Source organism: Aeromonas sp. TS_SC_11 (assembly GCF_057318915.1).
In genome coordinates, this window is sequence record NZ_CM170470.1 from 1,532,844 (window position 1) to 1,643,724 (window position 110,881).

The following is a 110,881-nucleotide window of genomic DNA, read 5'->3' on the forward strand; positions in this document are numbered from 1 at the left end:
TTGACGAAGTCCGTTCCACGGACTGATGGCGGAGAGAAGAGATGATGAATATGCGTTCCTTGTTGATGGTGGGGGCCCTGCTCTTGGGCGGTTGCAGTATCAATCCCTATGGCGGTACTCCGGCGCCTGTCACCGAGCCGGACCAGCCTGTGATCCAGCCAGAGAAACCTGTGACCAAGCCGGATGCCGGGGCGCCGCTACCCAAGCCGGTGGCCCCGACCGGGCTGGCGCTCGCCATGGCGGATGCCTTCGTGCAGGCCCCCGAGGTGCGGGAGCTGGCGCAGAGTGGCAATGCCGTCCTGCTGCTTACCCCGCCCCGAGACGGCACCAATGACGAGCTCGATACCAGCACAATGGCGGCGGCCATGAGCAAGCGGATCCAGTCCAAGAGTGGTTTTGGCTTCGTCGATCCCGGTCAGGTGGCCGCCATCACGGGGCAGCTCGAGTATCAGCAGGGGAGAATGAATCCGGCATCCTTGGTGCGACTCGGCCGCCAGACCGGGGCCGGTTACATGCTCTATGGGGATCTGGTGTCCGAGGGGAGTCGCTATCGGCTCACCATGAGCCTGATGGAGCTGCGCAGTGGCGAGCTGCTCTGGAACGGCAGCCGCTCGGCCAGTCATTGATATATCGGCAGAAGAGGGTTGCAGGAGCAACAGAATGTTATTGTTCCTGCATTCCCTTTCCTATGGGCACTTTGTAGCCCTTATATTTGAATGCTAGGGTATATCAGTTGACGAGAATGGCACGAGGCTTGTTAAGCGGAACAATATTCACATCATCAATGACGGTAAAGTGTTCCAATGAGTTGGTATCCGTTGTGAACTTTATGGTTGTACTGGGTTGGCCTGCCACGAAAGAAAATGAGAAATAAGTCCAGTCAATAGCATCGCTACGCTCTGTCTTAAGATTATATATATAGTGTTCATCGCCAATAATGACATTTAATTTGGCAGTGCCGTCCCGGTTAAAGTTCTTTTGTGTGCCAGCGTGGAATGTGACTAAGTACTTTGCTCCAACCTTGGTTGGGAATGATTGTTCGATACCCCCACCATTTTTTGAATAATAATTGTTGAGGTCAATCATATAGTCACCATCCGGTGTGTAGAGCTTGCTGCTACCTGAGGCGGATACGTGAGAAGACCACTCAACGCCCTCACCCAAGGTTTTCCAGCCAGGGAGGCTGGTCTCGTCATTCCCGGGCAAGGTTTCCCAAATGGAGGGTCTGGCAGGCGAGTTTTCGAAACTACCGTTGACTATCAACTGGTCACACTCATTGGCATAAACAAGATTGCTAAAAATAATGCAAAATATTAATGGGAAATTTTTCATAGATAAATCCTCTTTGTTTTAGAAGGTTATTTTATAACAAACAGCACATATGTCATGTGCCCATATGGGGCTTGATAAGGGGGGTGTTAGGTGGTTGTATACAATAAACGTTATTGTAGGGGGGGTAATTTCAGTTTTAATCACTGCTGCCATTAATAAATTGGCATATGATAACGCCGCAATTCTCATGCGGCGTCATTAAGTATTTTAAGATATATTATTCTCAGCTCTATGCTGAAGTGCTCTGGCTTACTCCATCTTCTTCAGAAAATAGGTGATATGCCCAGGTGGCATATCCGGCAGTTCGCCAAAGACGGTATAGCCCTGCTTCTGGTAGAAGGGCAGGGCCTGGAAGTTGGTGGTTTCCAAATGAACCTTTGTGATGCCCTTGTCGCTGGCATATTGCTCCATGGTGGCGAGCAGGCGGGCGCCCCAGCCGTCCTTGCGGATGCCTTCGTCGATCCAGAGCCAGTCCACGTGCAGCCAGCCCCACTTGATATCGGCGACTATGCCACCGAGCACCTTGCCTTGTTCATCCTTGATAAAGCTGGCGATCCGCTCGCGCAGGTGTGTGCCAGCCTGGGCTGTGTTGTAGCCAGACAGGCCGATCCGCAGGGCATCGAGTTCCTCATCCTGCGGCGGTAGGGGCGGGGTCAGTCGCATATTGGCTCCAGGTCCATGAAAAGAGCCTCAATAAATAAGGGTTTGGACTCAATATGGTCAAGCCTTCTGGCCACAGAACCGGAAATTATCTATTCCCGGTGACCTGTTTCGACGCCCCGATAAAAGCTTTACGACCGGGGGACTCGTCAAATCTCCGGAAAATAGCAGGCGGCGATATCGACGGGCTGATCCGGGCAGCCGGGCAGATAGAAGTGCCAGCCGGCGTCGGAGAAAGCGCGCAGCTCACTTTCGACAAATTTCAGGGCCAGGCTCAGGGCCTGCAAGGCGTCTATGCCATGGATAAAGGTCTTGTCGCCAAGCCCGGCCAGCTTCACTTTGCAGCGATAGTCGCCACTGGTGGATTTGGGGTCGGGTTGCGGGGCGCCGATGGCAATTTTCAGGGTCACTTGTTCGCCCTCCAGGCTCACGACATCGAATTTGGCGGTGACTATGGTTCTCTTCATCTGGATATTCCTTCTCCGGTTGACGGCCGTCCTCGCTTGCTGGCGCTGAGCTGGCGTCCCTGGGCGGCTGATGGGGTGACAATAGACTCAAGATGGTCAGCCTAAAGGAACTGCCCCAGCGAAACAATCACTTGCCTGTGCGCAGTGTGAGCGGGATCGGCTTCTCCGGGGACAGTGCTCGGCACCGCATCACAATCCGCAGGCCCTGCTTGCCGGGGTGAAGGATATTCAGAACGCAGTCTTGTTATTGCTCAAGTCAATTAATTCAGAAGGCGGCATAATAATTTTAACAAATCCATTATCTATATTTTTGATATTACCAGATTGATTGTTGGTCATGTTTATATGATCGACATGATTAATGTATCGTTTGCCGTGATGTTATGATTCTGGAATCAAGTGGTTGTATTCTGGTCGAAATGACACATTCTGTTTTCATTTCAAACAAAGTTATTCAAACAGTCATGAATTATTAACCTTGACCTTGATTGCGTTTTCAACGATGGTAGCGTGGCATATCCGTTTCATATTGGCTGTCCTGTTGACCGCTGACGGGTTTGTGTTTTCTAAAAAATGAGTACGATGTGCGCAGACATATCACCTGCCTATTACACGGGCCAATAAAATAATGTGACAGACAAATAAGGTGTATATCGCAATGAGTATAGCTATTGCTGAAAAGAATAATTCAGTCTCAAAGTTGAAATGGGAGAGAAGTGATTCGGTATGGACCATGGGCTTATATGCCACTGCCGTCGGTGCCGGAACCCTTTTTCTCCCTATTACCGTTGGCAGTAATGCTCCGATCATACTGCTGTTCATTTTATTGGCAGCACTTCCGCTCTCTTATTATTCCCACCGTGCCTTGAGTCGCTTCGTGTTATCCAGTTCCCATCGGGAAGGGGATATTACTCATGTGGTGGAGGAACATTTTGGCCCCAGGGCAGGCAAGCTGCTGATGCTGGTCTATCTGATGGCCTTCTACCCCATCATTCTGGTCTACAGCATCTCCATCACCAATGCCATCGAGAGCTTTATGGTGCATCAGATGGGCGGCGCAATGGTCAGCCGTGGCTGGTTGGTGCTGGCGGTGATGCTGGGGCTGCACCTGATCTTGCTGACCGGCAAACAGGTGGTGGTCTCTGCCATCAGCGTGCTGGCGCTGCCGATGATCGCCTTCCTGCTGGGTATCTCTTTCTACCTGTTGCCCCAGTGGAGCCTCTCCTATTTCACCGAGAGTCAGGCCGTGGATTGGCGTGATCCTGCCGTCTGGAAATCCCTCTGGCTGATAGTGCCCGTGATGGTGTTTTCATTCAGCCATGCGCCCATTATCTCCTCGTTTACCGCCGCCCAGAAAAAACGCTGCCATGTGAGCGCCCATATGCGCAGCCAGCGCATCATCAAGTGGAGCAGCCTGCTGATCTGCGGCAGCGTGCTGTTTTTTGTCATCAGCTGTGTGATGAGCCTGAGTCAGGCGGAAATGGCGCTGGCTCGTACCGACAATATTTCCGTGCTGTCGGCGCTGGCGAACAAATTTTCCAATCCGCTTATCGCCTATGTGGGTCCGCTCATTGCCATTCTGGCCATGTCCAAATCCTTCCTCGGCACTTCAATGGGGGTGAACGAGGGGACTGTTAGCATGGTGAGCGGCGCTTGCCGGGGGCTTGGGCTCTCCCTCGGGGAGGTCACCATAGCCAGGGTCTCATCCGTCATCCTGTTCGTGGTGACCGGCGTCATCACCTATCTGAACCCCAATGTGCTGAATATCATAGAGAAGGTGAGCGGCCCCCTGATAGCGGTGATCCTGTTCCTGCTGCCCGCCTACGCCATCTATCGTCTGCCGGCGCTCAAGGGCTATCGCGGTGCGAGCACACTGTTCGTGATGGTGGTGGGTCTGCTCGCCATCTCCGCGCTGATCTATGACCTGATCTGACGGCCTGCATGCCGCATGAAACAAAAGGGGCGACCACCTGGTCGCCCCTTTTTCGTCTGCGTGTCAGGGTCAACCCAGCAGGGTCGAGACGCTCTGCCCCGCCATCAACAACCCTATGGCCAGGGCGCTGAACCAGACCAGAGTCGCGCTGACCAGCAGGTAGCCGCTGGCGACGAACAGGCCGTCTCGCTGCAGCATGCCGATGGCCAGCAGCAGAATGGCCCAGGCGGGCATGGCGTTGGTGAAGGGGATAGCCCCCAGCGGCAGCATCAGCAACAGGGCGGCCAGCATGAGCAAGAGGCCGTTGCAGCGATTGATGGCACTGCTGCCGGTCAGCAGCAAGAAGCGTGGGCGAATGAAACGATCGATGCGGGCCAGCAAGTCAGCGCCCTTGTGCAGGGTCGGCTTTAGCTGATCCGCGGCGAAGCGGCGTTCCATCAGGATGGCGGGCAGCCAGGGCACACGGTTGAGGGTGATGCCGATACCGATAAACAGGATCAGCAGGCCAAACGGGGTGCTGACGCCAGGGATGGAAACCGGCAGCAGGAAGGGCACAGTGAGCAGTACGCAAAACAGCAGCATGCCCTGTTCACCCACCAGGGCCAGCATCTGACGCAGGCTGATATGGCTCTCCTCTATGGCGTGGGCGGTTGCCCGCAGTGTGTCGGAGAGCTTGTGTTGTGGGTCCTTGAGTTGCGCGGCAACCATTCCCGAGTTTCCTTCTGATGAGTGGAGTCGGGTCACCATGACCCGGTTGCGCGCCAGCATACGTGGCAGAGGTTAATCCCCGATGAATAACGGCGGCGGCGATGAGTGGCGTGGTGGCGGGATATGGTTGCGGCAGCTGAGTGTGATCCTCCCTGCGAAAATGGGTTGATACAGGCCTGGTTTAGGATGGGGGTCAGGGGGCTCTGATATGCTTGGTGGGCACTGGTGCACAAGCAGAGGAACTGTGATGAAACGAGCGGGGATCATGATGATGGGGCTCTTGCTGCCGCTGGGGCAGGCATGGAGCGCCGACGGCGAGGCAGGGCTTGGCTGGCAGGTGACGCCATTTTTCGGCTATAGCTCGTCCATCGACTTCGAGGCGAGCGATGACCCCCAACCCGTGCCTGTCTCCACCAAGCTGGAGTCATTGCAGGGGGATAGTTCCGGCAGCTGGGGCCTGTTCATCAGCAAGGAGGTGGATGACCCCGGCATGATAGAGCTGCTCTACAGCCACCAATCCACCCGCCTCTCCCCGGATCAGTCGGAACGGCTGACGATGGATACCCTGCACTTCGCCGGGGCCCTCACCCTGTCAGACAATCTGATGGCCCCCTACATAGGCGCCGGCATAGGGGCGACGCGCTTCGCCGCCTACGACAGCGAGCTGGCTCCCTCCATGTCGCTGGCGCTCGGGGTGCAGCCACGCCTGACCGAGCATCTGGCGCTGCGGGCCGAGGTGCGCGGCTACGGCACCCTGGTCAACGACAACAGCCAGTTTCTCTGCAACCCGGACGACTGCGTGTTCAAGGTGCGCGGCGAGCTGGTGACCCAGTGGCAGGCCAATATCGGCCTGACTCTGAGGTTTTGATGCCTGTCAGCGCTGTGGAGTGCGGTGTCAGACAATGCCGCGGGTGATCCGGCTAAGGGGCTCGTTGACGTCAAACAGCTTGTACTGTACCGCGCTGGCGCCCATGGCGAGCACCCGCTGCTCGTGCATTTTCGCGTAGGCGAGAGCGCTTGCCTCATCCTCGAACAGATAGATGCCACCCGCCTCGCCGGTGCGCGTGTTCTCGGTCCAGATCTTGGAGATAAAGCCAGGCTCAAGGGTGATGGACTTGGCCAGCGGCATGGCGGCGTCGGTCAGTGCCGCCCCCATCTGCCCGGCGGGAAAGTTGAAATGGATCTGTAGCAGGCTGGGCATGGTGAACCTCTCGTGGGCGTTGAATGACTAAGCCCGCATCATAGGAAGCCGGCATCTTGGCTGCAAGAAGGCACTTTTTCGTGGCATAGTTACCGCAAAGTAACCACTCACGAGCCATCACGTGTCCTCACTTCCTTGCCCTGCCTATCGGGTGCTGCGGCTGCTCGCCGGTAAATGGAAACCGGCCATCCTGTTTCATCTGCGCGAGCAGACCCTGCGCTTTGGTGACTTGCGACGCTGTTTGCCAGAGGTGAGCCAGAAAGTGCTCACCGCCCAGCTCAAGGAGCTGGAGGCCGATGGCGTCATTGCTCGCACTCTCCATCCCCAGGTACCCCCCAGAGTGGAATATGCCCTGAGCCCGCTTGGTATTGCTCTGCTCCCGCTGTTGCAGCAGATGCACGACTTGGCGTTGAGCCACGCCGAGCTGCTGGCGCAGAGTGGGGATGGCCCGGGCTCACCGGCTATCGAACCGGGCTAGCCTGCTGCCGACCAGGCCATTACCCATTCGGTGCAGTGGGTGTGGGGATCCTGCTGTTCGGCCTCTATCTGGAAGCCCTGAGCGAGATAGAAGTCGCAGCTGGCACGATTTTGCTGGTACACCTGCAGGCGCAATGCTGGCCGTTGCCGTTTGGCGTGGGCCAGCAGAGCCTTGCCATAGCCGCGCCTCTGCTGCGTCGGTGCTACGAAGATGGCGGCCAGGGTCTCTTCATACAGAGAATAAAACCCCAGCGCAGTGCCATCTTGCCAGAGCACATAAGAGTCGGCGGCGGGCAGGTAGTGCTCCCGCATCGGCGCCAGGTTGGCGTGCCAGTAGACCGGGTCGATGAAGTGGTGCGCCTGCAGGGAGGCCTCCAGCCAGATGGTGAGGACGGTATCCATGTCGGACGGAGTGAAGGGGCGGATCTGCATGGGTGTCTCGTCTGGGTTCGTTACAAAAGGAGCATGGTAACAGCGCCAGTCTCGCCGTCACCTTGTGGGTGGCCAAAGTGCCGCCCTCATAACAAAAAGGCGACCCGCAGGTCGCCTTTTGCCGCTTAACCGGCGTAGGGGAGGGAAGAGTGGTGCAACACTATGCGGACTTTGCCGTCATCCCCCTTCTTGAAGCCCCAGGTCTTGTCGACCGTGGTCTCCTTGTTGTCCCTGTCTGTCAGGTGAACCTTGCCCATGGTCAGTGCCATGTCGCCGTTGATATAGATGGCAGCGTTGTCGTAGTTGTAACTTTTCCAGTTCTTGAGGGCGAAGCCGGTGTCGGCGGGATAGGCCTTGTTGTTGCCGACGAAGTAGGCCAGCGCCCCTTCCTGATTGATGCGGAAGGTCTGTTCGCCTCCGGCCAGGGTGGGCTTGAACAGAACAGGGCCATTGTTGTAGCCGTAGGCGTTGTCGAGCACTGTCGTGGCCGTCGTTTTGGCCTTCTCTATGCCGCCGGTGCGGTAGTCGTCGCTGATCTGGATCAGGGCCTTGCCCCAGGCATCCTGCGCGGCTTTGATCTCGGCTTCAGTGATGTTGTTGTTGGCGATCTCGGCGGCACTGAGGGAGCCGCTGGCGGCGAGCAGAACGAGGACAAGGCCGTATTGCTTGGTAAATGACTTCTTGGTGAGCAACTTCATGCGGTCATGACTCCAGGTTGGGTTTCGCGTTAAGGAGACCGGAGTTTATCTGTCGGCGATGAATAAAAATTGAACCACCCGTTCAGTCGCGAGTAGGGAGGGATCGGCATAGCTCCCGCCTCCTCTCCTCTCAGTCTCACATCTCCCTCCTCAACGGGCGCGCAGCAAGCTGCGGCTGGCCGGGGTTGCCGCCAGCAGCCGGTAGGCGAGCAGGGAGAGGGTGATCAAGGCCGGTACCTTCAGCAGTTCCCACCAGAGCAACTTCCCCTGCGGGCCAAAGATCATCAGCCACACCACCAGCATCATGTGCAGGCAGTAGAGACCCAGCACCCTGGGTGCCTGGCGTTCTAGCCAGCTGCCCCTGCCCCAGCCAGGGTTGGCCAGCAGCAGGCCGAACAGGCCCAGGCCCCAGGGGAGCGAGCCGAGCAGGAAGTCGTGACGACTGAGGGGCACATCGGCGAAGTACAGCAAGCCCCAGGCTTCCAGTGCATAGATCCCCATTCCCACACCCAACAGCAGGGCGCTGCGCCGGGCATCTGGCTGCCAGGCGCGAAAGCGCAGCTCGGCGCCCAGCGCCACGAAAATCGAGGAGAAAAAGGGACCGTTGCGGGTCAACAGTGCCCACTCGCCCCCCAGCAGCGGCTGGCCATAGGAGCCGCCGAGCAGGGCCAGCAGGTAGAGCAGGACACCGAGCACTAGCGCCAGCCGGGGCAGCCCAATCCTGTGACACAGTGCCTGCAGCAAGACGGCCAGCATCAGGGCGGGCAGGAACCAGAGGTGGATCATGCCACCCACCCACCAGGCATTGAGGGGATCCCCCAGCTGCATCTGCCACTGACTCGCCATGGCCGGCAGGTAGCCATCGTTCACCACCGCCTGCGGGTTGAAGGGCATCAGCAGATAAATGAGGCTCCACACCAGCCAGAGTCCCAGCAGAGGGCGGCAGTAACGCAGTGCCGCCGCCATGGGGTTGCCTGCGACGAGAGCTGGTTGCAGAAAGTAGCCGGCGCAGAGGAAGAAGAGCGGGACCGCGAAGCGGCACAGCTGGTTGATGATGCCCCCCAGCCAGAGGTAGAGGGAGTCATTCCATAGTGTGGGGTCGAACGGATTGCTGAAGGGGGAGAGGTGAATGGTCATCACGGCCATGATGGCCACTACTCGCCCGCACTCTATGCTGGAGGTGCGCATTATGCCTGCTGCCGTCTGGAGTCGAGGCCGCACCCTAACAGTCGCAAGCGGCCCCCATCCAGTCACTGCGCCGACAAGTGTGACCCCCATCGGCAGCCGGTTACCCTTTGTTACTTCGGCGGCGAGCGGGGTTACCGCCCGTGAGAGCCGGATCCCGCTTTAGTGTCGGTAAATGGGCTAGAGCAGAGCAACCAGCACAGTGGCGACGGCGCCTGTCAGCAGCAGGGCTATGCCTCTGCCGGCCGGGCCGTGCAGCTTGTTCCACATCAGCAAACTGGTGAGCGCCAGCAGCAACATGGCCAGCGCCGCCAGATCGCCGAACAGCTGCCAGGAGAGGCCGGTACCCATGCCGCGATGCAGCCGGTTCAGGCTGGCGGCGAAGTTGGCCTGCTGCAATTCGGTGCGAACCAGCAGGGTCCCCTCCACATAGCTGGCCGCCACGCTCTGGCTGAGAGTGACGCCGCGCATCTCCCAGCGGGCCGGCAGTGTGAGGGGACCCGCCGGGGTGGGCAGGGTCTGCGCCGGGGTGATCATGGCGCGGCCTTCCTCGAAACTGTGCGGATAGCGTTGTTGCAACAGGGTTTTCAGCTCGTCCGGGCTGGCCAGCGGCGCGGTCAGGGCTATCTCCTCACTCGACTTGTCGGTGTGGGGGCCGGGAATGGGCAACACGGCCCTGTGTTGCAGCCACAGGCCTGTGATGCCGTAGAGCAGCATCAGGGTGAGGGTGGCAAAGCCGGCCCAGGCGTGGATGCGGCGCACCCACTTGTTGTTGTGAAGGGGGAGTCTTCTGCGTTTCATTGGTTGCGCTTCATAAAAATCTGGCCAGCGATGGCTGGCCAGAGAGATCAGGGAAGAGGGTGGGATCAGAAGCGGTAGGCGGCGCTCAGATTCAGCTGACGGGGCGTGCCCGGCATGATCTGGGAGGCGCTGGTGGCGCTGACGAAGTAGTCGTGGTCGGTCAGGTTCTCGGCGCTCAGCTGGGCTTCCCATTGCTGCCAGCGGTAGCCGGCGCGGGCATCGAAGCGGGCATAGCCGGGCAAGGTGGTGGTGTTGGCGTTGTCGGCGAAGCGATCCCCCACCGCAGTCACGCCGGTTTCGCCGAACCAACCCTGCTGGCCGCTCTCATAGCCGGCAAACAGCTGGCCGTTCTGGCGGGAGACGTTCATCGGTCGCTTGCCCTGCAGATCCGCATCCGCCTTGACCTGCTCGGCATCCTGAATGGCGATGCCACCGCGCAGGTAAAGCTCGTCGGTCAGCTGGGCGCGGGCACTCAGCTCTATGCCATCTGTGCGTTGCAGGCCGGTGAGGGTCACCTTGGTGGGATCCAGCGGGTCCTTGCTGCGCTTGTTGTACATCTCCAACCGGTAGAGAGAGAGGGTGGTCGCCAGGCGGCCATCCAGCCAGTCGCTCTTCACGCCACCCTCATACAGTCGGGTGTTCTGGGGATCCAGAGCGTTGTTCTTGTCCCCCGGTGTGATGCCGATAAGCTCCCCGCCAACCGGTGTGAAGGTCTTGCTGTAGGAGGTGTAGAAGGCGTGATCCTCGAGGGGATTCCACACCAGCCCCAGCCGCGGGCTCAGGCTGGTGACCGAGAGGGTCTCTTCCTTGTTGAGGTCGTTGCGGCGGCTGGTGACGGTGAAGTCGTCGCGGCGCAAGCCGCCTACCAGATGCCAGTCACCCAGGCTGAGTTGATCCTGCAGATAGAGGCCGTAACCACGCACCTTGTGGTTGGCGTCGCTGGATAACTTCATGGCGCCATCATAGGTGGGCAGTGAGCCGGGATCGTAAAGATTGCCGGCCGGGATGGGGCTGGCGTTCTGGTAGAGCTTGGGGGTGCGCTCCTGCCAGTTCTGCTCCAACCCGAACAGCAGACGATGCTCGACGGGGCCTGTCTGCAGCTGGCCTTCGGCCTCTGTGTTGCTGATCAGGCTGTTGGCCTTGAGATCCTGCTGCCAGCGGGCACGGGTGACCTGATCCCCTTTGACGCTGGTGACATAGGTGTTGTCGAACTGGCTGTCGAGGGTGCTGTAGCCCAGCTGCTGGCGCAGTTGCCACTGATCATTGATGTCCCAGGAGAGGCGGGAGCGAGTGGATTGCGCCACGTCGTCGATAAAGTCGCGGCGAGTATCGCTGTAGACAAATTCTCTGGGAACATCGGCCGGACGGCCATTGACGCCGGGAATGCCGCGATCCGGGGTGCGGTCGTGGGCATTGCGCTCGTACTGTACCAGCCAGTTCAGCTTGTCGCTGATCTCCCAGTTGGCGGAGGGGGCCAGCAGGGTGCGCTTGCTGGTCACATCGTTGCGAAAACTATCCTTGTCTTCCTGTGCCAGGTTGAGGCGCAGCTGCACCCGTTCACCCGCCTCGGCATTGAGGTCGGCGGCCACGCGCCTGGTATCGAAACTGCCCACCAGGGCGGTGACGCTGGACTCCTGGCCCTTCTGCGGTTTCTTGCTGACCCGGTTGATGATGCCACCCGTGCTGCCACGGCCGTACAGCACCGCCGCCGGGCCCTTGAGCGCCTCGACCCTCTCTATGTTGCCGAGATCCCGGGTGTACTGCATGTCATCGCGAAAGCCGTCCAGATAGAAGTCATTGCTGGCACTGAAGCCACGGATATTGACGCTATCGAAGCGGGTGTCACCGCTGGCGTTGACCCCGGGAATACCGGTCAGGGCCTCGCTCAGGGTGGGTTGGCCGAAGGCGGTCAGTTCGCTGGCCTTGACGCTGTCGATCGCCTGGGGAACAAGCTTGGCCGGGGTGTTGGTGCGGGTCGCGGTGGCGACCTCTTCATGCTGGCTGCGTTTGCCGACGACCGTCATGGTCTCGTCTTCGGCGCGAGCGCTGGCACTCAGGGCCAGCAGAGCCACGCCCAGCAGGGCGCGTGGGTGATTCGGTGTGTACATGTTGCGTGTTGACTCTTGAGGAAGCGACCTGATGGTCTGAACTTATTGATTTATTTATAATTATTGGTTTCTCTCATTTGAGGGGATGCTAATGATATTGATTTTCATTAGCTCTGCAACATAAAGATGTGATGCAAATATGCAGGGGGATCGGATGGAACGCACATGACGTCAGGCCCGTGTGGCTGGACGAGTGACAGGGGGTTGGGGGTATGGGCAGAAAAGTCCGGTGCTATGGCGCCAGTTGCTTGCCCAGCACCAGTCGCGGAGCCGGATCCGTCTGCAGTGGTATCTCTTGCAGCGGCGTGCCCTGCAAGTGGCGGTGGATGATGCTGGCCGTCATCCGTCCCAGGGTTTCATAGCTGCTGATGGTGCTGACGGTACAGTCGTGTTGGACAAACTGCTCGGCGCTGCAGATGGTGGGGATGCCCGCCTCGTTGAGAGCGGCCAGCAGCTCGGGGGCGATGGAGAGCAGATAGCTGTCGGCGGCAAGGAAGACGATGCTCTGTTTCGCATCTTGCTGCAGGCGCTTGAGCTCGTTTGTGAGCCGCCGTTTGTCCGGTGCTATGCGCCAGGTCGTGAGGTCCCACTGGTAGCGCTTGGCCTCACGCAGCAGCAGTTCAGCGGTCAGCAAGGTGTTCTGCTCGCGTGGGTTGAAGGGCAGCAGCAGCCCCTTGCTGTTGGGCAGATGCTTGCGGGCGTTGGCGAGCTGGAGTGCCATGGGCACCAGGTTGCTGGAGCCGGCCACCATGGGGTTGTCGCTTCGCTCTTCTGACAGGATCCCGGCCCCGACAGGGTCAGACACTATATTGAAAATCAGTGGCTTGCGCTCACCGATCAGACTCTTGACCATGGTGGTGGCCGTGGTCCCGAAGCTGTAGATATAGTCGTATTGGGCGAGGGAGGGCAGCAGTTGCTGGCGCAGCAGTGTCGCCAGGGCAGAGCGATCCTGATTGGCGTTGAAGGTGATGAAGGTGGGGTTGTATCCCAGCCGGATCAGTTCGGCACGAAAGCCCCGCTCGGCATCGGTTTCACCGCGCCACAGCACCATGGCGATGGTCAGCGCCTGAACGGGAAGGGTGAACAACAGGCAGCAGCAGACAAGCAGGCGTAACAGCATGGTGATCTCCTCTTCATGGTTCTGTTGAGCCTAGGTCATGGCTGGATGCCGGGTTGACAGGGGGCCACAAAAAAACGCGCCGGCATAAGCCAGCGCGTTGTTTTTCTTGCTGAAAACCCGACTTAGAAGTCGTAACGGGCCGCCAGCTGGAAGTCATCCTTGTTGGCGGTTGCTTTACCGGCAACGCTGTCCAGGTTGTTGATGCGGTACTCGCCGATGACGCGCAGGTTCTTGTTGAACTTGTACTGGGCGCCCAGGGTGTAGTAATCCAGATTGTCTTTCTTGGTACCCGCCTTGTCCTGTTCCTGCTTGTTCCACAGTGCCATCAGGCCGAAACCGTTCTCGAAGTTGTAACCGAGCGCGGCTTCCCAACCTGTGTGGTCGGTGCCGGTGGCCAGGAAGTCGGTGCCATCGGCATAGCTCAGGGCGGCATAGACTGCCTTGTTGTCGTATTTGGCGGAGATGAGCCACAGCTTGGCATCTTCTTCACCGCTCTTGTCACGGATCCCCACGTTGTAGGCGGTACCCAGTGCCAGGTCGAACGGGAAGGTGTAAGCCACGGCGGCACCGTAGGCGGCATCGCTGTCCTTGCTGGTGGTCTCTTCGGTATCACCGCCATCGAACTTGTAGCTGGTGTCTATCTGGAAGCCATTGAACAGGCCGGAGTATTTCAGCACTGAACCGGCACGGTTGGTGGCGAAGGTGTCGGTCTTGGCGCCGAGGGCTTCGTTGCCATAGCCATCGGAGAGGGAGACGTCAGTCCAGTCGGCCAGGAAGCCGGGGGCTCCCTTCTGGCGACCGAAGGTGATGTTGCCCCAGTCAGCGCCCACACCGGCGAACGCCAGGCGGGTACGCAGGTTGTCCGAGTTGTCGCTGATGGTTTTTTCGCTGTCATTGATGTACATCTGCACTTCGTACTGGGCCAGCGCCTTCAGTTGGCTGTTTATCTGGCTATCTACCTTGGCGCCGAAGCGGACAAACTGGTTTGCACCCTGCTTGGCACTGTAGTCATGAGTGCCATTCGGGTTTGCAGTGTCGACCCCTTCCTTCTTGTCACCGAAGAAATGGCCAGCGTAGATACGTCCATACAAATCCACCATCGTGGTGTCGTTTTTGTACACTTCAACGGCCTGAGCCTGGAAGGCCGCGGTGAGAGCCAGTGCCACTACAGTCAGCTTTTTCATCTTGATCCCTTGTTGCAAGCTTTTGTTTTAAAAGACGGGGCCATGCTAGGCAGGGGGAATGACGGCGGGGTGACAATCCCGTTAAGTGTCGATGGCGGTTTGATGTCAGTTTGGTGACGGTCCGGGATTTGTGTGACCATCCGCCACTTTTGCGCGCAAAGGTTTGCCCTTGTGATAGAATGCCGCCCGTTTTCGAGCTCCAAAGGTTGGATATGCGATGAGACGTGAACTGGCAATCGAGTTTTCCCGAGTGACGGAAGCGGCTGCACTGGCTGGCTACAAGTGGCTCGGACGTGGTGACAAGAATATCGCCGATGGGGCGGCCGTAGCGGCCATGCGCCATATCCTCAATCAGATCCAGATCGATGGTGAGATTGTGATCGGTGAAGGTGAAATCGACGAAGCCCCCATGCTCTACATAGGCGAGAAGGTGGGGACCGGGCTGGGTGATGCCGTGGATATCGCGGTCGATCCTATCGAGGGTACCCGCATGACCGCCATGGGCCAGGCCAACGCCTTGGCCGTGCTGGCGGTCGGCGACAAGGGTTCCTTCCTCAAGGCACCCGACATGTACATGGAAAAACTGATCGTGGGTCCCAAGGCCAAGGGGGCCATCGACCTGGATCAGGCCCTCGAGCTGAACCTCAAGGCCGTGGCCAAGGCGCTGGGCAAGCCACTCTCCCGCCTGACCGTGATCACCCTGGCCAAGCCGCGTCACGACAAGGCGATCAAGGAGATGCAGGGGTTGGGCGTGCGGGTGTTTGCCATCCCTGATGGCGACGTGGCTGCGTCCATCCTGACCTGTCTGCCGGACAGCGAAGTCGACATGCTTTATGGCATCGGCGGCGCGCCGGAAGGGGTGATCTCGGCGGCGGTGATCCGTGCGCTGGATGGTGACATGCAGGCTCGCCTGATGCCTCGTCATCAGGTCAAGGGCGACAGCCCGGAAGTGCGTGCGCTGGGCGAGCAGGAAATTGCTCGCTGCGTGGAGCTTGGCATCGATGTGACCAAGGTGCTCAAGCTGGAAGATCTGGCCAAGAATGACAACGTCATCTTCTCGGCGACCGGCATCACCAAGGGTGATCTGCTGGACGGCATCACCAGCGATGGCGTCATGGCGACCACAGAGACTCTGTTGATCCGTGGCAAGTCGCGGACGATTCGCCGCATCAAGTCGATCCACTTCCTGGAGCGCAAAGACAGCGTGGTGCGCGACATCATTCTGTGATGCGCTGACGCTGCTGTTGAAAAAGCCCGACGGCTGTTGCCGTCGGGCTTTTTGTTGTCTGGGAGGTCGCTATTTCAGGGAGCGCCGGGATACGGCTAAGGGGAATCACGGCTCTTTGCTAGACTGGTTCGCCACGCACAGGAAAGCGTTACATGGAATGTCGTCAAGGTTGTGGTGCCTGCTGCATCGCCCCCAGTATCAGCAGTGCCATCCCGGGTATGCCCGCCGGCAAGCCGGCCGGTGTGCCCTGCGTACAGCTAGACATGCAGCTGGGTTGCAAGATCTTCGACCAGCCTGATCGGCCGGCGGTTTGCGGTGGTTTTCGACCCATGCAGGATGTGTGCGGCTTTCATCGGGAAGAGGCCATCTGGCTCATCGGTGAGCTGGAGCGACAAACGGCATAAACCGGCTGCGGCGTAAAATCAGAGCAGATCAGAAGAAAGAGAGGCCGCAATCGCGGCCTCTCTTTTTGGGTGGTATCCGTCAGCGGCACCCAGGTCAGACGTCGGCCAGCGCCAGGGCCTGACGATAATACTCGTTGGCCTTGTTGGTGAGCCGGCGCTTGTCCATTACCTGGCCAAGGGCGTGGTAGATGGCGGCGCTCGGTGTCTTAGCCACTTCCTGTTCCAGCAGGCACTGGGCTTGGTCCAGCTGACCCGCCAGCAGATAGATCTGGGCCAGGGCCGCCTCGACACCCGGTTGATCCTGTATCTTCTGCAACAGGGTCAGCACCGGCTGGTAGCTCTCCAGCTTGAGTTTGGGCAGACGAGCCAGCAACTGGGGGGAGACCTGCTTGCGCAGCGCGTCCAGCCAGAGTTCGGCGGCTTCGCTGTCGGCGCCGAGCTCACGCAGGCGATCGCCGTAGGCGGCCAGCAGATCCGGATCCTGGCGCAGCTTGCGGGGCAGATCCTGCCAGACAGGGCGCAGGGTTTCGAGTGCGTCACTGGCAGCCTTGAGCCGACCGGTCCAGGCCCGATGCAGCAAATCTTCTTCCTGTTTGGGGGTCAGCTTGCCCACCTTGTGCAGCACGGGGATCAGGTCGATGAGTGCCGCCCAGTCCTCGCGCGCCAGATGTACCTGACGCAGCTGATCCAGCACCATGGGGTGGCGCGGGTTGAGGGCGTAGACGGATTCCAGCATGGCCAGCGCAGTGTCGTACTGGCCCTGCTCAATTTGAAGCTGGGTCTGGGTCAGGGTCAGTGCCAGCTCGGCCTTGGGGTTCTCCTCCTGCGCTTTTTGCAGGTATTGATCCCGGCGTACGTCGTCGCCACGGGCCTGGGCGGCCTTGGCGGCACTCAGGTAGTTGAGCAGCGGGGTATCGCTGTTGCTGGCGCCCTTGAGCATCAGCTTCTCGGCCTGGCTGTAGTGACCTTCGGCCATGGCCAGTGTCGCTGCCACCGTCTGCTGGTTGGCCTTGCGGCGCCGGCGCGAACCGTACCAGCCCAGTGTCTTGCGGCGCAGACCGAATACCCGGCCCAGCAGCCATTCGATGACAAGCAGGGCGCCGTAGAACAGCACAGCCAGGATCACGGCACTGGTGACTGAGGACTCCACCGTGTAGTTACCCAGGGCGATCAGCACATACCCCTTGTTGCCGGATGCTTCAGGGCCAAACATCAGCCCGGCTATCATCACGGCCACCAGAACAATCAGACGAATCATGGTGCCCTCCTCAGTTGCTGGCCAGAATGCGTTGCAGGCGCTCGGTCAGCACCTCTTCCAGCATGGCTTGGGTCTTGAAGCGATCCGGATAGGTGAACTGGATCTGCTCGCTCTTGAGCTTGTCCAGCTCGGACTGCATGTAGTGAGTGGCGCTGTTGTCGGTATCGAAATACTGGGTCAGCCAGCGCTGTGCCTTCTCCAGGCTGTCGTCATACAGTGCCTGCTGCTCTCGGTAGACGGCGAGCTGGGCTTGCAGCAGCTTGGTCTTGAGGTTTTCGCGCAGGAAGATCTCCTGCTGCGGGGAGAGCAGGGCTTCCACGGCGCCATCGCGGCGACGTATGGTGATGAAGTTCTCGGTGAACTTGACCCAGTTCTTCTTCAGGTTGCTTTCCCACTCGTCCGGATTGGTGCTGACGGCTTGATCCGGCTCGGTCTTGGCTTCCGGCATGCTGACGGTGGAGAGGGGCAGCAGCTCTATCTGGTCAGAGAGGGCGGCCAGTTTCAGAGTCAATCCTTCACGGTCGATGCGCGGCATCCCCTTGAGCTGGGCTATGTCTTCCGCCAGCGCCTTGCGAATGGGCATCAGGCTGGGATCGTTGAGCGCCTTGATCCGCTCGTCGGCATTGCCAAGCAAGGTAATGGCGGAGATGAGGTCATGTTCCAGCCACAACTTGCGGCCCGCCATGCGTACCAGGTATTCGGATTCGGCCAGCATCCAGTCGTTGGGACGCTTGTCGTTGAGATCCAGCACCCGATTCTGCAGACCCTTGAGCTCTTCTTGCAGTTGCTGCTGGGTTTTGCCCAGCGCACTCAGTTGCTCGCTATCCTTGCTGTTGCTCTGATCCAGCTTGTTCATGGCCTCGGCCAGTTGCTGCTTGAGCTGATCCAGTTCCCCCTGCTGAGCCACGGCGCTCTGGTGGCCATGCAGGTAGAGACCGCCAGTCAGGCCGATGGCCAGCAGTATGGCAACACCACCCAGCAGAACGCCGGAGCGGCTCTTGCCGCCATTGACCACGGCGGTCGGCTGGGGCTTGACCTGGGATTCTTGTTGTTCAGTCATTCCATCTTCCTCAGTTCCAGAGCGGCCGTCAGGGCCTGGTTGGATGCACCCTGGGCAATCGTGATATGGGTAAAGCCCGCCATCTTGGCCATGTCGGCCACGCGGGGGCTGGGCACCACCAAGAGGCGGTCATAAAGCCAGGGCTGCTGCTGGTCTGGCACCAGCTCCAGCAGCCGTTGCAACAGTTCACCACTGGTAATGAGCAGGCTGTCGAGCCCGGCTGCCTGCCAATGGCGAGTCAATGCGTCCCCGTCGAGTTCGGGGTAGTGGCGCTCATAGGCCGCACAATAGTGCACCAGAGCACCGCGTGAGGCCAGCGTCCGGGCGATAAGATCCCGGCCCCCGTTGCCTCTGAGTATCAATACCCGCTTGCCGCTCACCTGTTGCAGGGCGGGCAGTGCCAGCAGCCCTTCGCTACGGGGATCGTCAGGGCAGCTCGCCTCTATACCGACTTCGGAGAAGGCATCCGCGCTGGCCTGGCCGACCGCAAAGTAGTCAATACTTGGCCAGGTCTGACCAGTTTGCAACAGAAAATGATGAGTGAAATGAACTGCATGCACGCTGACTGCGATGACGATGTCAGCCTGGGGCAGCAGTTCGGGCAGGCGGGGGAGTTCGCTGCCCGCTGCCGTTTCAAGCAGTGGACAGCAGAGCGGTGCGTGGCCGTGTTGGCGCAGCAGTTGCATCAGCTCGGCGGCCTGAGCGGCCGGGCGCACCACCAGGGGTATCATGCCCGGTAGACCTCGGCCAGGATAACGTCGGCACCAGCCGCCAGCAGACGCTGGGCCAGGGTGTGGCCGAGGGCCTCACCGTCTGCCAGCGGACCGCGGATCTCGTCGTGGATCACCTGACTGCCATCCGGGCTGCCCACCAGACCACGCAACCAGACCTCATCCCCCTGCACCAGAGCGTAGGCGCCGATAGGAACCTGACAGCCCCCTTGCAGGGCGCGGTTCATGGCTCGCTCGGTCAGCACCCGTATCCGGGTCTCGGCGTGCTCCAGCGGTGCCAGCAGGGTGTGCAGCTCGTGATCGTCGAGGCGGCATTCGATGCCGACCGCCCCCTGACCGTTGGCTGGCAGGCTCTGCTCCGGCTCGATGAAGGCAGTGATGCGATGTGCCATCTCCAGACGCTTCAGGCCGGCGGCGGCAAGAATGATGGCGTCATATTCACCGGCATCCAGCTTGGCGAGACGGGTATTGACGTTGCCACGCAGGTCGCGGATCACCAGATCCGGGCGGGCGGCCCGCAGCTGACACTGACGGCGCAGGCTGGAGGTGCCGACCACGGCGCCCTGCGGCAGTGCTTCTATCTGGCTGAAACGGTTGGAAACGAAGGCATCGCGCGGATCTTCGCGCTCACAGATGGTGTGCAGGCCCAGCCCTTCCGGGAACTCCACCGGCACATCCTTCATGGAGTGGACGGCGATGTCGGCGCGGCCCTCCAGCATGGCGGTTTCCAGCTCCTTGACGAACAACCCCTTGCCACCCACTTTGGCGAGAGGGGTATCCAGGATCTTGTCACCCTGAGTGCTCATGGGCACCAGCTCGACCTGCAACTCGGGGTACAGGGCTTCCAGCCGGTCTTTGACGAAGTTGGCCTGCCACAGGGCCAATGGGCTCTTGCGAGTGGCAATTTTCAGGGTTCGGGCTGCCATATCAATCAGTTGTTTCATCTTTAGAAGGAAAACGATCTTACCACCCTTTGCAGGGGCTTTCATGGCGCAGCCCGCAAAAGCGGGGCCAAGCTCAAAAAGGGCTGCTGAAAATGATTTTCATTAAGGTAAATTAATTTATTAACTACATGAAATTATTAATTTTTATTGCTTTCCGTTGATACTGTTTAGTGGCTTGTCAGAAATAATCCGGTGATTCAGTGCGGGCTTGTTTACCACCGCTGTTTGCATTGTTAACATGATCACACTTTTTTGACGTCTCCCCGTTTTGGTGCGTCATTTCTTACCTTGGTATAGGCAGGGCATTGCTGGTAAAACTCGATACGCTGGTGGCGCGCTACGACGAACTCAATCGTCTCAAGACGCAACGGGCGTTAGGTCTCATGAGTCGCTATGGGCAGCAGGTCTTCCAACTGCTGCCTGTCATGCTGCACTTCAATCATCCCCTGTTGCCCGGTTATGTGGCAGGTGATGTGCCCCACGGCATCTGGAGTTTTACCGCCAACGAGGCCCAGCAGGCCTTCATCCAGGATCTGTGCCAGAACGCCAACTGCCAGAACGGCCTCACTACCCATGACAAGTCGATTCAGGGGCTCTACTCCATGGGCAGCACTTCGTCCATTGGTCAGTGCTGCCACTCGGATCTCGACATCTGGGTCTGCCACGTGGCCGGTTTGTCGCAGGCGCGGCTCGAGTTGCTGGATCTCAAGTGTCAGCAACTTTCCAAGTGGGCCGAGCAGCGGGGGGTGGATCTCAACTTCTTCCTGATCCCCGAAGACAAGTTCCGCCAGTGCAACGACGCCCAGATGCAGGGAGAGAGCTGTGGCAGCGCCCAGCACCTGCTGCTGCTCGACGAGTTCTACCGCAGCGCCATGCTGATCGCGGGCAAGCGCCTGCTCTGGTATCTGGTGCCTGCCGAGTATGACGATCACTACGACGAGTATGTGGACAGCCTGTTTGCTGATGGCAAGCTGAGCCAGGATGACTGGCTCGATCTGGGTGGGTTCAACCGGATTCCTGCCGAGGAGTACTTCGGTTCCGCCTTGTGGCAGCTCTATAAGGGCATCGACTCCCCTTACAAAGCCGTGCTCAAGTCGGTGCTGATGGAGGCTTACTCTCACGAGTATCCCAACACCCGTCTGCTGTCGGTCACCAGTCGCGACTGGTTCCAGCACAACGATGGCATGCACTACCGGCTCGACAACTACTGTCTGATGCTGGACAAGGTGACCAACTACCTCAAGTCCATTGGTGACATGCAGCGCCTCGATCTGGTGCGCCGCTGCTTCTATCTGAAAGTGTGTGACGGCCTCAGCCATCCGAAGGAGGAGCACTCCCCGGCCTGGCGCCGCGAGCAGATGACCCAGCTGGTCTCCTACTGGGGCTGGAGCCCGGAGCGGCTCCACCATCTGGATCACCGCCAGGAGTGGAAGGTCGAAGACGTCAAGGTGGCCCACGCCGAGTTGCTGGAAGCCCTGATGCAGAGCTATCGCAACCTGATCCAGTTTGCCCGGCGCAACAACATCAGCGAGTCCATCAACCCGGAAGACATAGGCATACTGTCACGCAAGCTCTACGCCGCGTTCGAGAGCCTGCCGGGCAAGGTGCAGCGCATCAATCTGACCATAGCGCCGGATCTGAGCGAGCCGGATCTCAGCCTGGTGCAGGTGCCCCATGGTCGCCTCAACCGCGCAGGCTGGTATCTCTACAAACATTCACTGGATCCGGTGGACATCATTGGCCGGGCGCCGCTCGAATATAACGGCTACATCAGCAAGCTGGTCTCCTGGGCATACTTCAACGGCCTGCTGACGCCCCAGTCCCGGGTGCACCTGTTCAATCAGGGCTCGGATCTGCACATCGACAATCTGCACCAGTTCTGCCGCGACCTGTCCGGTACCTTTCCGGTCAAGTATCCCCGCGCTACCAACCTGGCCCTCAGCCGTCCGTGCGAGATCCGTCAGCTCTCCATTTTCCTCAACCTGGAGACGGATCCGACCAGCCACTGGATGGGTCAGGTGATCGAGTTCGACGCCAATGCTGCAGATGTGTTCTCGTTCGGTCGCAATCAGGAGTGTCTGGTGGGCTCGGTGGATCTGGTCTATCGCAACTCCTGGAGCGAGATCCGCACCCTGCACTTCCAGGGCGACGAAGCCGTGGTGGATGCTCTCACCACAATTCTCGGCAAGATGCATCAGGATGCGGCGGCTCCCGAGATGATCGAAGTGTTCTGTTACAGCCAGCACTTCCGCTCTCTGATTCGGACCCGCTTCCAGCAACTGGTGGCCGAGTGCATCGAGTTGCGTCTCGCGCGCGACAAGCTGCAACTGGTCAAGACGCTGGCGCTGGGTCGCGAGAAGTACGGCATCTTCTTCGAACGGCGCGGCGTGTCGGTCAAGAAGCTGGAAAACGCCATCGACTTCTACCGCCATATTTCCCACAACAAGCTGGATCACCTGCCGCTGCGGCTCGACAAGACCCACAGCCAGCATCTGCCCGACATAGTCGATGCCTACGCCAGTGAAGGGCTGGTGCAGTTCTTCTTTGATACCCGGGATGCGGGCACCAACATCTATATTCTGGATGAGGCGAACCGGGTGGAGATCTACCAGCATTTTGCCGGCAACAAGGATGAGCTGGTGCAGGGGGTGAACCGTTTCTATGCCTCCAGTCACGAGCGTTTCAGCGATGCGGGCCAGTTCAGCAACTTCAACTTGCCCCAGTACTACGAGATAGTGCAGATCAATGGCGAGCTGGAGGTGATCCCCTACCGCAGTCAGGGGCAGATGCGTGACAACGCCAGTCCGGCCCGCGAGTTGGGATCTGCCACTGGCTAGATCATGTGGCCCGGCGAAGGGTCGCAAGGGAGGCAAGCAGCCTCACGAACATCCTCGAACAAATCGAATATAAAGCGGCCTGCAGAAGCAGGCCGCTGTTTTATCCTTCGTGAACCCGATCAGGCACTGAGGCGAGCCAGCAGCCAGTGACGGATGTCATCCAGCTGGGGGCGGCAGATCTCGTGGCGCATCGGATATTCGTGCCACTCGAGGGTGAGCCCCGCCGCTTCCAGCCGGTTCTTGGCATCCCAGCCCATGGAGAGATTCACCACGTCGTCATAGATGCCGTGCATGTAGCAGATGGGCAGGCTGCGGGCGGCCTCGCTCATCTCGGCCAGCAGGGCATCTGGCGCCGCCAGATAGGTGGACATGCAGAGCAGGCCAGCCAGCCGAACCGGATGGCGCAGAGCAGTGAAGGAGGCAATCACTCCGCCCTGGGAGAAGCCGGCCAGCAGGATGCGCTCCGGGGCAAACCCTTCGGCCACCAGCTGGTCCAGCAGGGCAGCGATGCGAGCGGCGGATTCACGCACATGGGGCTCAACGGCGCGGTCCGCCGGATCGTCGAAGCTCTTGATGTCGTACCAGCCGCGCATCTTGTAGCCCATGTTGATGGTGATGGGCCGCTCGGGTGCGTCGGGCAGAAGATGACGAACCGGCAGGTCGGCAGGCAAGTCCAGTGCGTCCACCAGCGGGGCCAGCCCGGCCCCGGAATCCCCCAGCCCGTGCAGCCAGATCACGGCGTGGCGGGCGTCCTGTGGATGAATGTCAATCATGGGAATACCACTGACTCACCTGCCTGGGTGGTGCAGGCTTTGGTCAGCAGCGCCTTGAGCTCATGGCCGAAGCGGTTGTCGATCCAGGTTTCCCCTTGCAGCTCGAAGTGGAAACCATTCTCGCGGGTGGCGACCCATATCTGGTGCAGGGGCTCCTGCTTGTTGATGATGACCTTGGTCTTGTTCTCGAACGACAGGGTCAAGACCCCACCGGCACGTTCACAGTCAATATCCGGATATCCTGCGTCGACAGTGTCTTCCACATATTGGAAAAAGGCGTCGGTCAGGGCGTGATACTCGTGATCCTTCATCGGTTTATCCTGTTGCTTTTAACAATGTGAGTGCGATTATAGAGGGCCAAAAATTTTTTCGCAGCGAACCATTATGATTACCCAGCTTACCAAGTGTCTGCTCGCCACTCTTCTGTCTCTTGGTTTGGCCGCGTGTGGCCTGACGGGACCGCTTTACATGCCGCCTCCCGAGCAGCCCCAGACCGAGAGTACACCGCAAGCACAGACGCCTGCGACCGTCGAAGCTGCCCCAGAGGCCGCGCCGCAATAATTTAGGAAGGAACCGCCCCCTTGGATCACTTTAACTACGATGCCGACGGCCAGCTTCAGGCCGAGCAAACCTCGCTGCAACACCTTGCCGAGCAATACGGCACCCCGCTGTACGTATACTCCCGTGCGACCCTGGAACGCCACTGGCATGCCTTCGATCAGGCAGCAGGCGATATTCCTCATCTGATCTGCTATGCGGTCAAGGCCAACTCCAATCTGGCCCTGCTCAACCTGCTGGCCCGCCTGGGCTCGGGTTTTGACATCGTCTCAGGCGGCGAGCTGTCGCGGGTACTGGCGGCGGGTGGCGATCCGGCCAAGGTGGTCTTCTCCGGCGTGGCCAAGAGCGAAGCCGAGATGCGGTTGGCGCTGGATAAAGAGATCCTCTGTTTCAACCTGGAGTCGGAAGCCGAACTGGAGCGTCTGAACCGGGTGGCGGGCAGCATGGGCAAAAAGGCCCGGGTCTCGGTGCGGGTCAATCCGGATATCGATGCCGGCACTCACCCTTATATCTCCACCGGCCTCAAGCAGAACAAATTTGGCATCCCCATCGAGCTGGCGCCTGCCATCTATCGCAAGGCGGCGGCCATGGCCAACATAGAGATCAAGGGGGTGGATTGCCACATCGGTTCCCAGCTGACCGAACTCAACCCCTTCATGGAGGCGGCCGACAAGCTGCTGCGTCTGATCGACACCCTGGCGGCGGAAGGTATTCACATCCATCACCTGGACGTGGGCGGCGGCCTCGGGGTCAACTATGGTGCCGAGCAGCCACCTCATCCCACCGAGTATGCCGAGGCGCTCAAGCAGAAGCTGGCGGGTAGGGATCTGACCCTGCTGTTCGAACCGGGCCGTGCCATCGTCGCCAACGCCGGTGTGCTGCTGACCCGGGTGGAGTACCTGAAGCCGGGTGAAACCCGCAACTTCGCCCTGATCGATGCCGGCATGAACGACCTGCTGCGCCCCTCTCTTTACGGCGCCTGGATGAACATCATAGAGGTGGACAGCCGCACGGCCCATGAGAAGGCGCTGTATGACGTGGTCGGCCCGGTCTGCGAGACCGGCGACTTCCTCGGCAAGGAGCGCACCCTGGCCATCGCCGAGGGCTCCCTGCTGGCGGTACGCTCCGCCGGTGCCTATGGCTTTACCATGTCATCCAACTACAACACTCGTCCGCGTGCGGCCGAGGTGCTGGTGGATGGCACCCAATCCTTCCTCATCAGAGAGCGCGAGCAGTTGGCCGATCTCTGGCGTGGTGAGCATCTACTGCCCTGAACACAGGAAGGCACCACGGCGACTGGATTTTCCAGATGCGTCTCTGTGTGCGTTGAACGCGCGAGCAGTTGACCGATTGCCGGTGTTGCGAGCATTGACGGCCCTGATAGCAGGGGAACGCACGATTGAGCGGATCGCTGGTGCGCCGAGCATTTACTGCCTAAAGGGTACAGGAACGCACTATGTTGATAGATTTTTCCAAGATGCATGGGCTGGGTAACGACTTCATGGTGGTGGATGGTGTCACCCAGAAGGTGTTTTTCAGCAATGACGTCATCAAGAAGCTGGCGGATCGCCACTTCGGGATCGGTTTTGACCAGCTGTTGCTGGTGGAGCCGCCCTATGACCCAGAACTCGACTTCCACTATCGCATCTTCAATGCCGATGGCAGCGAGGTGGAGCAGTGCGGCAATGGTGCCCGCTGTTTCGCCCGTTTCGTGCGCCTCAAGGGGCTGATCAACCGGGATCGCATCGCGGTCAGCACGGCCCGTGGCCGCATTAGCCTGCAGCTGGAAGGGGAGAATCAGGTCACGGTCAACATGGGGGTTCCCCAGTTTGAGCCGGGCAAGATCCCGTTTCGGGCTCAGAAGGCGGAAAAAACCTATCTGTTGCGGGCACAAGAGCATACTGTGATGTGTGGTGTGGTCTCGATGGGCAACCCCCACTGCGTCATTGAAGTTCCGTCGGTGGCTGATGCGCCGGTGGAGACTCTGGGTGCCATCATGGAGCGGCACGAGCGTTTCCCCGAACGGGTCAACGTCGGCTTCATGGAGATGGTCAACGCCACCGAAATCCGCTTGCGGGTATTCGAGCGCGGTGTAGGTGAGACCCTGGCCTGCGGTACCGGAGCCTGTGCGGCGGCGGTGATTGGCATCAGTCAGGGCAAGCTCAAGGAGCGGGTCACCGTCAGTCTGCCGGGTGGCAAGCTGACCATAGCCTGGAAGGGGCCGGGTCAGCCGGTCTATATGACGGGCCCGGCCGAGCATGTATTCGACGGCCAGATAGAGTTATAGGCATGACGAGGGCGCAAGCCCTCTCTGCTGCGCGATAATGTCAGGGCCCAGTGCCCTTTTTCTGTAATGGACCAACCAATTTATGAGCGAACTCAAACGGCAGGAGCCACTGGTGGATGAAGCCACAGTGCTGGAGTACCTGGCCCGTTATCCCGAGTTTTTCCAGCGCCACGCGGCCATGCTGGACCGGATCCGCATTCCCCATGAACGCAAAGGCTCGGTCTCTCTGGTTGAACGCCAGATGGACCGACAGCGGGAGCGCATCGAGCAGCTGGAGCAGGAGATCACCGAGTTGATGGGGATTGCCAGCGAGAACGAGCGGATCTTCCGGGTCTATGCCGACCTCTACGGCGAGCTCTATGGTTGCCAGTCTCTGTTCGAGGTGAGCGCCGTGATGGGCAAGGCGTTCGTGCAGCGGCTGCGGCTGACCGGCCTGCGGCTCTGGCTCAGTCCGAAGAAATTCCAGTTGAGCGGCCCCGAGCTGCGCTTCATGGCGGACGGCAAGCAACTCGAGCAACTGCTGGGTCAACGGCTGCCGGGGCAGGATTACTATTTTGGCCGCCTCAACCAGAGTGAGAAGCAGGCCTTGTTTGGCCACGATGTGCTGGTCAACTCCGTGGCCCTGATGCGGCTCGGCGATCTCGGCGTGCTGGCCTTTGCCAGTTCCGATCCCAGCCACTTCAGCCCCCATAACGACACCCTGCTGCTGGGTCAGCTGGGTCGCTTGTTGCAGTTGCGTCTGCCTGAACTGACCCATGGCTAGGGAACCGGCCAAAGCGTCTGCCCCTGCCGCCGAGCCTCTGCCAGCCTCTCTGGCCGATGAGCTGGCGGCCTTTATCGAATACTTGAGGGTCGAGCGCCAGCTCAGCCCTCACACTCGCAGCAACTATGAATCCCATCTGCAGGCCATGGCCGCCGAGCTGGTCAGGCTGGGTGTAAGCGACTGGGCCCGGCTCGAGGCGAGCCAGGTGCGCAGTCTGGTGACCCGGATGCACAAGGCCGGGCTCGCTCCCCGCTCCCTTTCTACCAAGATCTCCGCCTTGCGCAGTTTCTGCGACTGGCAGGTGCGCCAGGGACGGCTCACCGCCAACCCGGCCCGCGGCATAGTGACCCCCAAGCAGGGGCGACCGCTGCCGAAAAACCTGGATGTGGACGAGATGTACCAGTTGCTCAACATCACAGACGAGCAGGATCCCCTGGCGGTACGGGATCGGGCCATCATGGAGCTGATGTACTCTTCCGGCCTGCGGCTGGCCGAGCTGGTGGGGCTCAATCTGGGTGACATCAAGCTCGATGACCGTCAGCTCAAGGTGACCGGCAAGGGCTCGCGGGAGCGGGTGCTGCCCATGGGAAGAATGGCGGTGGAGTGGCTGCACAAGTGGCTCAAGGTTCGCCCTCTGCTGGCGGGGGACGAGGCCGACGCCTTGTTCGTCTCCAAGCGCAAACAGCGGCTGTCGGCCCGTTCCGTACAGGAGCGGCTCGATGGTTGGGGCAACAAGCAGGCGCTCAATGCCCACGTCCATCCCCACAAGCTGCGCCACAGCTTCGCCACTCACATGCTGGAGTCCTCTGGCGATCTGCGTGCCGTGCAGGAGCTGCTGGGTCATGCGGATCTCTCCACTACCCAGATCTATACCCATCTCGACTTTCAGCATCTGGCCAAGGTCTATGACAACGCCCACCCAAGAGCAAAGCGGGATCCTGCCACGCCGGAAGATGAGTGACCTTTACCTCTGTGAAGGAGTGTCTGGGGTTATCTGAGCATCCAAACCACCAGGGTAGCCAGATATGCCGGAAGATGAACAAGGGGACCTGATTACCCCGCCGTGAAGGAGCATGAATGCATTTTTATCGCCGTTGGCAGCCGGTTGCTGCCATCTCGTTCGACCTCGATGACACCCTCTACGACAACGGCCCGGCCATTGAACGGGCCGAGCAGTGGATGCTTGAGCATCTGCGCAGCGAATACCTGGCGACCGCCATGCTGGACAAGCCGCGCTGGCTGGATCTCAAACGCACTATGCTGATCGCCCAGCCCGAACTGCGCCAGGATGTCAGTCTGGCGCGCCAGCGGACCATTCATGAGGCCATGGTGCAGGGCGGCATGGCGGCAGCCATCGCCAGTCGCGAGGCGGAGCAGGTGTTCGCCGGCTTTCTCGTCGAACGCTCAAAGATTGAGGTGAGTGACGCGACCCATGAGTTGCTGGCACGACTGGCCGAGCGCTATCCGCTGGTGGTGATCACCAATGGCAATCTGGACCTGGCCCAGGCCGGGCTGAATGATTACTTCACCCTGGTCTGCAAGGCGGGGGCGGGTGCCAGGATGAAACCGGCGCCGGACATGTTTGTCCAGGCGCAGGCCGCCCTCAAGCTGGTACCAGACCGGATACTGCACGTGGGGGATCATCCAGTGACGGACGTGCTGGGCGCCCGCCTGCACGGCTTTCGCGCCGCCTGGCTCAATGACTGCCAGCGCTCCTGGCGGCAGTTGCCATTGTTGCCGGATGTGGAACTGAACGGACTGGGAGAGCTGGCAGACCTGCTGCTCTGATCGTTTTCGCCGGCTGCTATTTGCGGCCCTTATTGACGGCAAATCAGTCCGCGCAGCTGGTCATGGTCGGTCTGGTTGACGCGGCAGTTGTTGATGCCCGGGGGGAGCGCCTGCTGCAAGGTAATGGCTGTGCCCCCATAGTGGCAGACCAGATAAAATGGGCGTGGATTGCGGCTGTCCAGACTCCAGTAGTGAGTTTCGTCGTTGTCACCATTGTCCGGTTTGAGCTGGGCAAGCTCGCCCGGATCACCATCGAACAGGGCCAGGTTATCCAGCCTGTGGCTCAGGGGCTGGACCGCTTCTCCCTGGTTGTTTCGGGCCACGGCTTGCCAGCCCCGAGGCTGGCTCATCAGCTGCTGGCGGGTGTCTATGGCTTGCGGGCAGTCAAATTGCAAACTGGCGCTCAAAGCCAGTGCGGTCAGTAACATTGTGTGGGGTCTCCCGGTATCATGTGGTGCCCCATGCTACGTCATCCTCCACTGAACAGCTTCATCAGTTTATTGAGCAGATCACGCTGTTGCGGCGGTTGCTTCATGGACTCAGCCTCCCTTGCCAACAGTGTCTGCTGCTCCTGCTCGCGACTGCTCAGCACCCGATAGAGTGGCTCGACCAGAGACTCCCTGTGCATCACCAGCTCCTGGAACATGGCCTGATTGATGCGGTAGGTTTCAACGGTGCCGAGTGCCCGCACCGTGAAGGGACTGGGGTCGCCGGTGAGCAGGCTCAGCTCGCCGAAGAAGTCGCCGGTGTTGAGGGTGCCGAGCGGCAATTCACGCCCCTCCACTTTGACCAGCATTTCAGCTTCTCCTTTGACCAGCACGAACAGCCAGCTGGAAACCTCCCCCTGCTCCAGCATGATATCGCCACTGACGAAGGGGGCGAATTTGACCTGATCGGCGAGCTGGATCAGCTCATCCTCCTGCAACATGGCAAACAGCGGCAACTTGCGCAGGGTGGCTGTGCGCTCGACTGTGTGGCGCTTGTGGCGGGCATCCTGATGCTGTTTCTCCTTGGCCATGAAGACATTGAAAATGGGTGGTGTGAGACGCCGGTCGTTACGGCGCAGGGCGGCATCGATAAGGCTGCGCACCATGGAATCGGTCGGGTCGTCCCGCGCCAGGTCGGTCAGCCAGTAGCGAACGGCATAACGGGCAATGCCCCCTTCCACATTCATCAACAGACAGTCGGGTTGAGGATATTTGGCCACACAGGGCAGGTTGGTTTCCCGCAAGGACTTCTCGATCAGGGCGATGATCTGGGTCGGCAATGTATCCAGGGTCAGATCGAACCAGACCCAGCGCCGCCATTGGAGGGGGGCATTTTGTCGCCGTCCCAGCACGGTGAAACGCTGCTTGAGCAAGTGGCTGTTGGGGATCACCACGGTTTCCCAGTTGCGGGTTTCCATGGTGGTGGCGCGCCAGTTGATCTCCACCACCCGGCCCTGGATGGCTTCCACCTGCAACCAGTCACCGATGGCGATGGAGTTGTCCAGCTGGATGGAGACTCCGGCCAGCAGGTTGCCCAGTGTGTCCTGCATGGAGAAGGCGATGATGGCGGTGATGACGGCCGAGGTGGTGACTATCTCGCCAAGGGCCATGCCGGAAGCGTATAGCCTGAACAGGCACCAGCTGATGTAGCCGATGGTGATGACGATGTCCGCTATGATGCGCGGTATGCGGATCTGGCACAGGGGCAGCAGAAACTGGAACAGCAGTATGCCCCAGACCTTCACCAGTACCAGACCGGCCAGCAGACTGGATATTTCCACCAGCCAGCGGTGGGGTAGCGGCAGGCGGAACCAGCCTCCCTCGAACTGGATCAGCAGGATTACGACCATGCTCATCATGACGAAGCCGAGCTCGGAAACCAGCTCGCGCCGCCGCCCCGGGCTGCGCAAAAAATGGGTGATAAGCAAGAACAGGGTCAGCAGGGTCCAGAACGGATGCTCGCCAATCCACTGCAAGGTAGGTAGGGCAACGAAATTATCGCTAAACATAACAGCCCCTTATCGTTGGATATTTCCAGCATAGCTGGTTAGACAAGGGTAAAGGGTGCGCTGGCGACACGATTTATTTATGCTGTTGGCAGTCTCGACAGGAGAGTGTGACTTGGTGCAATTAACAAAGAAAATCATCTGCTTGGTGGCATTGCTGCCACTGGCAGGATGCGACCTGCTGGCAGACAAATACCGGGTCGAGTTCAGGGATGGATCCTGGCGCGAGATTGCCATTACCCCTTTCTCCGACGAGGCCCGCTGGCGTGAGGGTTGTGCCACCGGCGAGGTGCTGACCGACATGACGTTGCCACTGAAACGGGGCAAGGTGGTGAATGGCCGTGAGCAGCTGCTCATCGGCGGCGAGTTGTTCGAGCTTGACGATGACAACCTTTACCGCAGCAACGGCATGGTGTTTGGCCACACGCCGGACCATATCCAGCGCGGGCTCAAGGGCATGGATGTGTGCCGTACATTGCGCCCCGAGCGTGGTGGCTTGCCCAAGCTCAAGGCGCGGGGGTTTGGCGACTAGGCAATACAAGTTCAGGTGTGTGAGGTGCGAGTCCTGCGCTGACGGCAGGCGTCACCAAAAGCCTGGAAGATCTTGACGGAGTGGGGATTTTCGGTCGCTTTCCACTCCGGGTGCCACTGTACCGCCAGCAGGAAGGGGGAGAGGGTGGGAGCATGAATGGCCTCTACCAGCCCGTCTTCGGCATGGGCCAGCGGCTCAAGCCCCTTTGCCAGCGTCTTGATCCCCTGTCCATGCAGCGAGTTGACGGGGATAGCAGGTTGCCCCATCAGGTCGGCAAACCAGCTGCCGGACACCAGTTCAATCTGGTGACTCTCCCCGTACTGTTCATCGACCGGATCGTCCGAATCTTCCCTGTGATCGTCATAGCCGGGCTCGTTGTAGACCTTCTGGTGTATGTCGCCCCCGAGTGCCACGTTGATCTCCTGCATGCCACGACAGATCCCGAGAATTGGCAGACCGCGATCGAGGGCGGCACGTACCAGCGGAATGTCGAACAGATCCCTGTCTCTGTCCTGCTGCTTCTCCGGGGTAAGGTTCTCCTGGCCATAGAGGGCAGGATCTATGTTGGATCCGGCGCCGCTCAGATAGACGCCATCGGCCAGATCCAGATACTGCGCCAGGTCTTCCGTTCCGCAGCAGGTCGGTACCAGCAGGGGGACGCAGCCACTGATTTCCACCAGGGGCGTGATGTATTTGTGGGTCATTACCTGGTAGGCGTGACCGTTGCGGGGCTGGGCACCCATTGTCATCAGTACGACGGGCTTACATGGGGTGTGGGGTATGCGAGTCATGATTCACCTTGGCTATCCTTTGCAGTCCTGCGCCTTGGGAAGGCCCTTGCTGCCAGCGAGAGGGCAAGGGCATGCCTCAAGGCATGGTCGTGGGATCAGGGTCGTGCCGCAGTACCAGAATCGTCGGTCAGCCTGGGCAATGACGGCCTGGATCCTGATCTCAGTCTGCCAAGGCCGTTCAATATGTCAAACGAAATGATGCTGAAATGTTAATTGTCATGAGCGGCATACAGGCTTGAGTCCCTTTTATAGGGGCTTTGATGCTATGCAGTGGGTATGAAGGGGATAGCCGTGGTGGATATATTAAACATTTGACCAGATTGGCCGGATAGCAGAAGGGGCCCTGGTGGAGGCCCCTTGCTTGGCTCAGGTGTTCAGGATGAACCGCTCGATCACCTGGGCGACGCCATCCTCGTCGTTGCGGCCCGTGATGTGTTGGGCCAGCGCCTTGATGTCATCGGTGGCGTTGCCCATGGCCACGCCCAGTCCGGCGTATTCAATCATGTGATGGTCGTTGCCTGCATCCCCCACGGCGATGACCTGGGAGGCGTCAAGGCCCAGATGTTCGGCCAGGGCGGCGACCCCTGTGCCCTTGTTGCTCTGCTTGTTCATGAATTCGAGGAAGAAGGGGGCGCTCTGCACCACAGTGTAGCGCTCGTACAGTTCGGCTGGCAGGCGCTCGATGGCGTGGGAGAGCTGGGGCGGCTCGTCGATCATCATCACCTTCATGATCTGTTCGTCGGCCGCCAGAGTGGCAAAATCGATCAGATTGATGGGCATGCCGATGAGGCGGGATTCGTGCTCTGTATAGGTGCTGACTCTGGGACTGATGAGACCCTGGCTGACCGAGAAGCCGTGTACGTTCACCTCCAGCTCGTCGGCCAGTCTGGCGATGGCGCTGGCGTCGCTTCCGGTGAGCAGCTGGCTGCGAATGATGCGCTGGTCGGCAACCTGCTGCACCAGAGCGCCATTGTAGCAGATGACGTAGTCATCCTGACCGGTGAGGCCGAGCTCTGCCAGATAGCGGCTCATCCCTTCCAGCGGGCGGCCCGAGGCAAGTACCACTGTCACTCCCTTGGCGCGGGCGGCGGCAATGGCGGCGTGGGTGCGGGGTGAAATCTGGCCCTGAGGGTTCAGCAGGGTGCCATCCATATCCAATGCGATCAGCTTGTACATCTTTCACTACCTGAAGTCTGGCTGGCCCGCCCAATGGGGCCAATGGGAGGCCGAGTGTAGCGAAAATCGCCGCCTGGATCACGGATTGACGGGATGGATCCCGAGTATTGGGCGCCCGCTCGCAAGGTGGAAGGGCGATGAGGAGAGGGCCGGTAGTCTCCGGCCCGGGTCATTTGTGTGGTTCGTACGGGATCAGCTGTACCTGATCCTCGCGAATGGCAAAGTGGATGGGGCCATGTTCGATATCGACCCGGCAGTGATAGTGCGCCATCTCCACCTCGACCCCGGGGAAGACCCGTTGGGTGGCGATGATGTCCATCTCCGCCATCAGCTTTTGCAGCTCCTCCTGGGCTGCCTCCAGCTGCTCATCCAGCAGCTTGCTCTCCTCGAGATGCTTGGTACGGATCAGCTTTATCTTCTGCAGGGTCTCGGGGTTGCGTTTGTCGCTGGGCAACTGCAGCAACTTGAGCAGCAGATCCTGCAGCTTGTCCAATTGATCCCGGCACTCCTGCTTGCGTTGGCGCAGGGCCAGTTCCTGCTCCTTGTGGGTGAAGTAGCCGCCAAGGATTTGCAGCTTGGTGTGGTTGGCCGCAGAGGCTCCCAGGATGGGAGCCATGATGAGACGATTGGCGATGCTGATGCCACCAATCAGGTGGCCCTTGCGCATGCCGCTGTCGCCCACCTTGAGGTCTTGCCCGCTGCGGCTGTAGCAGTGGTTGAGCTGACTCTGGATCTGGATGTCGCCCCCTGCCTCCAGTTTGGCGTATTGGGCATAGCTGGCGTGGATTTCCCCCTGGGCATTGAGGTGACACAGGTATTCACCCTGCTCGTTGCGCCGACCTATGATGCCGTGGCGAACCGTTATGCTGCCGCCGGCTTCGATCTCGCCCCCTTCGATGAAACCACCGATGACGATGTCGCCACTGACCTTGACCTTCATGCCGGGCTGGACGTCGGCATTGACGATGAGCCCCCCTTCAAAGGTGATATGGCCGTGGCGGGCATCCACCTGTTTGACACTCAATACCTCATCCACCTTCATGCCCGTTTTTTCCTGGCAGGGAAGGCCGGCCCGGCTGGCAATCAGCAGGTTGGGGTCATCAGGGGAGAGATAAGTGCCATCGCCAGCGCTCATGGGGCTGTCTTTGCCATTCTTGGCGGGCAGATCCTGGCCCGTGACGGTAAACCCGGGCTCCCCCTGAGTCGCGGGGTGGCGCCGCATCAACTGGGCGCCGGCTTTGACCGTGACTATGGTACCGAGATCCCGCATGTCGACCCGGCCATCATCCCGTTCCTGAGGCTTGAGGATCCGCTCGGCGGGTGTCTCCACCAGTCGCTCCAGACGGGAGTCCTTGCCATTGACCACCGCCTTGCCCAGCGCTACCGGCAACTTGAGTACTGTGCCCGGCGCAGCTTCCTTGGCGGCCAGAATGGCGGCCGTAATAAGGGAGGTCTGTACCCCCTGACTGACCTCGCTCGTCTGGATTGCCTGCTCCAGCTGTTCTGTGGTGAGAAACTTGCCGCCCCAGTCTGCGGTGATCTGGGCAATGGCGCTCATCCGGTCCTTCTCGATGACCAGCGTGACGCGGGCATCGTGGCGCTGGGCAATGGGGACTGGGTTGCCGGGCAGAGAGGTAGCCGGGTTGCTCAACAGGGTATTGAGCAAGCTGATGGCCTGCTTGATCCCCTCCGTCAGCGGCTGGTAGCGGCGACAGTTGGAGGCCAGCAACAGCGCCTGAATATCGCTCTCTGAAACGGGCTTGGTCAACCCGGGCACGATGCGCAGACAGGCGTATTCCATATCGGCTGATAACAGTAACCACTCTTTGCTTAACACCCGGCTCCCTTACTCTCGCCATGATCTCCAGTGAGATCGCTACTTGCTTCTATTTAATCGGCTTTTAATTAAAAACGCGAGCCATCAATATGATGTCGGTCTGCAGTATTCGGGTATTTCTCTTTTTGGGTCAACGCGCTAAGCACAAATGGGTGAGCTGGGACGAGGAAATCAGGGATGACAGCGGGTATGCTGACCACTCAATGAACCGGCTTGTCAGTGAGAGACGTGCCGGCCCTACGCCCCGGAATACCTTGTATCGGGACGAGATTGCAGGTCACGAGAGGAGTGTCGATCTTGCGTCATTGTCTGTTGCCTTTAGGTCTGTTTAGCCTGCTGACTGCCTGCCAGCCACAGGTCTCTACCACGGCGCTCGGTACGCTGGAGCGGGATCGAGTGCTGCTGACCGCCACCGCCAGCGAGATTATCCGGGCCTTGCCGGTGGCCCAGGGGAGCATGGTGGAGGAGGGGACCCTGCTGGCAAGGCTGGACGATCGCCGCCAGCAGGCGGTGCTGGCCCGTGCCCGTGCCGGGGAGGCGCAAGCTCGCGCGGCCCTCGCCCGCATGACCAATGGCGAGCGACCGGAGGACATTGCCGCCGCCCGTGCCAATCTCGACAAGGCCGAGGCCAATGTCAGGGAGAGCGAGCGCAACTTCGTGCGCATCGACCGACTGGTGCGTCAGAAGCTGGTCAGTCCGGCGGATCTCGACAAGGCCCGCGCCCTGCGCGACGGCGCGCTGGCCGAGCAGGATGGGGCCCGCCAGCAGCTCGACAAGTTGGCCCGTGGCGTGCGCAGCGAAGATATTGACGAGGCCGATGCTGCCTTGCAGGCAGCCAGTGCCGAGGTAGCGCTGGCCGAACGGGAGCTGGCGGATCTCTCCATCGTCGCCACTCGCAGTGGCCGGCTCGACAGCCTGCCCTATCATATCGGCGAAAGGGTGTCGGTCGGTGCCGTGCTGGCCGCCATTCAGGCTGATCAGGCACCCTACGCCCGGGTCTATGTGCCTGAGCCCTCCCTCGCCAGTTACCACATCGGCCAGCCGGTGCGGGTGGTGGTGGATGGGGTGGCTGAGCCGCTCACCGGCCGGTTGCGCTGGATCTCGAAAGAACCGGCTTTCACCCCCTACTACGCCCTCAACGAACAGGACAGGGCCCGACTCGTCTATCTGGCCGAGATAGACCTGCCCGACGGGGCGCAGGATCTGCCGAGCGGCTTGCCGCTGCAGGCCGAACCCGGCGATGAGAGGCGCGCTCATGAGTGAGCTGGCGATCCGTGCCAAGGGGGTCAGCCGGCGCTTTGGCGATTTTCTGGCGGTGAACGGGCTGGATCTCTGCGTGCCCAGAGGGCAGATCCACGGTTTTCTCGGTCCCAACGGCTGCGGCAAATCCACCACACTGCGCATGCTGACCGGTCTGCTCACTCCCTCGGCGGGAGAAGTGGAGGTGTTGGGTCTGAGCATTCCGAAACAGGCCGAAGCACTCAGGCGCCGGATCGGCTACATGACCCAGAAGTTCTCCCTCTATGACGAGCTGACGACCTGGGAAAATCTGGAGTTTATGGGGCGTATTCACGGCATGGCTGGCCAGTCGCTGAAGGCGCGCCTGCACGAGTTGCTGGAGACCTATGAACTGACGTCGCTGACGCGGCAGCGGGCCGGTGCCATGAGTGGCGGCCAGAAGCAGCGGCTGGCGCTGGCGGCGGCAGTGATCCACCATCCGGACCTGCTGCTGCTCGACGAACCCACCTCGGCGGTGGATCCGCAGAACCGGCGCGATTTCTGGGAGAAACTGTTCGATCTCAGCGAAGGGGGCACCACCATACTGGTGACCACCCACTACATGGACGAGGCGGAGCGCTGCCATGCGCTGGCCATCATGGAGGCGGGACAGGTGCGGGCCCAGGGATCGCCACAGGCGCTGATGGATGCCATGAGCACCCGGGTGGTGGAAGTGCAGGCCAGCGACTTGCGGCTGCTCAAGCAGCAGTTGCTGCAGCTGGCGCCGGTGCGCTCCGCCGCCCAGCTTGGTCAGCGCTTGCGGGTGCTGGTGGACAAGAATCTGGCCGAGCCTGTGACCTGGTTGCAGCAGGCCTGTCCGGCCTTGAGCGGGGCTGCCATGGCGCTGGTCAGGCCCAGTCTGGAGGATGTGTTTGTCAGCTGTACCGGTCAGGAGCCAGGGGCATGAACAGTCTGCGACGGCTCTGGGCCATTACCCAGAAAGAACTCAGGCAGCTGGCGCGGGATAGACTGACCTTTGGCATGGTGGTGATGATACCCCTGATCCAGCTGCTGCTGTTCGGCTACGCCATCAACACGGATGTGCGCCACATACCGGTGGGGCTGGTGGAGATGAGCCAGAGCGTGCCGGGACGGCTGCTGGTGGAGGCGGTAAAGGCGAGCCAGGTGGTGCGCATAGAACGGCATTACGTGGGGGTACAGGAGGCGGAGGCCGCCCTGACCAGGGGCGAGGTGCGGGCCGTGCTGGTGCTGCCCCCTGACTTGAGCCGCCGCCTCAGCGCCGGTGAGACGGCGGGCCAGTGGTTGGTGGATGGCTCGGATACCATGATAGCCGGGGCCCTGCTCGGTCTTCGCAACATGCCACTCTCGGATCTGAAACCGGGCCTTGAATCTGCCCCACCCACTTTCGAGACAGTGCTCTACTTCAATCCGGCTAGGCGATCTGCGGTCAACATAGTGCCCGGTTTGCTCGGGGTGATCCTCACCATGACCATGATCATGTTCACCTCGGCGGCCATAGTGCGCGAACGGGAGCGCGGCAATCTGGAACTGCTCATCACTACCCCGGTCAGCTCCATGGAGCTGATGCTTGGCAAGATACTGCCCTATATCGGGGTGGGGCTGGTCCAGGTGGCCATCATACTCGGGCTCGGCCACTTCATCTTTGACGTACCGATCAACGGGGCACTCAGTCAGGTGCTGCTGGCGACCCTGTTGTTTATTGCCGCCAGCCTGACCCTGGGGCTGCTCATCTCCACTCTGGCACAGACCCAGTTGCAGGCGATGCAGATGACGGTGTTCATACTGCTGCCATCCATATTGCTATCCGGCTTCATGTTTCCCTATGAGGGGATGCCGGTGGCGGCCCAGTGGATTGCAGAGGTGCTGCCTGCCACCCACTTCATGAGGCTGATCAGGGGCATAGTGCTGCGGGGCGGGGAGCTGTCGGAGTTGCTGACGGATGTGCTCTGGCTGGCGGGGTTCACCCTGCTGGTGCTGACCCTGGCCGCCCACAGGTTCAAGAAGAGTCTGGATTGAAGCGTACGCCGATGCCAGCTTGCACGGGTAGCGGCGTTTGATAGCTAGCTGCTGCGCTGCGTCGTTCTGGCCAGGGTGAGATAGTCGCCAAGCACGGGCAAGCCTTGCAGGTGGCGGCGCAGCATGTCGAGGGCGGCGAAGGCGAGGATTTTGCGTCGGCTCTCGGGGTCCGGATGGTTGACCCTCACCGTCTGGCCGGTCTGCTGTCCATGGGCGCATAGCAGCAGCGGCACGCCGTCAGCCCCCTCTTGTCCTATGGTCAGATGCAAGCCTACTGTGGTGCCGGGCAGCAATGCCAGCTCGCTGGCAAGATGGGGGCTGTAGTGAGCCTCCAGCCGGGGGTGATAGTGGCAGAGTGCAAGCAGGGCACCCCGGCTCTCCCCTTCCAGCAGCGTCAGCGGTTTGTCTCCCAGCAGGGTCAGGATCTGCTGCGCGGGTTCGTCATTCCCGCGTCCCACCAGCCAGGGCTGGATGGCTGCGAGCAGTCGTGCCTCGGCGGCCTCCATGTCTGCCCTGGTCGCACTGTGGCCGATGAGTTTCAGCTCGATCAACGGCATGGCGGAGCGATAGCCCAGCTCTATGCCTGCCGGCCAGGGCGTCGCATCCAGCATGTCCGAGAGGGCCGATTCCGAGATGCCGAAGCTGTAGAAACGGCGCAGCTCAGTGTCTGTCTGCTCCCCAGCCAGCTGTTTGAGGCGCGGCAAGATCTGCTCGCGCACCATCTGCTTGAACTCGAACGGTACGCCCGGGGTGAAGAAGAGCTGACTCCGCCCCTGGCCGTTCATCTGGCTGACCACGAAACCGCAGGCGGTGCCAACCGGGTTGTCCAGGATCTCGCACCCCTGTGGCAGCCAGGCCTGCTTGGCGTTGCTTTGCGCCATGGGTCGGCCCCGACTGGCGTAGCGTGCCTCTATGGTAGCCAGCCACTCAGGGAACAGAGTTAGCGGTTGTCCGAACGCTTCGGCCGCCGCTTGCGCTGTGAGGTCATCGGCGGTGGGGCCCAGGCCGCCGCATACCAGCACCACGTCGGCGCGGCTGGCGCTCTCCTGCAGCACGGTTTTCAGGTCGGTGAGGTTGTCCCCCACTGTGGCACGGCGGCGCACCTGCCAGCCCTGATCCAGCAGCAGGGCGCTGAGCCAGGCGGCATTGGTATCCACCACCAGCCCAGTCACTATCTCGTCTCCGGTACTGATGATCTCGATACGCATGGGTGCTCCTTGGGCTGGGGAAGTGAACCGGGACGGCCATGATCCATGGCCGGGGCAATCAGGGTTTGGCTTGTTCGAAGTAGTAGCTGATCCGGGTGCGTGGATTGAGGTATTCAAACACGGCTGGCGGCAGTCGCTTGGGGTGGATTACCTTGGCGATGGACAGCTCGGCCTGCTGCAAATCTATGATGACAGCCTCCTGGCGAGGGATGCGAGGATCGTACACCAGCACAGAGGGGTAGAGCAGGCGGGAGGCATTGACCGACATCACCAGTCCCACCTGACCGTTGGAGAGCTGCACCACGCTGCCTGGCGGGTATATGCCCATCAACCGGATCAGCATGCTGAGGTATTCAGGGTTGAACTGGGCCTTGCGCTGCTTGTAGAGGCCGCTCAGGGCCGAGTAGGGCACCTTGGCCTGCAGGTGGCAGAGGTTGTCGTACTCGTTGATCAGCGACACCATCTGGGTAAGCGGGTCGAGTTGCCCACCCTTGAGCCCCTCGGGCCCGCTGCCATCCAGATATTCGTGGTGATGCAGCACGATTCCTTTCGCCTCGGCGGGGAAATCCTTGGCCAGATTGAGCAGATCCAGGCCGTAGCGTGAATGCTGGGCCATCAGGTTCTGCTCCGGCTTGGTGAGTGGTTCTGTCTTGCGCAGTATCTGGCTCGGGATCTTCAGCTTGCCGATGTCGTGGAACAGGGCGCCCATGCCGACCTGACGAATTTCGTCGGCCGACATGTTGCACTCCTTGGCCAGCAGCATGCTGAGCACGCTGACGTTGAGGGAGTGGAAGTAGAGGTTGTTGCTATCTTCGCTGTCGGAGACCAGGTGCAGCACCATCTCATCCACCGCCAGCAGTTGCTCCGTCATGGCGTTGATCAGCTCCTGGGCCTCTCCGATGGCGTTGAGGGGACGGGACTGGATCTTGCTCATGACGCTGCGTACTTGCGCAAGGGATTGCTGGAACTGCTTCTCGCACTGCTGCAAATCACGACGATACTGTTGCAACTGCTCGATGCGCTGCTCTTTATCCCGCTGCATCTCGGCCTGGCGCAGCGAGGTGTCCGGCGCCTCTGCAGGCTGTGCCTGGATCTGGCTCAGTGGCTTGGGCGGCGCATCACTTTTGTCCGGAATGATGGTGACCATCTTGAGCCCGAGCCGACGGATCAACTCTATCTCTTCTTCATTCTTGAGCTTGAAGCTGGAAAACAGGAAGGGGTGTTCGCGCCAACCCAGTGGCAGAGAGACGAAATTGCCGACTTGCAGTCGGTCTACGGAAATTTTGATACCTGTCATTGTCTTGGCTGCGAGAGACACACTGAGCCGTATGCTAGTCAAAGGTGGGGGTGAATACAAAAGGTATCTGATGACAGGCTGGGTAGCTTTGTTATAGGCTTCTGGATGTCCAGACATATTTACTGATGCAGTACAGGGAGTAAGCATGCCGATCAAGATCCCGGATCAGTTACCTGCCGCCGAAGTGCTGGGGCAGGAGAACATCTTCGTGATGACGGAATCCAGGGCCGTCACCCAGAACATCCGCCCATTGCGGGTGTTGATCCTCAACCTGATGCCCAAGAAGATTGAAACCGAGATCCAGCTGATGCGGATGCTCTCCAACTCGCCGCTGCAGGTCGATGTGGATCTGCTGCGGATCGACGATCGGGAGTCGAAGAACACGCCTCAGGCCCATCTCGAGAACTTCTATCACGATTTCGAGCAGGTTCGCGGCAACAACTATGACGGCATGATCATCACGGGGGCACCGCTCGGGCTGGTGGAGTTCGAGGAGGTGGTCTATTGGCCGCGCATCGTCGAGATCATAGAGTGGTCCCATCAACACGTGACCTCGACCCTGTTCCTCTGCTGGGCCGTACAGGCGGCGCTCAAGGCCCTGTATGGCATGGAGAAGCAGACGCATGGGGAGAAACTGTCCGGTGTCTATCGCCACCATCGCCTCGATGAGAACGAGCCGCTGCTGCGCGGTTTCGACGACGAGTTCGTCGCGCCTCACTCTCGCTATGCGGCCTTTGACGGGGATCTCATCCGTGCCCACACCGACCTGCAGATCTTTGCCGAGTCCGAGGAGGCGGGGGTCTACCTGGCGGCCACCAAGGATTGTCGTCAGGTATTTGTCACCGGCCACCCTGAATATGATGTGCTGACTCTGGATGGAGAGTATCAGCGGGATCTGGCGGCCGGGCTCGACCCCGTCATTCCGGTCAACTACTACCCGAACAATGATCCGGCCCAGCCGCCGCGCGCCAGCTGGCGCAGCCACGGCCATCTGTTGTTTTCCAACTGGCTCAACTACTACGTCTACCAGCTCACCAGCTATCGGGTGGAAGATATCGGCAAGGTGTTTACCTACCAGCAACCCAAGTAGGGCCAGCGGTCAGGGTCAGTCGGCCTGATCCAGCCGCGTGGCCAGGGCATCCAGCCATTGGCGATGCGCCGGCAGGGTGAAGGCCTTGGGCCTGTGGGCCTTGATGGCGGCCATGGCCTCCTGCTGCGGCTGGCCGAGGGAGATCAGCAGGGCAGCCGCGACCAGACCGGTGCGGCCGCTGCCCCCCTGACAGTGGATGACCAGATGCTTGCCATCGTGCAGCAGCGCGGTCAGTTGTGGCAACGCCAGCTGCCAGGCGTGTTCGAAGGCGGTATCGGGGGCCTGATCGTCTTCGATGGGCAGGTGGAACCAGCGCATGCCTTCTTGCTCGACCTGACGACCGAGGTGCGCCAGATCCAGCTCTGCCAGCTCGGTGGCGGTCATGAGCGTCACTACCCCGTGGGCACCTGCAAACCTCAGCTGATCCAGTGCCAGTGGCAGCGGTACCTGCTGGGTGCCGGGGCAGGGGGTCAGCAGCAACTGGCCATCGACGCGGGGCACTTCCTGGCTCCAGAAGGGATGAGACGAGTACATAAAGGTCCTTATGAGGCCTGCAAGGGGGAGGGGGCCTGACATGGCCCGGATCCTGAGTGCGCCAAAGCATAGGGGGTGCTGCCTCTATGTCAATCTGCGTTGTGTTCGGCCCGGTTTACGGGCAGAGTCTAAAAAATTGATCGGTTCAAGGAGTTAAGATGAGAAACCTGGATCAACTGGATTTGGATATCCTGGCCCATCTGTTTCGCGATGCGGGCATGACCAACAAGGATCTGGCTGCCCTGGTCGGCGTGGCTCCGTCCACTTGCCTGGAGCGGGTGCGCAAGCTGCAGCAGGACGGGGTGCTCAAGGGGGCACATTGCGAAGTGGATCATCAGGCACTGGGTGGCCATATCCAGGCCATGGTTTCGCTGCAACTGGCGCGCCACAGCCGCCAGATCATCGATGCCTTCCGCGATGCCATACTGGCGCTGCCCGAGGTGATCAGCCTGTTTCACATGGGTGGCAAGGATGACTTTCTGGTGCACCTCTGCGTCGCCGATACCGAGCATCTGCGCAACTTCGTGTTCGATCACTTCACTTCACGGGAAGAGGTGGTGCACCTCGAAACCTCGCTGGTGTTCGAGCACAGATTCAGCCGCTCCCTGCCCTGTTTCCTCAATATCTGATGGCGTGTCTCGCCCAATATAAAACCCGCCAACTGGCGGGTTTTATATTGTTGCGTTGGCGGGGTCAGTTCAGCACTGTCCGGGTATCCGGCGCCGTCTGGTAGAGCCCTTTCTGGTAGGCCAGACTCCCCCACAGCGCCAGCCCGAGGGCGGCATCCTTCATGGCATCCGGTTGTGGTGCAGGTGTGAGGGTTTCGCTGGCATCCTCATAGATGAAGCCTTGCGCCGGACGCTCCGGTTGCAGGATCACCACATCCTTGCCCCGCATCAGGGCAAAGTTCTTGTCGTACTGCATGATGGCGCGACCCGGCCAGTCGGCTGGCATGCGGGTCAGATCCTTGCCCAGCATGGGATAGTCGGCGCTTATCCCCATCAGGGAGAGCAGGGTCGGTGCCATGTCGATCTGGCTGACGATGCGCGGGTCCTGCTTCGGGGCTATGCCGTCACCGACGATGACGCCGGGAATGTGGAAGCGGGGAATGGGGACCAGACTGTCACCACCAACCCGACTGTCGTGGTCGGCGATGACCAGAAACAGGGTGTCTTTCCAGTAGTCGGACTGCTTCGCTTTCTTGAAGAACTCGCCGATGGCGTAGTCCGCGTACTTGGCGGCGTTGTTGCGGGTCTGCTTGGGTTGTTCGTAGAGCGCGATGCGATCGTCCGGGAATTCAAAGGGATCGTGGTTGCTGGAGCTGAACACCAGGCTGAAGAAGGGCTTGCCCTCCTTGTGCAGCGCCTTGAAGGTCTCGTCTGCCTTGGTCATCAGGTCCTCGTCGGAGGCGCCCCATGACCCCTCGAATACCGGGTTCTTGAAGTCTTTCTGCTCGACTATGGTGGTGAAGCCGTTGCCGAGGAAGAAGCTGCGCATGTTGTCGAAATGGCTCTCGCCACCATAGATGAAGCTGGTGTTGTAGCCGCGCTGCTTGAGCAGATCCGCGATGGTAAAGAAGTTGGTCTGGCTCTTGCCTAGCTTGACCACGGCCTGGGCCGGGGTCGGCGTGAAACCGGTCAGCACAGCTTCTATGCCGCGCACCGAACGGGTGCCAGTGGCGTAGAGCTGCTCGAATGCCCAACCCTGTTGCGAGAGCGCATCCAGATTGGGGGTGAGCGGCAGGCCGCCGAGGGAGCCGACGAACTGGGCGCCCAGGCTCTCTTGCAACAGGATCACCAGATTCTTGGGTTTGCCGCTATAGCTGGCTTCGTTGAAGGTCTGGCTGGGCAGGGCCGTCGAGCTGAAGTCATGGAGCTCGCGGCCGCTCTCCTGGCGAATGAGGTCAAGGATCTGTTGCCGAGGCAACTGGCCATAGAACTGGCTGGCATCCTCTTCGCCCCCCATCTGCTTGATGGCGAAAAACACCGAGTAGGCGGAGTTGACGGTGAGGGCATTGATCAGAGGGTCGCTGGCAAAGGCGACCATGGCCGGATTCAGAGGGCGATGACCCAGACTGGAGCGGGCGCCGAGGAAGCCGATGGCGAGAATGAGCAGGGCAAAGGCCGGGCGCAGATACCAGCGGGGGAAGCTCAGTCCGCGCAGCAGACGACCGCTCAGCCACCAACCTCCTCCCAGTGTCAGCAGGCTGAACAGCACGGCGATCAGCAGTTCACCCTTGCGGCCGGCCCACAGCATGGAGAGCACTTCTTTCGGATAGATGAGGTACTCCACATAGAGGCGGTTGGGCCGCACGCCGTACTCGGTCACGAAAGATGGAGTGGAGATCTCGAGGAAGAGCATCAGCCAGAGTCCCAGCGTCAGCCAGACCCTGATGAGCTGCAACCAGGCCCGGCCAATGGCGTGGGGCCCGGCCAGCAGCATGGTAAGCATGGCGGGGACACCCCATATCCAGCAGAGGGTCGCGATATCGACCCGCAGCCCTTGCAACAGCATCTCTGGCCAACCTGCGACGGCATCGACCCGTTCCAGTTGCCACACGCCGAGGCCGACTCGGCTGACGGAGAGAGAGACAAGCGCGATAAATGAAAAAACGGCGATGGGCCAAAACGGTCCCAGCCATTGTTTGATAGTGGTCATTGTTGTTCCTACAAGCCTATTTGCACCCGTCCTCGGGCACATTGTTTTTATATTGCAGGGTTATGACCTTGTGCTTGGGGAAAGGTTGCATCAGGTGCCGGTAAAAGAGATGTTCTGGCACGATTTATGCGTTTTATGTGACAAGACGCAGGGATTGAAGACAGCATAAATGGCTGGAAAAAGTGTGATCCGTCCTGCAAAGCGGCGCTGGGGGCTTGTTTATAATGGCGCCGAATTTCTCAATCGGAGCCGAAGGGATGCCGGTCTTTATCGATGTGGAATATTTGCAGGGATGGCGGCTGTTTGTGGTGCTCTCCGACGGCACCACAGGAGCGCTGGATCTGGCCCCCTGGCGCACACAGCCCCTGTTTGCGGCGCTGGATTCTGAGCGACGCTGTGCCAGGGTCTTCATCAACCGCCGTCATCAGCTGGAATGGCCCGCTGGCTGCACCCTCTCGGCCCACGAGGTGTATCACCTGATCAAACCCATCAATGAGCGGGAAGCCTTCAACTAACCCTCTTTTTTGTGAGCCATCCCCAGATTCCTGTAACTGGAATGTTTGTCCGTTTGCCTTCTCTACCCAATTTGGGTAAAACCTGCGCAACATTTTGCCAACCCTCTCTTGCCGTCGCCTGACAAGGCTTGCCACATCTTGGTCGCAGGCCTTTTTTGCGGCCAGACGGCAAACCTTTCCCCAGCAGAAAGGTTTATTGGTAGAGATTAAAAAAACAAGATAAACAGATAGATAAGGAAAGTTCATGGCTCATTTTATGCGGACCCCTCTCGCCTTGCTGGTGGGCGGCCTCGCCTGCCACGGCGCAGCTGGTCAGGAGCAGGTGCAACGGCTGGAGCCCATGGTGGTGGTCGCCAGCCGCCCGACCAGCACTCTGGAAGTGACCTTGGATCCCAAGAAGCCGGGCTCCCCCATGCCTGCCGCCGATGGCGCCGGTTATCTGAAGAACGTCACCGGCATGAGCATGGTGCGCAAAGGGGGGCTGGGGGGCGATCCCGTGCTGCGGGGGATGGGCATGTCCCGCCTCAACGTGCAGATGGATGGCGGCATGCTGGCCGGTGGCTGTGGCGGTCGCATGGACCCGCCCACCGCCTATGTATTTCCCCAATCTTTCGACCGGATACGGGTGTTGAAGGGGCCGCAATCCCTGGAGCAGGGTGCCACCCTGGCGGGTACCGTGCTGTTTGAGCGAGACAGACCCGAGTTCAGTGCTCCCGGTGTCAAGGCCGAAGCCTCGGCGCTGTATGGCAGTTCCGGTCGTGACGACCAGATGCTGGATGCCACCGTCGGCGCCCCCGAGGGCTATCTGCGCGGCCAGTTCACTCACTCCGACAGCGATGACTACCGCGATGGTCACGGTGACAAGGTGCGCTCCTTCTATCGCCGGGAAAACGGCACGGCCCAGCTGGGCTGGACGCCGGGCGACAACACCCTGCTCGAGCTGACCGCCGAGCGCAGCAACGCCCGCGCCGCCTACGCGGATCGTATGATGGATGGTCCCATGTTCGACCGGGAGTCTTTCGGTCTCAAGTTCAAGCAGGAGGCGATCAGCCAACAGTGGCGCCGCAGTGAGCTGACTCTGTGGGACAACGACATAGACCACATCATGGACAACTTCAGCCTGCGGCCAAACAGCGGCATCAAGATGCTGTCCAACCCGGATCGCCGCAATACCGGCGGCCGCTGGGCCAACGATATCGCCCTGCCGGCCGACTGGTTGCTGACCGCCGGACTCGATGCCAACCGGGATCAGCACAGGGCCCGCAGCGGTGTGGATTACGCCAGCCAGCCTCGCCAGCGTACTTTGCGATTCGAACAGCAAGGCTGGTTCAGCGAGCTGGGTCGCCAGCAGGGGGCCCATAGCTACAAGGGGGGTTATCGTCAGGATCGGGTGGAGACCACCAAATATGGCGCCGGCGATCAGACCCTCTATAGCGACAAGCTGGTGCTCGACAGCGGCTTTGGCCGCTACGAATACCAGTGGTCGCCAGCCTGGTCGAGCTATCTGGCCTGGGGCCAGGCCGAGCGGGCACCGGATTACTGGGAGCGCAGCAAGGACAGCGTCCCCTTCATCCTCAACCCCGAGCGCAGCCGCCAGTGGGATGCCGGGCTGGCCCTGCGCAGCCGCGATCTGGATCTGACCCTCTCCCTGTTCAGCGCCGACATCCAGGACTACCTGCTCTATAACAACAAGTCGAACAAGGTGCGCAACATAGATGCCCAGACCCGGGGCGGCGAGCTGGAAGGACGCTGGCAGTTTGCCGAGCAGTGGCGCCTCGATGGTGGTCTGGCAGTGGTCTACGGCGAAAACCGGAGCGACAGCAAGCCGCTGGCCCAGATGCCGCCACTCGATGGCAAGCTGGCCTTGGGCTGGCAGCCGGATGAGGACTGGAGCTTTACGCTGTTGGGGCGCGCCGTCGCGGCGCAGAAGAGGGTAGATGTGGGATCTGGCACTGTGGCCGGTCAGGATCAGGGGGAGACACCTGGTTTCTTCACCATGAACCTGAGCGGTGCCTGGCAGGTGAGCGAAGGGTGGCAGTTGTCCGCCGGTATCGACAACCTGTTCGATACCTTCTACTACGAGCACCTCTCCAAGTCGGTACACGCCAGCCAGGCGGGGCTGGGGTATGAGCAGATTGGCCGTATTCCCGAGCCGGGCCGCGCCCTCTGGCTGTCAGTCAACTATCGCTTCGCCTCTGCCGGCGTGCTTTGAACCGGGTACGTGCCAACTGCCAGCCAGGGGGCTCTAACCGACTGAAGCGGGTAACGTTTTCAGTCACAGACCCGCAGTGGTGAGCTGGGTATCATGGCTTCAAGGGTGGCGCGCTCTGCGCCAGCAACACCACAGCGGGAAGATAACAATGAAACAAGGACGTTTGCGCTATGGCGGCCTGCTCGGGGCCGCCTTGTTCCTGACGGCGTGCGGCAGCGGGGGCGGTGGCTCCAGCAGCGAGGCTCAGCCACCCGTGGTCAATCCACCGGTGACCTCTGCCAGCCGCGCCTGTTATGGCAATGACCAGGCCGCCTGCAACCTGAGAACCTATCAGGTGATGGTGGAGTCTTTCGTCGATGGCGACAGCGCCGCCAACTACGGCGTCGGTTATGGCCCCTCCGGGCACAACGGCGATCTGCAAGGGATCATCGACAGCCTGGATCACATCAAGAGTCTCAACGTCAACGCCATCTGGCTCACCCCTGTATTTGACTCCTGCGCGGGTCAGGGGGGGGATGACAAGCTGGATGCTACCGGCTACTTCGCCTGTGATTTTTTCACCGTGGATCCCAACTTTGGCAGCAATGCCCAGCTCAAACAGCTGGTGGATGCGGCGCACCAGCGCGGCCTTTACGTCTTCCTCGATGGCGTGTTCGGTCACGTCAACAAGGTGGGAGTGAGCAAGCCGTCGCCAGAGGGGCGCCAGCCTGTGCTCAAGAGCGGGGGCGCCGGTTATCCCGGTCAGCTGGTGGATTACAGCCAACCCGAGAGCCTCGCCTACTTCAAGGAGGTGGCGCGTTACTGGGTCGAACAGTACGGCATCGACGGCTGGCGACTGGATCAGGCCTATCAGCTGGGGCTGGACGAATGGCGTGCCATTCGCGGCGAGGTCGAACAGGCCAGTGCGGCACGCAAGGCGGCGGGCCAGCAGTGGGGCACCCTGGGCTACATGGTGGGTGAGGTATGGAAGAGTGCTGACGAGATCCGGGCCCAGGCCTATGGCCCGAGCGACAAGCCGGCGCTCTCTTCGGCGTTCGACTTCCCGCTGCGCTACGGCATAGTACAGGCGCTGGCGGTGGAGGAGTCCGGCAAGGGCGGGCAGGGAGCCAGCGTGCTGGATGCCAGCTGGAACAAGGTGGAGAGCTATCCGAACCACGCCATGCCAAATCTGATGCTGGGCAACCACGATCTGGTACGCTTCGGTGACCTGCTGGAGCGGGGAAATTTCAATCCGGCGGACTACTGGCAGCGCCACAAGGCGGCCTTCAGCTTCCTCGCGGCTCGCTCAGGCCCCATCACCTTCTATTACGGCGAGGAGTTTGGCGACGAGGTGCCGGGCTTTGCCAAGCAGGTGAGTGGCGACTGTGCGGCGCAGGGACTCTGTGACGATCACGTGGCCCGCAGCGATGGCAAGGTGCCCGGTGTCACCGGTTTCGTGCCGAGCAGCGATCAGGCCGAACTCAAGCTGTGGCTCAGCCAGTTGCTGGCGATGCGCGCCACGCATCCCGCCCTCTATCAGGGGGAGCGAGTCAAGCTGGTGGCCGATGGCAGCGTTTATGGCGACATCAAACAGACGGCGGCAGAGCAGATTGTCTACCTGCTCAACGTCTCCACCACGCCTCAAAGCTATGCCCTGCCGGTCGGCAAACTGCGCAGTGGCAGTGCCCTGGTGGATCTGCAAAGCGGCGAGAGTCTGGCGCTGGGTGGCAGCAGCGTGACGGTGGACTTGCCACCGCTGAGCGGTCGCTTCCTGCTGTTGCAATAAGGCTGGCGAGTAACAACAAGGGCTCCAGTTTGGAGCCCTTGTTCATTGTGGTGGGTTACTTCTCGATACCGCTGCCAAGCTCGTCCTGATGGGTATTGGCGGCAGGCGCATGGCTATTGCCGTGGCGCCAGCTCTCCAGCCGGTTGTGCACCCCGCGGCGCAGACTCTTGAAGCTGGTCTCGAGATAATCCACTCCCACCAGAATGGCCAGGGTGACGCCGGTGAGCAGCACGGCCTGGTGCAGCATCTCCATGCCGATGAGGGCGCCGAGTGCCGCCAGCATCCAGACGGTCGCAGCCGAGGTGACGCCCAGTACCTGACCATCCCGGGTCATCATGACGCCGGCGCCGAGAAAGCCGATCCCCGTGATGAGTTGACCCAGCACCCGTGCCTGATCGGCCCCCTGGGGGCTGACGGCGGCACCGATGGCGAGAAAGCAGTAAGTGCCGAGAATGATGAGCGAAGAGGTGCGGATCCCGACCGGCTTGCCACGCAGTTGCCGCTCCAGCCCCACCAGGGTGCCGCATACCAGGCAGGCCAGGATGTTCTCCCAGCCAAGGGGCGCTATGTCCCACCAATCCGCTGTCATCATAATCACCTCTGCTGTCGATGCTTGTTATCCTGCCGCGCTCTGCCCCCGGTTTTCCAGCCGTTGCCGGAAGGCCCTGGCCAGGCTCTCGTAGAGGTCCTTTGCCTCTCTGTCCTCAATATCGCCACGTATCCAGGGATTGTCGATGATTTCCAGCAGCACGCAGTCGCGCCCCTGCTGGCGCAGGTCGACCCCGAACAGGCCGTTGCCAAGCTGATGCACGGCGCGGCGGGCCGTTTGCAGCACTCGCTCCGGTACCTCGGTGAGCGGTAGTGCCTCTATCCGGCTCATGTCGAGGGGGTGTTTGCGGCGGCGGATGCGGTTGCCGGGTTCCGGGCGGTAGCGGCGACAGGCGAACAACGGCGAGCCGTCGAGAAAGCCGATGCGCCAGTCAAATTCGGCAGGGATCCGGCTCTGCACCAGCAGCAGGGCGGAGCGACCCAGTCCTTCGTCCAACAGGCGGGCGAGCTGCTGTTCATCGCTGGCCATGGCGAGATCCCGCCCCTGGGCACCGTCGGGCACTTTTACCATCAGCGGCAGGCCGAGCCGCTGCACCAGCTCGTCCACCTGATGGCGGCCCCGACGGGTAACCACCATGGTGGGCGGCATGGGCACGCCGCTGCGCACCATCAGCTCGTAGAGATAGAGCTTGTTGCTGCAGGCGAGGATGGCGCGGGAGCTGTCGATCACCGGCATCTTGAGCTGCTCGGCGCGGCGGGCAAATTCGAAGGTGTAGTGGCCGACGGCGGTTTCTGCCCGCAGCCAGAGGGTGTCGAACTCCGGCAGCCGCTCTATGGCGGAGGGGGCAAGTATCTCGGCCTGGATCCCCTGTGCAGCGGCCGCCTTGATGAAGCGGTCGAGGGCCAGAGCATCGCTGCTGGCGCGGCCATCATCGGGATCCACCAGGATGGCGAGCTGGTAGAGCGGCGCCGCATGTTCCCCATCCCCGGTGCCAACCAGCGCCTGGGCATGGTGCAGCATCAGTGCCTTCTCGCTCTGGCTCAGATCCAGCGGAGACAGGCTTTGTTGCTGGCGCACCGACCAGCCGTGCCGACCGCGTTTGAGGGTCAGCTCCTGCAGCGGCAACTGGCTCAGGCCGTAGTAGTAGCGAGCCAGCCCCGCCAGCTCACTCTGTTCGCTCTGACCGAAGATGGCGCGCACCCGAATGCGATCCTCGCTCTGCTGGGCCAGCCAGCCCTGCACCTTGCGCCACAGCTTGGCTGGCGGCTGCTGGGGTTGCAACACGCTGATGGCTTGCAATCCCGGTAGACAGTGATGGCCCCTGGCCTGCGCCAGCAGGGAGCAGTAGTAGCCCGCGCTCAGGTGCTCCAGATCGCGGCAGAGGTTGATGATGCGGGGTCTGCCGCCCGTGGTCGGCACGCCGTGTTGCAGGTAGGTGCGGGCGGTCAGCAGATAATCGGCATGGCAAGGCCAGTCGCCCAGCTCTTCGACGATGACATAGGTACTCATAGTTCTTCGGCTCCACAGAAAGGACTGCCTTGAATGGCAGTATCCCCAGTGGGCTTCGATGCACCGACAAGCACGACAATGGCGCGAGGGGAAACAAGAGGTTACAGTGCCTAATATTCTGCTTTGGTAACTTGTGATACAAGTCGCATTTCTGGTGCTGAAGATAAATAACCGAACAAGGACTCCCTGTGTTGACCGTGCGCGCGGCCCGAACCGATGATTTGGGCGCCATCGTTAAGCTGGAACGCTACTGCTTTCCCCCCGAAGTCGCCTTTGGCCGCAGCCGCTGGCACTATCTGCTCACCCACGCCAAGGGGCGCACCCTGCTGCTGCTGGATGAGACGTCGCAGCTGATGGGATATCTCAGCCTGCTGGAGCACAGAGGGTGGGATCGGCTGGTGATCCAGACCCTCGCCATCCGCTGGACCATTCGTCGTCAGGGCTGGGCCCGCCGTCTGCTGGAGCAGGTGATCCGGGAGGGGCGCGAAGCTGGCTGGGGGGCTGTGCGCCTCGAGGTGGGCGATGCCAATGAAGAGGCGCTTGCCCTCTATCAGGCGCTGGGATTCAAGGCTCAGCAGAGGTTGCCGGATTACTATGGCCGCGACCAGCATGCTCACCGGCTGGTGTTGTCACTCATTGGTGACGAGGAGCGTCAGCTGCGCGGTCTGGCCCGCAAGCACCGCATAGGCGGTAAAGCAGCCTTGCAACACGGCAAGGCGGGCTGCTCAGGATGAGTTGTGAAGACTGCCTTGCCACCGCCATCAAGGCCAAGCTGGGGCGCTGCCCCGTTTGCGCCATCCAGACGTTTGTCATCGGCCTGATCGGCTGGCTGGTGTGGTGGTGGTTTGGTGCCGACACCTCGGTCAATGCCCTCACCGGTCTGCTGTTCGCGCTGGGAGGCTCAGGCCTGTTCCTGCTCCATCTGGCTGTGTTTATCTGGCGCAAGGTGACCGGGCGTGAATTGAGCGATGAATGAATCTGAGTGGATTCAAACACATAAATAACAATATCGGTGTAGATATGGAGGTTCAGATGATTGCAATGGTAACGGGTGCTTCGTCCGGCTTTGGGGAGGCCATCAGCCGCCAGCTGGTGCAGGCGGGCTACAAGGTGATCGGCACCGGTCGTCGCGCCGAGCGGCTGGCTGCGTTGGCTGACGAGCTGGGCGAGCAGTTCCTGCCGCTGGTATTCGACGTGCAGGACAAGACGGCGACTCAAGCCGCCATCGCTGGCCTGCCGGCTGCCTGGCAAGAAGTGGATCTGCTGGTCAACAACGCCGGTCTGGCCCTGGGGCTGGAACCCGCCCACAAGGCGGACCTCGAAGACTGGGAGCAGATGATAGCCACCAACATCAGCGGGCTGACCCTGCTCACCCGACTGCTGCTGCCGGGCATGGTGGCGCGCAATCGCGGCCACGTGGTCAACATAGGCTCCATCGCAGGCACCTACCCCTATCCGGGCGGCAACGTCTACGGCGCCACCAAGGCATTCGTGAAACAGTTCAGCTTGAACCTGCGCGCCGACCTGGCGGGCACCGCCATCCGCGTCACCAACGTGGAGCCGGGTCTGTGTGGCGGCACCGAGTTCTCCAACGTGCGCTTCCACGGTGACGACGCCAAGGCCGCTACCGTCTATCAGGGGGTGCAGGCCATTCAGCCGGAAGACATCGCCAATACAGTGCTCTGGGTCAGCCAGCAGCCCGCCCACGTCAACATCAACAGCATAGAGATAATGCCGGTGGCCCAGACTTTTGGTCCGCTCCATATCAGCCGCGGCTGAGTTCCCTGCTTGATGAAATGAAAGAGGCACCCCGGGGTGCCTCTTCTGTTTTCCGAGCCGGTCAGAGGCTCATGATCTTCTTGAACTCCTCCTCTGAATACTTCTTCTCCGTGCTCTTGGTGAGATCCGTCATCAGCTTGTAGCGCAACTCTTTGGCCATCTGGTAGGTCTGCTCCAGCTGGCCGTAGGAGTAGTCGGCGGCCAGCCCGAGCGCGGTGGCCTTGTCATTGGCATAGGTCTGCTTGAGGGTCTTGTCGAGCACCGCCACTTCCTTGTAGAGCTTGGCGCTCTCCTTGCTCCAGACGCCCCGCAGCAGCGGCAGATATTTGTCCGGATTGGTGTTGGCCAGCGCTGTCAGGCTGCGGAACTGCCAGTAGGCGGAGTCATCGGAGTAGCTGTCGCTGCCGGTGCGATAGGGCAGGGGGTAGGATTCCAGGGTGTTGTAGAGCGGCACCATCACGGATTCGGCCAGCACGCCGTAGCTCTGCCAGATCAATCCCTGCAGCTCCTTGGGCATCTCCTTGCGCAGCTGGATCACGTGGGATTCGAGCTGACGATCGATGCGGATCGGTCGCTCCGCCTTGCCAGCGAGCGGCGTGCCCTCATAGGTGGCGCTCAGCACCCTGGCCACGTCCGGCACGGCGATAGGGGCATCCGGCTTCATGAACAGCGGATATTGCGCCTGCCGGGTGGCTTGCTGGTGGGAGGCGGTCAGCATTTTTTGGCCGAGCCACTCCCGATCCACGTTGTAGGGATCGGCAATCACCCCGAATGCCTTGGCGAAGTTGAAGTCCTTGGGGTCGGCGTTATCCAGCAGTTTGTGCTGCTGCACGAACTCCAGCAGCTTGGGCGAGTGCAGCACATCGGCGCTATCGAGATTGACGCCGTGGATGCGCAGGCCGTTGGCCACCATGGCGTAGCTGTCGTCCGGCACCCGCACCGCGATCCAGTGGTGGCCGGAGCCGATCTCCATCAGCCAGGCCTCGTTTACATCCGCCAGATAGAGGCTGTTGCCCTCACCGGCGCCATACTGCTCCACATAGCGGCCAAGCAGCTCGACCCCCTCTTTGGCCGTTTTGGCCTGCGGCAGGATCAGGGTGGGGATGATGGCTTCAATCACTCCCTTCTCGATCAGCGGATCGGCTTTTTGGGCCCTGTCGTTGACCTCGGCACTGGTGGTGGCCGAGAGGGCGACGTTGAACTCGTTGATGCCGCGCTCTTCATAATATTTGCCTGCCGGGTCGCTGGTGGTGGCGTCCCAGTCACGAATGGCGGAGTAGGCGAGGAAGGCCTTTGGCATGGGCACTTCCAGCCCGTTGCCCAGCTTCCAGCTCTTTCCCTCGTTCTGCTGGGCGGGCCGGAAGGCCAGGTACTTGTTCCAATTGTTGACGCCAAAATCCTCGTTTCTGGCGATCATCACGCTGCCATCCGCGCTGGCGCCCTTGCCGACGACAAGGCCGGTGCAGGCGTCGGCGCTGGTGCCAAGCAGGGTGAGCAGGGTGGCGGAGAGGAGACTCAAGGTGTGTTTTTTCATGGGATTGCCCGAAGCGTAACTGTGAGTGAAAGTCAGGCGGTGGGATGGGATGCGCGCTGCCGCAGGCCGATGGCGGCATGGAAGTATGCCGGTGGATTGGTCTGCCGATCATTGATGTCGCAAACATTTCATCCATAACACTGCTTGCTGGTTCTATCGTGCGCCAAAATTGTAGACTTCTGCAGTTGTTTGTTTTGTGATCTGCGCGCTAATCCTTGGCTTTCTCTGGCAGATGCGTTCGAGTGTAGAGAGATGTGCCGCAATATCATGACGGGGCGGCGCAGGAGTCATGATTCTGACGCCCTGCTTGCTGCGAGCAATGGGCGTGGCGCCAGCCTGAGTGCGGGATTTGGCCCCATCTGGAAAGTTGGCCTGTAACTTGCTGGTTTAATTGACAATGGTGGGGCCTGGCGCCCCATGTTATCGAATCAGCCAAAGCGTCATGCCGGATCGGCATACAGATTGGAGTCCCCATGGATATCAAACCCTACAGCCAGCAACTTGCCCAGAGTGCGTCCAACTCCCGCGCCCTCGCCACCCTCAGCGGTGCCGACAGTGGTCAGGGTGGTGGCTGGGAGGAGTTGGTCAACCTCTCCTCCCAGCGACTGACCAGCAAGGCGCAGCAGGCGCTCACCTATGAGCATCTGGCCAAGAACAGCAAGCTGCCGCCCGCGCTGGACATGAACTCGGACAAGGGTGGCATGATGCAGCAGCTGGTGGACAAGGCGCTTGGGTTTGATCGCAAGAAGTTCAACGAGATAGAGGAGAAGCTCAAGGCGATCGCCGACAACAAGCAACTCTCTGTCGAAGAGCGCGAGCAGCAGAGCAAGGCCTTGAACGAGCAGAAGGAGACCATGCTGCAAGATGCCATGGATCGCCTCACCGGCAAGAAGAGCGAGCCAAAGGAAGAGACCAAGACTACCTGAGTGATGGCCTGCACGACTCGAACGGCAATCCGTGGTCATCGGGGGCAAGGTGTTGCCTCGGGTAATGATGCCGCCTTTCCCATGTGGAAGGGATGATGACATCACAATGAGAAAGGGAGGGGTGATGTCCCTCCCTTTTTGACGGGCTCTTGGGGCTGCTGCTTTCCCGGCCCCGTTTCTGCTCCGGCACTATGTCTTCTCAAGCGCTATTTCTTCTCGGGTACTATTTTTTCTCGGGCACTATGCCGATACCCACCGCCTGGGTCTGGACGGCCTTGATCTGATCCCCTTTGGCGATCAGGGCAAATTGCGCCGGGTTGTGCACCTTGACCACCAGGGTGTGATCCACCCCTTTGACCGTGACCGTCTGCTGCGCCTTGTCGACGTCGATGACGTCCCCATACAGTGTGACCTTGACACCCACCCCGGCCCCCGGCTTCTGGCCAGCGGCGGCCTTGTCCGCATCCATCTCGACGACGCGCTGTCTGACGCCTGCCGTGCCCTTGAGCAGTTCCAGATCCAGCATCTGCAGGTATCTCAGTGCCACCGTATCGCCAACCTTGAGGTTTTGCAGGTTGGTGACCTGTTCACCGGCGACTATGTCGAACGCTTCACCGGCGTCATTTTTCAGGCTGACCTTGCGGCTCGCCATGTCGATGGCAGTCACCGTCGCCTGGGCAGTCACGGCTTCAACCAGACTGGCCTTGCCTGGGGCGGTCGCGACTTCGGTGACCACCTCGGCGGCTTGCACCAGGCAGGTCGAGAGGGAGAGCAGACCGGCAATCCATGTATGCTTCAATTTCATGTTTCAGACCTTATGACGGGAAATGAGGATGAAAGGAGGTGGGCATGCAGGCCCGGATGGCACATGGCACCGCCTTCCTGACAGACCATAGCAGAGCCGCGCCTGACCAACCCGCTGGACTCGAACGCAATGCGTGTTTTGATAGCCGGCTCCCGTTTTTTGACCTGCCGGAGCCACGGGCGCACAATCCCCTTGCATGCATTCAACCGAGGGCTTTGCCGTGTACAACTTCCAATATGCCAATCCTACCCGGGTCTGTTTTGGTGACGGCCAGATAGCCACGCTGCCCGACCTGATCCCGGCAGGCAGTCGCCTGCTGGTGCTCTACGGCGGTGGCAGCATCAAGAAAAACGGCGTCTATGACCAGTTGACCCAGGCGTTGGCGGGGAGGGATTGGCAGGAGTTTTCAGGCATAGGGGCCAACCCCCAGTACGATCAGCTGATGGAGGCGGTGGCGCTGGTCAAGCGCGAGCGCATCGACTTCCTGCTGGCGGTCGGCGGCGGATCCGTGGTAGATGGCACCAAGTTCGTGGCCGCCGCGGCCTGTTTTGAGGGGGGGGATCCCTGGGAGATACTGCTGCACAAGGCGCCCGTCAAGGCGGCCCTGCCTCTGGGCTGCGTGCTGACCCTGCCCGCCACCGGCTCGGAGAGCAATCCCGCCGCCGTGGTGAGTCGGGGGGAGGCCAAGCTCTCCTTCATGAATCCGCTGGTGCAACCTGTGTTTGCCGTGCTCGATCCCACCACCACCTACAGCCTGCCCACCCGCCAGATCGGCAATGGGGTGGTGGATGCCTTCGTCCACATCATTGAGCAGTACCTCACCTTCCCTGTGGGGGGCGAGGTGCAGGACAGGCTGGCGGAAGGCTTGCTGCAGGTGCTGGTGGATAACGGCCCCAAAGCCCTGGTGGATCCCACCCATTATCAGGTGCGCGCCAACCTGATGTGGGCCGCCAGCCTGGCGCTCAATGGTCTCATCGGCCGCGGCGTGCCCCAGGACTGGTCCACTCACGCCATCGGCCACCAGCTCACAGCGCTGCACGGGCTGGATCATGCCCAGAGTCTGGCTGTGGTACTGCCCTCCCTGCTGCGTGAGCAGGCGGCCCAGAAGCAGGAAAAGCTGGCCCAGTTCGCCGAGCGGGTCTGGCATTCGAGCCGGGAGGACAAGGCGCTGCGCATCGAGGAGGCGATCATCCGCACCGAGCAGTTCTTCCAGCAGATGGGGGTGGGCACCCGTCTCGCCGACTACGGTCTGAGCGAGAGCTGCATCCCCGGCATCTGCTCCAACCTCAAGCGTTTCGGCCTGACGGCGCTCGGTGAGCAGCAGGACATAGATCCGGACAAGGTAGCCAGGATCCTTTCACATGCCCTTTAAGTCTGGGGTGCCAGCTCCGGGTGAAGGAGAGATCCGGGCAATATAGTCGCCAGGATCCTGTCACACGCTCTTTAAGTCTGGGGTTCCAGCTTCGGGTGAAGGATAGATCCGGGCAATATAGTAGCCAGGATCCTGTCACACGCTCTTTAAGTCTGGGGTGCCAGCTCCGGGTGAAGGATAGATCCGGGCAATATAGTAGCGAGGATCCTTTCCCACGCGCTCTGAGCATTTGGCTGACGAGCTGAAAAGAAAACGCCCCGATTGTCGGGGCGTTTTGCATTCCGGGGTGAGGCGCTGAGGGCAGAGGATCAGGTGCCCAGATCCAGCTCATGCTCCAGTGTCGCGGCCTTCTGGCGGGCCGGATGGGTATTGAGACGTTCCCAGTAGGTTTGCAGGTGCGGGAAGTGTGCCAGCTGGCCGCCCTGGGCCAGCAGATCCACCAGGAAGGAGTTCATGATGTCGGCGCCGGAGAGACGGTCCCCCACCAGATAGTGGCGAGTGCTCAAGACCGCATTTAGATAGCCCAGCACCTTGGCGCACTCCGCTTTGGCGTAGTCCGGCAGGAAGCGCATCGGGCTGCCATCCTTGCGCACGAACATGTCGAGCAGCAGCGGCAGTATGCCGGAGCTCTCGGCAAAGTGGATCCACTGCAGGTATTCGGGGTAGTCGGGGCTATCCTGAGCTGGCGCCAGCCGCTCGGGGGCGTGGCGGGCAATCAGGTACTCTGTGATGGCGCCGGATTCCGCCAGCACGCGTCCTTCCAGCTCGATGACAGGCGACTTGCCGAGGGGGTGGATGGCTTTCAGCTCGGGCGGCGCCAGAAAGGTAGTGGCATTGCGCTGGTAGGCCTTGATCTGGTAGGGCAAGCCCAGCTCTTCGAGCAGCCAGATGATGCGTTGGGAGCGGGATTTGTTCAGGTGGTGCAGGATTATCATTGGAACCTCGATTCGGTGGCAGGAGTCGGTATACGCGTCGGCGAGGTGACTGGTTCACCGGCATGGAGAAATCAAGAGAGCGGGCAGTGCCCGCTCTCTCGTTGGCTGACTCAGGCCTCCAGCGCCTGATCCAGATCCGCCAATATGTCCTCGATCGCTTCTATCCCCACCGACAAGCGGATCATCTCCGGCTTGACCCCGGCCCTGACCTGTTCCTCCTCGCTCAGCTGGCGATGGGTGGTGGAGGCGGGGTGGCAAGCCAGCGACTTGGCGTCGCCGATATTGACCAGCCGTTTGAAGATCTTGAGGGCATCGTAGAAGCGCACCCCGGCCTCATAGCCCTCCTTCAAGCCAAACGAGAGGATGGCCGACGGCCGGCCCCCCATGTACTTCTCCGCCAGCAGATAGTGGGGATGTCCCGGCAGACCGGCGTAGCTGACCCAGGCTACCTTGGGATGATGCTTGAGGTGGTGGGCGACCTGAAGGGCGTTGTCCACGTGGCGCTCCATGCGCAGGCTCAGGGTTTCAAGCCCCTGCAGCAGCAGGAAGGCGTTCATGGGGGCCAGCGCCGCGCCGGTATTGCGCAAGGGCACTGTGCGAACCCGGCCGATAAAGGCGGCGGGGCCGAAGGCTTGTGTGTAGACCACACCGTGGTAGGAGGGCTCGGGCTGGGTGAGCTGGGGGAAGCGTTCTGCGTTATCCGCCCAGGGGAACTTGCCCGAGTCGACCACCACACCACCCAGCGAGTTGCCGTGGCCGCCGACATATTTGGTCAGGCTGTGCACCACGATATCGGCGCCGTGTTCTATGGGTTTGCACAGCACCGGCGTGGCGACCGTGTTGTCGACGATGAGGGGCACGCCACGGGCGTGGGCCACCTTGGCAAAGGCGGCCAGATCGACGATGTTGCCTGCCGGGTTGCCTATGCTCTCGCAATAGACTGCCTTGGTCTTGTCGTCGATGAGGGCGGCGATGGCCTCGGCGCTGTCATCACTGGCGAAGCGCACTTCAACCCCGAAGCTCGGCAGCATGTGGGCGAACAGTGTGTAGGTGCCGCCATAGAGCTGGGGCGTAGAGACTATGTTGTCGCCGGCGGCGGTCAGCGCCTGGATGGCGTAAGTGATGGCGGCGGAACCCGCCGAGACCACCAGCCCGGCGATGCCCCCTTCCAGCGCGGCCATCCGCTGTTCCAGCACATCGTTGGTGGGATTCATGATGCGGGTATAGATGTTGCCCGGCACCGCCAGATTGAACAGGTCCGCCCCGTGCTGGGCGCTGTCGAACTCGTAGGCCACCGTCTGGTAGATGGGCACAGCGACCGCCTTGGTAGTGGGATCGCTGGAAAAGCCGTGGTGCAGGGCCAGGGTCGCATCTTTCATCACACACTCCTTGTTGGATGTTGCTTGTCGCAGTTACAGCTGGGCAGTTATAGATGGATAGACGTCCAATCTATCAGGCTCAGCGGCGATGTAAACCACCCAATCCGGTAAAGCAATTGCATGCCTCGCCTTTGAGCAACCGGGGCTGCACTCAGAGGCGGCGACGATACTCCTTGTCATCGATCTGGTGCATGTCCCACTGCATCAGGCGGTTGAGCTGGCTCATGGGATCCTCGATCAGGGTCAACGGGCGAGGGAGGATCCGCTTGAAGTAGCGACGCAGGGTTTGCTGGATCCGGTTCGGTTTGGGGGCGCTTTGCTGGTTCATGATGATGCTCCTGTGCTGTGGCTCTCATGTTCATCAGCAGTATTGAGCTAAAATGCGGAAGTAAAAACTGATGACTTATAGCAACAGGATTTCCTCTTTTATGCCGACCAGTCGCCTTTATCAGCAGTTTCAACGACTCGCCCAGCAGCTTGGCTGCGATGAGCGGGAAGCAAGTCTCGCCGAAGTGGCGGACCTGCTCTGCTGCACCCCGCGCAACGCCCGCCTGCTGCTGCGGCGGATGCAGGATCAGGGCTGGCTCAGCTGGTCAGCCGAGGCGGGCAGGGGACGGCGCTCCCGGCTCACCCTGCTCGACAGCCAGGAGAGTCTGACCCGGCGCCGCCTGCGGGATCTGCTGAGTCAGGGCCAGCTTGCCCAGGCGGTGCGGCTGGCGGAAGGTCGGCTGGATCTGCTCACCCCGCTGCTCATCGAACAACTCGGCCAGGCCACCCGGGAGGGACGCCAGATCCTGCGGGTGCCCTACTATCGGCCGCTGCCCCAGCTGCTGCCCACGGATCCGCTGCGTCGCTCCGAAATTCACCTGAGCCGACAGATCTTCAACGGTCTCACCCGACGAAATGAGGAAAATGGGGAAATCGAAGGGGATCTGGCCCACCACTGGGAGTGTCTGGGGCCCTGTCACTGGCGCTTCTATCTGAGGCCGGTGGTGCGCTTTCACCACGGCCGTGAGCTGGTGGTAGAAGATGTGATGGAGAGTTTGCTGGCACTGCGGGATCGTCCCCTGTTCGCCCATCTGGTTCGGCTGGAGAGCCCCTGGCCACGCACTCTGGATCTGTATCTCGACAGCCCGGATCCTCTGCTGCCCCACCTGCTGGCCGAACCGGTGGCAACCATATTGCCGCGGGAGCTCAAGGGGGAGGCGGGCTTTGCCCTGCAGCCGGTGGGCACGGGCCCCTACAAGGTGACCGCCAACGATCCCCTCCACCTTTGTCTGGAGGCGTTCGACGACTACTTCGGTCTGCGTACCCTGCTCGACGAGATCGACATCTGGATGCTGCCGGAGCTGGCGGAGCGGCTGGAGACCCACCTGCAGCTGGGACGTGACAGCCCTGAACTCGGCAGCATGCGCGGTGAGTCCGAGCTTGAATCCGGCTGCTACTTCCTGCTGCAGGACGACAGATCCGTATCCTTGCAGGATCCCGCCCTGCGTCACTGGCTGGCCCAGCTGCTCAACCCCATCGCCCTGATGGCACGGGTCGCCCCCGAGTTGCAGCGGGGCTGGACCAGTGCGCTGGGTCTGTTGCCCCACTGGCGCGAGGCCCTGCCTGCGTCATTGCCAACGCCGGAGCAACTGCCGACGCGGCTGGTGCTGGCCTGTTTCAATCAGCATCTGGAGTTCAACGAGTGTGCCGGCGCCATGGCCAGCCTGCTGGCAGAACAGGGGATCCGGCTGGAGGTTCGCACCCTGGATTACGGCCGCTGGGTGAGCGGGGTGGATGAGGATGTGGATCTCTGGCTCGGCACCCTCAATCTGGAGCACGAGCATGCCTTCGCCCCCTACGCCTGGCTGCTGGGCACGCCGCTGCTGCACAAGGTGTGGGCCAGTCAGCATGCTTTATGGCAGGGCCTGACCCGGTGGCGTGCCAGCGGTGAGGAGCCGGGCCCGCGCGCTCTGCTGGCCCGGGTGCAGCAACAGGGCTGGTTCGTGCCCCTGTTCCACCACTGGCTGGAGCTGGAGAGCCGGGTCGGCGTGCACGGGGTGCGCATGACGGCCCTCGGCTGGTTTGATTTTCGCAGTGCCTGGCTTCGCCCCGAGTAAGGACGATGCTTATGAGGTGGGTTGAACCTGTCTCGCCTCACCTTGTACCTGCAAGGTGCTCTTCCGGCAGATCGTCATCCTGTTTTAATTGCCGTTTTTACTATGGGTCGGCGGGTCGCAGTTCATTGGACATTCAATTCCAAAGTGCCATGCTGGTTCAGGTTATGGAAAGCAGAGCAAATGAGGAAAAAGATGAGCAACAATTCAGAACGTTCCCAAGGAAAATGCCCGGTCATGCACGGTGGTACCACCTCCGGCGAGCAAGCCAACATGGCGTGGTGGCCGAAGAGCCTCAACCTCGACATTCTCCATCAGCACGACACCAAGACCAATCCGCTGGGGCCCGGTTTCAATTACCGGGAAGAGCTCAAGAAGCTCGACATGGCCGCCCTCAAGCAGGATGTGACCGCCCTGATGACTGACAGCCAGGATTGGTGGCCGGCAGACTGGGGCCACTACGGCGGCCTGATGATCCGCATGGCCTGGCACTCGGCCGGCACCTATCGTATCGCCGATGGCCGTGGTGGTGGCAGTACCGGCAATCAGCGTTTTGCTCCGCTCAACTCCTGGCCTGACAACGCCAACCTGGACAAGGCCCGGCGTCTGCTGTGGCCCATCAAGAAAAAGTACGGCAACAAGATCAGCTGGGCCGATCTGATCATTCTGGCCGGCACCGTGGCTTATGAGTCCATGGGGCTCAAGACGTTCGGCTTCGCCTTCGGCCGCGAGGATATCTGGCACCCCGAGAAAGACATCTATTGGGGCGCGGAGAAGGAGTGGCTGGCACCGAGCAGCAAGCCCGGCGGTCGTTACTCTGGCGAGCGGGATCTGGACAACCCGCTGGCGGCAGTGATGATGGGGCTCATCTACGTCAACCCGGAAGGGGTCGACGGCAATCCGGATCCTCTGAAAACCGCCAAGGACATGCGGGTCACCTTTGCCCGCATGGCGATGGATGACGAAGAGACGGTCGCCCTGACGGCCGGGGGGCACACGGTAGGCAAATGTCACGGCAATGGGGATGCCCGGCTGCTCGGGCCCGAGCCGGAAGGTGCCGCTGTCGAGGAGCAGGGGCTGGGCTGGCTCAACAAGACCCAGCGGGGCATTGGTCGCAATGCGGTGACCAGCGGCATTGAAGGGGCCTGGACCACCCACCCCACCCGTTGGGACAACGGCTACTTCTACCTACTGTTCAACTACGAGTGGGAACTGAAAAAGAGCCCGGCCGGTGCCTGGCAGTGGGAGCCCGTCAATATACGGGAAGAGGACAAGCCGGTGGATGTGGAAGATCCTGCAATTCGCCACAACCCCATCATGACAGACGCCGACATGGCGCTGAAGTTCGACCCCGAGTACCGCAAGATCGCCGAGCGTTTCCGCGCTGATCCGGCGGCCTTCTCCGATGCCTTCGCCCGCGCCTGGTTCAAGCTGACCCACAGGGATCTGGGGCCGAAAACCCGCTATGTGGGGCCTTATGTGCCAGCTGAAGATCTGATCTGGCAGGATCCTGTGCCTGCCGGGCGTACCGATTATGACGTGGCTGCGGTGAAGACCAGGATTGCCGCCAGCGGCCTTTCCATCAGCGATATGGTCAGTACCGCCTGGGACAGCGCCCGTACTTTCCGGGGCTCGGATCTGCGTGGCGGTGCCAATGGTGCCCGTATCCGGCTTGCCCCGCAGAAGGAGTGGGAAGGGAATGAACCGGCCAGACTGGCGCGGGTGCTCAAGGTGCTCGAGCCCATCGCCGCCGCCAGCCAGATCAGCGTGGCGGATGTGATAGTGCTGGCGGGTAACCTGGGTGTTGAGCTGGCGGCCAGGGCCGCCGGGGTCGAGGTGACAGTCCCCTTCAGTCCGGGTCGCGGTGATGCGACTCAGGCCCAGACTGATGTGGCGTCGTTCGACGTACTTGAGCCGCTTGCCGACGGTTACCGCAACTGGTTGAAAAAGGACTATGCGGTCACTGCGGAGGAGCTGATGCTGGATCGCACCCAGCTGATGGGGCTGACGGCCCATGAGATGACGGTTCTGGTGGGCGGCATGCGGGTGCTCGGCACCAACCATGGCGGCACCCGGCACGGTGTCTTTACCGAGAGGGAAGGGGCCTTGACCAACGACTACTTCGTCAACCTCACCGACATGGCCAACACCTGGCACCCGGCGGGAGATCGTCTGTATGAAGTGCGCGATCGCAAGAGCGGCAAGGTGAAATGGACGGCGACCCGGATCGATCTGGTGTTCGGCTCAAACTCGGTATTGCGTGCCTACGCCGAGGTCTATGCCCAGGATGACAACAAGGAGAAGTTCGTCTGCGATTTCATCAGTGCCTGGAACAAGGTGATGAATGCGGACCGCTTTGATCTGATGAGCTAAGGCTGACCCGACGGCCCCGCACACCCGGGTGTGCGGGGTATTTTTTTGTCCTGAGCCAAGGCTTGCCTGGGGTTGCGACAGAGATTGGCCAGTACCGGAGAGCAGTGCCGCCGCTGTCCTTTTGGACTGGATATCAGGTAACATCTTGATTCATTGATGATGGCTAGCTGCCAAGCCCCTGCTGACAAGGAGTCGCCCATGCTGGAAATGCAGATCCAACCCCGTTTTCAAGAGACAGATGCCCTCGGCCACATCAACAATACGGTGCCGGCGGTCTGGTTCGAGGCGGCGCGGGATCCCCTGTTTCGCATCTTCTCTCCCGAGCTGGATGTGCATAACTGGCACCTGATCATCGCGGGCTATACGGTACAGTTCAAACGCGAGCTGTTTTATGGTCAGCAGGTATCGATCAACACCGGGGTGCGCCGCATCGGATCCAGCTCCTTCACGCTCTGGCAGGAAGCCTGGCAGGGCGGTGAGCTGGCCGTCACCGGCGAAACGACCCTGATCCATTTTGACTATCAGACCCGCCAATCCCTTCCCTTGAGTGACAAGCACAGGGAAGCGCTGCGGGCCTGGCTGATAGAGAGTTAACCTTGGCCTGTTGGCCTACCACAGGAAAACCATGCACAGGAACATAATGCGCAACACAGTGACTGCTCTGACACTGGGACTCTGTTCCCTGCCTTCTCTGGCCGCTTCTCTTGCGGAGCAGTTCACCCTGATCGACCGGGGGGCCGAGAGCGCGCTCGACACCCGTCTGTTCAGTCATGACGGTGTGGAGATCAAGGCCTGGATCGATGGCACCCCCGTCATCATAGCCGTGCCCATCATGAACGAGCAGGGCAAGCTGCAAGGGGAGAGCCGTTACTACTTCAAGGGGGGCAAGCTGTTCGGGGTCAGAGAACCTGCCGCCCAGTTTGCCTTCGATGAGCAAGGCAAGCTGACCCACTGGCTTGACAACAAGGGACAGCCTGCCGAGTTCGTCAGCAAAATAAGCATGCAACAGCGTGAAGCCTGGCTCACCAAGCGATCTGCTGACCTGGCCAGGCTGTTTGCCATCAGCCCTGCGGAGCAGAAAGCCAGCAGTGGCAGCGTCAAGCTGAAAGGTGCCGAACTCACCCACTGGCTCTGCAACGGCAAGCTGATGGATCTGGCCAGGGGCGACAAGGTGACCTTCGAGCAGAAGACGCTCAAGGTGAGTGAATCGGGCATCGAAGGAGAGGTCTCCCTGCGCCAGGACAAGGGCTGGCAGGATCTGAACCTCAAGTGCGATGTGCAAGGCTCCCAGGTGACCCGTCTCACCTGGCAGCCACTGCCCGGCGCCAACAAGCCGCAATAAGTAGGGTTGCAGCATGAAACAAGGGGGCCGTCAGGGCCCCCTTGTCGTTGTGGTCTATTCCCCTGGACCTGGCAGCCACTGCCGAGGGCCAACAAGCGATAATGAGTGCGGTTGCAGCATGAAGCAAGGGGGCCATCAGGGCCCCCTTGCTGTTTATGGCTGTTCTTCGAGCCGCAACCGGGTCAGTGCCTCGACCCGCCGCCACTGCTCGGCGGGAAACCAGCGCGCCAGTATCTCCTGTTGCTGCTCGGCCCGATCAAGGGCGGGCAAAGGGGTGAGCTCGGCCAGATAGCCTGCCAGCTGCTGCTCGAACCCTTGCTGACTCTGTTCCAGCTGATGCAGTCGATCCACGGCCTCTGGTCCCAGCTGCTCCAGCAGCACGGCTTCTCGCTCGGCGGGGGGTAATTGCGCCAGCGTCTGCAACTCGCCGAGCAGTCGGCTGTTGACCTCTGCTTCTCTGAACCATTGGGGCTGCTCCGTCAGCCAGAGTTCGAGTTCACCGGCCAGCATCTTCTTGTCGGCATCGCTCGCCTGGGCCAGCGCCTTGCGGCGCAGGGTCCACTGCTCCATCAGTCTGTCTTCGGCAAACAGCTGATCCTGCTCGGCCGGGGTGAAGCTCTGCTGGCGCAGTTGTTCACGCTGGTCAAACAGCTGCTGCAGGCTGGCGAGGTCCGGATCCGTCGGCACCGTCAGGCGGCCCTCCGCCGCCAGAAAAACCTGGTAGCGGGCCAGCAGTGGGTTCTCTGCGTCAGCCTCGCCCTGTTCCAGGCGTTGGGCCAGCTGATGACGCAGGGCTCCCTGTTCGGGGGCGGCATTCAGACTCGGCGGCGGGTCGGGCCATAACAGGGCGGCCCCCAGCAAGAAGGCTCCGCCCAGAGGCAGGGCGAGAAGGAGGGATCGCTTCATAGCCCCAGACCCTGCAAGCGGTTGGCGTGCTGGCGGTAGAGGGTGACAGGATCGGTATCAAACAGGTGATGGATGCCAAACGACTGATTGACCTCGTCCAGATGGTTCATCCGGTAGCCGGTGCCGATCACCTTGCCGAGGTGGCTGCTGCATACCCCGACCAGGCCGTCATTGGGCTCGCTGAAAAAGGTGCTGGTGAGGGCCAGCGCAGGATCCACCGGATCCAGGACATTGGTCATGCTGCCGCGCCCGCTCCAGGAGAAGTAGTAGACGCCGTTGGCGGCGCGCAGCGGCCCTTCGCCACAATACTGGCTGGGCAGCCCCTCTGGGTAGCGCTGGTTGAAGCGCTGGGCTCCTGCACTGGTGAGCGCATCGAGGGAGGCGAGAGGATCCTGTGGCAGCTGGCTGCCACCGGAGAGCAGCGAGATGACACCGGATAGTGCCGAGGCGGCCGCGGCCGCCAGTTTCTCGGCTATCGAGCCAGGGGCTACGTTGGCACGCACCAGGTCTGCTATCTCGGAGCCATAGTTGACGCCCCCCACGCTGGTGGCTGAGGCGACCAGTTCCGGGGCGACAGAAGCGACATAACGTATGGTCGGGCTGCCGTGGGAGTGACCTATGAGGTTGACCTTGTCAGCACCCGTGATGGCGAGCACCTGCTGTACCTGCTTGAGCAACTGTTCACCGCGCAGTTCCGAGCTGTGGGTAGCCGAGACCTGCGCGACATAGACGCGGGCACCGTCCCGGGTCAGGGCCTGAGGGATACCGTAGAAGTAATCGACCCCGAGCAGCTTGTCGAAGCCGAACAATCCGTGCACCAGCACCATGGGATAACGGGTCTGGGTATAACCTGCCGCCTGACCCAGCATGGGCAGGGCGCACAGCAGCACCAATAGCCATCTTTTCATCGTCATCATCCTTGTGAAATAGGCTGTCCATCCGACAGCCACCGGCTTCATGCCAGTACCCGCCAGCATGGCCAACCCGGCCAGTTGCATCTGTGCAAGTGATCACTAAACAGACAGATTCAAAAAAGCCCTACCCATATGGGCAGGAGAGGAGAAGGCGTCAGGCTGGCGAAGATCAAGTATCCCTTGTATTCGGTCACTACATAAGTTAAATAATAATTATTATCATTTGAGTGGCTGGGATCATGACAGGAACCTGGGTGAAGGGATGGGTCGGGACAACCGACTCGGACAGCAGCATGGTGCATTGGAAGCAGCAGACTCTGAGTGGCAATCGCTACTTCGATGCCGGCGAGTACGCCAAGGCACTCTCCTATTATCAGCAGGCGCTGTGGCTGGCTCGCCAGCAGTTCTCTTTCTGGCCCGATGCAGACGAGGCAGTGGCTGCCCTGGTGGTGGCTCATCACAATCTGGCAGATCTGTTGATCGCCATGACGCTGCCGGACCGCGCAGCCGATCTGCTGTGCCATATCCACGATTGCCTGCTTGCTACCAGCCAGTCCCCCGCCTGTCCGAGCCCACTGCGGGCCGCGGCTCTGCGCCATACCCGCAGCACCCATACCGAGCTGATCGCCTTCGTGCGCAAGCACGGCACTCAGGATGCCATTCAGCGTTGCCTCGGTCAGTGCCTGTGCCACGCCGAGCCCGCCCATCAATTGCATTAATCACAATAAAAAGAGGTGATCATGAGCCATACCCTGCCAGTCCTTTCTTACGCCTACGATGCGCTGGAACCCCACATAGACGCGCTGACCATGGAGATCCACCACAGTCGTCACCACCAGACCTACATCACCAACCTCAACGTCGCGCTGGAAGCTTTTCCTGAGCTGGCCGCCCTGCCGGTGGATGAGCTGCTTGCCCGCTTCGACAGCCTGCCGGTCAAGGTGCAGGGGGCGGTGCGCAATCATGGGGGGGGTCATGCCAACCACAGCCTGTTCTGGCAGGTGATGAGCCCGCAAGGCGGCGGTGAGCCGACTGGCGAGCTGGCGGAGGCGATCCGGCGGGATCTGGGAGGGCTGGATGCTTTCAAGCAGGCTTTCACCCAGGCGGCGTTGAGCCGCTTCGGCAGCGGCTGGGCCTGGCTGGTGGTCGACAAGGAGGGTAAATTGCAGGTGGAGAGCAGTGCCAATCAGGACAGTCCCCTGATGCTGGGCCATGCGCCCATATTGGGGCTGGACGTGTGGGAGCACGCCTATTACCTCAAGTACCAGAACAAGCGTCCCGACTATATAGCAGCGTTTTACAACGTGATCGACTGGGACGAGGTGGAGCGTCGTTACCGGCAGGCGCTGGCCTGATCTGCTAGCGTCTTGTTCCATTCACAAAAAGAGACCCGCTATCCGGCGGGTCTCTTTTTGTCTGGTCAGGGCGTTGGATTGGCGCCTGCTGAACTGGTTGCCGCCGATGCACTGGTTGCAGGCGACGAACTGGCTGCTGTGGCAGCACTGGTTGCAGGCGATGTACCGGTCGTTGCTGCTGCGCTCGTGGTCGATGCGGCACTGGTCGCCGCGGCCGAGCTGGCGGCATTGACGGCGGGAGCTGTCTTGTCGCGCGGCTGCTTGTCCTGCGTCACAGGGGGAATAGGCAGGCAGGGCTGGCTCATACCCAGGGTACTCAATGTCAGACAGGGAACCGGGCCGCCGATGACGATGGGCTCGCCGAGGAATTTGGGTCCCTTGTCCAAAACATAGAGGTCGAGCAGTCCCATCAGCCGGGCAAACACCTCGCGCACCCGGGTCTTGATACCCTGATAGGCGCTGGGATCCTTGGCGTTGAAGCCGACGGCCTCGATGCCGAAGTGGCGGGCGATAAAGATGGCTCGCTCGTTGTGAAAGGCCTGCGACACCACTGTGAAGTGGGCCTGACCAAACACCTCCTTGGCGCGCACTATGGAGTCCAGGGTACGAAAGCCGGCGTAGTCGCTGTAGATCACCTTGGCCGGAATACCGGCCTGGATCAGGGCACGCCGCATCTGGCGTGGTTCGTTGTACTGGACGGTCGCGTTGTCACCGGAGACCAGTATGTAGTCCACCTTGCCATTGTTGTAGAGCTCGGCGGCGGCCTTGATCCTGTATTTGAAGTAGTGATTCGAACTGCCGCCAATCAGGTACTTGGAGGTGCCGAGCACCAGTGCGACCCTGTTGTAGGGCACCGCATCGACGTCGTCATAGGTGTAGTGGCGGGTGTCCGAGACGGTCCACTCGCTGTAGCCCAGCAGCATGGCGGCAGCTACCAGCAACAGGCAAAAGCAGGCGAGGAGGATCTTGGCAAACTTCTTCATGCGCGGTGCAGTTCGGGTCTGAAGTAGGAGGTGACAGAGGGTCATTCTATTACAAGTTGCCGCTGCGCGTCAGGCTTGATAACTGCCTATGGCGTCACTCGGGCAGAGGTTGTCGCATCTGGCTGTCTTCTAACCGCTTGATCCGTCACCTATATAAAGTACTCATATAAAAACAGAGGGCAGCCGTGGCTGCCCTCTGTCGCTAACGTCTCAACCTCAGTGGGAGGAGTCGTTGGCCTTGCACTCGTCAGACTCCTTGTTGGCCTCCCACCATGGCAGCAGATCGCGGCTCAGCCAGCTCTGGTAGGCCTCGCTGTCGCTCGCGATCAGCTGATCCAGCTCGGCTTCGAAGGCGCTCATCGCCTGCTGCTGGTCCGGGTTGCGCAGGGCCTGGGCCATGGCAAGCCAGCTGGCACCGCGGCCGGTCTCGTTCAGGAAGCGATGCACCGTATAGGACCAGGAGTAGACCATCTCGCCACCCTTGTCGTAATCTAGGTGCAGTATGTCGGCCAGGCTCGGTCGTTCGGCCGCCGGGCGACCCGCTACATTGTCCATGCCACGGGCGAAGCACTGACCGTGGGCGATGAACTCCGCCAGCCCTTCCGACCACCAGGTGGTGCGATTGAGCGGGTAGTGACCGAAGCTGCCGTACTGGTTGAAGCGGCCATCCAGATAGTGCACATACTCGTGGCGCAGGTTCCACACCTGGAAGGCGGGGCGCTTCCACTCAGCCTCATAGGCGAAGAAGCGGGCCTGGTTGCCGGGGCGAGCCGGATCTCCTTCGATGTAGATGCCGCCGTTGTCGGTAGAGACACCACCAAACAGGGCGCCGCCGTAGCGTTTCCAGTCGGCAGAGGAGTTGAAGATCACCAGCTCCAGCGCCTCGTTGTTGTCATCCGCCACCGGCTGCCAACCGGTTTCCATCTGCTGATGGAACTGCTGCTCCTCGGCGCCCAGCTCGCGGCAGATGCCGTCGGCCTGATCCTGGCTCAGCTCCTGGGCCCGCAGGTGCAGGGTCGGCGAGCAGGTATGTTCGAACGGCAGCACATCCTCCAGCCGTATCGGGGTGCAGAGACCGGCAAACTCGCCGCTGATGCAGGCTTCGCTGGTGCGATCCGTGTAGGTCAGATAGTAGGTGGAGAGTGTCAGTGACATGTCTTCCAGCAGATCCTGGCTCTGCTGGCCACCCGGGATCAGGCTGTGATGACGGATGAGATCGATGACTGAACCATCCAGCAGCTTGCGATAGTTTTCACTCTCGTCGGGACGGGTATAACGGGCGACCCGATAGAGGCGGGTGTAGGCATCCAGCACATTGTTGAGCAGGAACAGATCCTTGCCATCCCGTCCTTGCCACAGCGACAGCTCGCTCATGCCGAGGGCGTGCAGCTGTTTGCGCAGCTCACCATCCTGCTGGCGGAAATCGGCGGCGAAGGCATCACTGTAGTCACTGGCGAAGTCGAGGAAGTTGAGCAGATCGAACAGACCCGTTGCCCAGGCATGCTGACCATTGATCTCGCTGGCGTGGCGGGTGCTGTAAGCCAGCATCTGGTTGAACTGGCCGAGCAGGGTACCGAACCGGCTCTGCACCGCCGGGCTCTTGAACTGGCCATGCAGGGCGATACTCCAGGCACCCATGACGGCTCCCACCTCATCGCTGGCCTGCTCCGGATAGAGCAGCGGATGGGCTCCGAGCGCAGTCAGGGCTTCAGCCAGCGCCTCGGCGGCGGCCGGGCCATCTTCCTTGTGCTTGCCGTAGTTGTGATAGTTGTGGGCGCGCACATATTCGAGCAGCAGCTTCATGGCCGGATGGGCGGGCTGATTGGCCGCCAGCAGACGCTGCATGCCCCGTGACACGGCCAGCAGCTTGGTGTCATCGTGGCCATAGTTTTCCTGCCAGACGGGAGCGGGCTGACCGCTGGCGTCCTGCACTATCCTGGCGGCATCGGCATCCAGCAGATCCGTGCCCGGTTGCTCCGGCTCGGAGCAGGCGCGGCCATCGGCGCGACGGCAGTCGAGCTGCTCCTCCTTGCTGGCCAGCACTATGGGGCGATTGAGCACCCGGCTCTCTTGCCACTCGTCGGTTTCCGGCAGTGTCTGCCATTCGCTGCCACCGACCGGGTATTGATAGCCGGTGTCTTTCAGTACTACCTGCACCTCGCTGCCGGCGGGCAGGGTCTGGCGGCAAACCCGATAGCTGATGGTCTTGTCCCCTTCCTGGCGGGTCTGGGGTTCATCGCACTCCTGCTGCGCCCTGGTTTCGTCCAGCTGCCAGCTGTACTTGCGCCATACGTGGATCTCGCTCACCTGGCTGGCGGCCTGACTGCCTGGCACGGGTTGCAGGCGGAAGAAGATCTGCTCGAGGCGGCCATCCCGCTCGTTGGGCGTCTCTTCCAGCACGCTCAGTTGCTGCCAGTTTTGTGGCTGATATTGCCAAACCTGCTCGGCGCAGCGACCCTGGGCGTTGAGCTCGCAGCGATCCAGCTCCTGCTCGCTGTGACCCAGTATGATGCGCTCGGCCAGCGGCATACGATCCTGGCGCGGTGCGGTCGGAGTGCCGGCCAGTGGCTCCCAGCGGCCTTGCTCCAGGCCGTAACCATAGTCATAGCTGCTGGCCGGGATGGCCTTGCCTGCCGGCACCACCTGCTCGCAGCTGAGGTAACGGATCTGCCAGCCCTGCTCAATCCTGAGCTGCGGCTCGCCGCAGACTTGCTCCGCGAGAGCACTGAGGTCGCTATCGTTCCAGTCGAAGCGGCGATAGACGCGCAGTTGCTGATAGGGGGCATCGTCATTGCGGGCGCTGAGCTCGTAGGTGACTTCGGTGACGCGATCGCTCAGCTGGCGGCTCGATTCACCGTTCAGCCGGTATGCTTGCCAGTCGGTGGGGGAGTAATTGGCCAGCGCCGAGGTGGCGAGCAGGCCCGGTGCTGCCAGAAGCAGCAACCTTGTACCCAGATTGTTCATTTTTATCCCTTTGGATGAGAGTCTGCGTGGTTATCGCGGGCAATGTACTTAGTTCCAAAAGGGTATCAACTCACCAATCAGGCCATATAAATCATTTATTTAGCATCTATCAAAATACATTGAGTCTCATTGGGGGCTGCAGCGATAGCAAGGACTCATCTGCCATCTGGGGGGGATCTAAGCCTCCACGCTGTGAGTGTGATCCAGCTCTCGTTTGAGGTTTGCTGTGTCATGGGCAGGTGGGCCTCATGTCCGAATGGTATGGAGGCTCTGTACTGGCGGTCGCCAGGCGTTTATGTGGCCATGACGCTGTGACCCAAGAAAGGGTGAAAGGGAGTGGAAACAGATCGAGAGGATTCGGAGCAGAGGGGCAACCGAGACTGACAAGAGGGACGCGACACAGAGGCAACAGAGGTTGCTTTGATAGTGACCAAGGCAGGCTGCCGACAAACCAATCGGTATGCCGGCCCTGATCCTCAAGCAATCCTGAGCCAGGCTCAGGAGGAAACTAGAGGTAACTGACGGTCACTATGGCCATGCTATTGCTGCCTTCTGACAGCTTGTAATTCAGGGTGCCATTGATGGCGTTGAGGCTGCCAGTTTGTCGCAGGCTGGCCAAATCCAGGGTTTGGCGCTGTGCGCCGGAATAGCAGGTCACGCTGTTGTCAGAAAAGTCACAGGGTGATTCATAAATGGTGCCAGTCAGGGTCACAGTGCCATCGTAAGCTGACGCGGTAGCGGGCAACAGTGCAGCGCCAAGCAGCAAGGCGGTGGCGGCTGAGGAGGCGCAACGGATAATGCTTTTGCGGACAGAACCGGTGGAGGGGATGCAAGTGTTCATTTTATGTCCTTTTCGTCACATGTCGTTGTACGAAAAGGGCAACGCAATCAAAGAGAATGGCATTTAGATCATGACATCACTCTTCTCAGTTGGCAGCTCCGCTGTCTTAGGTATCTACACCCTTAGACCGGTGGCTTTGCGTCCCGACCTTTCGATCGGTTTGCCCTTTACTCTATGTTCGGATGATAACACCCCACTTTGAGAAATCAATCGCTATAAAAAAAGATGGGATATAAGTCACACCTCACAAGTGCCGATTAGTATTGGTGGGAAAATATGCCTGTTCCATATTGATGATTTTTTATTTCCTTCCAATTAAATTAATAGTTATGAATTCCTGTAAAGAGTGAGCCAACAACTGCGGATGTTTTAAAGCCAATGTTATTTGACATGGAAACTTTGAATGTTATCCCTGCCGTGAGAGCAAGGTGTGACCTCTTGTGCATCACAGGCAGCTTCAGATAATCCTGATTGCCTGATTGCCTGATTGCCTGATTGCCTGATTGCCTGATTGCCTGATTGCCTGATTGCCTGATTGCCTGGACGTGATCAGAAGCATGGCCAGGAGAGTATATTTATCGTGCTCAATGTTGGTTTTTTGTTAATTTGATTTGTGGTGTGATTAGGTTATTGGTTAATTTAATATCGCCAATGTTCAATACAGTGCTGATAATGGTATTTTGTTATTTCAATGTGTTCCGTTGCGATTGTAAGTGTATGATTTTAAAGTGTTTAAAAAAGAATTTATAAAAATCAAAATGTATTTGATGTGCATCAAATACGTCGTTAATTTGTTTCCCAAGCAAAGGTTGAAAGCAGTATTTCTACACGGCTTACATGGATATGTATTCGTGCAGATATAAAAGGTAGCGGGAACTGCCTTTGATACGGTCTTCTGCCTTGGCTTGATAAAATTGGACATACACAGAGCAACTGATTGTCTGGCTCATATCTTCACCGGCTTAATGAAGAAAAAGTCATGCAAGAGTAGCTGTGTGGCATATCGTCTCATTATTTAACACTGTGACTCCAGCATGGTTTAGGTAATGAGATAAAACACACGTTAATGTAGGTATAAAGAATGAACGCTAATAAAATTTTGGTTGCTATGGGTGTTGGTTCCATGCTGCTGTGCGGCTCTGCTGTTGCTGCCGGCGGTGCTGGTTCAGGTAAAGTCACCTTTAACGGTGAAATTATCAATGCCCCTTGCTCCGTTGCTCCCGAGTCTGTTGACCAGGTTGTTGAAATGGGCCAGATCAGCACCAAAGAGCTGGTCAAAGGTGGCGAGTCCAACTCCAAGCCGTTCAGCATCAAACTGCTGAACTGTGAAATCACTCCTGATGAAGATGCTGTAAAAGTCACCTTCAGTGGCATCAAAGATAGTATTGATCCGAGCCTGCTGATTATCGGTGGTGGTCAAGCTAAAGGTGCTGGTATCAAGATGACTGCTCCGGGTGGTGCTGCCATTGTATTGGGCGAGCCTACCACTGCCTTCAACTTGGTGAACGGTGATAACGAGCTGCCCTTCAGCGCCGTGCTGAAAGGCTATGCCGACCAGACTGCCAACCCGCTGACTGCCGGTGCCTTCACTGCAGTGACCAACTTTACTCTCTCCTACGAGTAATAGTCTGCCTTAACGTGTGATACGGGTTGTGGTGGTGCAAACCACCACAACTTCACACATGGTTTCCCCCACATCGTGCCTTGACCATGAAAACTCCAATGATTGTGCCAGTCGTGTTGCAGGTTGTGATGATGGCAATGCCTGCGTATGCAAATGAAGTAACGGATGGGTTGGCCGAGTCAGGCTGCACTTTGGATGAACAAAGAAAAACTCCCCAGCAACAAGCCAACCACAGAGTACTGAAAGTCAGTGGTTGTCAGATAGAAGGGCGAGTGGATACCTCACTGCCTTTTATATCCATGTCTGTTCATGGTGTCGTGAATGATGAACTGGGTATTGTCAGTGATGGGAAATATCACAAGGTATCTGGGGAATATTTTATTGTCTCCGATATTGTCAATCGTGATATGGAACTTGATTTGAGGGTGAATAATGGAGTGTTGTTCTATCCGAGCAATACAGCCCTATTTGAACTCAATTATATGTAAGCAACCCGATTGCTTAGTGTAGATACCTCATTATGTGAGACCGTTATGTTACCCCTAGAGTGAATATATGAGCGTTTCAACATCAAACTCTGTTAGAACACATTATCTAAAAATGGCTTTTATGCTATGCGTGCCTTGCCTGTTGGCTGTGGCAGATAACGCGTTGGCAGAAACGGAGTTTAATATTGATGCGCTTGATCTGGACGAGCGAACCAAGATAGACCTTTCCCAGTTTGCAGATGAAGGTTATATCCTGCCTGGTGATTACTATCTTGAGATTGAGGTCAACAAGAACAAGCTGCCACTCCAGAAAATCCCTTTTTATGAAGTGGAAGACGGCAAGGGAAAGGGCGGCGTTGCCTGCTTGCCTCAGGATCTTGTTCCCAGGATGGCGCTGACGGATGAAGCCATCGCCAAGATTGACAGCTGGCATCAGGGTCAGTGTGCCAACCTTCTGGCGCTGGATGGGGTCATCATCTCCAATGATATTGGTAACGGCTTGCTGAGGATTGCCGTCCCCCAGGCCTGGCTGAAATACAGTGACCCCAACTGGATTCCGCCCGAGCAGTGGGACGTCGGCGTCACTGGTCTGATGCTGGATTACAACCTCAATGCCCAGGTCAATGAAGGGCGCGACTACTCCAACAGCAACCTCAGCAGTTACGGTACCCTGGGGGCGAACTACGGTCCCTGGCGCCTGCGTGGCGATTACCAGGCCAGCGCTTATTGGGGGGATGACGAGCGGTCGTCAGCCGAGCTTAACCGTCTCTACGCATACCGGCCTCTGTCGACCATGGCCGCCAAGCTGACCGTGGGCGAACAACAGCTCAACTCCCAATTGATCGATGGTTTTCGTTATACAGGTGTCAATCTGGCCAATGATGAGCGCATGTTGCCGCCCAGCTTGCAAGGCTATGCCCCCGAGGTGAGCGGCATCGCCAAGACCAACGCCAAAGTCACCATCTCCCAGTCTGGCCGCATCATTTATGAGACCAACGTGCCTGCCGGCCCATTTCGTATTCAGGGATTGGACAGTTCTGTGCGTGGTCGCCTCGATGTGCGGGTGGAAGAGCAGGATGGCAGCGTCAGCTCTTTTCAGGTAGATACGGCAACCGTGCCTTATTTGACCCGGCCAGGGTATGTTCGCTACAACATCTCGGTCGGCGCCCCATCAGAACTGGGTGACTCTGCTCACGATATCCATGGTCCTGGTTTTGTGACGGGGGACTTCTCATGGGGGGTGGCGAACTCCTGGTCTCTTTATGGTGGTAGTCTGGTTGCTGGCGAATATAACTCCATGGGCCTGGGGATTGGTCGCGACCTGTATGCATTCGGTGCTATTTCTGCTGACTTGACCCAATCCATTGCGAAATTACCGGGTTTATCTACCAAGATTGGCCAGTCATTTCGGTTGAACTATGCCAAGCAGTTCGATGAATACAACAGCGCCATCACCTTTGCGGGTTATCGTTTCTCGCAACATAACTTCATGACAATGTCGCAGTTCCTGAGTAACAAGGATCGACTGGAAAATAATAACGTTGCATCGAGTGATGATTACAATACCTGGGGTGATAAAGAGCTATATACCATTACTGCCAACAAGACATTCTGGGCTGATGATGCCGCCAAGGCATTGACCATGTATATGGATTACACCCATAGAACCTATTGGAATCACGATGCGGAAGATCGTTACGGCCTTTCCATCAACAAGAGTGTGAATATTGGCAGTTTCAAGGATGTCTCTCTCTATTTGTCTGCTTACAAGACCAAGACAGAGAATTATGAGGATGACAAGAGTGTCATGCTGACGGTCAGCATGCCGATCGGGGACAGGAAGAGTGCGGGATACAGCGTGCAGTCTTCCAACGGCAAGGTTACCCACCTGGCAACCTATCAGGATTACAGCCGGCCGGATGATACCTATCAGCTGGGGGCCGGGGTGCAGAGCAATGGTCATGCGGTCGCGCGAGGTTATTACAACCACAACAGTGACATCGGCGCTGTCAGCCTCAATGCCTACAGCGTACAGAGCGAATACACCTCGGTTGGTGCCAGCATGCGGGGCGGTTTGACGGCGACCGAACATGGCGCCGCCTTGCATCAGGCGACCCGACGTGGAGGAACCCGCATGATGGTAGATACCGGCAAGGTCGCCGATGTCTCTTTCAATAATGGGCGTGCGGTGACGAACCGGTTTGGCGTGGCCGTGATCAGCGACATGACCGATTATCGCAAGAGCGATACCCGTATCGACGTGGACCAGCTGAGCGATGACATAGATGCCATGAATGCCATCAAGCAGGGAACCCTGACGGAAGGTGCGATTGGGTATAATGCCTTTGAAATTGCCCAGGGCTTCAAGTTGCTGGCCAGCGTCAGGCTGCCCAATGGTTCCTATCCGCCCTTCGGTGCGACCGTCGTCAATGACGCCGGACGGGTACTCTCCGTCGTGGATGAGGATGGCCTGGTCTATCTGGCGGGAGTAAAACCGGATGAATCGTTTGAACTTTCCTGGGGTGGTGCCCGTCAGTGCAAGATAGCGGCACCGCACGAAGTAACCGATCTGTCGATGAAGACGCTCACTTGTAAGTAATGGGAACCCGATGAAAAAGCTGCTCTCTTTTACCTGTCTGGCCGTACTGGGTATGACGTCACTGAACGTCAGTGCCGCGATTGTGCTGGATCGTACTCGCGCCGTTTATCCTGGTGGGGCCAAATCCATCAGTCTCAACATCAAAAACGAAAATCAGAAGCTGCCTTATCTGGCGCAGGCCTGGATTGAAGATGCCCAGGGGCAGAAGATCGCTTCGCCTTTCGTGGTGCTGCCGCCAGTACAGCGGGTGGATGCCAATCAGAAGTCGATTGTCAGGATCGCCTCCGTGCCTGCGATCGAGACGTTGCCAAAAGATCGCGAATCTATCTATTACTTCAACCTGCGCGAGATCCCGCCCAAGAGCGAGAAGAGCAACGTCATGCAGATTGCCGTGCAATCCAAGATCAAGCTCTTCTACCGCCCCGAGGCTATCCTCCCTGAGCGTGGTGCCGTCTGGCAGGATCAAGTGACGATCACCAAGCAGGGCACAACCCTGAAGGTCAATAACCCGACCCCTTACTACGTCACCTATGTCGGCCTGGCTCATCCCAAGGGCAAAGAGAAAACATCCATTAAAGGCTTCTCTGCCTTTATGGTGGCCCCCAAATCCGAGCTGGATGCCAAGATCCCCGAGACGTTGGGCAGTGAATTCATTATCAGCTATGTAAACGATTACGGCGGATATATGGATATCAAGTACCAGTGCGCAGGCAATGCCTGTAAAGCCATAAAGGGGACATGAACATGATATTTCGTGCAGGCGTACTTGGTGTCATATTTTTGTCCATGCCAGCGATGGCCATTAATGGTGAGGTTAGGGCAACCACAAAAACCTATGACATTGAACTGACAAAGGAAGATATAGCCAACCAGGTCAATGCAACGAAAGAATTCAAGTGGGATTTGAATGGTACTTACCCTGGTACGGCATTCTGTCCCGCCCAAGACATTATCAATCAACCAATCTATTACAAAGCAGTCATGAGTGCAGGGTTACCTAGCGTTGGCGGTGGATTCGTCAAGTTGAATGAATTTCTGGATCTCAAGGTTGATATCTGGATTGAAGGTAGTCGTCAGGCATATGTAACGGCTCCCTTTAATGAAGAATCCAATCAGGGTAGGTTCACTTGCTACAAGAGAAATGGCTCTGCACAATTTGGTTTTAGAAGTGGCAGCAAGGGAAAAGTGACCTTCCGCGTTCGCAAGCCAATTATCAATGGTGTGCAAATTGCTGACCATGAGATAGTCGAGATGTTTGGTCGATTGGGTAAAACCGATGTTGGCTTCAATAATGACGTCATGTCAAGAATAGTCATCAAGTCTTCTGTGCTTTATGTACCAGAAAAATGTACTATTAATGGCGGGCAGTCAATAGAAGTTGAATTTGGTGATCTGCCTGGGGTCGGTTTGGATGGCAATAATTATGAAAAAACAGTTCCGCTAAGCTTTGTTTGTAGCGGCGGGGTGTTTGATAAAGATGCATCAATGAAAATAAATTTGGCGATTTCTGGCAAGCCGGTTTCTTTTAACTCAAATTATTTGAGAACCACTCGAGATGGCTATCAGGGTGGAAATGCCATTAATAATCTGGGTATAAAATTCAAGCAACTGGATGGAGCGCCTCTCAACCTGAATGACTGGTATCCAGTTTCCATGCAGGGAAATATCGGTGACTGGGGTTTTATTGCGGCGCCTGTAAGTCCTGCCGGTGTTGAAGTCGACGCTGGTGATTTCTATGCGACCGGTACGATCGTTGCTTCATTTCAGTAGGAGGGGGTATGTTGCGCTTAGTCTATTTCGGATTGCTAATTATCCCTTTATGGGTCAGTGCTGCGGCTGACGACCTTGAACTCCTTGGCGGCGCGCTCAACCTGCATGGCAGGATTATTGACCAGCCATGCCTGGTATCACCCGAGTCAGCCGATCAGTCGGTCGACATGGGGGTAGTTGACGTCAGGGAACTCTATTCAGCCGGTGCCGGGGCCCAGGTGCCTTTTGTTATCCGCCTGACCAACTGCAAGCCAGGTATTTTCCGCATGGCCAAGGTGACCTTCAGCGGTTCGGCAGATCAGCAGATGAGCGGTGCTCTGGCTTTTTCCGCAGGTTCTGCCAAGGGGGCGGGTATCCGGTTGTATGACGCCACTCAATCCCCGCTGGATTTGGGTACCCCTTCCCGTGGCTATGTGCTGGGCAATTCAACAGAGAACGAGCTGAATTTTTTCGCTCGGGTTGAAGGCCACCCGGATGCCATCGCCGCAAGGAATATCAAACCTGGCGATTATACCGCCGTGGCCAATTTCATTGTCGCCTATGAATAACTCAAGGGTCATTGCGCTGGATGACCTTCAAGTTTTCTCTGCTGGGCCAGGAGAGAACGCCCCCCATATAGCTGGATAAATATATTCCACCCGGCAGTTGGATGAACAGCGCCTTCTGTTTTGGTGGCGTCAAGGCTGCAACCAGAGTGGCGACCATGCTATTATTGATGAGTGCTTTCTGGTCAATGAAGTTGACAATAGTATTCTTTATTTCGACCGCAATATCATCATCATCACGCTCTACATCCCCGACGGAATCCAGATTGAACAGTGTCTGTCCCTTATGATCGGTTGCAATCACTGTCGCCACCACAATCTCTCTGTTCATGGTGACAATCATCTTGCTTTTTCTGGTTATTTCTACCCAGTTCTCTGGCGCCAGGCAGCTGCTATGGTATCTGACAACGGTATGCGGATTGTTATAATAATTGTGGGAAACATTCTCTCCCTGCAGCGCCATCGTTGCTACGACACATTGCACCTCTTCCATGACAGGGTGGCCCGCTCTCAACAGGAAAATATTTTCTGAAAGAAGTTTGTTTTTATTGTCAATGGAAAAGTAGCTGATAGCTTCCTTTCCGATGAGAATGGAAACATGTTCATCTTCATAATGAGGGATGCGCTGAGCAAGCGGAGTCAGAGTCGCAATGTTCAATTTCAACGCATGCTCTGTCTCACTGGTCATATAGAGAGAAACATGGCTGAGATTGATCGTTCTCAGGGTATTGGCATTGGCATAATGGTAAATGAATATCACCAATGAGGTAATAGATACCATGATCAATGCAAACAGCATGATGCGTTTTGGACTGAAATAGCGGTCATATCGTCTACGGCTATATTGTCGTCTTGGTTGTGGCATGCTTGCAGGCGTTGGCACTATGTTATCAGTAGCTACCGTTTCCTCTTCTTCTCCGCTGATCTCAACCGGTGCACAGAAGATATAACCGACTCTCGGTATAGTATCGATTGCATCCAGTAAACCAATGGATTCCAGTTTTCTGCGCAGAGAGAGGATCTGACGGTTAAGGTTGGTATCGGTATTGTCCTGATTTGGCCACAAGGTCTCCTGCAGCTTGCCTCTGGCAATGACACTGCCTGCCTCATCACACAGCATTTCGAGTAGCTCTGCTTCCTTGTTGCTGAGCTTGATGTCTCTTTCTCCCTTTGAGAGCTTGAATATTGCAGCGGAGAAAATAATATCCTCTGCAATTTTATAATTTTTGTTACTCATGTGTGACTCGTCTTACCGCCAAGGAGTGCATTTTACCATCATGTGGCAGTTGTTCAAATAATGAAAAAACTACAATATCTTTAATTATCAATTATTTAGGTTTCCATTGAGGTGCCTGGCAGCGGGTATGGTACTACAGGTTATTAATTTGGTTCAAAAAACACTCAAAAAGATGGCCGTTTATGTAATCGTTCTCACTTAGCTTGCAGCCTGAGTATGTTTTTGGCCTCGTTCAGGAGTTTTGTTGAATACGGTGCTGATCGGATGGATCTGTTGTGCCAGATCTTGTCGTATGGCGGTTTATTGCTTGAAGATTGACTGCTGATACAGCTTTCGCTGTGGTTTGAGCGCCCCGCCCATGTCCGGCCAGGGTTGCCAGAGGTCCGGCACCATGAAGCCGGGTAATGTCTGCCTGATCCAGGCGGCCAGCTCCGGATAGGGCACAGGTTCGCCATGCCAGTCGATGAAGGCGGCGGGTCTTTGCCCCCACTCCTCACTCGATATGGGCACCACCAGTGCCTGCGCCACGGCAGGGTGATCCACCAGCCGCTGCTCTATGGTTTCGGGCTGGATATTCTCGCCCCCCGAGATAAACAGATTGTCGAGCCGCCCCTCCACTACCAGCTCACCGTCGGCGGTGACATGCCCCTTGTCGCGGGTGTGAAACCAGCCAGCCTCGTCGAGCGGCCGCTCCAGTACGCCCTCCTTGAAATAACCGGCAAACAGGGTGTCACCGCGTACGCAAATTTCCCCTTGTTGAATGCAGACTTCGCGCCCCGGCAGCGGCCTGCCGACCAGGCCCGCAGTGGTCGGCAGGCCGGTACAGACCTGGCTTCCCATTTCGGAGAGGCCGTAACTCGACTTGGGGGTGAAGCCCATGGCCGCGAGGCGAGCAACCAGCGGCTGCGGGATGGCGGCGCCGCCGAGCAACAGCTCGCGCAAGCGGGTGCGAGCGGGGTCAAAACCCTCAGCCATCAGCCGCCAGAGCTGGGTCGGTACCAGCGACAAGTGAGTGATGGGCTGGCATTCGAGGCGCGCCTTGAGGGGCTGACTGCGTTCGTCCAGCACCAGGCTGGCCCCTGCCAGAAAGACCCGGAACAGGATGGCGTAGCCGCCGACGTGAAATAGCGGCAGGGAGAGCAACCAGCCGGACTCCTCATCCAGCGGGATCAGGGAGGCTGAGCCTCGCGCCGAGGCCAAGTGGTTGGCGAGACGATGTACCACGGCTTTCGGTGTACCGCTGGAGCCGGAGGTGAGGATCATGTTGTTCAACTGGGCAGGCGCGAGTGGCCAGGGCTGCTCGGTAGCCGCCACGTCTGTGCTGAAGTCCAGCCGCAGTGGGCACCCACTTCCCACCGGAATTTCGTCGGCCGACCAAAAGGCGGCCACGTCCAGCTGCTGTGCCAGTGCGGCCTGTCTGGTCAGTGGAAAGGCGGGGTTGAGCGGGCAGAAAATGATGCCGCTGCGCACGCAGGCCCAGGCCAGCAAGACGTCTGGCAGGGCGCCGCGCACCACGGCAGCCAGCCGGTCGCCGCTTTTCAAGCCGGCCCCCTCCAGTTGCAGGCACAGGCTGTTGAGCCTTGCATCCAGCTGCTGGTAGTTGAGGGGGCTTGCTGTGTGGATGGCGATCCGGTGGGGCGCGGCTTGTGCCCAGTGGCGCACCGGGCATGGTTCTAAATGGGAGTGATGGTCAGATGTCGGCAGCATGCAGGCCCCTTCAGTCACGGTGAAACAGGGGCTCCAGCAGACTCAGGTCAGGGTTGCCCTGGGTATCCAGCAGGTCGCTTGCCAGCCAGCGTTTGGTGTCCAGGCCCGGTGCCTGATCCGGCGCCCATTCACCCGCGAGACGGGCGAGCTGGTCGAGGCCGACACCGGACTCGAAACAGGAGGAGACGATCACTTTCAGGCGCAGCTCGCGGGCGCGGGCCACCAGGGCTTCACTGTTGGCCAGAGAGCCGAGCAACATGGGTTTGAGCACCAGGGCTCTCAGCTGCGGGATGGGCTCCCAGGGTTTGCCTTGTGCCAACAGCTCGTCGATGGCGACCGGCATGCCGGTGCGGTTTGCCACGAAGGCGATGTCGTCAAAGTTGGCGCAAGGGTCTTCCAGATATTCGATCCGGTTTGGGTCCAGGTGACCGCAGAAGGCCCAGGCCTCCTCACGGGTCCAGCCCTGGTTGGCGTCCAGCACCAGCTTGAGAGTGGGGATGCGATCGCACAGCAGGCGGATCAGCGCCAGCTCGTCGCGCATGGGGTAACGGGCCACTTTCAGCTTGGCCTTGCTGGGGGTCTGGTGCAGCCAGTCCTTCCAGTGTTTGAGCAGCTCCTGGGGGGAGCCTTGAATAAGGGGATAGGGTGCGGGCAGGGTGGCGGCCTGTTCAGGCCAGATCCGGCGCGCGCAATCGAACCCAAATTGCACCGAAGGCAGTAGGGGCGAGATGGGCTGTCCCTGAGCCAGTTGCTCCAGACAAGCGAGCGCTTCGGCTTGCGCTTCGGCCAGGGTCTCTTTGGAGAAACCGGGCAGGGGGGCTATCTCCCCCCAGCCCTTGTCAACGCGAACCAGCAGGCCCTCTCGCGCCACCTCCACCTTGCCGTGAAAGGTCAGGGGCTGGGTAAAAGGCAGTTGGTAGCGATAGAGAGCGAGTTTCATCAGGGATTCCGCTTGTATTTGGAGAAGTCGGGACGACGTTTTTCGTTGAACGCGTTACGCCCTTCCTGACCCTCTTCGGTCATGTAGAACAGCATGGTGGCATTCCCCGCCAGCTCCTGCAAGCCGGCCTGGCCATCGCAGTCGGCGTTGAGGGCCGCTTTCAGGCAGCGCAGCGCCATAGGGCTGTTTTGCAGCATCTCGCGGCACCAGCGCACGGTTTCGCGCTCCAGCTCGGCCAAAGGCACGACTGTGTTGACCAGCCCCATGTCGAGCGCTTGCTGGGCATCGTACATGCGACACAGGAACCAGATCTCGCGGGCCTTCTTCTGGCCGACGATGCGGGCCATATAGGAGGCGCCCCAGCCGCCGTCGAAGGAGCCGACTTTCGGACCTGTCTGGCCGAACTGGGCGTTGTCTGCGGCAATGGTGAGATCGCACATCATGTGCAGCACGTGGCCGCCACCGACGGCGTAACCGGCCACCATGGCGACCACGGGTTTCGGGCAGGTGCGGATGTCACGCTGGAAGTCGAGCACGTTGAGGTGGTGAGTGCCTTCGTCGTCCTGGTATCCACCGTAGTCGCCACGGATCTTCTGATCGCCACCGGCGCAGAACGCCTTCTCGCCGAAGCCGGTGAGTATGATGGTGCCGATATGATCGTCATAGCGTGCATCGGCCAGCGCCTGCAGCATCTCTTTGACGGTGCGGGGGCGGAAGGCGTTGCGTACCTGAGGGCGATTGATGGTGATCTTGGCAATACCATCGCCGGACTTGTGATAGAGGATGTCCTCGTAACCGGCGGAGCAATCGCGCCACTCGACAGGTGCGTACAGTTCCGCTTCCGTCATTGCCTCAATCATGGTTTTTTCCTTCTGATCTGGTAGAGCAGAGTTGAACAATAGAGTTGAGCAATATCGTCATGCTGGACGAGGGTATACAGTCCCGCTTCCGTCATTGCATCAATCATGTGCACTCTCTTTTTCTTGTTGGTGATAAGCCCGCGACGCCGGCTCGGGTAAAGGGTGTCATGCCGTTTTATGGCGTACTCGCAATCCAGTCGCGCAGGCACGAGGCAAAGCGCTCGGGCTGGCTGGTGTGCAGATTGTGGCCGCCATCCAGGGTCAAGTGATTGATATTGCAGCCCTGCTTTACTAACTGGCAAGCCAGCTGATGGAATTTGTGATCCCGGCTGCCGGAGATCCAGGTCACCGGCAACCGGGTGCTGACGAGCCAGGGCGCGAGATCCGGCTGCTGGCCCAGCGAGGTGGCGCGCAGCATGGTCGCGACGGCCAGGCCCTGATTGCCAAGGCGTCCGGCTATCTGGCGGGCGCGAGCGGCCTCGTCGAGATCGGCAAAGACTCCCTGTTGATACCAGTCGGCCAGCACTTCTGTCAGCGGTTCGCGCTCGAAGCGCCGGGCCCAGCACTCGTCGTGTTCGATGCGAGCGGCCCGCTCGGCCAGCGGCAGGCCGGGATGGCAATTTTCCAGCAGCAGGGCCTGCAATCCGGCAGGGGATTGGCTGGCGTGATAGAGGGCGAGCCGCCCGCCCAGCGAATAGCCGGCCAGTCGGTACTGCTCGATGCCGAGTGCTTTTAGCGCATCACAGAGCCACTGATGAGCCTGCTCGAAGCCGGTCACACTCACCCCTTGATGGCTGCCGTGGCCCGGCAGATCCAGCGCGTGGCAATCTATTCCAGGCAAGGCTTCGATCACTGGCTGCCAGTCGCGGCCATCGCCGAGCAGACCGTGCAGCAGTACCAGAGGCAGTTCCTGGCTGTTCGGGTTAGAGGCCACGAATAGCCGCCCCCAGTGCCTTGAGATCCTCGGCGACTTCGCTGCTCGGTACCTTGATTTCAATCAGGGTTACTTTCTTTTCCAGCGCCGGTTTTTTCAGCGCGGCGGTGTAGGCCTGCTCGAATTCAGCCAGCGTGGTTGGTGCCCGATAATGGAGGCCGAACATGGCGGCGGCGTGCTCGAAGTGCAGGCCGTGGGGCAGGCAGTAGTAGGTCTCCAGCAGCCGCTCGCCGGTGGGCACCGGCAACATGCGAAAGATGCTGCCGCCGTCGTTGTTGAGCAGGATCACCACCAGCGGCCGGCTCGATTTGCCGAGCAGGGCCAGACTGTTGAGATCGTGCAGGGCGCTGAGATCGCCAATCAACAGGGTCGTTGGCTGCTCGCTCGACTGGGCAAAACCATAGGCGGTGGCGATGAGGCCATCGATGCCGGAGGCACCACGGTTGGTCATCACCCGGCTCGGCCCCTTGCCCGCTTCGCCGAGCATGTCCATCAGCCGGGCCGGCATGCTGTTGCCGACAAACAACTGGCCTTGAATCAGGTTGCCCAGCCGATGACAGACGCCGAGCTCTGAGAAGCGATCGCAGGCGCTGCGGATCTGGCGGGTGGCGCTCTGCTGGCGCTCCGCCAGCCGGTGCCAGGGCAGGTGGCGAGTGCTCACTTTGTGGGTTGCGGCGAAGGCTGCGGGCTCGCACACCAGACGGCGGCGCAGCCGGTAATCGGGATCGAGTCGCGCCGGCTGCGGGTCCACCAGCCAGTAATCCTGCCAGGGGTGCTGCTTGATGAACTGGCCGAGCCGCTTGGAGATGAGGCGGGCACCGAATTGCAGCAGCACTTCGGCGCGGGCCAGCTCGGCCACGAAGCAGCTGTTTTGCAGGGCGAGATCCATGTGGATGAGGTTGCGGGCATCGAAGCGGATCTGGCTCTGCAGATCCGCCAGCAGCGGCCAGCCGAGGCGCTCGGCCAGCTCGGCCACCACCTGCGCCTGGGCGGGATCCTGAATGCGTCCCGCGACTATGATGCCGCGTTTGCCCTGCAAGGCTGCCCAATCGGGCTGGCGGGGACAGATCTGCTCATTCTGCTGCCAGGGGCTCCAGGGCTCGCTTGAATGCAGCCAGTCGCCGAGGGGGGCCAGATAGCCGGAAAAATCCAGGTACTCATCACCGGGATAGAGGGGCTCGGGGTACATGCAGTTGAAATGGACAGGTCCGGGAGTCAGCGCCTGCTGGGCCAGCGCCTGATCCACCGAGCTCAGCACGAAGGCCGCGGGTATGGTCGGGGTGGGGCTCGGCAGGTTCTGCTGATAGACGGGGTAGCGACCGAAGATCCCCTGCTGATCGATCGCCTGGTTGGCGCCGTTGTCGATAAGCTCGGGTGGCCGATCGGCCGAGAGGATAATCAGCGGCACGCCTGTGAGTTGCGCCTCTGCCACGGCGGGCCAAAGGTTGGCGACCGCCGTGCCCGAGGTCATGATCACCGCCACCGGTCGACCGCTGCCCTTGGCCAGCCCCAGCGCCATAAACCCCAGGCCCCGCTCGTCAAAATGGAGGTGGCGGCGAAAGCCGGCATGGGCGGCCGCGGCCATGGTGAGCGGTGCCGAACGTGAGCCCGAGGCCAGCGCTATGTCTCGCACGCCGAGGCGATAGAGCTCTTCCAGCAAGAGGGAAGACCAGACGTGATTGAAGGTGGCATGTTGACTGGCAAACATGAGGCTCTCGCTGAATGAGGGGTCGATGAGAAAACGCTATCCCAGCAGGGAGAGCACGTTGGCGATCTTGTTGTCGAGTTCGGCCCACTCGGCGGCGGGTTCTGATCCCGCCACTATGCCAGCCCCGGCATAGAGTGTGATGGTCTGCGCCGTGACGCGGGCGCTGCGGATGGCGACGGAGAACTCCGAGGTCTCCCGGCTCAGCATGCCGCAGGCACCGGCATACCAGCCGCGATCATGGGGCTCGAACTCGCGGATGAAGGCCAGAGCGGCTTCGCGCGGGGCGCCGCCCACTGCTGGGGTCGGGTGCAGGGCGTCCAGCAGTTGCCAGTCATACACACCAGGCTTGAGTTCGGCCTCTATATCGCACTTGAGGTGTTGCAACAGCCGCAGTTTCAGAATGCGCGGCTCGGTCAGGCTGGCGCCCGTGGTGAGCGGGGCCAGTCGACTGAGGATGTCGGTATGCACCAGCCTGTTCTCCAGCCGGTTCTTGCTGTCGGCCAGCAGCTCCGCGGCCAGGGCCGCATCGGTCGCTTCGTCGCCGGAGCGGCGTATGGTGCCTGCCAGTGCCTCGGTGAAGAGATGATCCTGTTCCCGGCGGTAGAGCCGCTCGGGGGAGCAGGCGATGAAGCTCTGCTCGGGGGAAAACTGAAAGCCGAAGTGGAAGCAGTCCTGGGCATGCTGTGCCCACTGTGCCAGCAGGGCCCAGGGGGAGACGGCATTGCCGGCATCATGTGTGGCATCAGCCCTTGCGTCATTCAGGGTAAGACGGCTCTCCCGCGACAGCACTACCTTGGGAGTGTGCGCCTGAAAATCGGGGGCTGTGACCCGTTCCACCAGTTGCTGCCAGTGCGGCTGGGCAGGGCAATCCTGGCGTTGCCAGTCGCGCCGCAGCAAGGGGGAAAGCGGCGCTTCCGGCAGCAGGGCATCAAGCGCTCTTTCGGCGGCCAGCATTTCGGCATCGAACTCGGCCGCCCCTTGCTGCTCCGGTAGCCAGAGGTTGAGGCAAAGGCTGACACACTCGCCCCGGCGCACCAGCTCGATGCGGGGCAGCACGAAGCGGCAGGGGCCGAATCCCTGCCAACCGGGCTGAGCGGGATCGAACGCCAGTCCGCCGTAGTAGCGCGGGCTGTCATCGTGGGGCTGGTTGGCGTGCTCACAGACTCGCTGTATGTCTTGCGGACGGGTCAGTTCGCGGATACAGCCCAGCGCCACATACTCGGGCTTGTCGTGTCCTCTGGCATGCCAATAGATGCGGGGATAGAGAGTCTGCGCCGCGAGCCAGCCCAGAAAGGAGCCGACCTCGATCGCTACGCGCAGCCGGACGAAGCCGCTGGCGTTGCTGTGACGCAGGGCGTCCAGTTGTTGCTTGATATGGGTCTGAGCCAACATGGATTTCGTCTATGAGCCGATAGTGACGGTCAATCCTGCAGAAGGATGCCGTTGGTTTATGCCAAAGGAGCGATTATTCCTATATATTATCTGCCCATTCGTCCATGTAAATCGCCCGGGGAGCTTACCTCCCGAGGCGCCAAGTATACCGAAATCCAGTTCGATAACCCTTAACACGATCAATATCTGATTGTTTGGCCATCACAATATGACAAATACCTTCTCTATCTGGTTGCTGGCGGCGCGTTTGCGAACCTTGCCGCTCGCGTGCTCCTCCATTTTGCTGGGCTCGGGGCTGGCGGCCAGTCGTGGGGCCTTCGATGGCACCATAATGGCGCTCTCCCTGCTGACCGCCATACTGCTGCAGATCCTCTCCAATCTGGCCAACGATTACGGGGATGCGGTATCCGGTGCGGACAATGGCGAGCGGATTGGCCCCCAGCGCGCCGTGGTCTCGGGTCTCATCACCCAAAAGCAGATGTGCGTGGCCATGGGGCTGACCGCCCTGGCTGCCGTGGTGAGCGGCCTCTCTCTGCTGGGTTGCGCCTTTGGCGATCAGTGGCTGCAGATCCTCACTTTCGTGGTGCTGGGTGGCGCAGCCATAGTCGCGGCCATCACCTACACGGTGGGCAAGACCCCTTACGGCTATCGCGGGTTCGGGGATATCTCGGTGTTCCTCTTCTTCGGTCTGCTGGGGGTACTCGGCTCCTACTATCTGTTTACCAAGACACTGGCGTGGGATCTGCTGCTGCCGGCCACTGCCTGCGGCCTGCTGGCGACCGCCGTGCTCAACATCAACAATGTGCGGGATATAGAGACGGATGCGGTCAGCGGCAAGATCACCCTGGCGGTGCGGCTGGGTCGCAACCGTGCCATCGCCTACCACTGGCTGTTGCTGGGGGCGGCGCTGGTCAGCACCATCGCCTTCCTGCTGACCCAGCCCGCCAGTTTCTGGCCCTGGATCTTCCTGCCTGCCATGAAGCCCCTCACCGATGCTGCGCGCACCCTGCGTGAAAGCTACGATGGCGAGGTGCTGACCGGTGCCCTCAAGAAGACCGCCATCAGCGCCTTCCTGTTCAGCCTGCTGCTCTCCATCGGGTTGGCGCTCTCCTGATGGGATGCTTGCTTGTTTTTTATGTGAAAAGGGCTCCCGATGCGGGAGCCCTTTTTGTGTGCTGACGCGACTCGTTGGCACGTTACCAGTCAGACAGGAGAACGCCTTATGCGCGAGTCACTCAAACAGAAAATCATCCAGGTTTGCCGCCAGAAAATAGCGCAGAAGGGGGAGACGGTCGGGCTCTCTTTTTATGCGTTTTTCGCCAACAGAAATGACGACCCCGACTTGCTGATGGAGGCGGCGACCTGGTGGATCCAGACTCACAGACTCGACCATTTCGAGAAGGCCAGAAAGATCCTCCAGCTGGTCGAGGGGAGCAAGTAGGACAGGGATGAAACAAGCAGGGCTCCAAGAAGGAGCCCTGCTTGCATATGGCTTTGTCACCCCGTCGTTCGGGTGAGTGACACTCAGCTGGCTTGGGCCAATCTGGGGGCCCGGCGGGAGAAGAAGAGGCTGTCCAGCAGCCAGATGACCAGCATGGAGGCGCCCACCAGCGGGAAGGCGATACCGAGCAGGATCAGCAGGGCGATGGCACCGCGCATGGGGGGCAATTTGGCAGGCAGCGGCGGGGCGGCGAGACGACCCTGCGGGCGGCGGCTCCACCAGATCCAGAGGCCGCTCACCGAGCTCAGCAGCACCATCAGACAGATGACCAGCATGGCGAGCTGATGGGGCCAGCCGTAGAGTTTGCCCATGTGCAACATGACGCCAGTTTCCACCGTCTTGGCGACCGGGCCGTAATCCTGCCAGCGCACGTCGGCCAGTACCTTGCCGCTGTACTGATCGATATGCAAGGTGGCATCGTTGCGCGGATCGTCGGCGAACAGGGCTATGGTGTAGACGCCGCTCTCACCGACCGGTGGTGTGATGCTGTAGCCCGGCGTGACCTGGCGCGCGGTTGCGATCTCCACCACCTGTTGCAGCGGGATGCGGTGCTCCGCCATCACCATGCCGTCGTGCTCGCCGCCGTGACCCATGGCGCTGTGGTCGTGGGCCTTGGGCTCGGCCGAGCTGGGGATGGGGGTGTTCTCGACCGCCCAGGGGACTGTCTGTTGATGGGCATGGTTGAGGCTGCGCGCCAGGGGAGCCGACTTGGGTACCTCGTTCCACATGGCGGCGGGGAAGCGGTTCCAGAGGTCGGCGAATTGAGCGCCCCAGAATCCGGTCCAGGTCATGCCGCTCAGCAGCAGCAACAGCAGGAAGCCCGCGCCCCAGAAGCCGACCACGGCGTGCAGATCGCGCCACCAGAGGCGCCCGCGCTGGTTCAGCCGTGGCCACAGGATACCGCCGACACCCGGGCCCTTGCGCGGCCACCAGAGATAGAGGCCGCTGACAAGCAGCACTATGCCCCAGCCGGCGGCCAGCTCGATCAGCCGATCCCCTGTGGTGCCGAGCAGCAGGTCGGCATGCAGGGCGCGGGCCACCGCCTGCAAGTTCCACTTGTTGTCCATGGTGCCGAGCAGGGTGCCACTGGCAGGATCCATAAACAGGGTGAGCTCATTGCCTTGTTGCGTGACGATAAACTGGGCGCTGGTATCCGGCGCGGCCGGTGGCAGGTATTTGCTCAGGTTGGCGTCCGGCATGGTGGCCCGTGCCTTGGCCCACAGGGCATCGGCGCCAAGGGGCTTGCCCGGCAGTTGATCGGCGCTCAGGATGTGGGCGGCGGGGGGTACTTTCATCAGCTCGGGATAGAGCAAATTGTCGAGCTGGGGTTTGAACAGATAAACGATCCCTGTCAGTGAGAGCAGGATCAGGAAGGGGGCAACGAAGAGGCCGGCGTAGAAGTGCCAGCGCCAGATCCGCTGGTAATGGCTCGAGGCCCTGTTTTTCATCTCTGATCCTTGCGCTAATGACCAACGTTTCTGCTGGTGGAATGTTTGTGGCGGCGCGGATGATAACAGCAACGTTTTGTTAACTGCAACAGAACATGATGGGTTCGCTCTGGGAGTGATACAGAGCGTCAGCGTCAGGCTCGGGGAGTCAAAAGGTGGCGCAGTCGGCGTCAGGGCGCTGGATGTAGCATGGACTTTTTGTAGATAAATCCTTACCTTGTTGCAACATCCGGCTGTGCTGGCACAGTGAAAATCCATGGAAGGAGGCGGACGTGACGTTACAAGCACACGGTCATTTCAAGATGCAGCGGCAGGGACAGGTGCTGATCTGTCAGCCGAGTGGTCCCTTCAATCTGATGGGGGCCATGGCCTATGAGTCAGCCTTCAGCCAGCAGTTCGCCCAGTTGCGTGATGCGCCCTGGGGCATTGTCGAGGTAGCAACCGAATTTGAGGCAGCAGGGCCCGAGGTACTGGCCCGTTTTCGTCGCCAGTTCGGCTGGTGCGCCGCCAACGGCTGCGCCTTTCTGGCTGTGGTGCTGGCGGGGAGCTTCAAGCAATACCTGGCGGATCAGATATTCCACGACCTGCCATTTCAGGAGGTTCGCTACTTCGGGCAGACCGAGGAGGCGCTTCAGTGGCTTAAGCAGCAGCTGGCCGCGAAACAGGCCTAGGTCAGTACCTTCGTATCGTGACTAGCTCAGGTTGATAAACCATTTATCCCGCTCGTCGACGCAGTCGGGCTCGCCCATCTCGAATTCGCGGCAGATAAGCGGGCGAACTTCGTAGAAGCGGCACATTGTTGAGAGTGCGGTCCAGCGCCGCTTGCTATCCCTTGAGATAAACCATTTATCCCGCTCGTCGACGCAGTCGGGTTCGCCCATCTCGAATTCACGGCAGATAAGCGGGCGTACTTCGTAGAAGCGGCACATCGTTGAGAGTGCGGTCCAGCGCCGCTTGCTATCCCTTGGTCAACTCAGATTGATAAACCATTTATCCCGCTCGTCGACGCAGTCGGGCTCGCCCATCTCGAATTCGCGGCAGATAAGCGGGCGAACTTCGTAGATACGGCACATCATGGTATTGCGATCGAGCGCCGCACACCAACCATCTTCCAGCCGGTGCATCACGGGCACCTGTCCCTCTATCTCGTCCACGTAGCGATCCGGTACGCCGGTATCGGTAAACAGCATGACTTCGAGGCGGCAGCAGCAGGCTTCGCAGTTCTGGCAGCTGACTTCGGCTTGGGGTTCTCTGTTCATCTGTGTTGTCCATGCCATGGGAATGGCACATGTGCGATAAAAAACAGGCGCCTGCAAAGGCGCCCGAGTCGTGGTCAAGATTGAGCCCGGCAGATGAGCTGCCAGGCTGCGTCGTTAACCCAGTTTGCGGGCGCGGTAGGTACGGCCCTTGATCTTGCCTTCCTGCAACCGCTTGAGGGCGGCGCTTCCTACGCTGCGCTTTACCGCCACGTAGGAGTACTGTTCGGAGATCTGGATCTTGCCTACATCGGCACCGGCAATGCCGCCTTCACCGGTCAGGGCGCCCAGAATGTCACCGGCGCGCACCTTGGTCTTGCGGCCTGCATCGATGGAGAGGGTCACCATCTGCGGCGCAATCGGCTTGATCTCGCGACCAATCTCGGCCAGATCGCCCTGCGGCATGGGGGCCTGCTGGTACTCTTCGATGAGGTTGACGCGCTGGGCCTCGTTCGGCTGGTAGAGGCTCAGGGCCAGACCCTGCTGGCCGGCGCGACCGGTACGACCGATGCGGTGCACGTGCACTTCCGGATCATAGGTCAGCTCGTAGTTGATGACGGCGCCCAGCTCCTTGATGTCGAGCCCACGGGCGGCCACGTCGGTGGCCACCAGAATGGTGGCGCTGCCATTGGCAAAGCGCACCAGCACCTGATCCCGCTCCCGCTGTTCCAGATCGCCGTTCAGTGCCAGCGCCGAGAAGCCCTTGGCGGCCAGATGATCGGCCACGTCGTTGCAGGCCCGCTTGGTGTTGCAGAACACCACGCAGGAGGCCGGTTGATAGTGGCTCAGCAGCCAGGTGAGGGCGTCGAGGCGCTGACCGGCCGGGACTTCATACAGCTTCTGTTCGATGGCGCTCCCTTCGTGCAGGGACTCCACGCTGACCTCGACCGGATTGCGCTGCACACCGCGGCTCATCTGGGCGATCCCCTCCGGATAGGTGGCGGAGAAGAGCAGGGTCTGGCGCTGCTCGGGTGCATAGCTGATGACCCGGTTGATCTCTTCGCCAAAACCCATGTCCAGCATGCGATCCGCTTCATCCAGCACCAGCGTTTTGAGGCCGGAGAGTTCGAGAGTGCCCTGCTCCAGGTGTTTGAGAATGCGACCCGGGGTACCGACGGCGATGTGGGCACCAAAGCTCAGGGTGGCAGACTGGGGGGCTGTCTGGGTACCGCCGCACAGGGTGACCAGCTTGACGTTGGGCAGGGCGCGGGCCAGACGACGTATCTCCTGCGCTACCTGATCCGCCAGCTCGCGGGTCGGGCAGAGCACCAGCGCCTGCACTTCGAGGCGGTTGACGTTGAGCTTGGCGAGCAGGCCGAGGGCGAAGGCCGCTGTCTTGCCGCTGCCGGTTTTTGCCTTGGCGATCAGGTCTTTGCCGTCGAGCACCAGGGGCAGGCTCTGGGCCTGGATCGGGGTCATCTGCAGATAACCCAGGCTGGTGAGGTTCTCTTGCAGGGCGGGGGAGAGATTGAGGCTGCTAAATTCGGTGTTGTTCACAAAAGGACTCTATTTCGGAGAATACGGGGTGCGCACAGCGCTAAGGGCGCGCATTGTACCAGAATGCGGCACCGGATGTGGCGGATTTTTGAACGCATGAGCAAAGGCGGGCAGCAAGGAGTGTGAAGGGAAAAGAGGAGCTTCTCCTGCTTGGTGTGGCAAAACAGAATGCCAGGCATGGTCAAAGTGTATGGAGATGGTTTCTGACTAATTAATCGAAGGCAAGGTAAACGTTTGTCGCCTTGTTTTGATTCAGTATTTATATCTTCAATTTATCCTGATGACATGAATTAGATGTTGGTGAATTTAAATAGATGTGATGATGATGTGAGTGTCAGCTTTTAAAGTTGAGTGATTTATATTTAAGTGATTGTTTTATAGCTATTTAATTTTTTTATTGTCGTATTTAATTACCTGCTGATACGTTTAATTAATTTAAAAACGTTTGTATTATCCAACATGCATATTTTTACCGCAGATTGTGATGGCTATCTGATTTTTAAATATGCATATGTCTATGATGGCGCCCATCAAATATAACAATTCACTCAGGTGCTACAGGTATGGAATACGTTCACTTTATACTCGGACTCGTCATGGTCCTTGCTCTCGCTTTGCTGGCCAACCGCCACAACTGGAAACAGATCAAATTGCGTTATATTGGCCAACTGCTGGTGGTCGAACTGGCGCTGGCCTGGTTCATGCTGAACTCCGAAGTGGGCCTGGCCGTGGTGGGTGGCTTTGCCGCCGGCTTCACCAAGCTGATGGAGTTTGCCAAACAGGGGACCGATTTTGTATTCGGTGGTCTGGTCAACGAAGGGGCCTTCTCCTTCTTCCTGATGGTACTGATGCCCATCGTCTTCATCTCTGTACTGATCGGCATTCTGCAGTACATCCGTCTGCTGCCCATCGTCATCCGTGGCATAGGGACAGTGCTGGCCAAGGTGAACGGCATGGGCAAGCTGGAATCCTTCAACGCCATCAGCTCCATGATCGTCGGCCAGTCCGAGAACTTCATCGCGCTCAAGAACACACTGCCGCACCTGAATGAAAAGCAGATGTACACCCTGGCGGCGACCGCCATGTCCACCGTTTCCATGTCCATCGTCGGCGCCTACATGCAGTTGATCGAGCCGCGCTACGTGGTGGCCGCGCTGGTGCTCAACATGTTCAGTACCTTCATCGTGCTGTCGCTGATCAACCCGTACGAGCCGGATAACTCGGTCACCGATCTGAAAGCCATCGCCGAAGGGGACGAGCACCACACACCGAAGAAAGAGAACTTCTTCGAGATGCTGGGCGAGTACATCATGGCCGGTTTCACCGTGGCCGTGATAGTGGGTGCCATGCTGGTCGGCTTCATCGCCCTGATCGCCCTGGTCAACTACCTGTTTGAAGTGGCGTTTGGCGTCAACTTCCAGTACGTCATGGGTTACATCTTCTACCCAATCGCCTGGATCCTGGGTATCCCCAGTGGTGAGGCCCTGCAAGCCGGCTCCATCATGGCGACCAAGCTGGTGACCAACGAATTCGTGGCCATGATGGATCTGGGCAAGATTGCTGCCGAGCTCTCCCCGCGTACCGTCGGCATCCTCTCCATCTTCATGGTGTCGTTCGCCAACTTCAGCTCCATCGGTATCATCGCCGGTGCTGTGAAGGCACTGAACGAAGAGAAGGGCAACATGGTCTCCCGCTTCGGTCTGAAGCTGGTGTACGGTTCTACTCTGGTGAGCCTGCTCTCCGCCGTGATTGCCGGTGTGATGATCTAGTCACACCTCGCCATCACCACGACAAACCCCTGCCTTGGCAGGGGTTTGTTTTTTTCGGGGGTGGGCAAATGCGTCCCCACCTTCGCAGACATGCCGTGCCTGGGCCGGTTCAGCCGAGCCAGTGGCTCCACCAGCCGGCCGCCAGCAGGGTGAGAGTACAAAAGCCGGTTTCGATGGCGCCACCACTCTTGAGGGGCCAGCCTGGCAGCCGGTAGCGGCGTTTGATGGGCCAAAAGAGCGGAATACCCGCCGGCGTGAGCCAGTCCCCCAGCAGGTGGCTGAGGTAGCCGATAATGAGCGCATCCTTGATCCCGGCGGGCAGCAGGTCGGGCGCCAGGCTCTGATCCAGTCCCCACACGGCTGCGGCGACCGCCAGCAGGCTGTGAGTGAAGCCGCGATGACCAAACAGTCGCGAGAGCGGTTTCGAGATCCAGGGCAGCCGCTGCCCCAGCACGGACTTGGGGTGGTCGAGATCCGGCAGCAGGGCGCTGGCCAGCGCCGCCGGTATGGTCTGCCACAGGCTGGCATCCGACAGGGCTGGCGTGAGCTGGAGTTTGTGGGCGAGCAGGGTGCAGGTAACGGAAAACAGCAGATGCCCTTGGGCGGTCATGGTGGTTACGGCGTGGAGAAATGGCGGCGCATCTTACCAGTGTCGCAGGCCATTGCAGCAAAAAACCGGGGCCGGTGGGCCGGCCCGGTCATTAACTGCGCGGATCTTCCACTCTGGCATCGGCGGGCACCCGTTTTTTCCCTACCACCATGGCACGCAGCAGATCGCTGCGGGTGAGGAGGTCGGTCAGGATCACCACGGCGGCGTGCACGGCTATGATGGCCAGCAGGGTATTGGCGACGACCTCATGGGCCTCTTCCATCCACTCTTCCCCCCAGAATGCATCCCAGGTGGTGAGCCAGCCGGTGGCTATGGTGCCGACCAGTGACAGCAACAGTACCCAGATCATCAGGGCCCCGAGCGGGTTGTGACCCAGATAGTAGGGGTGACGACCCCGGGCCAGCTGGCGCAGGTAGTCACGGACGCGGGTGGGGGTCGGCCACCATTGGCCGAAACGGGCGTAGTAAGAGCCCACCAGACCCCACAGCAGCCGGATCAGCAGCAGGGCAGCCAACCCATAGCCGACATACCTGTGGTTCCTGCTGCCCTCTTCCAGTACGAAGAAGTTGAGCAGACAGAGGATCACGGTCGCCCAGTGAAACCCTCTGATGAGGGGATCCCAGACCTTCACTTCAGACGAGGTTGTCATGGCAAGACTCCATCAAATAGGCCGCGACGGACCGGCCCATGGTTGCGCTACTGGTCGATCTCTTCTTTCACTTTCTTCAGGTCGGTCGGGTCGAAGTAGATCTCGACCTTGCGCTTGTCCTTGTCCCAACCGTAGATCTCGTAGCAGTGGGTCTTGGTCACCTTGAACTTCTTGATGTCGTAGCCCATGGCCTTGATCTGCTGCTGGGCCTCGGCTTCGCTCAGCCATTGCGTCTTGTCGGTCTGGGTACACTGGGGGCCGGCCAGTACAGTGGCGCTAAACAGGGGGAGCAGTAACAACAGTGGTGTCAGTTTCATTGCGGGTTCCTTGCGGGTGGGGGATGAACAGCCGCAAGGTTAGGGCGTCAGACTTAAGGAAAAATTAAGCAAAAGGGGATAGGCATGAATATCCCCGGCCGCAAGCCGGGGAGGCGGGATCAGCTCAGCTTGCCCTTGAGCAGCCACTTGTCGAGGGCGTTGGCGAAGCGCTGCTTGTCGGCCGCGTTGAAGGGGGCCGGGCCGCCTGTCTGCACCCCGGCCGAGCGCAGCTCTTCCATGAAATTACGCATGCCGAGACGGGCCTGTATGGTCTCGCGGGTGTAGATCTCGCCACGGGGATTGAGCGCCTCGCCACCGGCATCTATGACCCAGGAAGCGAGGGGAATGTCGCCGGTGATCACCAGATCCCCCGGTATGACTTGCTGGGCAATGACATGATCTGCCACATCGAACCCCTTTTCTACCTGCTGGGTTTTGATGTAGGGGGAGGGCGGAACCCGCAGTCCCTGATTGGCCACCAGGGTGGTGACGACCTGGGCGCGGTGGGCGGCGCGGTAAAGGATCTCCTTGACCGGGAGGGGGCAGGCATCGGCATCAACCCAGATGGGCATGGCATGGTTTCCTGTGTCTGAAACGAGGGTCGCATCTTAGCACGGCTGGTGAGGAGTGGCTGCCCCGGGGCTGAGTCAGGCCGGGCTTTAGTGTAAGCTGGCCCGATGAGACTGAATGAAAAGGACGAGCAGATGGATCGGGTACCCAGTGATGTGATTTATGCCCTGACCCTGGATGGCAAGGGTGGCATGCAGCCACTGGCGGCGGGGAGCGAGATCCCGGGGAAGAGCCCTGGCTGGCTGCATCTGGATTACGGTAATCCGGAGGCGGCCCGCTGGCTGCTGCAAACCCCCTTGCTCAATGATGCTGCCAAGGAGTCCCTGCTCGGCCAGAGCAACAGGCCCAAGCTGGTGCGGATGGGAGAGACTGTGCTGCTGATCCTGCGCGGCATCAATCACAACAAGGATCACAGGCCGGAAGAGATGGTGGCGCTGCGTATCTTCATCACACCGGATCTCATCATCAGCAGCCGTCGTCGTCCGCTGCTCTCCGAGCAGGACGTGTTCAACCAGCTGACGCAGGGCGGTGGTGCCGATACCCCGGCCGACTGGCTGGTGGAGGTGTGTGATGCCCTGACCGACAGGGCGGGGGAGTTTGTGGAAGAGCTGCATGATCAGATCCTGGAGCTGGAGGAGCATGTGCTGGCCCGCGACCTGCCCGCCAACGGCCGACTGGCGCGGATCCGCAAGCAACTCATCATGATCCGCCGCTACCTCTCTCCCCAGCGGGATCTGGTGGCGCGTCTGGCCAACGAGAAGATCAGCTGGCTGGACGAAGATGACCGCCGCCGCCTGCTCGACATCGCTGACCGTCTGCGCCGCTGGCTCGATGATCTCGATGCCGGCGTGGCCCGCACCGGTGTGCTGGCGGACGAGATCAACAACCTGATGGCGGAGGCGACCAACCGCCGCGCCTACCAGATGTCGGTGATGGCGCTGCTGTTCTTGCCCGCCAGTTTCCTGACCGGTCTGTTTGGCATCAACCTGGGCGGCATTCCGGGGGCCGAGAGCCCGACCGCATTCTGGGTCTTCTGCGGATCCTTGGTGGCGCTGGCCACCGGGCTGGCGGTCTGGCTCAAACACAGACGCTGGTGGTAAGGAGCAATCATGACAACCTGGCAATCTTTTGGTGTGACCCTGCTGCTGTTGCTGGGCCACACCCTGATCCGCAGCCTCATTCACAAGAGTCTGCTGGCGCTGGCCCATACCCGACAAGTGAGCGAGAACCGGGTGCTCTATGTGGAGCACGTGTTCCACTTCCTGCTCGGCTGCACTACCCTGCTGATCCTGGCCGGGGTATGGGGGCTCGATTTTTCACGGCTGGTGGTGCTCGCCTCCTCCTTCTTCGCCGTGCTCGGGGTGGCCATGGTGGCCCAGTGGTCGATCCTCTCCAACATCACCGCCAGCATCACCATCTTCTTCGCCTTTCCCTACAAGATTGGCGACCGGATCCGCATCCTCGACAAGGATGATTCCGTCACCGGCGTCATCACCGAGATCGGTCTCTTCTATGTGCGGGTGCGGGATGACAACGGCGATCTGGTCACCTATCCCGCCAACCTGATCCTGCAAAAGCCGGTCAGGCGACTGGAGGGCAAGGTGGCAGACCCCCTGCAGCCAGAATGAAAAAAGGCTCCTCACGGAGCCTTTTTTTGATCATGTGTCTCTATCAGCGTTCGAAGAAGCGATAGAGATGCTCGACCTGGATGGGGCAGTCTGCCACCAGATGAATGTGCTGGCGGGCCTCTTCGACCGATCCGAACGAGAGGGGGCAACCCAGGGTGTCAGTCATCTCGTACAAGCGGCCATCTTGCCCTCTGAACTCCACGATCCAGCCCGGCAGTATGGCATCTTGCAGTATCTCGGCTTCCTTGAAGGCTTGCTGCTGATAGAGCAGGCGAAGTTCATTGACTGTCATGACGTCCTCCTGTGACTCATAGCGCCTCTTCAAGTCTAGTGGCTGAATCTGCCTGATTCATCTGGCCGTGTTCAGACACTCCCAGGCCCAGCGCATGCGGATGAAGGTCTCTGCATCGCCACCCCGATCCGGATGGTGTTGCAGGGCAAGCTCCCGCCAGCGTCGGCGGACTGTCTCCTGGCTGGCATCTGCGGTCAGCTCGAACAGGGCCAGCGCTTCCGCCCTGTGTCCCGCTCCGTCATAAGCGCGCCAGAAGCGGTTGAGCAGAGCCTCCACCTCTTCCCGGTCGGTCTGCCAGAACACCTGCCAGTCGAGGTAGTAGTTGCGCAGAGACTGGCCGAGGGCCAACCTCTGGCGAGTATCTGTTACCCCTGCAAGGGGCTCTAGCCGTATATCCAGGGAGCTGATCACCAGCCACCACCCAGCGTCATGGAGCTCAGCCTGCAACTGGTAGAGGGCATTCATGATCAGAAAGTTGACCCGAAACAGCTGCAGCTGTTCATCCCCGGCCAGGGTGGGAATGGCTCCTTGCTGGCGCAGGGCGGCCAGCAGTTCGTGCACCTTGTAGCTGGCCGCCGCCTCTTGTAGCAGTGTCAGCAGGGGGGCGAGCAGCGGGTTGTGACAGTGCTCTGTCTCACTCATGAGCTGGCCGTCTCCTTGGGCGGTTGCAGTGCGATCAGCAACTCTCCTGACAGGGGCGTGACCGGACCTGTGACGATGCGGGGCTGCGCCCTGGCATCCAGTACGAACAGCGGTATGGCACCGGGGTTGGCATCCTGATATTGCGTCCAGTCGAAGGTGTCGCTCAGGCGAGTCGCCTTGATCTGGCCGCCCCGGCTCAGCAGGCCGCTCAAGCGGGCGTAGTTGATATCGGGCCCGAACAGGTTCTGGCGGGCGCGGAAGGTGGCACTCTCCCGGTTCGCCTTGCCGTGCTGTTCGCTGGAGCGCAGGGAGTAGACCTTCTCTTCACCGTATAGGTGGGCGAAGTGCAGCACGCCGAGGGCGTTGTTGTGACGGTTGGGGGAGAGCGCCAGCACTGTACTGATGCTGGTGAGCGGCAGATGCAGCTCGGCATGTTCCGACTGGGGGTTGCCGAAATAGCAGGGCAGGTTGCTCATGCGTGCCTGCTTGTAAAATTCCCAAGCAGGATCAGAAAGATAGACTGGGACTCCCTGATCCGCCAGCGCCTTGCCTATGGCCCTGGCCACAGAGTTGGCACCTATGATGAGCCAGGTGTTGGGGGCGCTCTGACGCATCCCGAGCAGGCCCGCCAGCGGCGCCGAGGTGAGGCTCTGCAACACCACAGTGGAGATGATCACCGCAAACACCAGGGGCACCAGCTTGTCCGCATCGGGAATATCGGCCTGATGCAGGCTGATGGCGAAGGAGGCACTGACCGCCGCCGCCACTATGCCCCGCGGCGCTATCCAGCTCAGCAGGGCGCGGGCCTGCCAGGAGAGATCCGAGCCCCAGGTCGAGACCAGGATGCAGAGCGGTCGTGCCACAAACTGCACCACGCACAGCAGTACCAGCACCATGGGGCCAAGCTGCCAGAGCTGGGCCAGATCGAGGCGTGCCGCCAGCAGGATAAACAGGCTGGATATGAGGATGACGGCGAGATCTTCCTTGAATGCCAGTACCTCCTCCAGATCCAGCCCCTCCTGATTGGCGAGCCAGATGCCGAATACGGTCACCGCCAGCAGGCCGGATTCGTGACTGAGCCAGTTGGAGAGGCTGAAGGTGACCAGCACCAGCGCCAATACCCCGAACTTGTGCAGGCTGACCGGCAGCCAGTCCTTGCGGATCAGCAGTGTGGTGAGCCAACCGGCTCCAACCCCGATCAGGGTTCCGACTCCGACGGTTCTTGCCAGCGCCAGCAGGGTGTGACTGAGCAGATCGCCCTGACTGCCGAGGCGTACCGCCTCGAACACCAGCACGGCGAACAGGGCACCGATGGGATCTATGACGATCCCTTCCCAGCGCAGTATGCGATCCACCTCCCGGGTGGGGCGGATCACGTTGAGCATGGGCGCAACCACAGTGGGGCCGGTCACCACCAGCACGGCGCCGAGCAGCATGGCGACCCGCCAGTCCAGTCCCAGCAGGAAGTAACTGGCGCTGCCGATGACGGCGAAGCTGACCAGCATGCCGGTGGAGCAGAGGTTGCGCACCACCTTGCCGATCCCCTTGAGTTCCGTCAGATGCAGGGTCAGGGCACCCTCGAACAGGATGATGGCCACCGACAGAGAGACCAGCGGAAACAGCAGGTCGCCGAGCAGGGCATCGGGGTCGAGCAGGCCGCTGACCGGTCCCAGGGTCAGGCCGGTGAGCAGCAGAAACAAAATGGCGGGCACTCGCAGTGACCAGGCGAGCCACTGGGCCAGCACTGAGACCAGGGCGATCCCGGCCAGGGAAAGAGCAGTCATGCAGACCTCGATTCAGGTAATGAGCTTGGAGGAAGTGTAGCGGGGAAGATGGCCAGATTGACACCCGCAGAGGTCGGGAGCAAGTGCCGTGGGGAGCTGCGCGACAGTCGGCGTCATGGTGGGCCGGAAAGGGCGTGGCCGCAGAGGAGTGGGGGGCGCTACGTAGCCATTATCCGTCGAATTAGATGGGGCTCTCTTTGTGAAGGTCGGTGACACAGTCGGCCACCGCCAGCACCAGGGCCGAGCGCACCACCTGATCGAGCCGGTTGAGCTGCATCTGGTAGAAGGGCCAGTCCTCCTCGTTGGCAGGGGGATCCTGCGGCATCATGCTGCCCTGGTTCAGGCAATGCAGCTTGTCCAGCAGATCGCGAATGGGCTTGTCGCTGAAGCGGTAATCCTTGGGGTCGCGCACCAGAAAATCGCGGATCTTCAGGTAGGCTTCGAGATCCTGATAGCGTTCCAGAGAGATGAGGCCGAGGGCAAAGATAAGCTTGAGGCGCACCTCCAGCTGGCCGAGGGGGCCGCTCTGGTTGAGCAGGGGTTCGATGGCGTATTTGACGGCATACTCCTCTTGGCGAAAGGCTCGCCGCATCAGGGAGTCGACCGCCTCTTCCAGGATGGTCACGACTTCGAGAAAGAAACCGCGGGGGCCATCCTGCTCGTTCAGTCGCTCCAGTACTTCATCTTCCTGGTGTGTGGTCATAGGTGCATTGGGTCCAGCTGACTGGGAGAGAGAGTGCCTCTCTCCCGGTTTTTATCATATGAGGCGAATTCCCATGCCATTCAACCGGTTGAGGCGGCGGTCTGGCGGTGAGTGCGCCCCATCAGGGTCACTTCAAGCTGTCGTAACGGGCGACGATGGCACTGACAATATCGCTGTCGGCGGCAAGGCCGGTCACCCGGGCCAGGGCCTGGGCCGGCCCAAGTTCCGCCAGCAGGGCCTGCAGCTCCATCGCCTGGGGATCATCGGCGTTGTGATAGTGCAGCGCCGCTGCGATTCCTTCTTGCAGATGGTCGCTCGGCAGGCCGTACTCCAGGGTGCCGAGCAGCGGCTTCACCAGCCGATCCCCTGCCGCCAGTTTGCGCAGCGGCTGACGGCCGACCCGGTCAATTTCGTCCACCAGATAGGGGTTGGCGAAGCGGGCCAGGATCTTCTCTATGTAGGCGGCGTGCAGACGCGGGTCGAAGCCGTAGCGTTTCACCAGCACGGCTCCGCTCTCCTCCATGGCGCGGCGCACCTTGCTGCGGATCACCGGATCCTCGATCGCCTCACGAATGGTGCGGTAGCCCCGCAACTTGCCGAGGTAAGCGGTGACGATATGGCCGGTGTTGAGGGTGAACAGCTTGCGCTCGACGAAGGCCATCAGGTTGTCGGTGGGCTCCATGCCCGCCACCTGGGGTAGTTCGCCCTTGAACTGGGTCTGGTCGACGATCCACTCGCTGAAGCTCTCCACCGTCACTTCCAGCGGATCGTCGTTGGCCGCGGCAGGCGGCACTATGCGATCCACCGCCGAGTCGACGAAGCCGACGCAGGATTCGAGCGTGGCATGATACGCGACCGGCAGGTACTTGAGTACCTCCTGCTTGAGGTGGCTGGTGCCGCGCACCATGTTCTCGCAGGCGATGACGTTGAGCGGGCTCAGGTTGCCGGCATCGAAACGGGCCTGAAGCCCCTTGGCCAGGGTGCTGGCAATCTTGTCCAGAATGTTGGGGCCGACCGCCGTGGTGACCAGATCGGCGGTGATGATACGGGCGATCACCTCGTGTCCGGCGGAGCTGACCGCCGCTACGTTGCGTACCACGTCCAGCTTCTGATCCGCCCCCACCACGTGCACCTTGTACTCCTGACGGTGGTTGAGCTGATCGATCAGGGTCTCGTTGACGTCGGCGAAGGTGACCTGATGGCTGGCGTCGGCCAGCAGTTTTCCGATGAAGCCACGACCGATATTGCCGGCACCAAAATGCAATGTTTTCATGATATTAACCTCTACAACCAAAGACGATGAAGGATGATTACGCAGCCTGTTCGGCACCCAGCAGATCCAGAAACTCCTGGGGATCCGTGGTGCTGGCCAGCCGGTCGATGAGACCGGGTTCATCCAGTGCATTGGTCAGGCGGGTTATTACCTGCATGTGTTCGTCGTTGCGGGCGGCGATGCCGATCACCAGTCGTGCCACCTCGTCCGCCGCCTCGCCAAAGGCAACGCCGGCCGGATACTGGCAGATGACGATGCCGGTACGCTTCACAAACTCCTTGGCGGCTATGGTGCCGTGGGGCACGGCGATGGACTCGCCGAGGTAGGTGGAGACCAGCTGCTCGCGCTCCAGCATGGCGTTGACGTAATCCGGTGCCACGTAGCCCCGTTCCGCCAGCAGTCTACCAGCGGTCAGGATGGCGGCCTCCTTGTTGTCGGCCTTGAGCCCCAGATGCACGTCGTGACGACTCAGGGTAAACACTTCAGCCGCTTGAAGTTCGTAGTTGTCATCGTTGGCCGCGACCAGCAGTTGCGGGTTGGCCACGTCATCGTTGGCCGCCAGCGTCAGGTTCTGCACCAGCTCCTGATAGAGGCCGTTGTCGAGGAAGTTGGTGAGCGAGATATGGTGAGCGTTCGGCGCATGACGACGGGCCCGTTCGGTCAGATCCTTGTGGGTGATGACCCAATCCACCTGATCGTCGAGCTGATCGATGGCACGGTTGGTGACGCTGATGTCGAGCCCGGCAGCCTGCACCCGTTTGCGCAGCATGCCGGCACCCATGGCGCTGGATCCCATGCCCGCATCGCAGGCGACCACGATATTGCGCACCGCCATCAGCTCGCCGCCCGGCTTCTTGGCCGCCGCGGTTTCGGGCTTGCCGCCCTTCATGGCTTTCATCTTGCGGGTGGCTTCACCCAGCGCATCGGCCTCGTCGGCTTCCGGCTGCTGGGCGCGAACGAACACGGCGGCGACCAGGAAGGAGACCAGGGTCGAGCTGATGATGGAGAGGGCAACCCCGATCAGGGAGGCTTTCGGCGTCATCAAGAGCACGGCGAAGATGGAACCCGGTGAGGCAGGGGAGACCAGACCGGCGTTGAACAGAGTCAGGGTGAAGACCCCTGTCATGCCACCGGCGATCACCGCCAGTATGAGGCGCGGGTTCATCAGCACATACGGGAAGTAGATCTCGTGGATGCCGCCGAAGAAGTGAATGATGGAGGCGCCAGCCGCGGACTGCTTGGCGGCGCCACGGCCGAATACCATGTAGGCCAGCAGCACGCCCATGCCCGGGCCCGGGTTCGCTTCGATCAGGAAGAAGATGGAGCGGCCCTGTTCGGTCGCCTGCTGGATCCCCAGCGGCGAGAAGATGCCGTGGTTGATGGCGTTGTTGAGGAACAGGATCTTGGCCGGTTCAACGAAGATGGAGGTGAGCGGCAACATGTGGTTTTCCACCAGGAAGCCGACGCCACCCGCCAGTACGCCGGAGAGCACCTTGACGAAGGGACCGATCACGAAGAAGGCGAGGATAGCCAGCAACATGCCGATGAGACCGGCGGAGAAGTTGTTGACCAGCATCTCGAAGCCGCTCTTGACGCGCCCTTCCATCACTTTGTCGAAGCGCTTGATTGCCCAGCCACCCAGCGGACCGACCATCATGGCACCCATGAACATGGGGATGTCGGTACCGACGATCACGCCCATGGTGGTGATGGCACCGACCACGCCGCCCCGTTCACCGCCCATCAGCTTGCCGCCTGTATAGCCAATCAGCAGCGGCAGCAGATAGGTGATCATGGGGCCGACCAGCTTGGCCAAGGTTTCGCTTGGCAGCCAGCCGGTGGGAATGAAGAGAGCGGTAATAAAGCCCCAGGCGATGAAAGCGCCTATGTTGGGCATGACCATATTGGACAGGAAGCGTCCAAAATTCTGTATCTTGACTTTGGTATCCGGTGATAACATGTCGGGACCCCGTTTTAAGCCTGTTTGATTAAAAGTGGTAGTCGGGATGACGGGTTTTGCCGAACCCCCATCCCAGTCGTCTAAGCAACTTCAATCTACCAGCTTGTGATCAAATTAGGCTGAAAACGGGGTGTCTTGTGACGTACCTCTCAAATACCCAGCCATACCCCCTCCATAAGTAGTGACCCTGATCACATTCAAGCTCTGTAGTTTGGCTACATTTCGATCTTTCTTGCCGCCATCACCCATTTAGTGTGATTCGTGTCACCTTTTGTGGTTTGCGCAAACCCGCTGTCAATGTGATTGCTGTCACGAATATTTAATTTGTATTCAAACGGGTCAGTGTGTGGGATGCAAAATCCGAGAGGGATAACGATGGATAGATAGTATTTGCTCATTAATCGCCAATGAATCAGTAGGTTTGTAACCCACTTTCAGTTTTTCATGATTGGCATTCAACCGCACAAGCGGCGCATTACCCCCTCCAGTGGTCCTCTGGCGAAGCGCAGGCTCCACAGATTGGCGAACAACAGAGCCGTCAGGGCAAAGAGGGTGGCGGCCAGTACCACTTCGGGCAGATCTTGCCCCTGCAGCCAGCCCAGCCCCTCCAGCACGCCCATGCCGAGCATGACATGGGCGATATAGAGTGTCAGCGTCTGCCGTCCGACCGGCAGCCAGACTCGCCACCAGCGAGCAGTGGGCAGGGTGCGGCCGAGCCAGAGGCAGAGCGCGATCAGGGTGCTGGCCGCCCCCATGCCAAACAGCAGGTAGAGCGGGGCAGGAGGAATGGGCCCGGTCGCGAGCAGGGGGGCCAGTTCGGGCTGGGGGAACAGTATCAGCAGCCAGAGCGACAGCCCCTTGGCCAGCACCATGGCCCCCACACCGCCGGCCAGCAGCCATCTCTGTACGCTCGCGTTCGCGAGGGCCTGACGACTCAGCCAGAGGCCGTAGAGCAGAAAGCCCAGCCAGGGCACCACAGGGTGCCAGCCATTGAACAGCAGATTGCGGACGAAGCCGTTCAGGGTCCAGAACTCGGGGTAGCTGAAGCTGTGCCACTGCCAGCCCTGATCGTAATTGAAGTGAAACAGCAGGATGACGAAGCCCGCTGCCAGCAGGGGGATCAGGGCGAGCAGCCAGAGGGAGGGTAACCGCAGGCAGCAAGCCCCCAGCAGGAAGTAAACGGCGTAGTAGTGAATGATGTCGGCTTGAAACACCAGATAGTTGAGCAGTCCCAGGATCAGCAGAAACAGGGCCCGCTTGGCGGTGTGCTGCATGGCTGTCGGCCAGCTCAGCTTGCGGCTCGAGAGACCGAGACCTATGCCGGCCAGCACCACGAAGCTGGCGGCAGAACGACCCTCCAGCGCATCCAGCATGACTTTGAGCCAGTCAGGCCCGCCTGTCAGCACCCCCATGGCGATGCGAAAGTTCACCAGCACCATGCCGAGCAGGGCCATGGCGCGGGCCAGATCCAGCCCCTCCAGTCTATTGGATGACGATGTCATAAGCGGTTTGCCTCGCAGGAGAAGAATCCATGGCTCAGTTGGCCGGCCCCAGCAGCAGGTCCAGCAGCTGGGGCAGTCGTTGCGCCGCTGAGGGCTGATCCGGATGTAGGACAAGTGCATCGCGCAGTGCCTGTCCTTCCAGCCCGTCCAGCAGCAGTTGGGCGGTGAGAGCGGGGTCCAGTCTTGCCTCCAGACATCCTTCTTGCTGTCCCCGCCGTACCGTATTGGCAAGGGCATCGCACAGCTGGCTCTGGTTGCCGGCGAAGGTGGCGGCCATCTCGGGGTGGCGGGTCAGCTCGGCCAGGATTTCGGTGCCGAGCAGCAGATTCTCCGGCGTCTGCGACCAGGCGAGATAGCCAGCGGCGAAGCGGGCCAGTGCCGCGCGGGCGGAGCCCTGATCCAGCTCATCCAGCAGAGGCTGCAACTCGGCGGCTTCCAGCGAGGCGATCAGCGCGATCAGCTCCTCTTTGCGGGCGAAGTGGTTATAGAGGTTGCCCAGACTCACCCCTGCGGCGGCGGCTATGTCACGCATCCCTGTCTGGTGGAAGCCCCGCTCGATGAAGCAGCCGAGGGCTGCCTGGATGATCAGCTCCCGCCGCTGCTCCAGGCGGTTGTGATTGATGGACATGGTCGGCTTCCTCTCTGCTGGTCGATATTTCGTGAGCGAACGTTCGTTCATTTGTGATGTTCACCTTATCTCCGGTGTGAAAAAGAAGCAAGCCACAGTTAGCCAAGAGGAGGCATCTCCTTGGTCGGAAGACTCCAGGGCAAGCCATGCGTCCGCCGAGCGGCCAGTGACGTTCCCGAATAATCCGGTCCCCCAGCTGGTCAACGCCATGACAGGTAGAGGGTCATTGCACTCCTGGAGCCATCTTCTCGTCGGGCTACCCGCTCCTCAGAGCGTTCGTCTGTTGGCTCAAGGGGGCTGAGGGCGGGGCATCGTCTTCCTGCCGGCCATGAACAAGGGGTATAAAAAAGCCCGCAGGGTTGCGGGCTTTTGCATCGAGCTGTAGAGGCTTGGCTTATTCCGCCTTGGGGGCTGCCTCGGCTGGTGTCTCAGTGCTTTCGGCTACCGTGTTCTCGGTTACGGCACTGTCGGCCACCGGGGCTTCCGGTGCCGGGCCTGGTACCAGCTCCACTGCCGGTTTGGCGATGAGGGAGCGAGTCTCTTCCACCGCTTCACTCAGCTTGACCTCGATAACCTGACCCAGTTCATAGACCACTTCGGTCTTGTCCAGGTAGACACGGCCATTGTCCCAGTTGCACTCCAGCCGATCCTTGTTGTC

The 110,881-nt window shown here is 60.0% G+C and carries 107 protein-coding genes, 1 pseudogene and 1 riboswitch (1 of these 109 running past the window's edge); of the genes and pseudogenes, 45 read left to right on the forward strand and 63 right to left on the reverse strand.

Features of this window, described 5'->3' with window-relative positions; all coding sequences use genetic code 11:
• Window positions 1–44: 44 nt before the first annotated feature.
• On the forward strand, window positions 45–626 hold the full coding sequence (locus tag AC1P02_RS07200; RefSeq protein ID WP_485185433.1) for a penicillin-binding protein activator LpoB: 582 nt from the start codon (window positions 45–47) through the stop codon (window positions 624–626).
• Between the two features lie 103 nt (window positions 627–729).
• Here AC1P02_RS07200 and AC1P02_RS07205 read toward each other — a convergent pair whose 3' ends face one another.
• From AC1P02_RS07205 to AC1P02_RS07215, 3 genes are all read right to left on the reverse strand, one after another.
• Window positions 730–1,332, reverse strand: coding sequence for a DUF642 domain-containing protein (locus AC1P02_RS07205; protein WP_271773765.1), 603 nt, complete (start codon window positions 1,330–1,332; stop codon window positions 730–732).
• Window positions 1,333–1,581: 249 nt separating this feature from the next.
• A complete protein-coding gene (locus tag AC1P02_RS07210; protein WP_485184739.1) occupies window positions 1,582–1,995 on the reverse strand; it encodes a GNAT family N-acetyltransferase in 414 nt (137 codons plus the stop codon).
• Between the two features lie 146 nt (window positions 1,996–2,141).
• Window positions 2,142–2,459 carry a DUF6968 family protein gene (locus AC1P02_RS07215; RefSeq protein WP_485184741.1) on the reverse strand — a complete coding sequence of 106 codons (318 nt, stop codon included), beginning with the start codon at window positions 2,457–2,459 and terminating at the stop codon, window positions 2,142–2,144.
• Window positions 2,460–3,336: 877 nt separating this feature from the next.
• Between AC1P02_RS07215 and AC1P02_RS07220 the strand changes: the two genes are divergently transcribed.
• Entirely contained in the window at window positions 3,337–4,392 is a 1,056-nt protein-coding gene (locus AC1P02_RS07220; RefSeq protein ID WP_225854312.1) for an amino acid permease, read from the forward strand.
• 69 nt (window positions 4,393–4,461) lie between these two features.
• Here the strand turns inward: AC1P02_RS07220 and AC1P02_RS07225 are convergent, their stop codons facing one another.
• The gene (locus tag AC1P02_RS07225) at window positions 4,462–5,100 is read right to left on the reverse strand and encodes an exopolysaccharide biosynthesis protein (protein WP_005316240.1); all 639 of its coding nucleotides are present in this window, start codon (window positions 5,098–5,100) and stop codon (window positions 4,462–4,464) included.
• A gap of 247 nt (window positions 5,101–5,347) precedes the next feature.
• Here AC1P02_RS07225 and AC1P02_RS07230 point away from each other — a divergent pair, with 247 nt between their 5' ends.
• Window positions 5,348–5,968: an outer membrane beta-barrel protein gene (locus AC1P02_RS07230; RefSeq protein WP_485184744.1), complete on the forward strand. Its 621-nt coding sequence runs from the start codon at window positions 5,348–5,350 to the stop codon at window positions 5,966–5,968.
• Window positions 5,969–5,995: 27 nt separating this feature from the next.
• Here the strand turns inward: AC1P02_RS07230 and AC1P02_RS07235 are convergent, their stop codons facing one another.
• A complete protein-coding gene (locus AC1P02_RS07235; RefSeq protein ID WP_125608616.1) occupies window positions 5,996–6,301 on the reverse strand; it encodes a monooxygenase in 306 nt (101 codons plus the stop codon).
• Window positions 6,302–6,422: 121 nt separating this feature from the next.
• On the opposite strand from AC1P02_RS07235, the gene AC1P02_RS07240 reads away from it, so the two are divergent.
• Window positions 6,423–6,779, forward strand: a complete 357-nt coding sequence (locus AC1P02_RS07240) for a winged helix-turn-helix transcriptional regulator (RefSeq protein ID WP_058394803.1) — start codon at window positions 6,423–6,425, stop codon at window positions 6,777–6,779.
• Here AC1P02_RS07240 and AC1P02_RS07245 read toward each other — a convergent pair.
• The 7 genes from AC1P02_RS07245 to AC1P02_RS07275 form a co-directional block, all read right to left on the reverse strand.
• Window positions 6,776–7,210, reverse strand: a complete 435-nt coding sequence (locus AC1P02_RS07245; protein ID WP_485184747.1) for an N-acetyltransferase — start codon at window positions 7,208–7,210, stop codon at window positions 6,776–6,778. The genes AC1P02_RS07240 and AC1P02_RS07245 overlap by 4 nt on opposite strands.
• 125 nt (window positions 7,211–7,335) lie before the next feature.
• The gene (locus tag AC1P02_RS07250) at window positions 7,336–7,908 is read right to left on the reverse strand and encodes a hypothetical protein (RefSeq protein ID WP_265463042.1); all 573 of its coding nucleotides are present in this window, start codon (window positions 7,906–7,908) and stop codon (window positions 7,336–7,338) included.
• A 150-nt stretch (window positions 7,909–8,058) separates the two neighbouring features.
• Window positions 8,059–9,096: an acyltransferase gene (locus AC1P02_RS07255; RefSeq protein ID WP_485184749.1), complete on the reverse strand. Its 1,038-nt coding sequence runs from the start codon at window positions 9,094–9,096 to the stop codon at window positions 8,059–8,061.
• 177 nt (window positions 9,097–9,273) lie between these two features.
• A complete protein-coding gene (locus AC1P02_RS07260) occupies window positions 9,274–9,894 on the reverse strand; it encodes a PepSY-associated TM helix domain-containing protein (protein WP_485184751.1) in 621 nt (206 codons plus the stop codon).
• Between the two features lie 65 nt (window positions 9,895–9,959).
• Complete coding sequence (locus AC1P02_RS07265; protein ID WP_485184753.1) at window positions 9,960–12,002, reverse strand: TonB-dependent receptor; 2,043 nt, start codon at window positions 12,000–12,002, stop codon at window positions 9,960–9,962.
• Window positions 12,003–12,234: 232 nt separating this feature from the next.
• A complete protein-coding gene (locus tag AC1P02_RS07270) occupies window positions 12,235–13,122 on the reverse strand; it encodes an ABC transporter substrate-binding protein (protein ID WP_310013140.1) in 888 nt (295 codons plus the stop codon).
• 122 nt (window positions 13,123–13,244) lie between these two features.
• A complete protein-coding gene (locus AC1P02_RS07275; protein WP_005316211.1) occupies window positions 13,245–14,306 on the reverse strand; it encodes a porin in 1,062 nt (353 codons plus the stop codon).
• A 217-nt stretch (window positions 14,307–14,523) separates the two neighbouring features.
• On the opposite strand from AC1P02_RS07275, the gene glpX reads away from it, so the two are divergent.
• Window positions 14,524–15,534, forward strand: coding sequence for a class II fructose-bisphosphatase (gene glpX / locus AC1P02_RS07280; RefSeq protein WP_005316208.1), 1,011 nt, complete (start codon window positions 14,524–14,526; stop codon window positions 15,532–15,534).
• A 152-nt stretch (window positions 15,535–15,686) separates the two neighbouring features.
• Window positions 15,687–15,938 (forward strand): YkgJ family cysteine cluster protein, encoded by a 252-nt coding sequence (locus AC1P02_RS07285; protein ID WP_005316205.1) that lies wholly within the window; start codon window positions 15,687–15,689, stop codon window positions 15,936–15,938.
• 94 nt (window positions 15,939–16,032) lie between these two features.
• Here the strand turns inward: AC1P02_RS07285 and AC1P02_RS07290 are convergent, their stop codons facing one another.
• Genes AC1P02_RS07290 through hemC form a run of 4 tightly spaced genes read right to left on the reverse strand, consistent with a single transcriptional unit; the run spans window position 16,033 to window position 19,913 of the window.
• The gene (locus AC1P02_RS07290; RefSeq protein WP_485184757.1) at window positions 16,033–17,196 is read right to left on the reverse strand and encodes a heme biosynthesis HemY N-terminal domain-containing protein; all 1,164 of its coding nucleotides are present in this window, start codon (window positions 17,194–17,196) and stop codon (window positions 16,033–16,035) included.
• A gap of 10 nt (window positions 17,197–17,206) precedes the next feature.
• Window positions 17,207–18,256 (reverse strand): uroporphyrinogen-III C-methyltransferase, encoded by a 1,050-nt coding sequence (locus tag AC1P02_RS07295; protein ID WP_099991502.1) that lies wholly within the window; start codon window positions 18,254–18,256, stop codon window positions 17,207–17,209.
• Window positions 18,253–18,987 (reverse strand): uroporphyrinogen-III synthase, encoded by a 735-nt coding sequence (locus tag AC1P02_RS07300; protein WP_429235588.1) that lies wholly within the window; start codon window positions 18,985–18,987, stop codon window positions 18,253–18,255. The genes AC1P02_RS07295 and AC1P02_RS07300 overlap by 4 nt, the downstream gene beginning before the upstream one ends.
• Window positions 18,984–19,913 carry a hydroxymethylbilane synthase gene (gene hemC / locus AC1P02_RS07305; protein WP_005316194.1) on the reverse strand — a complete coding sequence of 310 codons (930 nt, stop codon included), beginning with the start codon at window positions 19,911–19,913 and terminating at the stop codon, window positions 18,984–18,986. The genes AC1P02_RS07300 and hemC overlap by 4 nt, the downstream gene beginning before the upstream one ends.
• A 323-nt stretch (window positions 19,914–20,236) precedes the next feature.
• Here hemC and AC1P02_RS07310 point away from each other — a divergent pair, with 323 nt between their 5' ends.
• Window positions 20,237–22,768, forward strand: coding sequence for a class I adenylate cyclase (locus AC1P02_RS07310; protein ID WP_058394812.1), 2,532 nt, complete (start codon window positions 20,237–20,239; stop codon window positions 22,766–22,768).
• A gap of 119 nt (window positions 22,769–22,887) precedes the next feature.
• Here AC1P02_RS07310 and AC1P02_RS07315 read toward each other — a convergent pair whose 3' ends face one another.
• Together AC1P02_RS07315 and cyaY are read right to left on the reverse strand one after the other, a co-directional pair.
• On the reverse strand, window positions 22,888–23,541 hold the full coding sequence (locus AC1P02_RS07315) for an alpha/beta hydrolase (RefSeq protein ID WP_282683555.1): 654 nt from the start codon (window positions 23,539–23,541) through the stop codon (window positions 22,888–22,890).
• A complete protein-coding gene (gene cyaY / locus AC1P02_RS07320; protein WP_005316166.1) occupies window positions 23,538–23,852 on the reverse strand; it encodes an iron donor protein CyaY in 315 nt (104 codons plus the stop codon). Before cyaY ends, AC1P02_RS07315 begins: the two co-directional genes overlap by 4 nt.
• A 73-nt stretch (window positions 23,853–23,925) precedes the next feature.
• Here cyaY and lptM point away from each other — a divergent pair, with 73 nt between their 5' ends.
• The 6 genes from lptM to AC1P02_RS07350 all read left to right on the forward strand — a co-directional run bounded on the left by lptM (window position 23,926) and on the right by AC1P02_RS07350 (window position 28,937).
• A complete protein-coding gene (lptM, locus tag AC1P02_RS07325; protein WP_073531790.1) occupies window positions 23,926–24,102 on the forward strand; it encodes an LPS translocon maturation chaperone LptM in 177 nt (58 codons plus the stop codon).
• 20 nt (window positions 24,103–24,122) lie between these two features.
• Entirely contained in the window at window positions 24,123–25,373 is a 1,251-nt protein-coding gene (gene lysA, locus AC1P02_RS07330) for a diaminopimelate decarboxylase (protein WP_485184760.1), read from the forward strand.
• Between the two features lie 182 nt (window positions 25,374–25,555).
• Window positions 25,556–26,386, forward strand: coding sequence for a diaminopimelate epimerase (gene dapF, locus AC1P02_RS07335; protein ID WP_011899114.1), 831 nt, complete (start codon window positions 25,556–25,558; stop codon window positions 26,384–26,386).
• A gap of 82 nt (window positions 26,387–26,468) precedes the next feature.
• Window positions 26,469–27,149, forward strand: coding sequence for a DUF484 family protein (locus tag AC1P02_RS07340; RefSeq protein ID WP_005316158.1), 681 nt, complete (start codon window positions 26,469–26,471; stop codon window positions 27,147–27,149).
• Window positions 27,142–28,110 (forward strand): tyrosine recombinase XerC, encoded by a 969-nt coding sequence (gene xerC / locus AC1P02_RS07345; RefSeq protein WP_005316155.1) that lies wholly within the window; start codon window positions 27,142–27,144, stop codon window positions 28,108–28,110. The genes AC1P02_RS07340 and xerC overlap by 8 nt, the downstream gene beginning before the upstream one ends.
• A 116-nt stretch (window positions 28,111–28,226) precedes the next feature.
• Window positions 28,227–28,937, forward strand: coding sequence for an HAD-IA family hydrolase (locus AC1P02_RS07350; protein ID WP_219591688.1), 711 nt, complete (start codon window positions 28,227–28,229; stop codon window positions 28,935–28,937).
• Between the two features lie 29 nt (window positions 28,938–28,966).
• On the opposite strand, the gene AC1P02_RS07355 is transcribed toward AC1P02_RS07350, so the two are convergent.
• Window positions 28,967–29,365, reverse strand: coding sequence for an STY0301 family protein (locus AC1P02_RS07355; protein WP_485184764.1), 399 nt, complete (start codon window positions 29,363–29,365; stop codon window positions 28,967–28,969).
• A gap of 41 nt (window positions 29,366–29,406) precedes the next feature.
• Window positions 29,407–30,933 carry a mechanosensitive ion channel family protein gene (locus AC1P02_RS07360; protein ID WP_059169219.1) on the reverse strand — a complete coding sequence of 509 codons (1,527 nt, stop codon included), beginning with the start codon at window positions 30,931–30,933 and terminating at the stop codon, window positions 29,407–29,409.
• A gap of 115 nt (window positions 30,934–31,048) precedes the next feature.
• Here AC1P02_RS07360 and AC1P02_RS07365 point away from each other — a divergent pair, with 115 nt between their 5' ends.
• Entirely contained in the window at window positions 31,049–31,462 is a 414-nt protein-coding gene (locus AC1P02_RS07365) for a hypothetical protein (protein WP_170321039.1), read from the forward strand.
• A gap of 11 nt (window positions 31,463–31,473) precedes the next feature.
• On the opposite strand, the gene AC1P02_RS07370 is transcribed toward AC1P02_RS07365, so the two are convergent.
• The 3 genes from AC1P02_RS07370 to AC1P02_RS07380 form a co-directional block, all read right to left on the reverse strand.
• Window positions 31,474–32,253, reverse strand: coding sequence for a gamma-glutamyl-gamma-aminobutyrate hydrolase family protein (locus tag AC1P02_RS07370; protein ID WP_058394819.1), 780 nt, complete (start codon window positions 32,251–32,253; stop codon window positions 31,474–31,476).
• Between the two features lie 366 nt (window positions 32,254–32,619).
• On the reverse strand, window positions 32,620–33,429 hold the full coding sequence (yidA, locus tag AC1P02_RS07375; RefSeq protein WP_485184766.1) for a sugar-phosphatase: 810 nt from the start codon (window positions 33,427–33,429) through the stop codon (window positions 32,620–32,622).
• A gap of 169 nt (window positions 33,430–33,598) precedes the next feature.
• A complete protein-coding gene (locus AC1P02_RS07380) occupies window positions 33,599–35,266 on the reverse strand; it encodes a flagellar assembly protein A (protein WP_059169221.1) in 1,668 nt (555 codons plus the stop codon).
• A gap of 288 nt (window positions 35,267–35,554) precedes the next feature.
• Here AC1P02_RS07380 and AC1P02_RS07385 point away from each other — a divergent pair, with 288 nt between their 5' ends.
• Genes AC1P02_RS07385 through AC1P02_RS07395 form a run of 3 tightly spaced genes read left to right on the forward strand, consistent with a single transcriptional unit; the run spans window position 35,555 to window position 38,542 of the window.
• On the forward strand, window positions 35,555–36,529 hold the full coding sequence (locus AC1P02_RS07385; RefSeq protein WP_485184768.1) for an HlyD family secretion protein: 975 nt from the start codon (window positions 35,555–35,557) through the stop codon (window positions 36,527–36,529).
• Window positions 36,522–37,451 (forward strand): ABC transporter ATP-binding protein, encoded by a 930-nt coding sequence (locus AC1P02_RS07390; RefSeq protein ID WP_485184770.1) that lies wholly within the window; start codon window positions 36,522–36,524, stop codon window positions 37,449–37,451. Before AC1P02_RS07385 ends, AC1P02_RS07390 begins: the two co-directional genes overlap by 8 nt.
• Window positions 37,448–38,542 carry an ABC transporter permease gene (locus AC1P02_RS07395; RefSeq protein ID WP_275907999.1) on the forward strand — a complete coding sequence of 365 codons (1,095 nt, stop codon included), beginning with the start codon at window positions 37,448–37,450 and terminating at the stop codon, window positions 38,540–38,542. The genes AC1P02_RS07390 and AC1P02_RS07395 overlap by 4 nt, the downstream gene beginning before the upstream one ends.
• A 44-nt stretch (window positions 38,543–38,586) precedes the next feature.
• Here AC1P02_RS07395 and AC1P02_RS07400 read toward each other — a convergent pair whose 3' ends face one another.
• Together AC1P02_RS07400 and AC1P02_RS07405 are read right to left on the reverse strand one after the other, a co-directional pair.
• Window positions 38,587–39,750 (reverse strand): CinA family nicotinamide mononucleotide deamidase-related protein, encoded by a 1,164-nt coding sequence (locus AC1P02_RS07400; RefSeq protein WP_485184772.1) that lies wholly within the window; start codon window positions 39,748–39,750, stop codon window positions 38,587–38,589.
• A 58-nt stretch (window positions 39,751–39,808) separates the two neighbouring features.
• Window positions 39,809–41,047, reverse strand: coding sequence for an HD-GYP domain-containing protein (locus AC1P02_RS07405; protein WP_409011629.1), 1,239 nt, complete (start codon window positions 41,045–41,047; stop codon window positions 39,809–39,811).
• A gap of 145 nt (window positions 41,048–41,192) precedes the next feature.
• Here AC1P02_RS07405 and metA point away from each other — a divergent pair, with 145 nt between their 5' ends.
• Complete coding sequence (gene metA / locus AC1P02_RS07410) at window positions 41,193–42,137, forward strand: homoserine O-acetyltransferase MetA (protein ID WP_021138958.1); 945 nt, start codon at window positions 41,193–41,195, stop codon at window positions 42,135–42,137.
• Window positions 42,138–42,152: 15 nt separating this feature from the next.
• Here metA and AC1P02_RS07415 read toward each other — a convergent pair whose 3' ends face one another.
• Window positions 42,153–42,671 (reverse strand): cyclin-dependent kinase inhibitor 3 family protein, encoded by a 519-nt coding sequence (locus AC1P02_RS07415; RefSeq protein ID WP_170946446.1) that lies wholly within the window; start codon window positions 42,669–42,671, stop codon window positions 42,153–42,155.
• A 158-nt stretch (window positions 42,672–42,829) separates the two neighbouring features.
• Between AC1P02_RS07415 and AC1P02_RS07420 the strand changes: the two genes are divergently transcribed.
• Window positions 42,830–43,300, forward strand: a complete 471-nt coding sequence (locus AC1P02_RS07420; RefSeq protein ID WP_021138960.1) for an Lrp/AsnC family transcriptional regulator — start codon at window positions 42,830–42,832, stop codon at window positions 43,298–43,300.
• 64 nt (window positions 43,301–43,364) lie between these two features.
• On the opposite strand, the gene AC1P02_RS07425 is transcribed toward AC1P02_RS07420, so the two are convergent.
• Window positions 43,365–45,329, reverse strand: a complete 1,965-nt coding sequence (locus AC1P02_RS07425) for an LTA synthase family protein (RefSeq protein ID WP_485184776.1) — start codon at window positions 45,327–45,329, stop codon at window positions 43,365–43,367.
• Window positions 45,330–45,586: 257 nt separating this feature from the next.
• Between AC1P02_RS07425 and AC1P02_RS07430 the strand changes: the two genes are divergently transcribed.
• From AC1P02_RS07430 to AC1P02_RS07440, 3 genes are all read left to right on the forward strand, one after another.
• Window positions 45,587–45,844, forward strand: coding sequence for a DUF2442 domain-containing protein (locus tag AC1P02_RS07430; RefSeq protein WP_021138962.1), 258 nt, complete (start codon window positions 45,587–45,589; stop codon window positions 45,842–45,844).
• A 244-nt stretch (window positions 45,845–46,088) separates the two neighbouring features.
• The gene (locus tag AC1P02_RS07435; protein WP_485184778.1) at window positions 46,089–48,056 is read left to right on the forward strand and encodes a TonB-dependent copper receptor; all 1,968 of its coding nucleotides are present in this window, start codon (window positions 46,089–46,091) and stop codon (window positions 48,054–48,056) included.
• A 148-nt stretch (window positions 48,057–48,204) separates the two neighbouring features.
• Window positions 48,205–49,821 (forward strand): alpha-amylase family protein, encoded by a 1,617-nt coding sequence (locus AC1P02_RS07440; RefSeq protein ID WP_265451535.1) that lies wholly within the window; start codon window positions 48,205–48,207, stop codon window positions 49,819–49,821.
• A 55-nt stretch (window positions 49,822–49,876) separates the two neighbouring features.
• Here the strand turns inward: AC1P02_RS07440 and AC1P02_RS07445 are convergent, their stop codons facing one another.
• Together AC1P02_RS07445 and AC1P02_RS07450 are read right to left on the reverse strand one after the other, a co-directional pair.
• Window positions 49,877–50,413 carry an MgtC/SapB family protein gene (locus AC1P02_RS07445; RefSeq protein WP_005316094.1) on the reverse strand — a complete coding sequence of 179 codons (537 nt, stop codon included), beginning with the start codon at window positions 50,411–50,413 and terminating at the stop codon, window positions 49,877–49,879.
• Window positions 50,414–50,437: 24 nt separating this feature from the next.
• On the reverse strand, window positions 50,438–51,880 hold the full coding sequence (locus tag AC1P02_RS07450; RefSeq protein ID WP_485184780.1) for a RimK family protein: 1,443 nt from the start codon (window positions 51,878–51,880) through the stop codon (window positions 50,438–50,440).
• Between the two features lie 188 nt (window positions 51,881–52,068).
• Here AC1P02_RS07450 and AC1P02_RS07455 point away from each other — a divergent pair, with 188 nt between their 5' ends.
• From AC1P02_RS07455 to AC1P02_RS07465, 3 genes are read left to right on the forward strand one after another with little or no spacing between them, the layout of a single operon-like run.
• Window positions 52,069–52,614 (forward strand): GNAT family N-acetyltransferase, encoded by a 546-nt coding sequence (locus tag AC1P02_RS07455; protein ID WP_011899119.1) that lies wholly within the window; start codon window positions 52,069–52,071, stop codon window positions 52,612–52,614.
• A complete protein-coding gene (locus AC1P02_RS07460; RefSeq protein ID WP_021138966.1) occupies window positions 52,611–52,856 on the forward strand; it encodes a DUF3624 domain-containing protein in 246 nt (81 codons plus the stop codon). Before AC1P02_RS07455 ends, AC1P02_RS07460 begins: the two co-directional genes overlap by 4 nt.
• Window positions 52,857–52,912: 56 nt before the next feature.
• Complete coding sequence (locus tag AC1P02_RS07465; RefSeq protein WP_099994703.1) at window positions 52,913–53,659, forward strand: SDR family oxidoreductase; 747 nt, start codon at window positions 52,913–52,915, stop codon at window positions 53,657–53,659.
• Between the two features lie 61 nt (window positions 53,660–53,720).
• Here AC1P02_RS07465 and AC1P02_RS07470 read toward each other — a convergent pair whose 3' ends face one another.
• Window positions 53,721–55,193: a C69 family dipeptidase gene (locus AC1P02_RS07470; RefSeq protein WP_485184784.1), complete on the reverse strand. Its 1,473-nt coding sequence runs from the start codon at window positions 55,191–55,193 to the stop codon at window positions 53,721–53,723.
• Window positions 55,194–55,666: 473 nt separating this feature from the next.
• Here AC1P02_RS07470 and AC1P02_RS07475 point away from each other — a divergent pair, with 473 nt between their 5' ends.
• Window positions 55,667–56,119, forward strand: coding sequence for a hypothetical protein (locus AC1P02_RS07475; RefSeq protein WP_058394834.1), 453 nt, complete (start codon window positions 55,667–55,669; stop codon window positions 56,117–56,119).
• 223 nt (window positions 56,120–56,342) lie between these two features.
• Here the strand turns inward: AC1P02_RS07475 and AC1P02_RS07480 are convergent, their stop codons facing one another.
• Window positions 56,343–56,924 carry a hypothetical protein gene (locus AC1P02_RS07480; RefSeq protein WP_485184786.1) on the reverse strand — a complete coding sequence of 194 codons (582 nt, stop codon included), beginning with the start codon at window positions 56,922–56,924 and terminating at the stop codon, window positions 56,343–56,345.
• Between the two features lie 196 nt (window positions 56,925–57,120).
• On the opposite strand from AC1P02_RS07480, the gene AC1P02_RS07485 reads away from it, so the two are divergent.
• Entirely contained in the window at window positions 57,121–58,296 is a 1,176-nt protein-coding gene (locus AC1P02_RS07485) for an iron-containing alcohol dehydrogenase (RefSeq protein ID WP_081100765.1), read from the forward strand.
• 308 nt (window positions 58,297–58,604) lie between these two features.
• Here AC1P02_RS07485 and AC1P02_RS07490 read toward each other — a convergent pair whose 3' ends face one another.
• From AC1P02_RS07490 to AC1P02_RS07500, 3 genes are all read right to left on the reverse strand, one after another.
• Window positions 58,605–59,231, reverse strand: a complete 627-nt coding sequence (locus AC1P02_RS07490) for a glutathione S-transferase family protein (protein WP_485184788.1) — start codon at window positions 59,229–59,231, stop codon at window positions 58,605–58,607.
• 110 nt (window positions 59,232–59,341) lie between these two features.
• Window positions 59,342–60,610 carry an O-acetylhomoserine aminocarboxypropyltransferase/cysteine synthase family protein gene (locus AC1P02_RS07495; RefSeq protein ID WP_309266072.1) on the reverse strand — a complete coding sequence of 423 codons (1,269 nt, stop codon included), beginning with the start codon at window positions 60,608–60,610 and terminating at the stop codon, window positions 59,342–59,344.
• A gap of 151 nt (window positions 60,611–60,761) precedes the next feature.
• On the reverse strand, window positions 60,762–60,938 hold the full coding sequence (locus AC1P02_RS07500) for a hypothetical protein (protein ID WP_005316058.1): 177 nt from the start codon (window positions 60,936–60,938) through the stop codon (window positions 60,762–60,764).
• A 100-nt stretch (window positions 60,939–61,038) separates the two neighbouring features.
• On the opposite strand from AC1P02_RS07500, the gene sgrR reads away from it, so the two are divergent.
• From sgrR to AC1P02_RS07520, 4 genes are all read left to right on the forward strand, one after another.
• Window positions 61,039–62,715: an HTH-type transcriptional regulator SgrR gene (gene sgrR / locus AC1P02_RS07505; protein WP_485184790.1), complete on the forward strand. Its 1,677-nt coding sequence runs from the start codon at window positions 61,039–61,041 to the stop codon at window positions 62,713–62,715.
• Between the two features lie 192 nt (window positions 62,716–62,907).
• The gene (katG, locus tag AC1P02_RS07510; RefSeq protein ID WP_485184792.1) at window positions 62,908–65,085 is read left to right on the forward strand and encodes a catalase/peroxidase HPI; all 2,178 of its coding nucleotides are present in this window, start codon (window positions 62,908–62,910) and stop codon (window positions 65,083–65,085) included.
• Between the two features lie 198 nt (window positions 65,086–65,283).
• Window positions 65,284–65,679 carry an acyl-CoA thioesterase gene (locus tag AC1P02_RS07515; protein WP_005316053.1) on the forward strand — a complete coding sequence of 132 codons (396 nt, stop codon included), beginning with the start codon at window positions 65,284–65,286 and terminating at the stop codon, window positions 65,677–65,679.
• Window positions 65,680–65,725: 46 nt separating this feature from the next.
• Window positions 65,726–66,427, forward strand: coding sequence for a hypothetical protein (locus AC1P02_RS07520; protein WP_485185434.1), 702 nt, complete (start codon window positions 65,726–65,728; stop codon window positions 66,425–66,427).
• Window positions 66,428–66,580: 153 nt separating this feature from the next.
• Here AC1P02_RS07520 and AC1P02_RS07525 read toward each other — a convergent pair whose 3' ends face one another.
• Both AC1P02_RS07525 and AC1P02_RS07530 read right to left on the reverse strand, forming a co-directional pair.
• Window positions 66,581–67,333 carry a lipase secretion chaperone gene (locus AC1P02_RS07525; protein WP_005316050.1) on the reverse strand — a complete coding sequence of 251 codons (753 nt, stop codon included), beginning with the start codon at window positions 67,331–67,333 and terminating at the stop codon, window positions 66,581–66,583.
• A complete protein-coding gene (locus tag AC1P02_RS07530; RefSeq protein ID WP_447829560.1) occupies window positions 67,330–68,241 on the reverse strand; it encodes a lipase family alpha/beta hydrolase in 912 nt (303 codons plus the stop codon). Before AC1P02_RS07530 ends, AC1P02_RS07525 begins: the two co-directional genes overlap by 4 nt.
• A gap of 299 nt (window positions 68,242–68,540) precedes the next feature.
• Between AC1P02_RS07530 and AC1P02_RS07535 the strand changes: the two genes are divergently transcribed.
• Entirely contained in the window at window positions 68,541–68,966 is a 426-nt protein-coding gene (locus AC1P02_RS07535; protein WP_408114211.1) for a hypothetical protein, read from the forward strand.
• Window positions 68,967–68,987: 21 nt separating this feature from the next.
• Window positions 68,988–69,602, forward strand: a complete 615-nt coding sequence (locus AC1P02_RS07540; RefSeq protein ID WP_059111600.1) for a superoxide dismutase — start codon at window positions 68,988–68,990, stop codon at window positions 69,600–69,602.
• 65 nt (window positions 69,603–69,667) lie between these two features.
• Here AC1P02_RS07540 and AC1P02_RS07545 read toward each other — a convergent pair whose 3' ends face one another.
• The 3 genes from AC1P02_RS07545 to AC1P02_RS07555 form a co-directional block, all read right to left on the reverse strand.
• Window positions 69,668–70,630, reverse strand: a complete 963-nt coding sequence (locus AC1P02_RS07545) for a SanA/YdcF family protein (RefSeq protein ID WP_265431067.1) — start codon at window positions 70,628–70,630, stop codon at window positions 69,668–69,670.
• Window positions 70,631–70,801: 171 nt separating this feature from the next.
• Window positions 70,802–73,549: a collagenase gene (locus AC1P02_RS07550; protein ID WP_485184796.1), complete on the reverse strand. Its 2,748-nt coding sequence runs from the start codon at window positions 73,547–73,549 to the stop codon at window positions 70,802–70,804.
• Window positions 73,550–74,057: 508 nt separating this feature from the next.
• Window positions 74,058–74,390, reverse strand: a complete 333-nt coding sequence (locus tag AC1P02_RS07555) for a hypothetical protein (protein WP_005316030.1) — start codon at window positions 74,388–74,390, stop codon at window positions 74,058–74,060.
• Between the two features lie 88 nt (window positions 74,391–74,478).
• Window positions 74,479–74,565: riboswitch (cyclic di-GMP riboswitch) on the reverse strand.
• A gap of 906 nt (window positions 74,566–75,471) precedes the next feature.
• Between AC1P02_RS07555 and AC1P02_RS07560 the strand changes: the two genes are divergently transcribed.
• From AC1P02_RS07560 to AC1P02_RS07585, 6 genes are all read left to right on the forward strand, one after another.
• Window positions 75,472–76,014 (forward strand): fimbrial protein, encoded by a 543-nt coding sequence (locus tag AC1P02_RS07560; RefSeq protein ID WP_058394847.1) that lies wholly within the window; start codon window positions 75,472–75,474, stop codon window positions 76,012–76,014.
• Window positions 76,015–76,112: 98 nt separating this feature from the next.
• The gene (locus tag AC1P02_RS07565; RefSeq protein WP_005316026.1) at window positions 76,113–76,502 is read left to right on the forward strand and encodes a hypothetical protein; all 390 of its coding nucleotides are present in this window, start codon (window positions 76,113–76,115) and stop codon (window positions 76,500–76,502) included.
• 67 nt (window positions 76,503–76,569) lie between these two features.
• Window positions 76,570–79,101 (forward strand): fimbria/pilus outer membrane usher protein, encoded by a 2,532-nt coding sequence (locus AC1P02_RS07570; RefSeq protein WP_125608655.1) that lies wholly within the window; start codon window positions 76,570–76,572, stop codon window positions 79,099–79,101.
• Window positions 79,102–79,111: 10 nt separating this feature from the next.
• A complete protein-coding gene (locus AC1P02_RS07575) occupies window positions 79,112–79,843 on the forward strand; it encodes a fimbrial biogenesis chaperone (protein ID WP_429179334.1) in 732 nt (243 codons plus the stop codon).
• A gap of 2 nt (window positions 79,844–79,845) precedes the next feature.
• Window positions 79,846–80,871: a fimbrial protein gene (locus tag AC1P02_RS07580; RefSeq protein WP_485184799.1), complete on the forward strand. Its 1,026-nt coding sequence runs from the start codon at window positions 79,846–79,848 to the stop codon at window positions 80,869–80,871.
• A gap of 8 nt (window positions 80,872–80,879) precedes the next feature.
• Window positions 80,880–81,419, forward strand: coding sequence for a fimbrial protein (locus AC1P02_RS07585; RefSeq protein WP_485184801.1), 540 nt, complete (start codon window positions 80,880–80,882; stop codon window positions 81,417–81,419).
• Between the two features lies 1 nt (window position 81,420).
• On the opposite strand, the gene AC1P02_RS07590 is transcribed toward AC1P02_RS07585, so the two are convergent.
• The 7 genes from AC1P02_RS07590 to AC1P02_RS07620 all read right to left on the reverse strand — a co-directional run bounded on the left by AC1P02_RS07590 (window position 81,421) and on the right by AC1P02_RS07620 (window position 90,194).
• Entirely contained in the window at window positions 81,421–82,653 is a 1,233-nt protein-coding gene (locus tag AC1P02_RS07590; protein ID WP_087757089.1) for a winged helix-turn-helix domain-containing protein, read from the reverse strand.
• Window positions 82,654–82,953: 300 nt separating this feature from the next.
• Window positions 82,954–84,360, reverse strand: coding sequence for an AMP-binding protein (locus AC1P02_RS07595; RefSeq protein WP_485184803.1), 1,407 nt, complete (start codon window positions 84,358–84,360; stop codon window positions 82,954–82,956).
• Window positions 84,361–84,370: 10 nt separating this feature from the next.
• Window positions 84,371–85,300, reverse strand: coding sequence for an o-succinylbenzoate synthase (gene menC, locus AC1P02_RS07600; RefSeq protein WP_485184805.1), 930 nt, complete (start codon window positions 85,298–85,300; stop codon window positions 84,371–84,373).
• Window positions 85,300–86,160, reverse strand: a complete 861-nt coding sequence (gene menB, locus AC1P02_RS07605; protein ID WP_042868847.1) for a 1,4-dihydroxy-2-naphthoyl-CoA synthase — start codon at window positions 86,158–86,160, stop codon at window positions 85,300–85,302. Before menB ends, menC begins: the two co-directional genes overlap by 1 nt.
• A gap of 175 nt (window positions 86,161–86,335) precedes the next feature.
• Complete coding sequence (gene menH, locus AC1P02_RS07610; RefSeq protein ID WP_125597497.1) at window positions 86,336–87,094, reverse strand: 2-succinyl-6-hydroxy-2,4-cyclohexadiene-1-carboxylate synthase; 759 nt, start codon at window positions 87,092–87,094, stop codon at window positions 86,336–86,338.
• Window positions 87,084–88,802: a 2-succinyl-5-enolpyruvyl-6-hydroxy-3-cyclohexene-1-carboxylic-acid synthase gene (menD, locus tag AC1P02_RS07615; protein WP_125597500.1), complete on the reverse strand. Its 1,719-nt coding sequence runs from the start codon at window positions 88,800–88,802 to the stop codon at window positions 87,084–87,086. The genes menH and menD overlap by 11 nt, the downstream gene beginning before the upstream one ends.
• Before the next feature lie 36 nt (window positions 88,803–88,838).
• Window positions 88,839–90,194 carry an isochorismate synthase gene (locus AC1P02_RS07620; RefSeq protein WP_485184808.1) on the reverse strand — a complete coding sequence of 452 codons (1,356 nt, stop codon included), beginning with the start codon at window positions 90,192–90,194 and terminating at the stop codon, window positions 88,839–88,841.
• Between the two features lie 208 nt (window positions 90,195–90,402).
• Between AC1P02_RS07620 and AC1P02_RS07625 the strand changes: the two genes are divergently transcribed.
• Window positions 90,403–91,308: a 1,4-dihydroxy-2-naphthoate polyprenyltransferase gene (locus AC1P02_RS07625; protein WP_058394859.1), complete on the forward strand. Its 906-nt coding sequence runs from the start codon at window positions 90,403–90,405 to the stop codon at window positions 91,306–91,308.
• A 108-nt stretch (window positions 91,309–91,416) separates the two neighbouring features.
• Window positions 91,417–91,635 carry a DUF6500 family protein gene (locus AC1P02_RS07630; RefSeq protein WP_005315999.1) on the forward strand — a complete coding sequence of 73 codons (219 nt, stop codon included), beginning with the start codon at window positions 91,417–91,419 and terminating at the stop codon, window positions 91,633–91,635.
• Window positions 91,636–91,718: 83 nt separating this feature from the next.
• Here AC1P02_RS07630 and AC1P02_RS07635 read toward each other — a convergent pair whose 3' ends face one another.
• Window positions 91,719–93,143: a PepSY-associated TM helix domain-containing protein gene (locus tag AC1P02_RS07635; protein WP_485184811.1), complete on the reverse strand. Its 1,425-nt coding sequence runs from the start codon at window positions 93,141–93,143 to the stop codon at window positions 91,719–91,721.
• A 302-nt stretch (window positions 93,144–93,445) separates the two neighbouring features.
• Here AC1P02_RS07635 and AC1P02_RS07640 point away from each other — a divergent pair, with 302 nt between their 5' ends.
• The gene (locus tag AC1P02_RS07640) at window positions 93,446–93,814 is read left to right on the forward strand and encodes a hypothetical protein (RefSeq protein WP_276560422.1); all 369 of its coding nucleotides are present in this window, start codon (window positions 93,446–93,448) and stop codon (window positions 93,812–93,814) included.
• A gap of 156 nt (window positions 93,815–93,970) precedes the next feature.
• On the opposite strand, the pseudogene AC1P02_RS07645 reads toward AC1P02_RS07640, so the two are convergent.
• The 3 genes and pseudogenes from AC1P02_RS07645 to dbpA all read right to left on the reverse strand — a co-directional run.
• Window positions 93,971–94,072 (reverse strand): annotated as a pseudogene (locus tag AC1P02_RS07645) (YkgJ family cysteine cluster protein); the annotation flags it as partial.
• 39 nt (window positions 94,073–94,111) lie between these two features.
• A complete protein-coding gene (locus AC1P02_RS07650; RefSeq protein WP_005315990.1) occupies window positions 94,112–94,402 on the reverse strand; it encodes a YkgJ family cysteine cluster protein in 291 nt (96 codons plus the stop codon).
• A 114-nt stretch (window positions 94,403–94,516) separates the two neighbouring features.
• Complete coding sequence (dbpA, locus tag AC1P02_RS07655; protein WP_021140116.1) at window positions 94,517–95,896, reverse strand: ATP-dependent RNA helicase DbpA; 1,380 nt, start codon at window positions 95,894–95,896, stop codon at window positions 94,517–94,519.
• 563 nt (window positions 95,897–96,459) lie between these two features.
• Between dbpA and AC1P02_RS07660 the strand changes: the two genes are divergently transcribed.
• Entirely contained in the window at window positions 96,460–97,665 is a 1,206-nt protein-coding gene (locus tag AC1P02_RS07660) for a NupC/NupG family nucleoside CNT transporter (RefSeq protein ID WP_058394868.1), read from the forward strand.
• A 109-nt stretch (window positions 97,666–97,774) separates the two neighbouring features.
• Here the strand turns inward: AC1P02_RS07660 and AC1P02_RS07665 are convergent, their stop codons facing one another.
• The 4 genes from AC1P02_RS07665 to AC1P02_RS07680 form a co-directional block, all read right to left on the reverse strand.
• Window positions 97,775–98,275, reverse strand: coding sequence for a metal-dependent hydrolase (locus AC1P02_RS07665; protein ID WP_058394869.1), 501 nt, complete (start codon window positions 98,273–98,275; stop codon window positions 97,775–97,777).
• 91 nt (window positions 98,276–98,366) lie between these two features.
• On the reverse strand, window positions 98,367–98,924 hold the full coding sequence (locus AC1P02_RS07670) for a cytochrome b/b6 domain-containing protein (protein WP_005315981.1): 558 nt from the start codon (window positions 98,922–98,924) through the stop codon (window positions 98,367–98,369).
• A 47-nt stretch (window positions 98,925–98,971) separates the two neighbouring features.
• Window positions 98,972–99,241 (reverse strand): PepSY domain-containing protein, encoded by a 270-nt coding sequence (locus AC1P02_RS07675; protein ID WP_005315980.1) that lies wholly within the window; start codon window positions 99,239–99,241, stop codon window positions 98,972–98,974.
• Window positions 99,242–99,360: 119 nt separating this feature from the next.
• Entirely contained in the window at window positions 99,361–99,813 is a 453-nt protein-coding gene (locus AC1P02_RS07680) for a YaiI/YqxD family protein (protein ID WP_005315979.1), read from the reverse strand.
• 105 nt (window positions 99,814–99,918) lie between these two features.
• Between AC1P02_RS07680 and zntB the strand changes: the two genes are divergently transcribed.
• Window positions 99,919–100,911, forward strand: a complete 993-nt coding sequence (zntB, locus tag AC1P02_RS07685; protein WP_005315978.1) for a zinc transporter ZntB — start codon at window positions 99,919–99,921, stop codon at window positions 100,909–100,911.
• 9 nt (window positions 100,912–100,920) lie between these two features.
• The gene (locus AC1P02_RS07690; RefSeq protein WP_058394871.1) at window positions 100,921–101,439 is read left to right on the forward strand and encodes a mechanosensitive ion channel domain-containing protein; all 519 of its coding nucleotides are present in this window, start codon (window positions 100,921–100,923) and stop codon (window positions 101,437–101,439) included.
• 43 nt (window positions 101,440–101,482) lie between these two features.
• On the opposite strand, the gene AC1P02_RS07695 is transcribed toward AC1P02_RS07690, so the two are convergent.
• The 9 genes from AC1P02_RS07695 to AC1P02_RS07735 form a co-directional block, all read right to left on the reverse strand.
• Window positions 101,483–101,731 carry a hypothetical protein gene (locus tag AC1P02_RS07695; RefSeq protein WP_005315976.1) on the reverse strand — a complete coding sequence of 83 codons (249 nt, stop codon included), beginning with the start codon at window positions 101,729–101,731 and terminating at the stop codon, window positions 101,483–101,485.
• A 57-nt stretch (window positions 101,732–101,788) separates the two neighbouring features.
• Window positions 101,789–102,373: a DNA-J related domain-containing protein gene (locus AC1P02_RS07700; protein WP_265467425.1), complete on the reverse strand. Its 585-nt coding sequence runs from the start codon at window positions 102,371–102,373 to the stop codon at window positions 101,789–101,791.
• Complete coding sequence (locus AC1P02_RS07705) at window positions 102,370–104,157, reverse strand: cation:proton antiporter (RefSeq protein ID WP_096117817.1); 1,788 nt, start codon at window positions 104,155–104,157, stop codon at window positions 102,370–102,372. The genes AC1P02_RS07700 and AC1P02_RS07705 overlap by 4 nt, the downstream gene beginning before the upstream one ends.
• A gap of 181 nt (window positions 104,158–104,338) precedes the next feature.
• Window positions 104,339–104,860, reverse strand: coding sequence for an MltR family transcriptional regulator (locus AC1P02_RS07710; RefSeq protein ID WP_408114165.1), 522 nt, complete (start codon window positions 104,858–104,860; stop codon window positions 104,339–104,341).
• A gap of 127 nt (window positions 104,861–104,987) precedes the next feature.
• Window positions 104,988–106,133, reverse strand: a complete 1,146-nt coding sequence (locus AC1P02_RS07715) for a mannitol-1-phosphate 5-dehydrogenase (protein ID WP_058394875.1) — start codon at window positions 106,131–106,133, stop codon at window positions 104,988–104,990.
• Window positions 106,134–106,170: 37 nt separating this feature from the next.
• Window positions 106,171–108,093: a PTS mannitol transporter subunit IICBA gene (locus tag AC1P02_RS07720; protein ID WP_059111577.1), complete on the reverse strand. Its 1,923-nt coding sequence runs from the start codon at window positions 108,091–108,093 to the stop codon at window positions 106,171–106,173.
• Window positions 108,094–108,548: 455 nt separating this feature from the next.
• Entirely contained in the window at window positions 108,549–109,595 is a 1,047-nt protein-coding gene (locus AC1P02_RS07725; protein WP_485184818.1) for a heparan-alpha-glucosaminide N-acetyltransferase domain-containing protein, read from the reverse strand.
• Between the two features lie 34 nt (window positions 109,596–109,629).
• On the reverse strand, window positions 109,630–110,223 hold the full coding sequence (locus AC1P02_RS07730; RefSeq protein WP_440146735.1) for a TetR/AcrR family transcriptional regulator: 594 nt from the start codon (window positions 110,221–110,223) through the stop codon (window positions 109,630–109,632).
• A gap of 394 nt (window positions 110,224–110,617) precedes the next feature.
• Window positions 110,618–110,881, reverse strand: the end of a protein-coding gene (locus AC1P02_RS07735; protein WP_485184820.1) for an exoribonuclease II. The gene runs 1,788 nt beyond the window's last position; 264 of the gene's 2,052 nt are visible here — the last part of the coding sequence; its start codon lies beyond the right edge, outside the window; the stop codon is at window positions 110,618–110,620.

What these genes read in the sequence shown, in the direction of transcription:
- AC1P02_RS07350 (WP_219591688.1), top strand. Translation starts at nt 28,227, where the DNA reads ATGCATTTTTATCGCCGTTGGCAGCCGGTTGCTGCCATCTCGTTCGAC.
- AC1P02_RS07520 (WP_485185434.1), top strand. Translation starts at nt 65,726, where the DNA reads ATGCGCAACACAGTGACTGCTCTGACACTGGGACTCTGTTCCCTGCCT.
- AC1P02_RS07525 (WP_005316050.1), bottom strand. Translation starts at nt 67,333, where the DNA reads ATGAAGCGATCCCTCCTTCTCGCCCTGCCTCTGGGCGGAGCCTTCTTG.
- AC1P02_RS07660 (WP_058394868.1), top strand. Translation starts at nt 96,460, where the DNA reads ATGGAATACGTTCACTTTATACTCGGACTCGTCATGGTCCTTGCTCTC.
- AC1P02_RS07315 (WP_282683555.1), bottom strand. Translation starts at nt 23,541, where the DNA reads ATGATTGACATTCATCCACAGGACGCCCGCCACGCCGTGATCTGGCTG.
- menB (WP_042868847.1), bottom strand. Translation starts at nt 86,160, where the DNA reads ATGATTGAGGCAATGACGGAAGCGGAACTGTACGCACCTGTCGAGTGG.
- AC1P02_RS07420 (WP_021138960.1), top strand. Translation starts at nt 42,830, where the DNA reads ATGAGAAACCTGGATCAACTGGATTTGGATATCCTGGCCCATCTGTTT.
- AC1P02_RS07500 (WP_005316058.1), bottom strand. Translation starts at nt 60,938, where the DNA reads ATGAACCAGCAAAGCGCCCCCAAACCGAACCGGATCCAGCAAACCCTG.
- AC1P02_RS07545 (WP_265431067.1), bottom strand. Translation starts at nt 70,630, where the DNA reads ATGACCCTCTGTCACCTCCTACTTCAGACCCGAACTGCACCGCGCATG.
- AC1P02_RS07700 (WP_265467425.1), bottom strand. Translation starts at nt 102,373, where the DNA reads ATGAGTGAGACAGAGCACTGTCACAACCCGCTGCTCGCCCCCCTGCTG.
- AC1P02_RS07535 (WP_408114211.1), top strand. Translation starts at nt 68,541, where the DNA reads ATGGTGCATTGGAAGCAGCAGACTCTGAGTGGCAATCGCTACTTCGAT.
- AC1P02_RS07680 (WP_005315979.1), bottom strand. Translation starts at nt 99,813, where the DNA reads ATGCCCATCTGGGTTGATGCCGATGCCTGCCCCCTCCCGGTCAAGGAG.
- AC1P02_RS07300 (WP_429235588.1), bottom strand. Translation starts at nt 18,987, where the DNA reads ATGATACCCCTGGTGGTGCGCCCGGCCGCTCAGGCCGCCGAGCTGATG.
- zntB (WP_005315978.1), top strand. Translation starts at nt 99,919, where the DNA reads ATGAGACTGAATGAAAAGGACGAGCAGATGGATCGGGTACCCAGTGAT.
- AC1P02_RS07715 (WP_058394875.1), bottom strand. Translation starts at nt 106,133, where the DNA reads ATGAAAACATTGCATTTTGGTGCCGGCAATATCGGTCGTGGCTTCATC.
- AC1P02_RS07625 (WP_058394859.1), top strand. Translation starts at nt 90,403, where the DNA reads ATGACAAATACCTTCTCTATCTGGTTGCTGGCGGCGCGTTTGCGAACC.
- AC1P02_RS07585 (WP_485184801.1), top strand. Translation starts at nt 80,880, where the DNA reads ATGTTGCGCTTAGTCTATTTCGGATTGCTAATTATCCCTTTATGGGTC.
- AC1P02_RS07590 (WP_087757089.1), bottom strand. Translation starts at nt 82,653, where the DNA reads ATGAGTAACAAAAATTATAAAATTGCAGAGGATATTATTTTCTCCGCT.
- AC1P02_RS07230 (WP_485184744.1), top strand. Translation starts at nt 5,348, where the DNA reads ATGAAACGAGCGGGGATCATGATGATGGGGCTCTTGCTGCCGCTGGGG.
- AC1P02_RS07550 (WP_485184796.1), bottom strand. Translation starts at nt 73,549, where the DNA reads ATGAACAATCTGGGTACAAGGTTGCTGCTTCTGGCAGCACCGGGCCTG.
- AC1P02_RS07360 (WP_059169219.1), bottom strand. Translation starts at nt 30,933, where the DNA reads ATGTTTAGCGATAATTTCGTTGCCCTACCTACCTTGCAGTGGATTGGC.
- AC1P02_RS07225 (WP_005316240.1), bottom strand. Translation starts at nt 5,100, where the DNA reads ATGGTTGCCGCGCAACTCAAGGACCCACAACACAAGCTCTCCGACACA.
- AC1P02_RS07485 (WP_081100765.1), top strand. Translation starts at nt 57,121, where the DNA reads ATGCATTCAACCGAGGGCTTTGCCGTGTACAACTTCCAATATGCCAAT.
- AC1P02_RS07295 (WP_099991502.1), bottom strand. Translation starts at nt 18,256, where the DNA reads ATGACTGAACAACAAGAATCCCAGGTCAAGCCCCAGCCGACCGCCGTG.
- AC1P02_RS07720 (WP_059111577.1), bottom strand. Translation starts at nt 108,093, where the DNA reads ATGTTATCACCGGATACCAAAGTCAAGATACAGAATTTTGGACGCTTC.
- AC1P02_RS07665 (WP_058394869.1), bottom strand. Translation starts at nt 98,275, where the DNA reads ATGACCGCCCAAGGGCATCTGCTGTTTTCCGTTACCTGCACCCTGCTC.
- AC1P02_RS07560 (WP_058394847.1), top strand. Translation starts at nt 75,472, where the DNA reads ATGAACGCTAATAAAATTTTGGTTGCTATGGGTGTTGGTTCCATGCTG.
- AC1P02_RS07460 (WP_021138966.1), top strand. Translation starts at nt 52,611, where the DNA reads ATGAGTTGTGAAGACTGCCTTGCCACCGCCATCAAGGCCAAGCTGGGG.
- AC1P02_RS07515 (WP_005316053.1), top strand. Translation starts at nt 65,284, where the DNA reads ATGCTGGAAATGCAGATCCAACCCCGTTTTCAAGAGACAGATGCCCTC.
- AC1P02_RS07390 (WP_485184770.1), top strand. Translation starts at nt 36,522, where the DNA reads ATGAGTGAGCTGGCGATCCGTGCCAAGGGGGTCAGCCGGCGCTTTGGC.
- AC1P02_RS07440 (WP_265451535.1), top strand. Translation starts at nt 48,205, where the DNA reads ATGAAACAAGGACGTTTGCGCTATGGCGGCCTGCTCGGGGCCGCCTTG.
- AC1P02_RS07340 (WP_005316158.1), top strand. Translation starts at nt 26,469, where the DNA reads ATGAGCGAACTCAAACGGCAGGAGCCACTGGTGGATGAAGCCACAGTG.
- AC1P02_RS07675 (WP_005315980.1), bottom strand. Translation starts at nt 99,241, where the DNA reads ATGAAACTGACACCACTGTTGTTACTGCTCCCCCTGTTTAGCGCCACT.
- AC1P02_RS07215 (WP_485184741.1), bottom strand. Translation starts at nt 2,459, where the DNA reads ATGAAGAGAACCATAGTCACCGCCAAATTCGATGTCGTGAGCCTGGAG.
- AC1P02_RS07290 (WP_485184757.1), bottom strand. Translation starts at nt 17,196, where the DNA reads ATGATTCGTCTGATTGTTCTGGTGGCCGTGATGATAGCCGGGCTGATG.
- AC1P02_RS07695 (WP_005315976.1), bottom strand. Translation starts at nt 101,731, where the DNA reads ATGACAGTCAATGAACTTCGCCTGCTCTATCAGCAGCAAGCCTTCAAG.
- hemC (WP_005316194.1), bottom strand. Translation starts at nt 19,913, where the DNA reads ATGGCAGCCCGAACCCTGAAAATTGCCACTCGCAAGAGCCCATTGGCC.
- AC1P02_RS07530 (WP_447829560.1), bottom strand. Translation starts at nt 68,241, where the DNA reads ATGAAAAGATGGCTATTGGTGCTGCTGTGCGCCCTGCCCATGCTGGGT.
- glpX (WP_005316208.1), top strand. Translation starts at nt 14,524, where the DNA reads ATGAGACGTGAACTGGCAATCGAGTTTTCCCGAGTGACGGAAGCGGCT.
- AC1P02_RS07445 (WP_005316094.1), bottom strand. Translation starts at nt 50,413, where the DNA reads ATGATGACAGCGGATTGGTGGGACATAGCGCCCCTTGGCTGGGAGAAC.
- AC1P02_RS07635 (WP_485184811.1), bottom strand. Translation starts at nt 93,143, where the DNA reads ATGAAAAACAGGGCCTCGAGCCATTACCAGCGGATCTGGCGCTGGCAC.
- AC1P02_RS07415 (WP_170946446.1), bottom strand. Translation starts at nt 42,671, where the DNA reads ATGTACTCGTCTCATCCCTTCTGGAGCCAGGAAGTGCCCCGCGTCGAT.
- AC1P02_RS07495 (WP_309266072.1), bottom strand. Translation starts at nt 60,610, where the DNA reads ATGAAAGATGCGACCCTGGCCCTGCACCACGGCTTTTCCAGCGATCCC.
- lptM (WP_073531790.1), top strand. Translation starts at nt 23,926, where the DNA reads ATGATTACCCAGCTTACCAAGTGTCTGCTCGCCACTCTTCTGTCTCTT.
- AC1P02_RS07210 (WP_485184739.1), bottom strand. Translation starts at nt 1,995, where the DNA reads ATGCGACTGACCCCGCCCCTACCGCCGCAGGATGAGGAACTCGATGCC.
- AC1P02_RS07565 (WP_005316026.1), top strand. Translation starts at nt 76,113, where the DNA reads ATGATTGTGCCAGTCGTGTTGCAGGTTGTGATGATGGCAATGCCTGCG.
- AC1P02_RS07270 (WP_310013140.1), bottom strand. Translation starts at nt 13,122, where the DNA reads ATGCTGTTACGCCTGCTTGTCTGCTGCTGCCTGTTGTTCACCCTTCCC.
- AC1P02_RS07200 (WP_485185433.1), top strand. Translation starts at nt 45, where the DNA reads ATGAATATGCGTTCCTTGTTGATGGTGGGGGCCCTGCTCTTGGGCGGT.
- AC1P02_RS07450 (WP_485184780.1), bottom strand. Translation starts at nt 51,880, where the DNA reads ATGAGTACCTATGTCATCGTCGAAGAGCTGGGCGACTGGCCTTGCCAT.
- AC1P02_RS07710 (WP_408114165.1), bottom strand. Translation starts at nt 104,860, where the DNA reads ATGACCACACACCAGGAAGATGAAGTACTGGAGCGACTGAACGAGCAG.
- AC1P02_RS07595 (WP_485184803.1), bottom strand. Translation starts at nt 84,360, where the DNA reads ATGCTGCCGACATCTGACCATCACTCCCATTTAGAACCATGCCCGGTG.
- dapF (WP_011899114.1), top strand. Translation starts at nt 25,556, where the DNA reads ATGTTGATAGATTTTTCCAAGATGCATGGGCTGGGTAACGACTTCATG.
- AC1P02_RS07265 (WP_485184753.1), bottom strand. Translation starts at nt 12,002, where the DNA reads ATGTACACACCGAATCACCCACGCGCCCTGCTGGGCGTGGCTCTGCTG.
- AC1P02_RS07570 (WP_125608655.1), top strand. Translation starts at nt 76,570, where the DNA reads ATGAGCGTTTCAACATCAAACTCTGTTAGAACACATTATCTAAAAATG.
- AC1P02_RS07260 (WP_485184751.1), bottom strand. Translation starts at nt 9,894, where the DNA reads ATGAAACGCAGAAGACTCCCCCTTCACAACAACAAGTGGGTGCGCCGC.
- katG (WP_485184792.1), top strand. Translation starts at nt 62,908, where the DNA reads ATGAGCAACAATTCAGAACGTTCCCAAGGAAAATGCCCGGTCATGCAC.
- xerC (WP_005316155.1), top strand. Translation starts at nt 27,142, where the DNA reads ATGGCTAGGGAACCGGCCAAAGCGTCTGCCCCTGCCGCCGAGCCTCTG.
- AC1P02_RS07425 (WP_485184776.1), bottom strand. Translation starts at nt 45,329, where the DNA reads ATGACCACTATCAAACAATGGCTGGGACCGTTTTGGCCCATCGCCGTT.
- AC1P02_RS07490 (WP_485184788.1), bottom strand. Translation starts at nt 59,231, where the DNA reads ATGATAATCCTGCACCACCTGAACAAATCCCGCTCCCAACGCATCATC.
- AC1P02_RS07555 (WP_005316030.1), bottom strand. Translation starts at nt 74,390, where the DNA reads ATGAACACTTGCATCCCCTCCACCGGTTCTGTCCGCAAAAGCATTATC.
- AC1P02_RS07250 (WP_265463042.1), bottom strand. Translation starts at nt 7,908, where the DNA reads ATGAAGTTGCTCACCAAGAAGTCATTTACCAAGCAATACGGCCTTGTC.
- AC1P02_RS07630 (WP_005315999.1), top strand. Translation starts at nt 91,417, where the DNA reads ATGCGCGAGTCACTCAAACAGAAAATCATCCAGGTTTGCCGCCAGAAA.
- AC1P02_RS07690 (WP_058394871.1), top strand. Translation starts at nt 100,921, where the DNA reads ATGACAACCTGGCAATCTTTTGGTGTGACCCTGCTGCTGTTGCTGGGC.
- sgrR (WP_485184790.1), top strand. Translation starts at nt 61,039, where the DNA reads ATGCCGACCAGTCGCCTTTATCAGCAGTTTCAACGACTCGCCCAGCAG.
- AC1P02_RS07620 (WP_485184808.1), bottom strand. Translation starts at nt 90,194, where the DNA reads ATGTTGGCTCAGACCCATATCAAGCAACAACTGGACGCCCTGCGTCAC.
- AC1P02_RS07725 (WP_485184818.1), bottom strand. Translation starts at nt 109,595, where the DNA reads ATGACATCGTCATCCAATAGACTGGAGGGGCTGGATCTGGCCCGCGCC.
- AC1P02_RS07430 (WP_021138962.1), top strand. Translation starts at nt 45,587, where the DNA reads ATGCCGGTCTTTATCGATGTGGAATATTTGCAGGGATGGCGGCTGTTT.
- AC1P02_RS07575 (WP_429179334.1), top strand. Translation starts at nt 79,112, where the DNA reads ATGAAAAAGCTGCTCTCTTTTACCTGTCTGGCCGTACTGGGTATGACG.
- AC1P02_RS07465 (WP_099994703.1), top strand. Translation starts at nt 52,913, where the DNA reads ATGATTGCAATGGTAACGGGTGCTTCGTCCGGCTTTGGGGAGGCCATC.
- menD (WP_125597500.1), bottom strand. Translation starts at nt 88,802, where the DNA reads ATGTTTGCCAGTCAACATGCCACCTTCAATCACGTCTGGTCTTCCCTC.
- AC1P02_RS07670 (WP_005315981.1), bottom strand. Translation starts at nt 98,924, where the DNA reads ATGACAACCTCGTCTGAAGTGAAGGTCTGGGATCCCCTCATCAGAGGG.
- AC1P02_RS07395 (WP_275907999.1), top strand. Translation starts at nt 37,448, where the DNA reads ATGAACAGTCTGCGACGGCTCTGGGCCATTACCCAGAAAGAACTCAGG.
- metA (WP_021138958.1), top strand. Translation starts at nt 41,193, where the DNA reads ATGCCGATCAAGATCCCGGATCAGTTACCTGCCGCCGAAGTGCTGGGG.
- AC1P02_RS07705 (WP_096117817.1), bottom strand. Translation starts at nt 104,157, where the DNA reads ATGACTGCTCTTTCCCTGGCCGGGATCGCCCTGGTCTCAGTGCTGGCC.
- AC1P02_RS07470 (WP_485184784.1), bottom strand. Translation starts at nt 55,193, where the DNA reads ATGAAAAAACACACCTTGAGTCTCCTCTCCGCCACCCTGCTCACCCTG.
- menC (WP_485184805.1), bottom strand. Translation starts at nt 85,300, where the DNA reads ATGAAACTCGCTCTCTATCGCTACCAACTGCCTTTTACCCAGCCCCTG.
- AC1P02_RS07475 (WP_058394834.1), top strand. Translation starts at nt 55,667, where the DNA reads ATGGATATCAAACCCTACAGCCAGCAACTTGCCCAGAGTGCGTCCAAC.
- AC1P02_RS07235 (WP_125608616.1), bottom strand. Translation starts at nt 6,301, where the DNA reads ATGCCCAGCCTGCTACAGATCCATTTCAACTTTCCCGCCGGGCAGATG.
- AC1P02_RS07275 (WP_005316211.1), bottom strand. Translation starts at nt 14,306, where the DNA reads ATGAAAAAGCTGACTGTAGTGGCACTGGCTCTCACCGCGGCCTTCCAG.
- AC1P02_RS07255 (WP_485184749.1), bottom strand. Translation starts at nt 9,096, where the DNA reads ATGCGCACCTCCAGCATAGAGTGCGGGCGAGTAGTGGCCATCATGGCC.
- yidA (WP_485184766.1), bottom strand. Translation starts at nt 33,429, where the DNA reads ATGTACAAGCTGATCGCATTGGATATGGATGGCACCCTGCTGAACCCT.
- cyaY (WP_005316166.1), bottom strand. Translation starts at nt 23,852, where the DNA reads ATGAAGGATCACGAGTATCACGCCCTGACCGACGCCTTTTTCCAATAT.
- AC1P02_RS07480 (WP_485184786.1), bottom strand. Translation starts at nt 56,924, where the DNA reads ATGAAATTGAAGCATACATGGATTGCCGGTCTGCTCTCCCTCTCGACC.
- AC1P02_RS07640 (WP_276560422.1), top strand. Translation starts at nt 93,446, where the DNA reads ATGCAGCGGCAGGGACAGGTGCTGATCTGTCAGCCGAGTGGTCCCTTC.
- AC1P02_RS07435 (WP_485184778.1), top strand. Translation starts at nt 46,089, where the DNA reads ATGGCTCATTTTATGCGGACCCCTCTCGCCTTGCTGGTGGGCGGCCTC.
- AC1P02_RS07540 (WP_059111600.1), top strand. Translation starts at nt 68,988, where the DNA reads ATGAGCCATACCCTGCCAGTCCTTTCTTACGCCTACGATGCGCTGGAA.
- AC1P02_RS07245 (WP_485184747.1), bottom strand. Translation starts at nt 7,210, where the DNA reads ATGCAGATCCGCCCCTTCACTCCGTCCGACATGGATACCGTCCTCACC.
- AC1P02_RS07400 (WP_485184772.1), bottom strand. Translation starts at nt 39,750, where the DNA reads ATGCGTATCGAGATCATCAGTACCGGAGACGAGATAGTGACTGGGCTG.
- AC1P02_RS07370 (WP_058394819.1), bottom strand. Translation starts at nt 32,253, where the DNA reads ATGACTCGCATACCCCACACCCCATGTAAGCCCGTCGTACTGATGACA.
- AC1P02_RS07285 (WP_005316205.1), top strand. Translation starts at nt 15,687, where the DNA reads ATGGAATGTCGTCAAGGTTGTGGTGCCTGCTGCATCGCCCCCAGTATC.
- AC1P02_RS07405 (WP_409011629.1), bottom strand. Translation starts at nt 41,047, where the DNA reads ATGACAGGTATCAAAATTTCCGTAGACCGACTGCAAGTCGGCAATTTC.
- AC1P02_RS07205 (WP_271773765.1), bottom strand. Translation starts at nt 1,332, where the DNA reads ATGAAAAATTTCCCATTAATATTTTGCATTATTTTTAGCAATCTTGTT.
- AC1P02_RS07580 (WP_485184799.1), top strand. Translation starts at nt 79,846, where the DNA reads ATGATATTTCGTGCAGGCGTACTTGGTGTCATATTTTTGTCCATGCCA.
- AC1P02_RS07355 (WP_485184764.1), bottom strand. Translation starts at nt 29,365, where the DNA reads ATGTTACTGACCGCACTGGCTTTGAGCGCCAGTTTGCAATTTGACTGC.
- AC1P02_RS07650 (WP_005315990.1), bottom strand. Translation starts at nt 94,402, where the DNA reads ATGAACAGAGAACCCCAAGCCGAAGTCAGCTGCCAGAACTGCGAAGCC.
- AC1P02_RS07730 (WP_440146735.1), bottom strand. Translation starts at nt 110,223, where the DNA reads ATGTCCATCAATCACAACCGCCTGGAGCAGCGGCGGGAGCTGATCATC.